The 115,343-nt window shown below is 72.9% G+C and carries 94 protein-coding genes, 2 rRNA genes and 2 pseudogenes (2 of these 98 running past the window's edge); 67 read left to right on the forward strand and 31 right to left on the reverse strand.

The window, feature by feature from the left end; all coding sequences use genetic code 11:
• The 4 genes from OG900_31475 to OG900_31490 all read left to right on the forward strand — a co-directional run.
• A 23S ribosomal RNA gene (locus OG900_31475) occupies nt 1-2,900 on the forward strand; it begins 225 nt to the left of the window's first position.
• A 141-nt stretch (nt 2,901-3,041) separates the two neighbouring features.
• Nucleotides 3,042-3,158: ribosomal RNA gene (rrf, locus tag OG900_31480) — 5S ribosomal RNA — on the forward strand.
• A gap of 198 nt (nt 3,159-3,356) precedes the next feature.
• A complete protein-coding gene (locus OG900_31485) occupies nt 3,357-4,736 on the forward strand; it encodes a hypothetical protein (protein ID WUH94209.1) in 1,380 nt (459 codons plus the stop codon).
• Nucleotides 4,721-5,641 (forward strand): hypothetical protein, encoded by a 921-nt coding sequence (locus OG900_31490; protein WUH94210.1) that lies wholly within the window; start codon nt 4,721-4,723, stop codon nt 5,639-5,641. The genes OG900_31485 and OG900_31490 overlap by 16 nt, the downstream gene beginning before the upstream one ends.
• Nucleotides 5,642-5,726: 85 nt before the next feature.
• Here the strand turns inward: OG900_31490 and OG900_31495 are convergent, their stop codons facing one another.
• A complete protein-coding gene (locus tag OG900_31495) occupies nt 5,727-7,025 on the reverse strand; it encodes a DUF1015 domain-containing protein (GenBank protein WUH94211.1) in 1,299 nt (432 codons plus the stop codon).
• Nucleotides 7,026-7,100: 75 nt separating this feature from the next.
• On the opposite strand from OG900_31495, the gene OG900_31500 reads away from it, so the two are divergent.
• The gene (locus OG900_31500; GenBank protein ID WUH94212.1) at nt 7,101-8,108 is read left to right on the forward strand and encodes an HAD-IIA family hydrolase; all 1,008 of its coding nucleotides are present in this window, start codon (nt 7,101-7,103) and stop codon (nt 8,106-8,108) included.
• A gap of 249 nt (nt 8,109-8,357) precedes the next feature.
• Here OG900_31500 and OG900_31505 read toward each other — a convergent pair whose 3' ends face one another.
• Together OG900_31505 and OG900_31510 are read right to left on the reverse strand one after the other, a co-directional pair.
• Nucleotides 8,358-9,158, reverse strand: a complete 801-nt coding sequence (locus tag OG900_31505) for a siderophore-interacting protein (GenBank protein WUH94213.1) — start codon at nt 9,156-9,158, stop codon at nt 8,358-8,360.
• 578 nt (nt 9,159-9,736) lie between these two features.
• Complete coding sequence (locus OG900_31510; protein ID WUH94214.1) at nt 9,737-10,084, reverse strand: sterol-binding protein; 348 nt, start codon at nt 10,082-10,084, stop codon at nt 9,737-9,739.
• Nucleotides 10,085-10,246: 162 nt separating this feature from the next.
• On the opposite strand from OG900_31510, the gene OG900_31515 reads away from it, so the two are divergent.
• The 7 genes from OG900_31515 to OG900_31545 all read left to right on the forward strand — a co-directional run bounded on the left by OG900_31515 (nt 10,247) and on the right by OG900_31545 (nt 17,564).
• On the forward strand, nt 10,247-11,275 hold the full coding sequence (locus OG900_31515; GenBank protein ID WUH94215.1) for a histone: 1,029 nt from the start codon (nt 10,247-10,249) through the stop codon (nt 11,273-11,275).
• Nucleotides 11,268-11,519: a hypothetical protein gene (locus tag OG900_31520; GenBank protein WUH94216.1), complete on the forward strand. Its 252-nt coding sequence runs from the start codon at nt 11,268-11,270 to the stop codon at nt 11,517-11,519. Before OG900_31515 ends, OG900_31520 begins: the two co-directional genes overlap by 8 nt.
• Nucleotides 11,520-11,532: 13 nt before the next feature.
• Nucleotides 11,533-12,342 (forward strand): TlyA family RNA methyltransferase, encoded by an 810-nt coding sequence (locus OG900_31525; GenBank protein ID WUH95998.1) that lies wholly within the window; start codon nt 11,533-11,535, stop codon nt 12,340-12,342.
• Nucleotides 12,339-13,253, forward strand: a complete 915-nt coding sequence (locus OG900_31530) for an NAD kinase (GenBank protein WUH94217.1) — start codon at nt 12,339-12,341, stop codon at nt 13,251-13,253. Before OG900_31525 ends, OG900_31530 begins: the two co-directional genes overlap by 4 nt.
• Nucleotides 13,254-13,317: 64 nt before the next feature.
• Nucleotides 13,318-15,075: a DNA repair protein RecN gene (gene recN / locus OG900_31535; GenBank protein WUH94218.1), complete on the forward strand. Its 1,758-nt coding sequence runs from the start codon at nt 13,318-13,320 to the stop codon at nt 15,073-15,075.
• Nucleotides 15,076-15,475: 400 nt separating this feature from the next.
• Nucleotides 15,476-16,300: a hypothetical protein gene (locus tag OG900_31540; protein ID WUH94219.1), complete on the forward strand. Its 825-nt coding sequence runs from the start codon at nt 15,476-15,478 to the stop codon at nt 16,298-16,300.
• A gap of 121 nt (nt 16,301-16,421) precedes the next feature.
• Nucleotides 16,422-17,564 carry a glycosyltransferase family 4 protein gene (locus tag OG900_31545; protein WUH94220.1) on the forward strand — a complete coding sequence of 381 codons (1,143 nt, stop codon included), beginning with the start codon at nt 16,422-16,424 and terminating at the stop codon, nt 17,562-17,564.
• A 231-nt stretch (nt 17,565-17,795) separates the two neighbouring features.
• Here OG900_31545 and OG900_31550 read toward each other — a convergent pair whose 3' ends face one another.
• The gene (locus tag OG900_31550) at nt 17,796-19,616 is read right to left on the reverse strand and encodes a glycoside hydrolase family 15 protein (GenBank protein ID WUH94221.1); all 1,821 of its coding nucleotides are present in this window, start codon (nt 19,614-19,616) and stop codon (nt 17,796-17,798) included.
• A gap of 420 nt (nt 19,617-20,036) precedes the next feature.
• Here OG900_31550 and OG900_31555 point away from each other — a divergent pair, with 420 nt between their 5' ends.
• The 9 genes from OG900_31555 (at nt 20,037) to OG900_31595 (ending at nt 31,412) form a co-directional block, all read left to right on the forward strand.
• Nucleotides 20,037-21,689, forward strand: coding sequence for a CTP synthase (locus OG900_31555; GenBank protein WUH94222.1), 1,653 nt, complete (start codon nt 20,037-20,039; stop codon nt 21,687-21,689).
• Between the two features lie 26 nt (nt 21,690-21,715).
• Nucleotides 21,716-22,339, forward strand: coding sequence for an NUDIX hydrolase (locus tag OG900_31560; GenBank protein WUH94223.1), 624 nt, complete (start codon nt 21,716-21,718; stop codon nt 22,337-22,339).
• A gap of 832 nt (nt 22,340-23,171) precedes the next feature.
• Nucleotides 23,172-25,103 (forward strand): tetratricopeptide repeat protein, encoded by a 1,932-nt coding sequence (locus tag OG900_31565; GenBank protein WUH95999.1) that lies wholly within the window; start codon nt 23,172-23,174, stop codon nt 25,101-25,103.
• Nucleotides 25,104-25,320: 217 nt separating this feature from the next.
• Nucleotides 25,321-26,436: an alanine dehydrogenase gene (ald, locus tag OG900_31570; GenBank protein ID WUH96000.1), complete on the forward strand. Its 1,116-nt coding sequence runs from the start codon at nt 25,321-25,323 to the stop codon at nt 26,434-26,436.
• A gap of 287 nt (nt 26,437-26,723) precedes the next feature.
• A complete protein-coding gene (locus tag OG900_31575) occupies nt 26,724-27,770 on the forward strand; it encodes a ParA family protein (protein WUH94224.1) in 1,047 nt (348 codons plus the stop codon).
• Nucleotides 27,755-28,456, forward strand: coding sequence for a hypothetical protein (locus OG900_31580; protein ID WUH94225.1), 702 nt, complete (start codon nt 27,755-27,757; stop codon nt 28,454-28,456). The genes OG900_31575 and OG900_31580 overlap by 16 nt, the downstream gene beginning before the upstream one ends.
• A 63-nt stretch (nt 28,457-28,519) precedes the next feature.
• Nucleotides 28,520-29,566: a segregation/condensation protein A gene (locus OG900_31585; GenBank protein ID WUH94226.1), complete on the forward strand. Its 1,047-nt coding sequence runs from the start codon at nt 28,520-28,522 to the stop codon at nt 29,564-29,566.
• Complete coding sequence (gene scpB / locus OG900_31590) at nt 29,563-30,255, forward strand: SMC-Scp complex subunit ScpB (protein ID WUH94227.1); 693 nt, start codon at nt 29,563-29,565, stop codon at nt 30,253-30,255. Before OG900_31585 ends, scpB begins: the two co-directional genes overlap by 4 nt.
• Nucleotides 30,255-31,412, forward strand: coding sequence for an rRNA pseudouridine synthase (locus OG900_31595; GenBank protein WUH94228.1), 1,158 nt, complete (start codon nt 30,255-30,257; stop codon nt 31,410-31,412). Before scpB ends, OG900_31595 begins: the two co-directional genes overlap by 1 nt.
• 1 nt (nt 31,413) lies before the next feature.
• Here OG900_31595 and OG900_31600 read toward each other — a convergent pair whose 3' ends face one another.
• Entirely contained in the window at nt 31,414-32,139 is a 726-nt protein-coding gene (locus OG900_31600) for a nucleotidyltransferase domain-containing protein (protein ID WUH94229.1), read from the reverse strand.
• Nucleotides 32,140-32,355: 216 nt separating this feature from the next.
• On the opposite strand from OG900_31600, the gene OG900_31605 reads away from it, so the two are divergent.
• From OG900_31605 to der, 4 genes are all read left to right on the forward strand, one after another.
• On the forward strand, nt 32,356-33,441 hold the full coding sequence (locus tag OG900_31605) for a prephenate dehydrogenase (GenBank protein ID WUH94230.1): 1,086 nt from the start codon (nt 32,356-32,358) through the stop codon (nt 33,439-33,441).
• A 182-nt stretch (nt 33,442-33,623) separates the two neighbouring features.
• The gene (gene cmk / locus OG900_31610; GenBank protein ID WUH94231.1) at nt 33,624-34,304 is read left to right on the forward strand and encodes a (d)CMP kinase; all 681 of its coding nucleotides are present in this window, start codon (nt 33,624-33,626) and stop codon (nt 34,302-34,304) included.
• A gap of 77 nt (nt 34,305-34,381) precedes the next feature.
• Nucleotides 34,382-34,966 (forward strand): 1-acyl-sn-glycerol-3-phosphate acyltransferase, encoded by a 585-nt coding sequence (locus OG900_31615; protein ID WUH96001.1) that lies wholly within the window; start codon nt 34,382-34,384, stop codon nt 34,964-34,966.
• 75 nt (nt 34,967-35,041) lie between these two features.
• A complete protein-coding gene (gene der / locus OG900_31620; protein ID WUH94232.1) occupies nt 35,042-36,499 on the forward strand; it encodes a ribosome biogenesis GTPase Der in 1,458 nt (485 codons plus the stop codon).
• Between the two features lie 12 nt (nt 36,500-36,511).
• Here der and OG900_31625 read toward each other — a convergent pair whose 3' ends face one another.
• Both OG900_31625 and OG900_31630 read right to left on the reverse strand, forming a co-directional pair.
• Nucleotides 36,512-36,760: a hypothetical protein gene (locus OG900_31625; protein ID WUH94233.1), complete on the reverse strand. Its 249-nt coding sequence runs from the start codon at nt 36,758-36,760 to the stop codon at nt 36,512-36,514.
• A gap of 612 nt (nt 36,761-37,372) precedes the next feature.
• Nucleotides 37,373-38,203, reverse strand: coding sequence for a hypothetical protein (locus tag OG900_31630; protein ID WUH94234.1), 831 nt, complete (start codon nt 38,201-38,203; stop codon nt 37,373-37,375).
• A gap of 204 nt (nt 38,204-38,407) precedes the next feature.
• Here OG900_31630 and OG900_31635 point away from each other — a divergent pair, with 204 nt between their 5' ends.
• The 3 genes from OG900_31635 to OG900_31645 all read left to right on the forward strand — a co-directional run bounded on the left by OG900_31635 (nt 38,408) and on the right by OG900_31645 (nt 40,900).
• Nucleotides 38,408-39,010, forward strand: a complete 603-nt coding sequence (locus tag OG900_31635; protein ID WUH94235.1) for a LysM peptidoglycan-binding domain-containing protein — start codon at nt 38,408-38,410, stop codon at nt 39,008-39,010.
• A gap of 134 nt (nt 39,011-39,144) precedes the next feature.
• On the forward strand, nt 39,145-40,428 hold the full coding sequence (locus OG900_31640) for a glycosyltransferase family 4 protein (GenBank protein WUH94236.1): 1,284 nt from the start codon (nt 39,145-39,147) through the stop codon (nt 40,426-40,428).
• 202 nt (nt 40,429-40,630) lie between these two features.
• A complete protein-coding gene (locus OG900_31645; GenBank protein ID WUH94237.1) occupies nt 40,631-40,900 on the forward strand; it encodes a proteinase inhibitor I78 in 270 nt (89 codons plus the stop codon).
• Nucleotides 40,901-40,974: 74 nt separating this feature from the next.
• On the opposite strand, the gene OG900_31650 is transcribed toward OG900_31645, so the two are convergent.
• Nucleotides 40,975-42,003: a phosphatase PAP2 family protein gene (locus tag OG900_31650; GenBank protein WUH94238.1), complete on the reverse strand. Its 1,029-nt coding sequence runs from the start codon at nt 42,001-42,003 to the stop codon at nt 40,975-40,977.
• Nucleotides 42,004-42,318: 315 nt separating this feature from the next.
• Between OG900_31650 and OG900_31655 the strand changes: the two genes are divergently transcribed.
• Both OG900_31655 and OG900_31660 read left to right on the forward strand, forming a co-directional pair.
• The gene (locus OG900_31655; protein ID WUH94239.1) at nt 42,319-43,902 is read left to right on the forward strand and encodes an MFS transporter; all 1,584 of its coding nucleotides are present in this window, start codon (nt 42,319-42,321) and stop codon (nt 43,900-43,902) included.
• Nucleotides 43,903-43,966: 64 nt separating this feature from the next.
• Complete coding sequence (locus OG900_31660) at nt 43,967-45,175, forward strand: acyl-CoA dehydrogenase family protein (protein WUH94240.1); 1,209 nt, start codon at nt 43,967-43,969, stop codon at nt 45,173-45,175.
• 55 nt (nt 45,176-45,230) lie between these two features.
• On the opposite strand, the gene OG900_31665 is transcribed toward OG900_31660, so the two are convergent.
• Together OG900_31665 and OG900_31670 are read right to left on the reverse strand one after the other, a co-directional pair.
• Nucleotides 45,231-47,420 (reverse strand): MMPL family transporter, encoded by a 2,190-nt coding sequence (locus OG900_31665; GenBank protein WUH94241.1) that lies wholly within the window; start codon nt 47,418-47,420, stop codon nt 45,231-45,233.
• Between the two features lie 178 nt (nt 47,421-47,598).
• Nucleotides 47,599-48,042, reverse strand: coding sequence for a cell division protein SepF (locus tag OG900_31670; GenBank protein WUH94242.1), 444 nt, complete (start codon nt 48,040-48,042; stop codon nt 47,599-47,601).
• Between the two features lie 374 nt (nt 48,043-48,416).
• Between OG900_31670 and OG900_31675 the strand changes: the two genes are divergently transcribed.
• From OG900_31675 to OG900_31700, 6 genes and pseudogenes are all read left to right on the forward strand, one after another.
• Entirely contained in the window at nt 48,417-49,655 is a 1,239-nt protein-coding gene (locus tag OG900_31675; GenBank protein ID WUH94243.1) for a DUF5685 family protein, read from the forward strand.
• Nucleotides 49,656-50,057: 402 nt separating this feature from the next.
• The gene (locus OG900_31680) at nt 50,058-51,053 is read left to right on the forward strand and encodes an LLM class flavin-dependent oxidoreductase (protein ID WUH94244.1); all 996 of its coding nucleotides are present in this window, start codon (nt 50,058-50,060) and stop codon (nt 51,051-51,053) included.
• Nucleotides 51,050-51,445 (forward strand): annotated as a pseudogene (locus OG900_31685) (LLM class flavin-dependent oxidoreductase). The gene OG900_31680 and the pseudogene OG900_31685 overlap by 4 nt, the downstream one beginning before the upstream one ends.
• A 228-nt stretch (nt 51,446-51,673) precedes the next feature.
• Nucleotides 51,674-51,853: pseudogene (locus OG900_31690) on the forward strand (F420-dependent methylene-tetrahydromethanopterin reductase).
• A gap of 249 nt (nt 51,854-52,102) precedes the next feature.
• Entirely contained in the window at nt 52,103-53,137 is a 1,035-nt protein-coding gene (locus tag OG900_31695) for a S1 family peptidase (protein ID WUH94245.1), read from the forward strand.
• Between the two features lie 125 nt (nt 53,138-53,262).
• A complete protein-coding gene (locus OG900_31700; GenBank protein WUH94246.1) occupies nt 53,263-54,258 on the forward strand; it encodes a YafY family transcriptional regulator in 996 nt (331 codons plus the stop codon).
• Here OG900_31700 and OG900_31705 read toward each other — a convergent pair.
• Both OG900_31705 and OG900_31710 read right to left on the reverse strand, forming a co-directional pair.
• Nucleotides 54,239-54,700 carry a PPOX class F420-dependent oxidoreductase gene (locus OG900_31705; protein ID WUH94247.1) on the reverse strand — a complete coding sequence of 154 codons (462 nt, stop codon included), beginning with the start codon at nt 54,698-54,700 and terminating at the stop codon, nt 54,239-54,241. The genes OG900_31700 and OG900_31705 overlap by 20 nt on opposite strands.
• Nucleotides 54,697-55,329 carry a winged helix-turn-helix domain-containing protein gene (locus tag OG900_31710; protein ID WUH94248.1) on the reverse strand — a complete coding sequence of 211 codons (633 nt, stop codon included), beginning with the start codon at nt 55,327-55,329 and terminating at the stop codon, nt 54,697-54,699. The genes OG900_31705 and OG900_31710 overlap by 4 nt, the downstream gene beginning before the upstream one ends.
• Before the next feature lie 74 nt (nt 55,330-55,403).
• Here OG900_31710 and OG900_31715 point away from each other — a divergent pair, with 74 nt between their 5' ends.
• From OG900_31715 to OG900_31740, 6 genes are all read left to right on the forward strand, one after another.
• Nucleotides 55,404-56,660, forward strand: coding sequence for an MFS transporter (locus OG900_31715; protein WUH94249.1), 1,257 nt, complete (start codon nt 55,404-55,406; stop codon nt 56,658-56,660).
• A gap of 295 nt (nt 56,661-56,955) precedes the next feature.
• Nucleotides 56,956-60,402: a DNA polymerase III subunit alpha gene (gene dnaE / locus OG900_31720; GenBank protein ID WUH94250.1), complete on the forward strand. Its 3,447-nt coding sequence runs from the start codon at nt 56,956-56,958 to the stop codon at nt 60,400-60,402.
• Nucleotides 60,399-61,415, forward strand: coding sequence for an ImpB/MucB/SamB family protein (locus tag OG900_31725; GenBank protein ID WUH94251.1), 1,017 nt, complete (start codon nt 60,399-60,401; stop codon nt 61,413-61,415). Before dnaE ends, OG900_31725 begins: the two co-directional genes overlap by 4 nt.
• Before the next feature lie 231 nt (nt 61,416-61,646).
• Nucleotides 61,647-62,501 (forward strand): alpha/beta fold hydrolase, encoded by an 855-nt coding sequence (locus tag OG900_31730; GenBank protein WUH94252.1) that lies wholly within the window; start codon nt 61,647-61,649, stop codon nt 62,499-62,501.
• A gap of 46 nt (nt 62,502-62,547) precedes the next feature.
• Complete coding sequence (locus tag OG900_31735) at nt 62,548-63,678, forward strand: methyltransferase domain-containing protein (protein ID WUH94253.1); 1,131 nt, start codon at nt 62,548-62,550, stop codon at nt 63,676-63,678.
• Complete coding sequence (locus OG900_31740) at nt 63,675-64,046, forward strand: GntR family transcriptional regulator (protein ID WUH94254.1); 372 nt, start codon at nt 63,675-63,677, stop codon at nt 64,044-64,046. The genes OG900_31735 and OG900_31740 overlap by 4 nt, the downstream gene beginning before the upstream one ends.
• 67 nt (nt 64,047-64,113) lie before the next feature.
• On the opposite strand, the gene OG900_31745 is transcribed toward OG900_31740, so the two are convergent.
• Nucleotides 64,114-65,274 carry a DUF5925 domain-containing protein gene (locus tag OG900_31745; protein WUH94255.1) on the reverse strand — a complete coding sequence of 387 codons (1,161 nt, stop codon included), beginning with the start codon at nt 65,272-65,274 and terminating at the stop codon, nt 64,114-64,116.
• A 273-nt stretch (nt 65,275-65,547) separates the two neighbouring features.
• Here OG900_31745 and OG900_31750 point away from each other — a divergent pair, with 273 nt between their 5' ends.
• Complete coding sequence (locus tag OG900_31750) at nt 65,548-65,811, forward strand: hypothetical protein (GenBank protein WUH94256.1); 264 nt, start codon at nt 65,548-65,550, stop codon at nt 65,809-65,811.
• Between the two features lie 130 nt (nt 65,812-65,941).
• Here OG900_31750 and OG900_31755 read toward each other — a convergent pair whose 3' ends face one another.
• The 5 genes from OG900_31755 to OG900_31775 all read right to left on the reverse strand — a co-directional run bounded on the left by OG900_31755 (nt 65,942) and on the right by OG900_31775 (nt 71,502).
• Nucleotides 65,942-67,189, reverse strand: coding sequence for a DNA methyltransferase (locus OG900_31755; GenBank protein ID WUH94257.1), 1,248 nt, complete (start codon nt 67,187-67,189; stop codon nt 65,942-65,944).
• 14 nt (nt 67,190-67,203) lie between these two features.
• On the reverse strand, nt 67,204-67,950 hold the full coding sequence (locus OG900_31760; GenBank protein ID WUH96002.1) for a GntR family transcriptional regulator: 747 nt from the start codon (nt 67,948-67,950) through the stop codon (nt 67,204-67,206).
• 5 nt (nt 67,951-67,955) lie between these two features.
• Entirely contained in the window at nt 67,956-69,263 is a 1,308-nt protein-coding gene (gene hmgA, locus OG900_31765; protein ID WUH94258.1) for a homogentisate 1,2-dioxygenase, read from the reverse strand.
• 69 nt (nt 69,264-69,332) lie between these two features.
• Complete coding sequence (locus OG900_31770; GenBank protein WUH94259.1) at nt 69,333-70,073, reverse strand: SGNH/GDSL hydrolase family protein; 741 nt, start codon at nt 70,071-70,073, stop codon at nt 69,333-69,335.
• 1 nt (nt 70,074) lies between these two features.
• Nucleotides 70,075-71,502, reverse strand: coding sequence for a DHA2 family efflux MFS transporter permease subunit (locus tag OG900_31775; protein ID WUH94260.1), 1,428 nt, complete (start codon nt 71,500-71,502; stop codon nt 70,075-70,077).
• A gap of 168 nt (nt 71,503-71,670) precedes the next feature.
• Here OG900_31775 and OG900_31780 point away from each other — a divergent pair, with 168 nt between their 5' ends.
• The 5 genes from OG900_31780 to OG900_31800 all read left to right on the forward strand — a co-directional run bounded on the left by OG900_31780 (nt 71,671) and on the right by OG900_31800 (nt 78,298).
• Nucleotides 71,671-72,312, forward strand: a complete 642-nt coding sequence (locus tag OG900_31780; protein WUH94261.1) for a TetR family transcriptional regulator — start codon at nt 71,671-71,673, stop codon at nt 72,310-72,312.
• A 6-nt stretch (nt 72,313-72,318) separates the two neighbouring features.
• Entirely contained in the window at nt 72,319-72,936 is a 618-nt protein-coding gene (locus OG900_31785; protein WUH94262.1) for a TetR/AcrR family transcriptional regulator, read from the forward strand.
• Between the two features lie 116 nt (nt 72,937-73,052).
• Nucleotides 73,053-75,290 (forward strand): molybdopterin-dependent oxidoreductase, encoded by a 2,238-nt coding sequence (locus OG900_31790; protein ID WUH94263.1) that lies wholly within the window; start codon nt 73,053-73,055, stop codon nt 75,288-75,290.
• 186 nt (nt 75,291-75,476) lie between these two features.
• Nucleotides 75,477-77,024, forward strand: coding sequence for an aldehyde dehydrogenase family protein (locus OG900_31795; protein WUH94264.1), 1,548 nt, complete (start codon nt 75,477-75,479; stop codon nt 77,022-77,024).
• A 191-nt stretch (nt 77,025-77,215) separates the two neighbouring features.
• Nucleotides 77,216-78,298, forward strand: a complete 1,083-nt coding sequence (locus OG900_31800) for a zinc-binding dehydrogenase (GenBank protein ID WUH94265.1) — start codon at nt 77,216-77,218, stop codon at nt 78,296-78,298.
• 53 nt (nt 78,299-78,351) lie between these two features.
• On the opposite strand, the gene OG900_31805 is transcribed toward OG900_31800, so the two are convergent.
• Complete coding sequence (locus OG900_31805) at nt 78,352-78,894, reverse strand: DUF402 domain-containing protein (GenBank protein ID WUH94266.1); 543 nt, start codon at nt 78,892-78,894, stop codon at nt 78,352-78,354.
• A 69-nt stretch (nt 78,895-78,963) separates the two neighbouring features.
• Entirely contained in the window at nt 78,964-79,611 is a 648-nt protein-coding gene (locus OG900_31810; protein WUH94267.1) for a TetR/AcrR family transcriptional regulator C-terminal domain-containing protein, read from the reverse strand.
• Nucleotides 79,612-79,786: 175 nt separating this feature from the next.
• Between OG900_31810 and OG900_31815 the strand changes: the two genes are divergently transcribed.
• On the forward strand, nt 79,787-80,941 hold the full coding sequence (locus OG900_31815; protein ID WUH96003.1) for an acyl-CoA dehydrogenase family protein: 1,155 nt from the start codon (nt 79,787-79,789) through the stop codon (nt 80,939-80,941).
• An 83-nt stretch (nt 80,942-81,024) separates the two neighbouring features.
• A complete protein-coding gene (locus OG900_31820; protein ID WUH94268.1) occupies nt 81,025-81,720 on the forward strand; it encodes a TetR/AcrR family transcriptional regulator in 696 nt (231 codons plus the stop codon).
• A gap of 50 nt (nt 81,721-81,770) precedes the next feature.
• Here the strand turns inward: OG900_31820 and OG900_31825 are convergent, their stop codons facing one another.
• Nucleotides 81,771-82,235: a MaoC family dehydratase gene (locus OG900_31825; protein WUH94269.1), complete on the reverse strand. Its 465-nt coding sequence runs from the start codon at nt 82,233-82,235 to the stop codon at nt 81,771-81,773.
• Between the two features lie 66 nt (nt 82,236-82,301).
• Nucleotides 82,302-83,378 carry an LLM class flavin-dependent oxidoreductase gene (locus tag OG900_31830; protein ID WUH94270.1) on the reverse strand — a complete coding sequence of 359 codons (1,077 nt, stop codon included), beginning with the start codon at nt 83,376-83,378 and terminating at the stop codon, nt 82,302-82,304.
• Nucleotides 83,379-83,463: 85 nt separating this feature from the next.
• Here OG900_31830 and OG900_31835 point away from each other — a divergent pair, with 85 nt between their 5' ends.
• The 3 genes from OG900_31835 to OG900_31845 are packed head-to-tail and all read left to right on the forward strand — an operon-like array spanning nt 83,464 to nt 87,756.
• Entirely contained in the window at nt 83,464-84,297 is an 834-nt protein-coding gene (locus OG900_31835; protein WUH94271.1) for a helix-turn-helix domain-containing protein, read from the forward strand.
• 40 nt (nt 84,298-84,337) lie between these two features.
• A complete protein-coding gene (locus tag OG900_31840; protein WUH94272.1) occupies nt 84,338-84,973 on the forward strand; it encodes a class I SAM-dependent methyltransferase in 636 nt (211 codons plus the stop codon).
• Between the two features lie 32 nt (nt 84,974-85,005).
• Entirely contained in the window at nt 85,006-87,756 is a 2,751-nt protein-coding gene (locus tag OG900_31845) for a penicillin acylase family protein (protein WUH94273.1), read from the forward strand.
• A 62-nt stretch (nt 87,757-87,818) separates the two neighbouring features.
• On the opposite strand, the gene OG900_31850 is transcribed toward OG900_31845, so the two are convergent.
• The gene (locus OG900_31850) at nt 87,819-89,075 is read right to left on the reverse strand and encodes a serine-threonine protein kinase (GenBank protein ID WUH94274.1); all 1,257 of its coding nucleotides are present in this window, start codon (nt 89,073-89,075) and stop codon (nt 87,819-87,821) included.
• 228 nt (nt 89,076-89,303) lie between these two features.
• Between OG900_31850 and OG900_31855 the strand changes: the two genes are divergently transcribed.
• Genes OG900_31855 through OG900_31870 form a run of 4 tightly spaced genes read left to right on the forward strand, consistent with a single transcriptional unit; the run spans nt 89,304 to nt 93,433 of the window.
• Entirely contained in the window at nt 89,304-90,086 is a 783-nt protein-coding gene (locus tag OG900_31855; protein ID WUH96004.1) for an SDR family oxidoreductase, read from the forward strand.
• Entirely contained in the window at nt 90,083-91,738 is a 1,656-nt protein-coding gene (locus OG900_31860) for an AMP-binding protein (GenBank protein WUH94275.1), read from the forward strand. The genes OG900_31855 and OG900_31860 overlap by 4 nt, the downstream gene beginning before the upstream one ends.
• Before the next feature lie 50 nt (nt 91,739-91,788).
• Nucleotides 91,789-92,430 carry a TetR/AcrR family transcriptional regulator gene (locus OG900_31865; GenBank protein ID WUH94276.1) on the forward strand — a complete coding sequence of 214 codons (642 nt, stop codon included), beginning with the start codon at nt 91,789-91,791 and terminating at the stop codon, nt 92,428-92,430.
• 19 nt (nt 92,431-92,449) lie between these two features.
• Nucleotides 92,450-93,433: an NADPH:quinone oxidoreductase family protein gene (locus OG900_31870; GenBank protein WUH94277.1), complete on the forward strand. Its 984-nt coding sequence runs from the start codon at nt 92,450-92,452 to the stop codon at nt 93,431-93,433.
• Between the two features lie 312 nt (nt 93,434-93,745).
• Here the strand turns inward: OG900_31870 and OG900_31875 are convergent, their stop codons facing one another.
• A complete protein-coding gene (locus tag OG900_31875) occupies nt 93,746-94,960 on the reverse strand; it encodes an acyl-CoA dehydrogenase family protein (protein ID WUH94278.1) in 1,215 nt (404 codons plus the stop codon).
• Nucleotides 94,961-94,965: 5 nt separating this feature from the next.
• Entirely contained in the window at nt 94,966-96,024 is a 1,059-nt protein-coding gene (locus OG900_31880) for a phosphotransferase family protein (protein WUH94279.1), read from the reverse strand.
• A gap of 138 nt (nt 96,025-96,162) precedes the next feature.
• On the opposite strand from OG900_31880, the gene OG900_31885 reads away from it, so the two are divergent.
• A complete protein-coding gene (locus OG900_31885; GenBank protein WUH94280.1) occupies nt 96,163-97,461 on the forward strand; it encodes a glucarate dehydratase family protein in 1,299 nt (432 codons plus the stop codon).
• A 128-nt stretch (nt 97,462-97,589) separates the two neighbouring features.
• Here the strand turns inward: OG900_31885 and OG900_31890 are convergent, their stop codons facing one another.
• Entirely contained in the window at nt 97,590-98,987 is a 1,398-nt protein-coding gene (locus OG900_31890; protein ID WUH94281.1) for a GntP family permease, read from the reverse strand.
• A 51-nt stretch (nt 98,988-99,038) separates the two neighbouring features.
• Entirely contained in the window at nt 99,039-99,551 is a 513-nt protein-coding gene (locus tag OG900_31895; GenBank protein ID WUH94282.1) for a gluconokinase, read from the reverse strand.
• A gap of 143 nt (nt 99,552-99,694) precedes the next feature.
• Between OG900_31895 and OG900_31900 the strand changes: the two genes are divergently transcribed.
• Nucleotides 99,695-100,423 carry an FCD domain-containing protein gene (locus OG900_31900; GenBank protein WUH94283.1) on the forward strand — a complete coding sequence of 243 codons (729 nt, stop codon included), beginning with the start codon at nt 99,695-99,697 and terminating at the stop codon, nt 100,421-100,423.
• A gap of 26 nt (nt 100,424-100,449) precedes the next feature.
• Here the strand turns inward: OG900_31900 and OG900_31905 are convergent, their stop codons facing one another.
• The 3 genes from OG900_31905 to OG900_31915 all read right to left on the reverse strand — a co-directional run bounded on the left by OG900_31905 (nt 100,450) and on the right by OG900_31915 (nt 101,821).
• The gene (locus tag OG900_31905; GenBank protein WUH94284.1) at nt 100,450-100,776 is read right to left on the reverse strand and encodes a DUF202 domain-containing protein; all 327 of its coding nucleotides are present in this window, start codon (nt 100,774-100,776) and stop codon (nt 100,450-100,452) included.
• Nucleotides 100,773-101,186, reverse strand: coding sequence for a DUF202 domain-containing protein (locus OG900_31910; GenBank protein ID WUH94285.1), 414 nt, complete (start codon nt 101,184-101,186; stop codon nt 100,773-100,775). The genes OG900_31905 and OG900_31910 overlap by 4 nt, the downstream gene beginning before the upstream one ends.
• 107 nt (nt 101,187-101,293) lie before the next feature.
• Nucleotides 101,294-101,821: an NUDIX domain-containing protein gene (locus OG900_31915; protein WUH94286.1), complete on the reverse strand. Its 528-nt coding sequence runs from the start codon at nt 101,819-101,821 to the stop codon at nt 101,294-101,296.
• Between the two features lie 117 nt (nt 101,822-101,938).
• Between OG900_31915 and OG900_31920 the strand changes: the two genes are divergently transcribed.
• The 3 genes from OG900_31920 (at nt 101,939) to OG900_31930 (ending at nt 106,595) form a co-directional block, all read left to right on the forward strand.
• Nucleotides 101,939-103,795, forward strand: a complete 1,857-nt coding sequence (locus OG900_31920) for an acyclic terpene utilization AtuA family protein (GenBank protein ID WUH94287.1) — start codon at nt 101,939-101,941, stop codon at nt 103,793-103,795.
• 54 nt (nt 103,796-103,849) lie between these two features.
• The gene (locus tag OG900_31925; GenBank protein WUH94288.1) at nt 103,850-104,818 is read left to right on the forward strand and encodes a pirin family protein; all 969 of its coding nucleotides are present in this window, start codon (nt 103,850-103,852) and stop codon (nt 104,816-104,818) included.
• A 614-nt stretch (nt 104,819-105,432) separates the two neighbouring features.
• Nucleotides 105,433-106,595, forward strand: a protein-coding gene (locus tag OG900_31930) for an IS3 family transposase (protein WUH94289.1) whose coding sequence is annotated in 2 segments (ribosomal slippage) — nt 105,433-105,717 and nt 105,720-106,595 — 1,161 coding nt in all. Because the reading frame shifts where the segments join, the coding sequence is not laid out codon by codon here.
• 1,074 nt (nt 106,596-107,669) lie between these two features.
• Here OG900_31930 and OG900_31935 read toward each other — a convergent pair.
• Nucleotides 107,670-107,852 (reverse strand): hypothetical protein, encoded by a 183-nt coding sequence (locus OG900_31935; protein WUH94290.1) that lies wholly within the window; start codon nt 107,850-107,852, stop codon nt 107,670-107,672.
• Between the two features lie 434 nt (nt 107,853-108,286).
• On the opposite strand from OG900_31935, the gene OG900_31940 reads away from it, so the two are divergent.
• The 5 genes from OG900_31940 to OG900_31960 all read left to right on the forward strand — a co-directional run.
• The gene (locus OG900_31940) at nt 108,287-108,430 is read left to right on the forward strand and encodes a hypothetical protein (GenBank protein ID WUH94291.1); all 144 of its coding nucleotides are present in this window, start codon (nt 108,287-108,289) and stop codon (nt 108,428-108,430) included.
• Nucleotides 108,427-110,694: a helix-turn-helix domain-containing protein gene (locus OG900_31945; GenBank protein WUH94292.1), complete on the forward strand. Its 2,268-nt coding sequence runs from the start codon at nt 108,427-108,429 to the stop codon at nt 110,692-110,694. The genes OG900_31940 and OG900_31945 overlap by 4 nt, the downstream gene beginning before the upstream one ends.
• A 166-nt stretch (nt 110,695-110,860) precedes the next feature.
• A complete protein-coding gene (locus OG900_31950) occupies nt 110,861-111,244 on the forward strand; it encodes a hypothetical protein (protein ID WUH94293.1) in 384 nt (127 codons plus the stop codon).
• On the forward strand, nt 111,241-115,056 hold the full coding sequence (locus OG900_31955; protein ID WUH94294.1) for a hypothetical protein: 3,816 nt from the start codon (nt 111,241-111,243) through the stop codon (nt 115,054-115,056). The genes OG900_31950 and OG900_31955 overlap by 4 nt, the downstream gene beginning before the upstream one ends.
• A 122-nt stretch (nt 115,057-115,178) precedes the next feature.
• Nucleotides 115,179-115,343, forward strand: the 5' portion of a protein-coding gene (locus tag OG900_31960) for a patatin-like phospholipase family protein (GenBank protein ID WUH96005.1). It continues 801 nt past the right edge of the window; the window shows 165 of its 966 coding nt (coding positions 1-165); its start codon is at nt 115,179-115,181; the stop codon falls past the right edge of the window.

The raw sequence follows: 115,343 nt of genomic DNA on the forward strand, positions 1-115,343 counted from the left end.
AACAACCGTGATTCCGGGAGTAGTGGCGAGCGAAACCGGATGAGGCTAAACCGTATGCGTGTGATACCCGGCAGGGGTTGCGTATACGGGGTCGTGGGAATTTCCTTGATCGGTCTGCCGGCCGGTCGGAGAGTTATAAACCGTTTGTGTAGGCGAAGGACATGCGAAAGGTCCGGCGTAGAGGGTAAGACCCCCGTAGCTGAAACATGAGCGGCTCTCTTGGAGATCACCCAAGTAGCACAGGGCCCGAGAAATCCTGTGTGAATCTGGCGGGACCACCCGTTAAGCCTAAATATTCCCTGGTGACCGATAGCGGATAGTACCGTGAGGGAATGGTGAAAAGTACCGCGGGAGCGGAGTGAAATAGTACCTGAAACCGTGTGCCTACAAGCCGTGGGAGCGTCGGATGTCGAGCCTGCTCGGCGTCTCGTGACTGCGTGCCTTTTGAAGAATGAGCCTGCGAGTTTGCGGTGTGTTGCGAGGTTAACCCGTGTGGGGTAGCCGTAGCGAAAGCGAGTCCGAATAGGGCGGTTGAGTAGCACGCTCAAGACCCGAAGCGGAGTGATCTAGCCATGGGCAGGTTGAAGCGGCTGTAAGAGGTCGTGGAGGACCGAACCCACCAGGGTTGAAAACCTGGGGGATGACCTGTGGTTAGGGGTGAAAGGCCAATCAAACTCCGTGATAGCTGGTTCTCCCCGAAATGCATTTAGGTGCAGCGTCGTGTGTTTCTTGCCGGAGGTAGAGCACTGGATAGGCGATGGGCCCTGCCGGGTTACTGACCTTAGCCAAACTCCGAATGCCGGTAAGTGAGAGCGCGGCAGTGAGACTGTGGGGGATAAGCTCCATGGTCGAGAGGGAAACAGCCCAGAGCATCGACTAAGGCCCCTAAGCGTACGCTAAGTGGGAAAGGATGTGGAGTCGCAGAGACAACCAGGAGGTTGGCTTAGAAGCAGCCACCCTTGAAAGAGTGCGTAATAGCTCACTGGTCAAGTGATTCCGCGCCGACAATGTAGCGGGGCTCAAGCGTACCGCCGAAGTCGTGTCATTGCAGCATGAGGGCCAACGCCCGCTGTGATGGGTAGGGGAGCGTCGTGTGCCGGGTGAAGCCGCGCCGTAAGGCAGTGGTGGACGGTTCACGAGTGAGAATGCAGGCATGAGTAGCGATACAAGAGTGGGAAACTCTTGCGCCGATTGACTAAGGGTTCCTGGGTCAAGCTGATCTGCCCAGGGTAAGTCGGGACCTAAGGCGAGGCCGACAGGCGTAGTCGATGGACAACCGGTTGATATTCCGGTACCCGCTGTAAAGCGCCCAATGCTGAATCCTTTGATGCTAAGGCCGTGAAGCCGCCCCTGATCTCTTCGGAGTGAGGGGGAGTGGTGGAGCCGCTGACCCTAGGGGGTAGTAGGTAAGTGATGGGGTGACGCAGGAAGGTAGTCCAGCCCGGGCGGTGGTTGTCCCGGGGTAAGGGTGTAGGACGTCATCCAGGTAAATCCGGATGGCACATAGTCTGAGACCTGATGCCGAGCCGATTGTGGTGAAGTGGATGATCCTATGCTGTCGAGAAAAGCCTCTAGCGAGTTTTACGGCGGCCCGTACCCTAAACCGACTCAGGTGGTCAGGTAGAGAATACCGAGGCGTTCGGGTGAACTATGGTTAAGGAACTCGGCAAAATGCCCCCGTAACTTCGGGAGAAGGGGGGCCATGTCTGGTGATCCGATTTACTCGGTGAGCTGGGTGTGGCCGCAGAGACCAGCGAGAAGCGACTGTTTACTAAAAACACAGGTCCGTGCGAAGCCGTAAGGCGATGTATACGGACTGACGCCTGCCCGGTGCTGGAACGTTAAGGGGACCGGTTAGTCACATTTCGGTGTGGCGAAGCTGAGAACTTAAGCGCCAGTAAACGGCGGTGGTAACTATAACCATCCTAAGGTAGCGAAATTCCTTGTCGGGTAAGTTCCGACCTGCACGAATGGCGTAACGACTTCTCGACTGTCTCAACCATAGGCCCGGTGAAATTGCACTACGAGTAAAGATGCTCGTTTCGCGCAGCAGGACGGAAAGACCCCGGGACCTTTACTATAGCTTGATATTGGTGTTCGGTTCGGCTTGTGTAGGATAGGTGGGAGACTGTGAAACATCGGCGCCAGCCGGTGGTGAGTCGTCGTTGAAATACCACTCTGGTCGTGCTGGATGTCTAACCTCGGTCCGTGATCCGGATCAGGGACAGTGTCTGGTGGGTAGTTTAACTGGGGCGGTTGCCTCCTAAAGGGTAACGGAGGCGCCCAAAGGTTCCCTCAGCCTGGTTGGCAATCAGGTGTTGAGTGTAAGTGCACAAGGGAGCTTGACTGTGAGACTGACGGGTCGAGCAGGTACGAAAGTAGGGACTAGTGATCCGGCGGTGGCTTGTGGAAGCGCCGTCGCTCAACGGATAAAAGGTACCCCGGGGATAACAGGCTGATCTTCCCCAAGAGTCCATATCGACGGGATGGTTTGGCACCTCGATGTCGGCTCGTCGCATCCTGGGGCTGGAGTCGGTCCCAAGGGTTGGGCTGTTCGCCCATTAAAGCGGTACGCGAGCTGGGTTTAGAACGTCGTGAGACAGTTCGGTCCCTATCCGCTGCGCGCGTAGGAGTCTTGAGAAGGGCTGTCCCTAGTACGAGAGGACCGGGACGGACGAACCTCTGGTGTGCCAGTTGTCCTGCCAAGGGCATGGCTGGTTGGCTACGTTCGGGAGGGATAACCGCTGAAAGCATCTAAGCGGGAAGCCTGCTTCGAGATGAGGGCTCCCACCCACTTGATGGGGTAAGGCTCCCAGTAGACGACTGGGTTGATAGGCCGGATGTGGAAGCCCTGTAAGGGGTGGAGCTGACCGGTACTAATAGGCCGAGGGCTTGTCCTCATTTGCTCGCGTCCACTGTTTGGTTCCCGGGTTGCGAACAGTCGCACCGGTGAATCAGCTCAACACTTAACTGAAAAGTGTGCTTGTTCGCTTGGACTCTGTCGAGGTCTCACCGGCGCGGTGAGGCCGACCCGATAGCGTTTCGGTGGTCATAGCGTTAGGGAAACGCCCGGTCACATTCCGAACCCGGAAGCTAAGCCTTTCAGCGCCGATGGTACTGCAGGGGGGACCCTGTGGGAGAGTAGGACACCGCCGAACAATCTTTCCAGACCCCTGGTCCTGGCCTCAGCGCCAAGACCAGGGGTCTTTTTTTGCACGCGCTCACAGAGCGCGACTTCCCCGTGGTTACGGGAGACTTGTACTACAGCAGCACGATTCGAGGAGTCACGTCGATGTCCAACTCGCCTGAAGACCGGCCCGAGCGTCCCGAACGCCGGGACTCGCGCCCTAACGGCGGTGGCGACCGCGGGGGTTACCGCAGTGGTGGCCCGCGACGGGACGGCGACCGTCCCAGTGGCGGCGGCTTCCGCCGCGATGACCGACGTGACGACCGTCCTCGTGACGACCGGCGTGACGACCGCCCGCGCGGCCCGCGTCGCGAAGGCGACCGCCCCGGTGGCAGTGGTGGCAGTGGCGGCGGCTTCCGCGGCAACGACCGCCCGCGCTACGACCGTCCGGCCGGCGGTGGTGGCGGCGGTTTCCGTCGTGACGACCGCCCCGGTGGCGACCGTCCCCGTTTCAACGGTCCCCGTGACGACCGTCCGGGCGGCGACCGCCCGCGTTTCAACGGCCCGCGCGATGACCGCCCCGGTGGTGACCGCCCGCGCTTCAACGGCCCCCGTGATGACCGTCCCCGTGGTCCGCGTCGCGAGGGCGACCGTCCCGGCGGTGGTGGCGGCGGTTTCCGTCGTGACGACCGTCCCGGTGGCGACCGTCCCCGTTTCAACGGTCCCCGTGACGACCGTCCGGGCGGCGACCGCCCGCGTTTCAACGGCCCGCGCGATGACCGCCCCCGCTACGACCGCCCCCGCGATGACCGTCCGGGCGGCGACCGTCCGCGCTACGACGACCGTCGTGATGACCGTCCGGGCGGCGACCGTCCGCGCTACGACGACCGTCGTGATGACCGTCCCCGTGGTCCGCGTCGCGAGGGCGATCGCCCTGGCGGTGGTGGCGGCGGTTTCCGTCGTGACGACCGTCCCGGTGGCGACCGTCCCCGTTTCAACGGTCCCCGTGACGACCGTCCAGGCGGCGACCGCCCGCGTTTCAACGGCCCGCGCGATGACCGCCCCCGCTACGACCGTCCCCGTGACGATCGTCCGCGTGACGACAGGCCCCGCTACGACCGTCCCCGTGAGGACCGCCCGAGCTACGACAGGCCGCGGGACGACCGCCCGCGCTTCGACGGCCCCCGCGATGACCGTCCGCGTTATGACCGGCCCCGCGATGACCGTCCGTCCCGTGACGACAGGCCTCGCTACGACCGTCCCCGTGACGACCGCCCTCGTGGGCCGCGTCGCGAGGACGACCGCGGCGGCTTCCGCCGTGACGACCGCCCGCGTGACGACAGGCCCCGCTACGACCGCCCGCGTGAGGACCGCCCGAGCTACGACCGGCCCCGGGACGACCGTCCGCGCGGCCCGCGTCGCGACGACGACCGGCCCCGCGACGACCGTGGTCAGGGCCGGCGGCCCGCCGTCGAAGGCCGCGGCCGGTTCGAGAACCGCGGTGGCGGCAGGGACGACCGGCGCGAGGAGCGGGAGCCGATCCGCCGGCTGCCCATTCCCGACGAGGTCACCGGGCACGAGATCGACCCGAGCGTGCGCCAGGAACTGATGAGCCTGCCCAAGACGCTCGCCGACGACGTGGCGCGCAACCTGGTCATGGTGGCCCGGCTGCTGGACGAGGAGCCGGAGCAGGCGTACGCGTACTCGCGCATCGCGCTGCGGCTGGCCTCGCGTGTCGCGGCCGTACGGGAGGCGGCGGGCTTCGCCTCGTACGCCAGCGAGCGCTATGCCGAGGCGCTGGCCGAATTCCGGGCGACCCGGCGGATGACCGGCACGGTCGACCTGTGGCCGGTCATGGCGGACTGCGAGCGCGGCCTCGGCCGTCCCGAGCGCGCGCTGGAGATGGCGGGTGCGCCCGAGGTGCACAAGCTCGACAAGGCGGGCCAGGTCGAGATGCGCCTGGTGGCCGCCGGTGCCCGACAGGACATGGGCCAGGCCGAGGCCGCGGTGGTGACGCTGCAGAGTTCGGAGCTGGCGTCCAACGCCGTGCACCCGTGGACCGCGCGGCTGCGGTACGCCTACGCCGACGCGCTGCTGGCCGTGGACCGGGAGTCCGAGGCGCGCGAGTGGTTCGCGAAGGCGCTGGAGGCCGACCAGAACGGCACCACCGACGCGTCGGACCGCCTCGCGCAGCTCGACGGCGTGGAATTCGTGGACGCGTTCGACGACGCGGACGACGCCGACGACGTGGACGTGGCGGACGAGGCCGACGTGAACACGGCCGCCGACGACGCCGCCGACACGGATGAGCCGGACGACGCCGACGAGGACCCGGTCGACGAGGTCGACGAGGCCGAGGAAGCCGAAGACGTCGAGGACGTCGAGGACGTCGAGGACGTCGAAGAAGCCGACAAGGCCGACGTCGACAAGGACGCCGACCTGACCGACGAGGCCGACCCGGCTTCCTTCCTGGACTCGCCCTTCCGCGAGCCCGCGCCGGGCGACAAGGACTAGTCCCGTAGGGCGTCCGGACGCGCACGAAAGGAGGGAGGCACCCGCACACCGCGGGTGCCTCCCTCCTTTTTGCGTGTCGGCCCTTTCAGCCCAGGTCCAGGCTCCGTATGACCAGACCGCCGGCCGGCTTCGGCCCGAAGGACGTCGACTTGCGCGGCATCATCACGCCCTGCCGGGCAAGTTCGAGCACGACGTGCTCGTGCACCGGGTGCATCAGCACCGCCGTGCCCGCGTGCCGTCGAGCCTGTTCGACGGCGGCGTCCGCGGTGTGGATGTAGCGGATCTCGTCGGGGAGGTCGGGGGAGTCCGGGATCTGCCAGACGTGGTCGAGCAGCAGGGTGTGCAGGACGGTGGCGTCCAGGCGGCGCCACTGCGGCGGGCGGTCGGCGGGGACCCAGCGGTCGAGCGGGCCGGGGTCGGGGCGGTCGAGGAGGTGGAAGCCGCCGTCGCCGGCGAGGACGAAGGCGTTGCCGGCCTCCGCCGCGTCGGCCAGCACGGCGAGGGCCTTGTCGAGGGTGTGGCCGGGCAGTTCGCTGACCCGGAAGTACGGGCGGGCGGTGTCGAGGGCTCGGTCCAGCGGCAGGTGTTGCAGGACGCGGTGGATGGCGCGGACCCGCAGCGGGTGGCGGGCCGTGTCGACCAGCAGGACGAGGCCGTGGTCCCACGGTGTGCCCGGCGGGTGTTCGGCCTGGAGCCTGCGGTAGGTGGCCCAGCGGTGGTGGCCGTCGGCGATGAGGGCCTGGCGGCCGGCCAGGTCGGCGCCGATCGCGGCGATCTCCGCCGGGTCGGTCAGCGACCACAGGCGGTGGTGCACGCCGTCCTCGGTCGTCGTGCCGAGCAGCGGCTCGCGGGTTTCCGCGGTGCGCTCGACCAGGGCGGCGGTCGCGTCGCCGTCGCGGTAGGCGAGCAGCAGCGGTTCGAGGTTGGCGCCGGTGGAGCGCATCAGGGCGGCGCGGTCGGCGACCGGGCCCGGCATCACGTCCTCGTGCGGCAGGACGACACCGTCCTCGGGCGGGGTGAGCCGCAGGGCGCCGATGACGCCGCGTTGCAGGTGGTCGCCGTCGCGCTGTTCGTAGACGTAGATCGCCGGGTCGGGGTCGGCGGCGAGCACGCCCTCGTCCCGCCATTCGGCGAGGGTGCGGGCGGCCTTGCCGTGCCGGGCGTCCGGCGTCTCGGCGTCGGGGAGGATGAGGCGGACGACGTTGTGGGGGTCGGCCGTCTCCAGATGGCGCTGTCCGTCGGGCCGTACGACCACGTCGTACGGCGGTGAGGTGACCGCGGCGAGGCTGCCGACACGTGCGGCGACGTAACGGAGGCCGCGGAATGGGGTGAGCCGCAGGCCGTGCTCGCCGTCGGGTCCGGGGTGTGGACCGGGGATGCTCATCAGCGCATGGTACGTCCGGCCGTGCGGATGGGGGATGATCGAGGAGACGACGACTCACGAGGAGCGAGCCCGCCCATGACCCACCGGACCAGTCCGAGCGGCAGCGAGAAGCCGCTGGACACCGCGTACGACACGGCGCTGCTGGACCTCGACGGTGTCGTGTACGCGGGCGGCGACGCCATCGCGCACGCGGTCGACTCGCTGGCCGAGGCGCGCTCCGCGGGGATGCGGCTCGCCTACGTCACCAACAACGCCGCCCGCACGCCGCAGGCCGTCGCGGAACACCTCAGCCGGCTCGGCGTGCCGGCCGACGCCGACGAGGTCATCACCTCGGCGCAGGCCGTCGCCCGGCTCATCGCCGACCACGTGCCCGTCGGGTCCAAGGTCCTCGCGGTCGGCGGCGAAGGCCTCTTCGCGGCGCTGCGCGAACGCGGCCTGCAGCCCGTCGAGTCCGCCGACGACGCGCCCGCGGCGGCCGTACAGGGCTACGGGCCCGACCTGCGCTGGTCGCAGCTCGCCGAGATGGCCCACGCGGTCAACGCCGGGGTGCCGTGGTTCGCCTCCAACACCGACCTGACCATCCCGACGGCCCGCGGTGTCGCGCCCGGGAACGGCGCGGCCGTCGAGGTGGTGCGGATCGCGACCGGCGGCACGCCGCGGGTGGCGGGCAAGCCGCTGCCGCCGATGCACCGCGAGACGGTGATCAGGACCGGGGCCGAGCGCCCGCTCGTCATCGGGGACCGGCTCGACACGGACATCGAGGGGGCCAACGCCTCCGGCGTGGACTCGCTGCTGGTCCTCACCGGGGTCACCACTCCGGCCGCCCTCGTCGCGGCCACGCCGGAGCATCGGCCGACGTATGTCGCCGCCGACCTCCGCGGGCTGCTCATCTCCCACCCGCCCGTCTCCTGGGACGGCTCCCAGGCGCGCTGCGGCGGCTGGACCGTCACCGCGTCCCTCGACCTCACCGGTTCCGGCGACCCGATCGACGGCCTCCGCGCCCTCTGCAGTGCCGCCTGGTCCGCCTCGTCCTCCGACCTCGACCCCGGCAAGTCCCTGGCCCGCCTGAGGGCTGTCCAGTAATCCCCGGCGGGCGCGCGACGACAGCTACGGCACCTCGCCGCGTTGTCGGGCTCGCCCGAACACGACCCGGTATGAGGGCGACCCTTCGCCTTGCGACGTACCGCATCTGACGCCGCGCGCTGGTCCACCGCGGATTAGCGGGACAGCCCTCAGGCTTCCGACCGACCTGCGGCCCGGCCGGCCACGACGGCGGGAGGAAGCGCGGCCACCGCGAGGGGCAGGCGCGTCCCGGGGCGGCCGGGGGAGGGGTCAGGTCGCCGGAAGGAGGGCGTCCTCCGGGGCGCCCCGGCGCCAGTAGCCGGCGAAGGCCACGGCGGACCGGGGGAAGGCGCGGGCGCCGACGAGGTGCCGGCGCAGGTCGCGGACGGTGGCGGCCTCGCCCGCGACCCAGGCGTAGGGCGTACCCGTCGGAAGGGCGGCCGCGGCGACAGCCGCGGGAAGGGACGAGGGCCGGGTCAGCCAGTTGACCTCGGCCTCGCATTTCGTGGGCAGCTCGATGCGGTCCGCCGGATCGCCGACGGAGATCCACGCCTTGACCACCGTGCCGGCCGGCAGCCACTCCAGGATCCCGGCGACGGCCGGCACCGCCGTCTCGTCGGCGCACAGCAGGACCCAGTCCGTGCCGGCCGGCGGCTGGAAGTCGACGCCGCCGTTGTCGGGCACGACGGGCGCGAGGACGGTGAGCCGGTCGCCGGGCGCGGCGCGGCCCGCCCACCGGGAGGCGGGCCCGAGATCGCCGTGCAGGGCGAAGTCGATGTCGACCTCGGCCGGGAAGCGCCGCACGTCGCGGACCGTGTACGTCCGCATGATGCCGCGTACGGCGGGGTCGAGCGCGCGCCAGCGCGGATACCAGTCGTTGTCGAGGACGTCGGGCAGGACCGCCTCGTACTGCCCGTCCTGCGGCAGGAAGAGCTTGAGCCGCTGGTCCCTGCCGCCGGTGGCGACCGCGTCGAGGCCGGGGCCGCCGAGCACGACCCGCAGCAGGCCGGGGGAGAGCCGGCAGGTGCGCAGCACATGGGCGCGGAAGAAGTCGTAGGCGGGCGCGGCCATGACGTCAGCTCACCTCCTTCGCGCCGGTGTCGGCCTCGTATTTGCCGGCGGCGAGCACGCCACGGCGGAACTTTCCGGGCGTGGTGCGGGAACGGGAGGAGTTCATGGAGGATGGCCGCTCTGCTCGGAGGGGGTTGGCAAGGTTAGGCTAACCTAACTTATCTGCTTCGCCACTCGTCGTACGGGCCGCCACGCGCGCGGAGATGTCGACTTGCCGCACACGCCGGGTCCGGCGGCGACGGTGACGGAGCGGCCGGGTATGTCGACACGCGGCTTCACGTGTTGCTCGGCCGGGCGTGTCCGAGGGTGACCGGATCGGCTCGCAGGCGCGGCCGTCCGGTCGACGTGTCGGCATTTCGGGTGGTCAGGCGGACGCTCACGGGAAGGCCGTTCGGTGGAGAAGTCGGCGAGTCGACCCACCGTCACCGACCGCACGGGAAGCCGTACGCGGTCGCCGGGCAGGGCCGCATCCGTCGGCGCCGACGGCGGCAGGCCGGAACCGGCCCGACCGCGCCGAGGGCCCGGAGGGCCCAACGCCCCCGGCCGTGCCCGCCGCACGCCACGCGCGGCGGCCCGCGTCAGAGCAGCGAGCGCAGCCGCAGCACGTCCCGCAGCGACGCGTGCACCCTGACACGCCCGCTGCCCCACGCCTTGGCGAAGGCCAACTCGCCACCGACCATCGCCACCAGGTCGTCGCCCGACATCGCCAGCCGGATCTGCGCCTTGTCGTCCGGGGCGCCGGGCACGGCGACCACATCGGTGATCGTGCCGCCGGCCAGCCGCCCCGCGAAGGTGACGTCCAGATCGGTGATGCGGCAGCTCAACGAGCGGTCCAGGGCGGTGGCGGCACGCGTGTCGCTGCCCGCCCCCGCCATATTCCGCGCGAGTTGGTCGAGTGCGGTGCGGCACTCCTCGATGGTGGCCATCGGCGAGTCGTCTCCCGGTCGGACGGTACGTCCGGACGACGGTACCGCAGCGCAGTGTCGACGGGCCGTGGCGGCGGAAGGCGGTAGCGTCATGACCACGGTGGTTCGCGCAAGGGCCGCCGGCTGAACGATGTGTCAACGGCGAGTCGAGGAGTGAGAGCGATGCGGGACGCGCTGCGTACCTGTCTGCAGATCGCGGGCGGCCTGACCGAGGCCACCCGCCGCCGTACGGTCGACACGGCCAGGGAAATGCTGGACCAGACCGGTATCGACGTCGAGTCCGTCCAGCGGAAGATCGGATCCGCCATCCCGGCGGAGGTGCAGACCCTCGCCGACGAGCTGATGGCCACCGGACGGGCCAACCGCGACCTGCTGCTCGGGCTGATCCGCGAGGAGGTCGACAAGGCGATGAGCCGGGTCGGCCGGCTCGCCGACGAGGTCACGAAGGTCGGCGTCGTCCTGGAGACGCTCGAACGCCGGATCCGCAACCTGGAGTCGACCGGCACCGAGGAGGGCGCGGACGCCCCGGCGCCCAAGGCGTCGTCCGAGCCCGCGCCGCCGGTCCAGCACGTGCGGGTCGACGACGAGCCGGCCCCGGCGCGCAAGGCCGCCGCCAAGAAGGCGCCGGCCGCCAGGAAGACGGCACCGCCGGCGAAGAAGTCCGCGCCTCCTGCCGCGAAGAAGGCCGCGCCCGCCGCCCGCAAGACCGCGGCGGCGAAGAAGGCCACCACCACCAAGTCGGCCGCCGCCCACAAGACGACCGCGACGAAGAAGACCACGGCCAAGAAGACCGCGGCCAAGACCGCCACCACGACCCGGAAGCCGACCGCCAACCCCACCAGGACCACCACGGCCGGCACGGCGAAGAAGGTCGCCGCCGACCCCGCCCCGGCGGCCGCGAGCGCCCCCGCGGGCGCGGCGAAGAAGGCGACCCCGGCGAGCGGCACGGCTGCCGCGAACGGCACCGCGGCGAACGGCGCGGCCAAGAAGACCGCCGCGGCGAACGGCACCGCGAAGAAGGCCGCCGCGCCGGCCGGCACCGCGAAGAAGGCGCCCGCGGCGAAGAAGACCACCGCCGCCAAGAAGACCGCCGCCACGAAGAAGACCACCGCCGCCAAGAAGTCGCCGGCGGCGAAGAAGACCACCGCCGCGAAGAAGACCGCGTCCCCGGACGTGACCGGAAATGAGTGAGACCTCCGCGGAAGCGGGCGCGTACGGTGGGATCTCCGCGCCCGCGCACCCCCTGGATGCGCCCGCGCGCCCGGAGCCGCTGGGGGTGACGGTCGCGCAGACGGGGAATGCTGACGTCGACGCGGCGATAGACCGCCTCGCCGACGCCGGCGACCTGCCGACGCAGTCCCATATCGAGGTGTACGAGGATGTGCACCGCGGGCTGCGCGACGCGCTCGCCGCGCTGGACGAGAACAGGAGCTGAACCGTACGTGGCAGTGGCACGACGCCGACTCGACGCCGAGCTGGTGCGCCGGAAGCTCGCGCGCTCCCGTGAGCACGCGAGCCAGTTGATCTCCGCGGGGCGGGTCACCGTGGGCGGCGCGACCGCCACCAAGCCCGCGACGCAGGTGGAGACCTCGGCCGCCGTGGTGGTGGCCGAGGGCGGGGACACCCCCGACTACGTCTCGCGCGGCGGCCACAAGCTGGCCGGCGCGCTGGCCGCCTTCCAGCCCCGCGGGCTGGTCGTGGACGGCCGCAGGGCGCTGGACGCGGGCGCCTCCACCGGCGGCTTCACCGATGTGCTGCTGCGGGCGGGCGCCGCCCAGGTGGTCGCCGTCGACGTCGGCTACGGCCAGCTCGCCTGGTCGCTGCAGAGCGACCCGCGGGTCGTGGTCAAGGACCGGACGAACGTACGGGAGCTGACGCTCGACCACATCGACGGCGAGCCCGTCGGCCTGGTCGTCGGCGACCTGTCGTTCATCCCGCTCGGCCTGGTGCTGCCCGCCCTGGTGCGCTGCGCCGCGCCGGACGCGGACCTGGTCCTGATGGTCAAACCGCAGTTCGAGGTGGGCAGGGAGCGGCTCGGCAGCGGAGGGGTGGTCCGCAGCGCGCAACTGCGGGCCGAATGCGTGACGAAGGTCGCCGGACAGGCGGCGGAGCTGGGCCTGGGGGTGCTCGGGGTGACCGCGAGCCCGCTGCCCGGCCCTTCGGGGAACGTGGAATATTTTCTGTGGCTGCGCGCCGGTGCGCCCGCACTGGACCCGGCCGATGTCGACCGTGCTGTGGCGGAGGGGCCGAACCGGTGACCATCAAGAGCGACGTGCTTGACCGTACCGTCTTCCTGCTGACCCACACCGGCAGGGCCGCCGCGGTCCGCAGTGCCGAGCGGGTCGTACAGGGCCTGCTGCGCTGCGGGATCGGAGTGCGGCTGCTCGCCGACGAGGCCGTCGACATCCCGCTGCCCCCGGAGGTGGAGCAGGTCGCGGAAGCCGGGCCCGGGGCCGTCGAGGGCTGCGAGCTGATCATCGTGCTCGGCGGCGACGGGACGCTGCTGCGCGGCGCCGAGTTCGCCCGCGCCTCCGGAGTGCCGCTGCTCGGCGTCAACCTCGGGCGGGTCGGCTTCCTCGCCGAAGCCGAGCGCGACGACCTCGACAAGGTCGTCGACCGGGTCGTCACCCGCGAATACGAGGTCGAGGAGCGGATGACGCTCGACGTGCTCGTACGCAACGACGGCCGGATCGTGCACACCGACTGGGCGCTCAACGAGGCCTCCGTCGAGAAGGCGTCCAGGGAGCGGGTGCTCGAAGTCGTCACCGAGGTCGACGGCCGCCCGGTCTCCCGCTTCGGCGGCGACGGCGTGGTCTGCGCGACCCCGACCGGCTCCACCGCCTACGCCTTCTCCGCCGGCGGACCCGTCGTCTGGCCCGAGGTCGAGGCGCTGCTGATGGTCCCGATCAGCGCGCACGCGCTGTTCGCCAAGCCGCTGGTGACCTCGCCCCGCTCGGTTCTGGCCGTCGAGGTGCAGCCCGAGACGCCCAACGGGGTGCTGTGGTGCGACGGCCGCCGCACCGTCGAACTGCCCGCGGGAGCCAGGGTCGAGGTGCGGCGCGGCGCCGTCCCCGTCCGGCTGGCCCGGCTGCACCACGCCTCCTTCACCGACCGCCTGGTGGCGAAGTTCGCCCTCCCGGTGGCCGGCTGGCGCGGCGCCCCCGCGTGACCCGCCGCTGAGGGAAAGGTCATTGCCGGGCGGCGGGCGTCGCGCGGGGGGCGGGAAACCTCGTATGGTCGTATCCGTGTTGGAGGAAATGCGGATCAGGTCGCTGGGAGTCATCGAGGACGCCGTGGTGGAGCTGTCACCCGGCTTCACGGCGGTGACCGGTGAGACCGGCGCGGGCAAGACCATGGTCGTGACCAGCCTCGGCCTGCTGCTCGGCGGCCGGGCCGACCCCGCCCTGGTGCGGATCGGCGCCGGCTCGGCGGTCGTCGAGGGCCGGATAGCGATGGCCGCGGACACCCGCGCCGCGATCCGCGCCCAGGAGGCGGGCGCCGAGCTGGAGGACGGCGTGCTGCTCATCAGCCGTACGGTGTCCGCGGAAGGGCGCTCCCGGGCGCACCTGGGCGGGCGTACGGTCCCGGTCGGGCTGCTCGGCGAACTCGCCGACGACCTGGTCGCCGTGCACGGCCAGACCGACCAGCAGGGCCTGCTGCGGCCCGCCAGGCAGCGCGAGGCACTGGACCGCTACGCCGGGCACAGCGTCGTCGCCGCACTGGAGAAATACGGCGCCGCCTACCGCAGGCTGCGCGAGATCGCCACCGAGCTGACCGAACTCACCACCCGGGCCAGGGAGCGCGCCCAGGAGGCCGACCTGCTGCGCTTCGGCGTCGAGGAGGTCTCCGCGGCCGAACCGCTGCCGGGGGAGGACACCGAACTGGCCGCCGAGGCGGAGCGGCTCGGGCACGCGGAAGCGCTCGCCTCCGCCGCGACCATCGCACATGCCGCGCTGGCCGGAAATCCCGAGGACCCCGAGGGCGTCGAGGCCGGCACCCTGGTCGCCGGCGCCCAGCGCGCCCTCGACTCGGTCGCCGCGCACGACCCCGACCTGGCCGCGCTCGCCGGCCGGCTCGGCGAGATCGGCATCCTGCTCGGCGACGTGGCCGGCGAACTCGCCGGCTATGCCGACAACCTGGACGCCGACCCGCTGCGGCTCGCCGCGGTCGAGGAGCGCAGGGCCGTACTCGCCCACCTCGTACGCAAGTACGGCACCGACATCGACGCGGTCCTCGCCTGGGCCGGGCAGGGCGCCGCCAGGATCGCCGAGCTGGAGGGCGACGACGACCGCGTCGCCGAACTCACCGCGGAGCGGGACGCGCTGCGGGCCGAACTCAGCGCCCTGGGCCAGCACCTCACCGACCTCCGCACCGAGGCCGCCGAGCGCTTCGCCACCGCCGTCACGGCCGAGCTGGCCGAACTGGCCATGCCGCACGCCCGGGTCACCGTCGCCATCCGGCAGACCGAGGTCCCCGAGGCGGACGCCGGGTCCGGCATCGAGATCGGCGGCCGGGCCGTCGCATACGGCCCGGCCGGCGCGGACGAGGTCGAGCTGCTGCTCGCCCCGCACCCGGGCAGCCCCGCCCGGCCCATCGCCAAGGGCGCCTCCGGCGGTGAGCTGTCCCGGGTGATGCTCGCCGTCGAGGTCGTCTTCGCCGGGTCCGACCCCGTCCCCACCTATCTCTTCGACGAGGTCGACGCGGGGGTCGGCGGCAAGGCCGCGGTCGAGGTCGGCCGCCGCCTCGCGCGCCTCGCACGCACCGCCCAGGTCGTGGTCGTCACCCACCTCCCCCAGGTCGCGGCCTTCGCCGACCGCCAACTCCTGGTCGAGAAGACGAACGACGGCTCCGTCACCCGCAGCGGCGTCACCGTCCTGGAGGGCGAGGCCCGCATCCGCGAGCTGTCCCGCATGCTCGCGGGCCAGGAAGATTCCGAGCTGGCGCGTGCCCACGCGGAAGAACTCCTGGCGACGGCCCGGACCAGCCAATAGCCCTGGGGCTTTTCCGCGTCCGCCCCGCGGGGCCCGCTGCGCCCGCGCACGGACCACCGGCGGGTGGGTGGCTGAGCGCGCCCACGCGGCGCCCGCAGCCCCGCGCCCCTGGGTGGTTGCCCTCTGCGGTGGGCGGCGCCCGTTCGGGGGCGCGGGGAACGGCGTGGCCGGCCCGCGATGGGCGGCGGGTCGTCACCGGCCGTGAGGGGCTGTTCGGTCCTCCCCCAGAGCTTTCCCTGGGGGTACCCCCATCTCGCTTCGGTCGGGACCACCGGCCGGTGGAGGGTTGAGCGCGCCCAGGCGGCGCCAGCCGCAGCCCCGCGCCCCTGAGGTGGCTACCCCCTGCGGCAGGGGGAGGGACGGGTGGTTGGAGGTGGGGAGGGGTGGGCAGGTGGGAAAAGTGGAGAGTGGGCGGGTGTCGGTGGGGGTGGCCGCGGCGGGGGCGACCCGGGTCGCGTACGGGGTGTTGCGGCGGCGGCCGCCGGTCGAGGCGCGGCTGTGGCGGCGGACGAACTACGCCGGGCGCGGGGTCGAGCTGTACGGCGGCCTCGCCGCGGCCGCGGGTGCGGCCACCGCGGTGGCCGCGGCTCGGGGCGTGGCGTGGCGTACGCGCGTCGCCGCGGTCGGCGCGGCACTGGCGGCCGGCGCCTGCGGGGCGTACGACGACCAGCACGGCTCCCCGGCGGAAAGAGGCTTCGGCGCGCACCTCAGGGCGCTGCGTGAGCGCCGTCTCACCTCCGGCGCGGTGAAACTGCTGGGCATCGGCGCCGCCGGGCTGACCGCGGGCGTACTGCTCAAGGCGCACCCGGCCGACCAGGTGCTGACCGGCGTGGTCATCGCCGGCACCGCCCACGCGGTGAACCTCCTGGACGTGCGGCCCGGCCGCGCGGCCAAGGCGGTGATCGCGGTCGGCGCCCCCGGACTGCTGCGCCGCGGCCCCGCCGCCCTGCTGGCCGCCGCGCCCGTCGGCGCCGCGGCCGCGGTGCTGCGCGACGACGTGAGCGAGCGCACGATGCTCGGCGACGCCGGCGCCCACGCGCTCGGCGCCGCGCTGGGCGCCGCCCTCGCCGTGGCCAACGGCAGGACCGGCCTGTTCCTGCACGCGGCGGCGCTGGTCGCCATGACGGCGGCGGGCGACCGTATCTCCACCGACGAGCGGTTGTGGAAGGCCCCCGGAGTACGGCACGTTGACTCCTGGGGCCGGGTGGCACACCCGTATGGGTGATCCGGGACACGGGTGAGCCGGTGGGACCGGGTCCGCGGCCGACCCGCCCCTTGTGCGGCCTGGCATCCTTGACAGGCCGCACCCGCCGCAGAACAGGCCCGAGTCAGGAGCAGTACCCCGCGTGAGCAGCACCTCCGACCCCTTCGCAGGGCAGCTGCACGCCGTGCACGTGCTGGGCACGACGGCGGGAGCGCATGTCAGCTCCCTGGTCGGCGGCCTCGTGGCGCGGGGCGTCGAGGTGACCGTCTGCGGCCCGGTCGCCGCCGAGGCGGACTACGCCTTCGGCACGACCGGCGCCCGCTACGTGACGGTCGACCTGGGCCGCCGCCGCGCCACGGCGGCCGACGCCCCGGTGGTCGGCGCGCTGCGTGCCGCCTTCACCGGCGCGAGCGTCGTGCACGCGCACGGCCTGTGGGCCGGCTTCCTGGCCGCCGTCGCGCTCGGCGGCCGCCGCCGCGTCCCGCTGGTCGTCACCTGGCACGGCGGTGCCCCCGTGGCGGGCGGCCGCGGCCTGCTGCTGCGCTGGCTGGAGCGGCGTGCGGTTCGCGGCGCCACCGTCGTGCTCGGGGTGTCGTCGGAGCTGGTCGACCGGGCGAGGGGCCTGGGCGGCAAGGACGTACGCCTCGCGCCTGCCGCCGTGCCGCGCCCGCCGGGCCGGCCGCCCAGGCCGCCCGAGGAGGGCGAGCGGTACCGGCAGAAGACCCGGGCCGATCACGGCGCCGTCGACCGCCCGCTGCTGCTCGCCGTCGGCAGGCTGGAACCGCGGCAGGGCTACGACCTGCTGCTCGACGCCGCCGAACTGTGGGCGGACCTGGACCCCGCACCCCTGGTGGCCGTCGCGGGCGAGGGCGGCCGGCGGGCCGCGCTGGAACGCCGTATCGAGGCCGGTCGGCTCCCCGTCCTGCTGCTCGGCAGCCGCGACGACGTACCCGAGCTGCTGGCCGCGGCCGACCTCGTGGTGCTGCCCAGCCGCTGGGAGGCCCGCGCGCTGATCGCCCAGGAGGCGCTGCACGCCGGTGTGCCGCTCGTCGCGACCGACGTCGGCGGCATGCGCGAACTCGTCGGCGACGCGGCGGTCCTGATCCCCTACGGCGACCCGGCCGCCCTGGCGACCGCGGTCACCACCCTCCTCGCCGACCCCGACCGCCGCGCCGCCCTGTCCATCGCCGGCCGCGCCCAGGCCGCCACCTGGCCCACCGAGGACGACACGGTGGCCCAGGTCCTCAGCGTCTACGACGAACTCACCCAGCCTGACCTTGCGTAAGTCGGCGCCTTACGGGGGCGCGGGGCTGCCTCCGATCCGCGGCCGGCGCCGGTGGGCGCGCCCAGCCCTCCACCGGCCGGTGGTCCGGCACAGACCGAACTGCCTGCCTCTCACGGCCGGTGACGCCCCGCCGCCGTCGTCGTGGCCGGCCGCGCAGTTCCCCGCGCCCCTATGGGGGCTCGGCCCCGCCGTAAAGGACGGCCCTGGAGGCGCACCCTCCAGAGCCGGGCCCTAGGCGCGGAAAGCCCCCGCGGCAGTGAGTCGCAGAGCCGTGTCGATCAGCGGCACGTGGCTGAAGGCCTGCGGGAAGTTGCCGACCTGGCGCTGGCGGCGGGGGTCCCATTCCTCGGCGAGCAGGCCGAGGTCGTTGCGCAGGGCGAGCAGCTTCTCGAAGAGGCGGCGGGCCTCCTCGACGCGGCCGATCATGGCCAGGTCGTCGGCGAGCCAGAAGGAGCAGGCCAGGAAGGCGCCCTCGTCGCCGGGGAGGCCGTCGAGGTTGTCGTCGCCGCTGGTGTCGCCGCTGGAGGTCGGGTAGCGCAGCACGAAGCCGTCCTCGGTGGACAGCTCCCGCTGGATCGCCTCGATCGTGCCGATGACGCGCTTGTCGTCCGGGGGCAGGAAGCCCATCTGCGGGATCAGCAGCAGCGAGGCGTCCAGCTCGCGGGACCCGTACGACTGCGTGAAGGTGTTGCGCTCGCGGTCGTAGCCCTTCTCGCACACGTCGTAGTGGATCTCGTCGCGCAGGTCCTTGAGCCGCTCCAGCGGCCCGTCGACCTCGCCGGACTCGATGAGCTTGACCGTGCGGTCGACGGCGACCCAGGCCATCACCTTGGAGTGCACGAAGTGCCGGCGGGGGCCGCGTACCTCCCAGATGCCCTCGTCCGGCTCGTTCCAGTGCTTCTCCAGGTAGCGGATCAGCTTGAGCTGGAGCAGGCTCGCGTAGTCGTTGCGGGCCAGGCCCGTCATGTGGCCCAGGTGCAGCGCCTCGGTGACCTCGCCGTAGACGTCCAGCTGGAGCTGGTGCGCGGCGCCGTTGCCGATGCGGACCGGGGTGGAGCCCTCGTAGCCGGGTAGCCAGTGCAGCTCGTTCTCGCCCAGCTCGCGCTCGCCGGCGATGCCGTACATGATCTGCAGGTTCTCCGGGTCGCCGGCGACCGCCCGCAGCAGCCACTCGCGCCAGGCCTGCGCCTCCTCGCGGTAGCCGGTGCGCAGCAGCGAGGACAGGGTGATCGCCGCGTCGCGCAGCCAGGTGAAGCGGTAGTCCCAGTTGCGGACCCCGCCGATGTCCTCGGGCAACGATGTCGTGGGCGCCGCCACGATGCCGCCGGTCGGGCCGTACGTCAGCGCCTTGAGGGTGATCAGCGAGCGCACCACGGCCTCGCGGTAGGGGCCGGTGTACGTGCACTGGGCGACCCACGCCCGCCAGAAGTCCTCGGTCGCGGTGAGCGAGCCCTCCGGGTCGGGCAGCGAGGGCTGCGGCTTGTGCGACGGCTCCCAGCTGATCGTGAAGGCCAGCCGGTCGCCGGGGGCGACGGTGAATTCGGAGTAGGTGGTCAGGTCCTTGCCGTACGTGTCGACCTCGGTGTCGAGCCATACCGAGTCGGGCCCGGCCACGGCCACCGTGCGGTCGCCGACCTTGTGCACCCACGGCACCACCTGGCCGTACGCGAACCGCATCCGCAGGGCGGATGCCATCGGCACCCGGCCGCTGACGCCCTCGACGATCCTGATGACCTGCGGGGCGCCGTCGCGCGGCGGCATGAAGTCGATGACCCGGACCGTGCCGCGCTGGGTGTCCCACTCGGACTCCAGCACGAGCGAGTCGCCGCGGTAGCGGCGGCGTGTCGCGGCGGGCGGCTGCTCGGTGCCGCGGTGGGCAGGGCCGAGCCGCCAGAAACCGTGCTGCTCGGTGCCCAGCAGCCCGGCGAAGACCGCCGGGGAATCGAACCGCGGCAGGCACAGCCAGTCGACCGTGCCGTCCCGGCAGACCAGTGCGGCGGTCTGCATATCACCGATGAGTGCGTAGTCCTCGATACGCCCGGCCACGTGCAACTCCAGTCGAATGACGGCGCCGCCCCAATGGCTGGGACGGTCTTGCGGTCTGGGGATATTCGACGAGCTCATGATCCGGGAGCGGGCGGGATGGTGCCGTGCCGGCCGGCTCGCATCAATGCGTCCGTGCAGGATACGTCGTCCGGGTGGGCAGATGTGCGAGTCTCGTCGATCCTCGGCCGGCCTTTCCGGGTGCGTTCCGGGCACATCGGGTGGAGATGCCGGGCCTGTCGCGGTGCCGGCGCCCCGCCGTGACGGCGCGGTCACGGCGCACCGGGCACGCGTCGGCTGCCGAAGCGGCCCGGCACCGCTGATACCCTGGTAGCCCGTGGGCCGGTGGGCTGAACCACTGAACCGCCGCGACGGCGCTCCCCGACGAGCCCGTCCCGACCCTCACCTCGCGACCACGGGAGCCCCCTCTTGGCAATTGCGCCGAAATCCACGACGACCAAGCACATCTTCGTCACCGGTGGGGTGGCCTCCTCGCTCGGCAAGGGCCTCACCGCGTCCAGTCTCGGCGCGCTGCTCAAGGCGCGCGGCCTGCGGGTCACCATGCAGAAGCTCGACCCGTATCTGAACGTGGACCCGGGCACCATGAACCCTTTCCAGCACGGTGAGGTCTTCGTCACCGAGGACGGCGCCGAGACCGACCTCGACATCGGCCACTACGAGCGCTTCCTCGACGTCAACCTGGCCGGCTCGGCGAACGTCACCACCGGGCAGGTGTACTCGACGGTCATCGCCAAGGAACGGCGCGGCGAGTACCTGGGCGACACCGTGCAGGTCATCCCGCACATCACCAACGAGATCAAGTCCCGTATCCGGCGGATGGCCGCCGACGACGTGGACGTCGTCATCACCGAGGTCGGCGGCACCGTCGGCGACATCGAGTCGCTGCCCTTCCTCGAATCCGTCCGCCAGGTCCGCCACGAGGTCGGCCGGGACAACGTCTTCGTCGTGCACATCTCGCTGCTGCCCTACATCGGCCCCTCCGGCGAGCTGAAGACCAAGCCCACCCAGCACTCGGTGGCCGCGCTGCGCAACATCGGCATCCAGCCGGACGCCATCGTGCTGCGCGCCGACCGCGAGGTGCCGATCGCGATCAAGCGCAAGATCTCGCTGATGTGCGACGTCGACGAGGACGCGGTCGTCGCCGCGATCGACGCGCAGTCCATCTACGACATCCCCAAGGTGCTGCACACCGAGGGCCTCGACGCCTACGTCGTACGCCGCCTCGACCTGCCCTTCCGCGACGTGGACTGGGCCCAGTGGGACGACCTGCTCAAGCGGGTGCACGAGCCCGCCCACGAGGTGAAGGTCGCCCTGGTCGGCAAGTACATCGACCTGCCCGACGCCTACCTGTCGGTCACCGAGGCGCTGCGGGCCGGCGGCTTCGCCAACAACGCGAAGGTCCACATCAAGTGGGTCACCTCCGACGCGTGCAAGACCCCGGCGGGCGCCGCGGAGCAGCTCGGCGACGTGGACGCGGTCTGCGTGCCCGGCGGCTTCGGCGACCGCGGCGTCGAGGGCAAGGTGTCCGCGATCACCTACGCCCGCGAGCAGCGCATCCCGCTGCTCGGGCTGTGTCTGGGCCTCCAGTGCATCGTCATCGAGGCGGCCCGCAACCTGGCCGGCATCGCCGACGCGAACTCCACCGAGTTCGACCCGGCGACCGCGCACCCGGTGATCTCCACCATGGCCGAGCAGCTCGACATCGTCGGCGGCAAGGGCGACCTCGGCGGCACCATGCGGCTCGGCACCTACCCGGCCAAGCTCGCCGAGGGCTCCATCGTCCGCGAGGTCTACGGCGACCAGCCCTACGTCGAGGAGCGGCACCGGCACCGCTACGAGGTCAACAACGCCTACCGCGCCGACCTGGAGAAGGCCGCCGGCATCGTCTTCTCCGGCACCTCGCCGGACAACAAGCTGGTCGAATACGTCGAATACCCGCGCGAGGTGCACCCCTACCTGGTGGCGACCCAGGCGCACCCCGAGCTGAAGTCCCGCCCGACCCGGCCGCACCCGCTGTTCGCCGGGCTGGTGAAGGCCGCGGTGGAGCGCCGCACCGTCTGAGACACCCCTTTCCTGGAAGGCGCAGCATGCTCAAGGACACCCCGGAGGAGTGGCGCGTCACCGCCACGTCCACGCCCTTCACCGGCAAGAAGACCAGCGTCCGCACGGACGAGGTCGTCATGCCCGACGGAAGCACGGCGACCCGGGACTACCAGGTCCACCCCGGTTCGGTCGCCGTCCTCGCGCTCGACGAGCAGGACCGGGTGCTGGTACTCCGCCAGTACCGGCACCCGGTGCGGCACAAGCTCTGGGAGATCCCGGCCGGGCTGCTCGACATCCCCGGCGAGAATCCGCTGCACGCGGCTCAGCGGGAGCTGTACGAGGAGGCGCACGTCAAGGCCGAGGACTGGCGCGTCCTCACCGACGTCTACACCACACCCGGCGGGTCTGACGAGGCCGTCCGGGTCTTCCTCGCCCGGGGGATCTCCGAGGCGGAGGGCGACCGCTACGAGGTCTCCGAGGAGGAGGCCGACATGGAGGTCGCCCGGGTGCCCCTCGCGGACCTCATCGCCGGCGCGCTCGCCGGGGACCTCCACAACAACTGCATGATCGTCGGGGCGCTTGCCCTGCGGGCGGCTCAGATGGGCGACGGCCTCGACGCCCTGCGCCCTCCCGACGCCCCCTGGCCCGCCCGCCCCTTCACCCCCTAGCCCCGGGGGCCCGGCTACGGACACCACACTCGCGGCCCGGTGGGTTGCGCGCGCAGTTCCCCGCGCCCCTGGAAAGCGCGTGCCCTCTGCGCAGAGCCCTTGGCGAGGGCGAACGCTGGGCGCAGGAGGACGCAGGCCAAAAGGGGCGCGGGGAACTGCGCGACAAGCCCCCACTGGGCCGCAGGCAAGCACCGCACCGCAAGTGGCGATCACCCAGGGGCGCGGGGAACTGCGCGACCAGCCACGGCGGACCGCAACTGTGGAGTCCACAGCAGCACCCCGCAGGGAGTGGCGGGGAACCGCGCGACAAGCCCCCACTGGGCCGCAGGCAAGCACCGCACCGCAAGGGGCAGCACCCCAGGGGCGCGGGGAACTGCGCGACCAGCCACAGCGGACCGCAACTGTGGAGTCCGTAGCAGCACCCCGCAGGGAGTGGCGGGGAACCGCGCGACAAGCCCCCACTGGGCCGCAGGCAAGCACCGCACCGCAAGGGGCAGCACCCCAGGGGCGCGGGGAACTGCGCGACCAGCCACAGCGGACCGCAACTGTGGAGTCCGTAGCAGCACCCCGCAGGGAGCGGCGGGGAACCGCGCGACAAGCCCCCGCCGGGGGAAGGCGACCGCTCACCGCAAGCGGCACCCCGGGCCGCAAACGCACTCGCAGAGCCCCGCTTCAACTACGCTCGTCGCCGTAGCGGCATACGCCGACGCGGTGACCAGGAACGACCCAGCCGGGAGCGTGGCCCGTGACAGAGCAGTCCCTCCGGTCGGACCCTGCTGCCCCGCGGCCCGGCGGGGACGTCGGCGACGGCGGAGTCGTCGCGCTTCCCGGGGTGCCGGCGGAATTCGTCGGGCGGGACAGGGAGCTGGCGGAGCTGCTCGCGGAGATCGATCGGCCGGGGCTGGGCAGCGGCAAGCCGACGGCCGCACGGGTGCTGCTGGTGGCCGGGCGGCCGGGGACCGGCCGCACCGCGCTGGCGCTGCGGCTCGCCGCGGAGGTGGCCGAGCGCTATCCCGACGGCCGCTTCTTCGTCCGGCTGACCAGCGCGGAGGGCGCACCCGTACCGGTCGAGCAGGTCGCGCGCGGGTTGCAGCGGGCCCTGGGCGGCCCGGGGGCCGCACGGCGGCGCCTGCTGCTGGTGCTCGACGACGTGGTGCAGGCAGGGCAGCTGGCCGCGCTGCTGCCCGACTCGCCCGACAGCCTGGTCGTGGCCACCTCGGGCGGCCCGCTGTCCGGCGTACCCGACGTACGCCCCTGCACGCTCGGCGGGCTGGACACGCCGGCCGCCGTACAGCTCCTGGCGGCGACCCTGGGCGCCACCCGTGTCAGCTGCGACCCGCGGGGCGCGGAGACGCTCGTCCACGAACTCGCCGGCCATCCCACGGCCCTCCACCTGACCGCCGGCTGGATGGCCGCCCGCCCGGGTCTGTCCTTCGCCGACACGACCGACCGCCTGCGCGCCGTCCCGCCGACGCCCCCGCAGGTGCCGGGGGTCGTGCCCCGCCCGGCCGGCCCGCCGCCGGCCGACCGCTACCAGCCCGCCGCGGGCGAGCTGGTGCGGGCCTTCCGGCTGGCCTACGACGCACTGCCCGGCGTGGCAGCGCGGATGCTGCGGCTCCTCGTGCTGGCGCCCGCCGGGGTCGTGGACGCCCAGGGGGCGTCGGCCCTGGCCGGGTGCGGGGTGGACGTGGCGGAGGGGGTGCTGGCCGATTTCGTGCGGGACGGGCTGGTGGCAGGCGGGGGGTCGCTGCACCGGGTGCCTGGGTGCCTGGAGCCGATGCTGGCCGGGCTGCTCGCGGAGGGGGAGCGGGCGGAGGAGGTGCGGCTGGCGCGGGCCAGGATGCTGGAGCGGACGGTGCGGCTGCTGCTGTCGTGCCGGGCGGCGCTGGCCCGGGAGCCGGTGGAGGACGGGACGCCGCGGGCTCTGCGGTTCGACACCGCCCAGGCGGCAGCCGGGTGGCTGGAGTCGCGGCTGCCCGCCCTGCTGGCCGCCGCACGCTCCGCGGTCGCGGACGGCGAGCTGGACACGCTCGCCCGCCGCCTGGTGGCCGCCCTGGTCCGCGCGCTGGCCGCCTTCCCCGGCGGCGACGCGATGGCCGCCGAGCGCTACGAGCTGCACTCCCTCGTGCTGGACGTCGCGGAGCGCCGCGGGCTGGTCAGGGAGCAGGCGGCCGCCTTGATAAACCTCGGCGACCTGGACGCCGCCGCGGGCCGCACCGACCGCGCGCTCGACCGCTACCGCGTCGCCCTGGACGCGGCCCGCGCGAGCGACGACCGGCAGGCCGAGGGCCGCGTCCTGGAGGCGCTGGGCGGTACGTACCTGGAGCGGCACGACCCGGGCCGCGCCTTCGACTGGTACGGCCGGGCGCTGGCCCTGCGCCAGGCCGGCGGCGAACTCGCCGACCAGGCCAGGCTGCACGGCAGGATCGGCACCCTGCTGGCTTACACCGGCCAGTACGGCCCCGCGCTGCGCGCCTGGCGCACGGCAGCCGGCATCAGCAAGCGGCTGGGCGACCTGCCCGCCCAGGCCCGCGCCCTGGCCGAGGCGGCCCGGGCGCAGGAGTCCGCGGGCCGCCCGGAGGACGCGGTACGCAGCTGCCGCGACGCGCTGTACTGGGCGCGGCAGGCGGGCGACCGCCGGCTGGAGGCGGCGCTGCTGCTGCGGCTCGCCGACCTGCTGGACCGGCTCGGCGACCCGGAGGGCGCCAGGTTGCAGCGCGAGGCGGCGAACGGCCTGTTCAACCCGGGTGCGCAGCCCGGCTGAGCTGCCGGCCCATCCTTGGCCGCAACCCCTCACCAGCCTACGAAACCGCCAATGCTCCGCTCAGAACCAGCCACTTTGTAAGGCTGGACAGCGGCAATTCCTTCACTAGACTGGGCCTGGCCGCACACAACGCGGTCAGGTCCGACGTGTCGTGCCAATCCGCACGATGTCAGGACGATCCAGCCGGTTATCCCTGAGTGCAAGGACCGTGATCGACGTGAAGGTGGGCATCCCCCGCGAGGTCAAGAACAACGAGTTCCGCGTGGCCATCACCCCGGCCGGCGTGCACGAGCTCGTACGAGGCGGACACCAGGTCGTCGTCGAGGAGGGCGCGGGCGGCGGCTCGTCCATCCCCGACGCCGAGTACACCGCGGCCGGCGCCGCCATACTCGGCACCGCCGACGAGGTCTGGGCGGCGGCCGACCTGCTGCTGAAGGTCAAGGAGCCGGTCGCCGAGGAATACCGCCGGCTGCGCAAGGGCCAGGTCCTCTTCACCTACCTGCACCTCGCGGCCTCCCGCGAGTGCACCGACGCGCTGCTGGAGTCAGGCACCACCGCGATCGCGTACGAGACGGTCGAGACCGCCGACCGCAGGCTGCCGCTGCTCGCCCCGATGTCCGAGGTCGCGGGCCGGCTCGCCCCGCAGGTCGGCGCCTACCACCTGATGCGCTCGGCCGGCGGCCGCGGGGTGCTGCCCGGCGGGGTGCCCGGAGTGCGGTCCGGGCGGGCCGTCGTCATCGGTGCCGGCGTCTCCGGCTGGCACGCCACCACCATCGCGCTCGGCCTCGGCTTCCACGTCACGCTGCTCGACAAGGACGTCAACAAGCTGCGCGAGGCGGACAAGGTCTTCGGCAACCGGGTGCAGACCATCGCTTCCAACGCCCTCGCCCTCGAACAGGCCGTGCTGGAGGCCGACCTGGTGGTCGGCGCGGTGCTGATCCCGGGCGCCAAGGCGCCCAAGCTGGTCACCAACGAGCTGGTCTCGCGCATGAAGCCGGGCGCGGTGCTGGTGGACATCGCGATCGACCAGGGCGGCTGCTTCGAGGACTCCCGGCCGACCACCCACGCGGAACCGACCTTCACCGTCCACGAGTCGGTCTTCTACTGCGTCGCCAACATGCCCGGCGCGGTGCCCAACACCTCGACGTACGCGCTGACCAACGCCACCCTGCCCTACGTCCTGGAGCTGGCCGACCGCGGCTGGCGCGAGGCGCTGCGCCGCGACCCGGCGCTCGCGCTCGGCCTCAACGCCCATGAGGGACAGGTCGTTTACGGTCCGGTGGCCGACGCGCACGGACTGGATTCGGTCGAACTGCGCACACTGCTTGGCTGATAGCGGCACGTGGTGTCACCGCGGTGTCAACACCGCACCTCCGGCCGGGTCTTGCCACGTCAGGACCCGGCCGTTCGTCTGCTTACGCCCTTGACAGCCGGGTGTTCGGTTGCCGACACATCGTGCCGTGTCCGGCGGATTGTGTTGCTGTGAACCACCGACACGCCATAGAGTCGCGAATCGTCGGCTGTAGTCACGCCGACCTGTCTAGAAGTTTCCTGGTCACCAAGGAGGTAAGACGACTTGTGAATGAGTCGACATTTGCTCCCGGGGGTGGTCAACCAGGAATGACCGTCGGTTCCGTCTCGGTCCGCACCTTCGAGTCCCGCAGGGCTGAGACGGCCGCAGAGACGCAACCTGCTTACGCCATGGCGCCTTTCAACGACGACAACGACTTGCAGGACGGTCAGTTCTACGACCCCGACGCGGAGTACGAGCCCGATCCGGAGTACGCCGCGACGCTCGCCCCCGACGCGGCCCGCCAGCGCCGTGAACGCGTCGGCCCCACAGGCCGGCCGCTGCCCTACTTCCCGATCCCCAATCCGCTCACCGACCACGGCCCGGCGAAGATCGTCGCGATGTGCAACCAGAAGGGCGGGGTCGGCAAGACCACCTCGACCATCAACCTGGGCGCCGCGCTCGCCGAGTACGGCCGCAGGGTGCTGCTGGTCGACTTCGACCCGCAGGGAGCGCTGTCCGTCGGACTCGGCGTCAACCCGATGGAACTGGACATCACCGTCTACAACCTGCTGATGGAGCGCGGGCTCGCGGCGGACGAGGTGCTGCTCAAGACCGCGGTGCCGGGCATGGACCTGCTGCCCAGCAACATCGACCTGTCGGCCGCCGAGGTGCAGCTGGTCAGCGAGGTGGCCAGGGAGTCGACCCTGCAGCGCGCCCTCAAGCCGCTGATGGCCGACTACGACTACATCGTGATCGACTGCCAGCCCTCGCTCGGCCTGCTCACCGTCAACGCGCTCACCGCCGCGCACTCGGTGATCGTGCCGCTGGAGTGCGAGTTCTTCGCGCTGCGCGGGGTCGCGCTGCTCACCGAGACCATCGAGAAGGTCCGCGAACGGCTCAATCCCGAGCTGGAGCTCGACGGCATCCTCGCCACCATGTACGACTCGCGGACCGTGCACAGCCGGGAGGTGCTGGCCCGCGTGGTCGAGGCCTTCGACGAGCACGTCTTCCACACCGTGATCGGCAGGACCGTGCGCTTCCCCGAGACCACCGTGGCCGGCGAGCCGATCACCACCTACGCCTCCAACTCCGTCGGCGCCGCCGCGTATCGACAACTCGCCAGGGAGGTGCTCGCCCGGTGCCACGCCGAGTGACCCTCCCGGGCGCCGACGAGCTGTTCCGGACCACCGGGGGTGCGGCGCTCCAGGCACCGCAGCCCCGGCAGCAGCCGCAGCAGCACACCGGCGGCGACCCGCAGGGCGACACGCGGCCGCGGTCCGGCCAGGAGCCCGGCCGCGACGGCGAGGCGGCGGAGGGCGACCCGGACACGGCCGGCGACGGCCGGGACCGCGGCGGCAAGGACCAGGGCGGCACCGCCGAGCACGGCGGCCGCGACATCCCGCAGGGCCGCAGGCCGCTCGGCGGCGCGGGCACCGCGACCGCCACCGTCAACGGCACCACCGCGGCGCCCCCGCAGCCGCACGTGCCCGTACAGCAGCCGTACACGCCCTCGGCGGCCGCGCAGCACTCCGTGGCCCCGCCGGTCACCGCACAGCCGCCACAGGGCCAGCCGGGGGCGCAGCAGGGCGCGGCCCGCCGCAAGGCACCCCGGCAGAACCGCCGCCCCAGCGGGCGCGAGCGGCACGACGAGAAGATCACGGTCTACGTGTCGGCCGAGGAGCTGATGGACCTGGAGCACGCCCGGCTGGTGCTGCGCGGCGAGCACGGCCTGGCCATCGACCGGGGCCGGATCGTCCGCGAGGCGGTGGCCGTGGTGCTCGCCGACCTGGAGTCGCGCGGCGACGCCAGCATTCTCGTACGCAGGCTGCGCGGGCGCTGAACCCCGCGGAAGCCGCCCGGGGGGAGATAGCCTGCCGTTTTCGCCCCCGCACCCTGGACCGCTATGCCGACCACCACGACCGACGACTCCGACCGCCCGCGCCGCCGCCTCGGCCGCGGCGCCCCGGCCTGGGCGGAGCCCGCGACGGCGGACGTGGAGACGCGCGTGCCCGAGGACGTGCCCGACGGCGCGGCGGCCGACGAGCCCGACGGCGTGGCGGCCGACGTGTCCGCGGACCCGCGGACAGCCGAGGCGCCCGCGCAGGAGGAGGCCGGTGACGGGCGGTTCACCGTGCGGCTGGCCAATTTCGAGGGGCCCTTCGACCTGCTGCTGCAGCTGATCTCCAAGCACAAGCTGGACGTCACCGAGGTCGCGCTGTCCAAGGTCACCAACGAGTTCATGGCGCACCTCCAGGCCATGGGGCCGGACTGGGACCTCGACCAGACCACCGAATTCCTGGTGGTCGCCGCCACGCTGCTCGACCTGAAGGCGGCCCGGCTGCTGCCCGCGGCCGAGGTCGAGGACGAGGCGGACCTCGCGCTGCTCGAGGCCCGCGACCTGCTCTTCGCCCGGCTGCTGCAATACCGCGCCTACAAGCGGATCGCGGCGATCTTCGCCGAGCGCCTGGAGCAGGAGGCGCTGCGCCACCCGCGTACCGTGGGCCTGGAACCGCAGCACGCGGACCTGCTGCCCGAGGTCGTGCTCAGCATCGGGCCCGAGCGCTTCGCGCAGCTCGCGGTCAAGGCGATGCAGCCCAGGCCCAGGCCGCAGGTGTACGTGGACCACATCCACGCGCCCCTGGTCAGCGTGCGCGAGCAGGCCGAGCATGTGATCGCGCTGCTGCGGGAGCGTGGCGCGGCCAGCTTCGGCGACCTCACCGCGGACGCACCCGACACGCTCACCGTGGTGGCGCGCTTCCTGGCGCTGCTCGAGCTCTACCGGGAGAAGGCGGTCGCGCTGGACCAGGAGGAGGCGCTGGGCGAGCTGCAGGTCCGCTGGACCGGCGGGGAGCAGCCGCCCGACGCCCCGCTGGTGACCGACGAATTCGACCAGGAGGCCGCGGCAGAGCCCGCCAAGGACCGGAAAGCAGCGAACGGAGAGCAACGATGACCGACGTGGCGGATCTCACCGCGGGGCTCGATCTGCCCGAGCAGCAGGCCCCGCCGACCGGGCTGCTGAGCGCGGCCACCGCCGGGCTCGAGCTGAAACCGGCGCTCGAAGCGGTGCTGATGGTGGTGGACGAACCCGCCACCGAGGAGGCGCTCGCGAAGGTGCTCGACCGCCCGCGCCGGGCCGTCCGCAAGGCGCTGCGCGAGCTGTCCGACGACTACACCCGCGAGGGCAGGGGCTTCGACCTGCGCCTTGTCGCCGGCGGCTGGCGTTTCTACACCAGGCCGGCCTTCGCGCCCGCGGTGGAGAAATTCGTCCTGGACGGCCAGCACGCCCGGCTGACCCAGGCCGCGCTGGAAACCCTCGCGGTGGTCGCCTACCGGCAGCCGGTCAGCCGCTCGCGCGTCTCCGCGGTGCGCGGGGTCAACTGCGACGGCGTCATGCGGACGCTGCTGCAGCGCGGTCTCGTGGCCGAAGGTGGGACGGAACCCGAGACAGGTGCGATCCTGTACAGGACGACGAACTACTTCCTGGAACGCATGGGCCTGCGCAGCCTTGACGAGCTGCCCGCGCTCGCCCCGTTCCTCCCGGAGGCGGAAGCGGTCGAGGCGGAGTCCCAGGAGGGGCTGCCGTCGTTCGACCCGGACGCCCCGGACGAGCCATCGACCCTTGTGAATACGGAAACTTGATGCGAAGCAGCGACAGGAACAGCGGCGGCGGCGACCGTAACCCCCGGGGCGGTGCCGACAGGCGCGGGAGCGGCGGCCAGGACCGCAGAGGGTCCGGCGCCGGCTCCGGCCGCGGTGCCGGCTCCGGCGGGCGCGGCGGCGACGCCCCCCGGCGCGGGGACGCCCCCGGGCGGGCCGACGGCCCGCCGCAGCGCCCCAGCAAGCCGCGCCCCGAGGAGCGCCGCTACGACGTCGGCGGCACCGGCCAGTCCGGTGCGAACAAGCCCGGCGGCATGCCCCGTACCAAGCCCGGCAGCAACAAGCCGACCGGCAACCGCGGCCGCGGGCCGGTCCCGGCCCGCCCGCGCGAGCTGGAGGCGCAGATCGAGGAGCGTAACCGGGAGCGGCACAGCAAGCCCAAGCTGAACCTGCCCAAGACCTTCCCGGGCGCCGAGCAGGAGGGCGAGCGGCTGCAGAAGGTGCTGGCCAGGGCGGGCATGGGCTCCCGGCGGGCCTGCGAGGAGCTGATCGAGCAGCACCGCGTCGAGGTCAACGGGCGGATCGTCACCGAGCAGGGCCTGCGGGTCGACACCGACCACGACGAGGTCAAGGTCGACGGGCTGACCGTGGCCACCCAGTCGTATCTCTTCTTCGCGCTGAACAAACCCGCAGGGGTCGTCTCCACCATGGAGGACCCCGACGGGCGGCAGTGCCTCGGCGACTACGTCACCAACCGGGAGACCCGGCTCTTCCACGTCGGGCGGCTCGACACCGAGACCGAGGGACTGATCCTGCTCACCAACCACGGCGAGCTGGCCCACCGGCTGACCCACCCCCGCTACGGCGTGCAGAAGACCTACCTCGCCGCGATCCAGGGCCCGCTGCCGCGCGACCTTGGCAAGCAGCTCAAGAGCGGTATCGAGCTGGAGGACGGCTGGGCCAGGGCCGACCACTTCAGGATCGTGCAGAACACCGGGAAGAATTACCTGGTCGAGGTCACCCTGCACGAGGGCCGCAAGCACATCGTGCGGCGGATGCTCGCCGAGGCCGGCTTCCCGGTCGACAAGCTGGTCCGCACCAGCTTCGGCCCGATCCCGCTGGGCGACCAGAAGTCCGGCTGGCTGCGCCGGCTGACCAACACCGAGGTCGGCATGCTGATGCACGAGGTCGAGCTGTAGGTCAGCCCGGTAAGCGGCCGGCGTCCACGGGCGCCGCCGCCTCCGCCGACGCCCGCCGGACCCGTACCAGGAAGTCCTCCACCCTGGCCCGGTCCGGCTCCTCGGGCAGCGCGGTCCTGTCCGCGGCCTCGTCCACCTCGCTGTGCAGCGTCCGCATCCAGCCGCGGGCCTCCTCCCAGCCCAGCTCGCCCCGCCGCACCGCGAGCAGGTCCTCCCGCCGGTCGCCGACGTCGATCGTCAGGGTGCCGGTGCGCAGCAGGTCGCGGCAGCTGAGCAGCAGCCGCAGCAGATGCATGGCGTGCTTCCAGCGCGGCTCGCCGTGGACGCGGATGTCCGCTTCGAGCCGGCCGAGCTGCTGGGCGGCGTAACCGCGGAAGCTCGCAGCGACCCTGCGGGACAGGAAGGCGTCCCGCAGGTCGAGCAGCTCCCGCCCGGTGGCGTCCAGGCGCTCGACCAGCGGTGAGTGCAGGCACTCAAGCACGTTGGGGTTGGCGCGCAGCGCGAGGGTGCAGAAGCGCTCGACCTCCCAGGAGAATTCCTCGTCCCGCGGCCCGCTGACATGGGTCGGCGGCTTGTCGAGCCGCCAGAACAGCGGCGCGGGGGCCACGAACACCCCGCGCCGGTCGGTGTCGCTGCTCTCGGTGGCAAGACCGAACGCCCGCGAGCCCATGACACACGCGTAGACCGTGTGCTCGCGCACGAGATCGTGCCCCAGGGATTCACGCATGGTGGCGATTATCGCCATCCCGCGCGCCCGCGCGCCGGGGATTTCCTGCTTCGGACGGTCACCAGGGGGTTTACGGTGAGTGCGGGACGCCTGGTGCCGGCCTCGCGGCGGCGCGTCTCGCGGTACGGTCCCGGGTCTCACCGTCGGCCCGCGCTGGCTACGCTGGACGACCGGACCCCGGCCGCACCCGCCCTCCTTCCGCAAGGACACCGCCACGTGAGAACCGCACTCGTCATCGGCGCAGGACTCGTCGGTACGTCGGCCGCGCTCGCGCTCACCGCCCGCGGTGTCGACGTCCGGCTCAGCGACCAGGACGACTCCGCCGCCAGGACCGCGGCGGCGCTCGGCGCGGGCAGCGCGGTGCCGCCCGAGGACACCGTCGACCTGGTGATCGTCGCGGTGCCGCCGGCGCATGTCGCGGCCACCCTGGCCGACGCGATGGCCCGCGGCCTGGGCCACGGCTACCTCGACGTGGCCAGCGTCAAGGGCGGCCCGCGCCGCGACCTGGAAGCCCTCGGCTGCGACCTGTCCGCCTACATCGGCACGCACCCGATGGCGGGCCGCGAGCGCTCGGGGCCGCTCGCCGCCACCGAGGACCTCTTCGACGGCCGCCCCTGGGTGCTCACCCCGACCCCGGCCACAGCCACCGATGTGCTCAACCTCGCGCTCGAACTGGTCGCGCTGTGCCGGGCCGTCCCCGTCGTGATGGACGCCGAGGCCCACGACCGGGCGGTCGCGCTCGTCTCGCACACCCCGCAGCTGGTCTCCAGCCTGGTCGCCGCCCGGCTCGAACACGCCGACGAGAGCGCGGTGCGGCTGTGCGGGCAGGGCATCCTCGACGTGACCCGGATCGCCGGGTCCGAGCCGGCGATGTGGATGGACATCCTCACCGCGAACCCCGGCCCGGTCGCCGACGTCCTCGCCGACCTCGCCGCCGACCTCGGCAGCACCGTGGAGGCGCTGCGGGCCTTGCAGAGCGCGGACGACGCGAAGCGCGGCGACGGCGCCGCCGCGGTGCGGGACGTGCTGCACCGAGGCCGGGCCGGCCGCGCCAAGGTGCCCGGCAAGCACGGGGCCGCCCCGAAGGCGTACGAGGTCGTCGCCGTCCTCATCGGCGACCAGCCGGGCGAGCTGGCCCGCCTCTTCGCCGACGCCGGCTCCGCCGGGGTGAACATCGAGGACGTGCGCATCGAGCACAGTACGGCCCAGCAGGCGGGGCTGGTCCAGCTCTTCGTCGAGCCGCGCTCGGCCCCCGTGCTCGCAGCCGCGCTGCGCGACCGCGCGTGGTCGCTGCGGCCGTGAGGCCCCTCGGGCTGCCGGGCCCGCACGTCCCGGGACCTTCCCGCCGTCGTGGCCGGTCGCGCAGTTCCCCGCGCCCCTTCGGGGCTCGGGTCCTCCGGGGGGATCGGGAGCACCCGATTGGCCGGTAATCTAGGTGGAATGGCCCGGCGCCCAGCCGGGTGGCACGAGGAAGGCCTTCCGCTGTGGACAACCCGGTGATCGTCGCGATCGACGGCCCCTCCGGCACAGGCAAGTCCAGCACCTCCAAGGCGGTCGCCGCCAAGCTCGGGCTCAGCTATCTGGACACCGGCGCGCAGTACCGGGCCATCACCTGGTGGATGCTGACCAACGGCATCGACGTCGACGACCCGGACGCCGTCGCGGACAGCGCGGGCAAGCCGTCGATCGTGTCGGGCACCGACCCCCTCGACCCGCAGATCAGCGTCGACGGCGTCGACGTGACCGGGCCGATCCGCTCGCAGGAGGTCACCGCGGCCGTCAGCGCGGTCAGCGCGGTGCCCGAGGTCCGCGCCCGCATGGTCGAATTCCAGCGCGCCGCCGCCGCGACCGCGGACACCGGCATAGTGGTCGAGGGCCGCGACATCGGCACCACCGTGCTGCCCGGCGCGACAGCGAAGATCTTCCTCACCGCCTCCGCCGAGGTCCGCGCCGCCCGCCGCAGCACCGAGCTGAAGGGCGCGGTGAGCGTGGCCGCCACCCAGGAGGCGCTGATCAGGCGGGACGCCGCCGACTCCGGCCGCAAGACCTCCCCGCTGGCCAAGGCCGCGGACGCGATCGAGGTCGACACCTCGGAGCTGACCCTCGACCAGGTCGTGGACCGTGTCGTCGCCCTGGTCGAGGAAAGGCGGGCGACCGTCAGGTGACCACCGAGCACCACCAGGCACCCGCGCTGCCCAGCCCGCGCGGCGCGGCCGTCGCCCGCGGTATCGGCATCGGCCTGATGAACGGCCTGTGGCGCCCCCGGGTGCTCGGCGCCTGGCGCATCCCCGCGAAGGGCCCGCTGATCCTGGCCGGCAACCACGCGCACAACATCGACGGCCCGATGCTGATCGGCACCTCGCCGCGGCCGCTGCACTTCCTGGTGAAGAAGGAGGCCTTCGTCGGGCCGCTCGACCCGTTCCTGCGGGCGATCGGCCAGATCGAGGTCGACAGGGCGGGCGCCGACCGCACCGCGATCGCCCACGCGCTCGGGGTGCTGGCGCACGGCGGTGTGCTCGGCATATTCCCCGAGGGCACCCGCGGCGGCGCCGAATTCGCCGAGCTGCGTGCGGGGCTGGCGTATTTCGCGCTGCGCTCCGGGGCGCGGATCGTGCCGGTCGCGGTGCTGGGCAGCGCCCACAAGGGCCGGCTGGTGTCCGCACTGCCGCCGCTGCGCAGCAGGATCGACGTCGTCTACGGCGAGGCCTTCGCCGCCGGCGACGGGTCGGGGCGGCGCACCCGCGGCGCCCTGGACGCCGCCACCCTGCGCATCCAGGACCGGCTGACCGCACACATGGCCGAGGCCCGGCGGGCCACCGGCCGCTGAACCACCGCCGCCGCACCGCACCGGCTGACGCCGGGCGGCGCCGCGCGCACCACTGTTGACCGACGGAGAGAACCAATGGACCAGCACGACCAGCACGGCGAGACCGGCGCGCTCGGCGACGCCGAATACGCCGAGTTCATGGAACTCGCCGCCGAAGAGGGCTTCGACCTCGAAGAGGTCGCCGACGACCTCGCGGAGGCGGGCCACGGCCCGCTGCCCGTGCTCGCCGTCGTCGGCCGGCCGAACGTCGGCAAGTCGACCCTCGTCAACCGGATCATCGGCCGCCGCGAGGCAGTGGTCGAGGACAAGCCGGGCGTCACCCGCGACCGCGTCACGTACGAGGCGAACTGGAACGGCCGCCGCTTCAAGATCGTCGACACCGGCGGCTGGGAGCAGGACGTCCTGGGCATCGACGCCTCGGTCGCCGCGCAGGCCGAGTTCGCCATCGAGGCCGCCGACGCGGTGGTCTTCGTGGTCGACGCCACCGTCGGCGCCACCGACACCGACGAGGCCGTCGTCAAGCTGCTGCGCAGGGCGGGCAAGCCGGTCGTGCTGGCCGCCAACAAGGTCGACGGACCTTCCGGCGAGGCGGACGCCGCCGCGCTGTGGAACCTCGGCCTCGGCGAGCCCTTCCCGGTCTCCTCGCTGCACGGCCGCGGCACCGGCGACCTGCTGGACGCGATCCTCGACGTGCTGCCCGAGGCGCCCGCCATGACCTTCGGCGACGCCGTCGGCGGCCCGCGCAGGATCGCGCTGATCGGCCGGCCGAACGTCGGCAAGTCCTCGATGCTGAACAAGATCGCCGGCGAGGACCGGGTGGTCGTCAACGAGATGGCGGGCACCACCCGCGACCCCGTCGACGAGCTGATCGAACTGGGCGGCATCACCTGGAAGTTCATCGACACCGCGGGCATCCGCCGCCGCGTCCACCTGACCGAGGGCGCCGACTACTACGCCAGCCTGCGCACCGCGGCCGCCCTGGAGAAGGCCGAGGTCGCGGTGATCCTGGTGGACGTCGCCGAGACGCTCGCCGAGCAGGACACCCGGATCATCTCGATGGCCGTCGAGGCCGGCCGCGCGGTCGTCATCGCCTACAACAAGTGGGACCTGCTCGACGAGGAGCGCCGCTACTACCTGGAGCGGGAGATCGAGCGCGACCTCGTCCAGGTGCAGTGGGCGCCCCGGGTCAACGTCTCGGCGCGCACCGGGCGCCACATGGAGAAGCTGGTCCCGGCCATCGAGGCCGCGCTGGCCGGCTGGGAGACCCGGGTGCCGACCGGCAGGCTCAACGCCTTCCTCGGCGAGATCGTCGCCTCCCACCCGCACCCGGTGCGCGGCGGCAAGCAGCCCCGCATCCTGTTCGGGACCCAGGCCGGCACCAAGCCGCCGCGCTTCGTGCTGTTCGCCTCCGGCTTCCTGGAGGCCGGCTACCGGCGCTTCATCGAGCGCCGGCTGCGTGAGGAGTTCGGCTTCACCGGCACCCCGATCCAGGTGTCGGTCCGGGTCCGCGAGAAGCGCGGCCGCAAGAAGTAGCCCTCCGGGCGGTCAGTGCTCGTTCATCCGGTTGTCGGGCCGGCCCGGCGGAAGCGCCGCCGGGCTGTTCCCCCGGTGCCGCCCCGGCGTCGTCGGCGGGAAGTCCGCCCGCCACGTGGAGAACCCGTTGAACTGCATCGACTCCTCGCCGGTTCGGTCCCCCGGCAGCGCACGGAAGAGCCGGCGGTACTCGCTGTACAGAGCGTCATAGATCGGCGTGGCCGAGCCACCACCCCCGGACGCGTCCGGCGCACTGCGCATCGACGGGATGTACCGCTGGAAGGGGGACCGGGAGGAGCCGTCAAAGGTCTGCACGTATCGCCAACGACCTGGCCTTCCGCCAGGATGCGGTCCACACGGTTGAACTTCCCCCCTTCCACAAGGGGGCACGCCTCCCCCGGGCGCGGGGTGGTGCGGCGCCCCTTCGCCAAGGGGTATGCCTTCCCCGGGCGCGGGGTGGTGCGGCGCCCCTTCGCCAAGGGGTATGCCTTCCCCGGGCGCGGGGCTGTGTGCGATCTGCGGCCGGCGCCGCGTGGTTGCGACCGGCCCTCCACCTGCCGTCGTGTGGCGACGGACCGCCACTACGTCAGGGGCGCGTGGGGGTACCCCCAGGCGAAGCTCTGGGGAGAACGGAGCGACCGGCCCCCATCGGGCGCGCGGGTCGTCACCGGCCGGAAGGGGCTGTTCGGTCCTCCCTCAGAGCTTTGCCCGGGGGTACCCCCATCTCGCTTCGCTCGGGACCACCGGCCGGTGGTGGGCTGGTCGCGCCCACGCGGCGCCGGCCGCAGATCGCACACAGCCCCGCGCCCCTGGGCGGTACCCACCGACGCGGGGGCACCGCGGAACCCCCGTGCCCGGGGGAGGGGGACCCGGTCAGGTCCCGGAGAGGGGCATGGTCGCGCCGACCAGCTGACCCCTGGCACAGGCCTTCGCGAGAGCGTCTCGCATGAGGTCCTCGCGGGGCTGGCGGCCGACCGAGCCGGCAGGCCCGGCGTAGACGTACACCGCGTTCGTGCGGCTGACCGCCGCGCGCCAGCCGTCGCTGACCTGGAGGGGCTGGTGGGCCTGCCACCACGCGGTGGCGGGCGCGCCGCCGACCGCCGGCTGGAGGACCGCGTGCAGCTTGCCCATCGCGAGCAGCACCGACCAGCCGGTCAGCGGCGACGGCGGCGCCTCCAGGTCGAGCTGCGGCATGAAGCCCTGCTCGATGAGCAGCGGCAGGAAGTCGTCACCGCCGCCGGTGGCGCCGACGCGGGCGACGGGCCCGGTCGGCTCGATGACCAGCGCGGGGCGCAGCGCCTCCTCGACGATGATCAGCCCGCAGGTGATGCCGAGCACCGCCTGCCGCGGCGCTGCCTCCGGAGAGGGCGCGGGCGGCAGGTAGGGCGCGGGCATCGGCGCGGTGAAGGCCGGCGCCGGCGGCTCCTCGTCGGCCGAGATGCTGCGTACCGCCCCCTGGAGCTGCTCCTCGGAGACCGGCACGACCTGCGAGGGGATGCAGGCGGCGTGCGCGAACGCCAGCACCGCGGTCTCTTCGCCGACGAAGAGCACGGTGCTCGTCCGCTCCTGCCCGGTGTCGCCCGGGGTGCGGCAGGACGTGCAGTCGTACATGCCCGGCGCGTTCTCGCCGGCGAGGAGCCGCTGTGTCTCCTCCTCGCCGATCTCGGCTCGTACCTCGTCGCTCACGTCGAGCAGGGGCGCCACGGGAGTCTCCTTGGTCCGTTTGGCCGGGCCTGCCCCGGCGCACTGTGACAACGGCCGGTCTGCGCCGGGAGTCACGGTTTGCCGGAGTGCGGGTTGGGGCACCGCAGGCCGACGGGGGAGCGGGTGGGCCGAACGGGTGTGGTGCGCGGCGGGGCGGGGCGTGCCGCACGGAAGCACGGGGGAGTACCTGCTTAGCGTGTGCCGATGAGCGAGAAATCGTCTTATCGTCATCGCCCGCGACGGCACCGCGCGACCGTCCTCGCCGGCCTCGGCACCGCAGCGCTGCTGCCGCTGATCGCCCAGCCCGCCGCGGCCGCGCAGACCGTACCCGAGCGCCCCGCGGGGGCCCACGTGGGGCAGCCCCGAGGGGACGCGGCGGGTGCGGTGGAGCGGGCCCGCTCCGTCTGGGACGACATCGCGATGTGCGAGAGCAGCGGCGACTGGCACATCAACACCGGCAACAGCTTCTTCGGCGGCCTGCAGTTCTGGCAGCCGACATGGAAGCTGTTCGGCGGCCTGAAGTACGCCGAGCGCGCCGACCTGGCCACCCCCGAGCAGCAGATCGCGGTCGCCGAGGCGGTGCTGCGGGTCCAGGGCTGGGGCGCCTGGCCGGCGTGTACCAAGCGGCTCGGCCTGAGCGACCACACGCTCCCGGTGCACACCGTGCGCGGCGGCGAGACGCTGTCGGACATCGCGGCCGACTTCGGTGTGTCCGGCGGCTGGCAGCGGCTCTACGAGCTGAACAAGGCGGTGGTCGGCGCCGATCCGGACAGGCTGGCCCCAGGGGTGGCCCTCACCCTCGACTGACGCGGAAGGCACCCGTCCGCCCCCTGAAGCCGGGGTGAAAAACCGGTGGTTGTTAGGGTCGGGGGTTGACAGTCCGTCAGCCCCCGGCCCAGGCCGCCGGGGCGGGACGTGGCCCGGGGGGACCTGACACACCGATGCGCATCGCCTTTCTGCTGCACAACGCCTATGGCGTCGGCGGCACCATCCGCACCACCTGCAACCTGGCGGGGGCACTCGCCGCCGGGCACGAGGTCGAGGTCGCCTCGGTCTTCCGCAGCCGGGAGAAGCCCGCCTTCGCCTACGACCCGCGGGTGCGGCTGCGCCCGCTCGCCGACCTGCGCACCGAGAACCCGGCCCGGCTGCGCGACGACCCGCGGGCCGGCCGCCCCGCCAGGGTCTTCCCGCGCGGCGACCGGAAGTACGGGGAATACAGCGCGCTGACCGACGACCTGATCGGCGAGTACCTGTCGGGGCTGGACGCCGACGTGGTGGTCGGCACCCGGCCGGGGCTCAACGTGCACATCGCCAGGCAGGCCCCGCGGCGCCTCGTGCGGGTGGGCCAGGAGCACCTGACGCTCGACACCCACTCCACCCGGCTCACCGCGGCCCTGCGCCGCCACTACCCGGCCCTGGACGCGGTCACCACCACCACGGAGGCCGACGCGGCCGTCTACCGCCGCAGGATGCCCGGCATCCGCGCCACCGGGGTGCCCAACGGTGTGCCGTCGGCGGGCGACGCGGTCTCCGACGGCACGGCGCCCGTCGTGGTGGCGGCGGGACGGCTCGCCGAGGCCAAGCGCTACGACGACCTGATACGCGCCTTCGCCACCGTGGCCGCCGCCCGCCCGGACTGGACGCTGCGGCTCTACGGCAAGGGCGCGCGGCGGGCGGCGCTGGACGCCCTGATAGCCGAACTGGGCCTCGGCGATCACGTGCGGCTGATGGGCACCGCCGCGCCCATAGAGCCGGAATTGGCCAAGGCGTCCGTCCTGGCCGTCACGTCCTCCGTGGAGTCCTTCGGGATGACGATCGTGGAGGGCATGCGCGCCGGGCTGCCGGCGGTCGCCACCGACTGCCCGCTGGGCCCGCGGGAGATCGTCAGGGACGGGGTGACCGGGCTGCTGGTGCCGCCGCGGGACGTCCCCGCGATCGCCGCGGCGCTGCTGAGCCTGATCGGGGACGACGAGCGCCGCGGGCGGATGGGCCGCGCCGCGCTGGCCGCGGCGGACGCGTACGACCCGGCGGTGGTCGCCGAGCGCCACCTGCGGATCTTCCGCGGACTGCTGGACGCCCGGCGCCGCCCGGCGGCGGGCCCGAGGGCGGCCCTGCGCGCCACGGGGACCCGTGCGGTGTGGTCGGTGCTGACGGGGGTAGACGCCATGGCGGCGGCCCGCAGGGCGGCGGCCAGAAAGGCCGGGCGCCGGGCGCTCGGCCGCTGACGCGTGCGCCGAATCGCAATCCGTTCCGCATACCGGTCACCTGGTGACGGCAGGCCGCGGAGAAGTTGTGCCGAAGTTGTGCACACAGGAAATTCATTGACCGGCTGGTATTCGCTCCCACGGCTGTACGGAAAAGCACGATCCGTGACACGTGACAGCCGACCGGCCGCGTACACCCGTCCGGAGGCCTACCGTGGCAGGCATGGCGCCCTCACCGCACCCCCACGACCCGGACCCCTCCGACCCGACCCCCGGCGACCGGCCGCAGCCCTTCCCGGCCCCCAACCCGCAGGACGACCTCGACTCCTACGCCGGCCTCCCGTACGAGCAGGCCGAGCGGCGGGCCTACGACCGCGGGTGGCGGACCGTGCGCGGCCTGCCGCCGGACGCGGTGGTCACGATGGAGTACGTGGCGGGGCGGCTGAATTTCACGGTCGCCGACGGCCGGGTGCGGCGCTGCTGGATGGGCTGAGCACCGCCTGCACACAAACGGGCCGGACGCCGTACGGGATACGGCGCCCGGCCCGTTGGGCCGTTCGGGGCGGGTCAGCCGACGACGCCCCGGCCCCGCGAGGCCTGCTGGTGGACCAGCGGCGGGGCCGGGCGCGGGCGCTCCTGAGGCCGGCGGCTGCCTGCCGGGGTGCCCGGGGTGCGCTCGTGGCGGCCGGTCGGCGGGCGGCCCGGCGCGTGCGGGCTGTTCGCCCCGGGTGCGGTGGCCGCCGCGGCGGGATTCGCCGCCGCGGCCGCGCTGCCCGCGGCCATCGAGTGCCGGGTCGCGGGCGTGGCGGCCTCGTCCTCCTGCCGGGCGAGCGCGCCGGCCGGCATCGCCTGCCGCGCGAGGCTGTGCGAGCGCCGTCGCCGGCGGGCCCAGGCGGTGCTCAGGAAGGACTCGGCCGAGGCCATCGCCGGCTCGAACCACGGCAGCGCCAGCAGGATCAGCAGCCCCGCGGCCCAGCCGAGCAGGACGTCGCTCACCCAGTGCGTGCCGAGGTAGACCGTCGTCGCGCCCACGCCGAGCGCCAGCAGCGCGCTGGCCACCGACCCCCAGCGCCTGGCCCGCGGTGTGGTGGCCAGGTACGCCAGAACGCCCCAGGTCACGACCGCGTTGGCGGTGTGACCCGAGGGAAATATGTCGCCGCCGGCGAACATCTCGGCCGATCCGACGGTCGTCGCGTAATGCGGTCCGAGCCGTCCGAGGCCGTATTTCACGGCCCCCACGGTGATGTTCAGAAGGAGGAGTGAGGTGCCGAGCACCAGCAGGGGGTGCAGGGTGCGGTGGCGCCACGCCCGCCAGCCCAGCCAGGCCAGCACCATCACGGCGGTGGGGCCGCGCTGGCCGAGAACCACGAAATAGTCCAGGAATGCGTGGATCTGGGGCCATTGTTTGTAAGGACGCCAGAGCATGACCTGCCAGTCGAGCGTCACCAGCTTGGAGGTGGTGAGGACGCCCACGACGATGGCCACGTAGACCGCCAGCGTCGCACCGAACAGCCATACGCGTGTTCGACTCATCCGCGCCAGGGCGCGGCTGGTCGGGCGCTCCGCGTCGCGGTGGAGCCTGTCATCGGTACGCACCCAATCGACGTTACAGCGTGTGACGGCATTGGTCGGCCGAACGGCCTGCTTTGTAATGACGATGTGATGTGGACTGCGTCTCACCACCCCTTTGGCTGACGGGGTTTCGACGGAATACGGGAAGCTCTGGAGTTTATGTTCGGGTGTTGATCCTCACAGTGCCGCGTTCTTATTTATCGCTTATTTCCCCGCCCTTTCTCCGGAGTTTCCCGTCCGATGGCCGGTACGCCGTGTCCGGACGGCCGCCTCCGCCGCTCGGGCGCCGCGCCGGACCTCGCGTACGCTGGCGACTCACCCGTACGTGGAGGTAGGCCTATGGCGCGGCCGGTCAGCCGGTGGACCGTCCTGGTCGTCCTGTGCGTCAGCCTGCTGATCGTCGCGCTGGACGCGACCGTGCTGCACGTGGCGGTGCCGGCGCTCACCGAGGACCTGCACCCCGGCGCCCAGGACCTGCTGTGGATCGTCGACGCCTACCCGCTGATCGCCGCCTCGCTGCTGATCCTCTTCGGGACGCTCGGCGACCGGATCGGCCGCCGCAAGGTGCTGCTCACCGGCTACGCCCTCTTCGCCGCCGCCTCCGCGCTCGCCGCCTTCGCGACGACCCCGCACGTGCTGATCGCCGCCCGCGCGCTGCTCGGCGCGGGCGGCGCCATGATCATGCCCGCCACGCTGTCGATACTGCGGCAGGTCTTCCCCGACCGTCGGGAGCGGGCGCTGGCCATCGGCATGTGGAGCGCGGTCGCCGCGGTGGGCGCCGCCGTGGGGCCGGTGCTCGGCGGCTTCATGGTCGAGCACTTCTGGTGGGGCTCGGTCTTCCTGGTCAACATCCCCCTGATGGCGGTGATGCTGGTGGCGGGCCGGCTGCTGCTGCCCGAGTCGCGCGGCGGCTGCGACGGCCCGTGGGACGTGCTCGGCGCGGTCACCGCCGCGCTCGGCGTGCTGGGTGCGGTCCTCGGCGTCCAGCGGCTCGGCGCGGGCGCGGCGCCGCTGGAGGCCTCGGTGTGGCTGCCGCTGCTGGCCGGCGCCGCCCTGCTGGTGGCGTTCGTACGCCGCCAGCGCCGCCGCAAGCACCCGCTGATCGACATGCGGATGTTCGCCCAGCCTGCCTTCACCACCTCGGTCGGCTGCATCGTGCTGGCGATGCTCGCCCTGGTCGGCCTGGAACTGATCGCCGTGCAGTACCTGCAACTGGTCCTCGGCCTGAGCCCCTTCGACACCGGCCTGCGGCTGCTGCCGCTGACCTTCGCCGCGATGGCCGCGGGCCTGGCCGGCGCCCGGCTGCTGCAGCGCTTCGGGCCGCGCCGGATGGTCGCGGGCGGCTTCCTGCTCACCGCGCTCGCCGTGCTGTCGCTGACCGTGATGGGCGAGCACGACCGGCCGCTGCTGCTGACCGCCGCCTTCGTGATGCTCGGCGCGGGCCTGGAGACCACGCTCTTCGGCGCCTACGAGTCGATGCTCAGCGAGGCCCCCGCCCACCAGGCGGGCGGCGCGGCGGCCATCGGCGAGACCTCCTACCAGCTCGGCGCCGGCATGGGCATCGCACTGCTCGGCAGTGTGATGAACGCCGCCTACGCCCCGCACGCCGCCGGCGTCGGCGCCGCAGACACCGCCGCGGCCGGCCAGTCGCTGGGCGAGGCCTACGACGTCGCCGACCGGCTCGGCGGCGGCAGCGGCGCCGCGCTGCGGCACGCCGCCCGGCATTCCTTCGTCTTCGGCATGCATCTGACGCTGCTGGTCAGCGCGGTGCTGCTGGTCGCGGGCGCCTGCGCGGCGCTGCGGCTGCCGCGCGCCATGGAGTGCGCCCCGCGCGACACCCGGCCCGCGCTCAGCCGCGACGCGCAGCTCCCGGCACGCCAGGCGGCGCCGACGGCCGTACGCTCTGGACGCGCGGCGGACTGAACCGTAACGTCGGCCCCGAGCCCGTCATTACCACTGCTAGTTTTTCCGGCCGGAGGTCCCTGCCATGCCGCCCGCAGCGAAAGCGTCCCCGTCCGGCCTGCCGCCGTTCGACCCCTACGACCCGCTGGGCCTGGACGACCTGCTGACCGACGAGGACCGCGCGGTCCGCGACACCGTCCGGGCCTGGGCCGCCGACCGGGTGCTGCCGCACGTGGCCGGCTGGTACGAGCGCGGCGAGCTGCCCGTCATCCGCGAACTGGCCCGCGAGCTGGGCGCGATCGGGGCGCTCGGCATGCCGCTGACCGGCTACGGCTGCGCGGGCGCCAGCGCCGTGCAGTACGGCCTGGCCTGCCTGGAGCTGGAGGCCGCCGACTCCGGCATCCGCTCCCTGGTCTCGGTGCAGGGCTCGCTCGCGATGTACGCGATCCACCGCTACGGCTCCGAGGAGCAGCGGCAGCGCTGGCTGCCGCCGATGGCCGCCGGCGAGGTCATCGGCTGCTTCGGGCTCACCGAGCCCGACCACGGCTCGGACCCGGCGGGGATGCGCACCCGCGCCCGCAGGGACGGTTCCGACTGGGTGCTCGACGGCCGCAAGATGTGGATCACCAACGGCTCGGTCGCCGGCGTCGCCGTGGTGTGGGCGCAGACCGACGACGGCATCCGCGGCTTCGCCGTCCCCACCGACGCCCCCGGCTTCAGCGCCCCCGAGATCCACCACAAGTGGAGCCTGCGCGCGTCGGTCACCAGCGAGCTGGTCCTCGACGGCGTACGCCTGCCCGCCGACGCGGTGCTGCCCGGCGTGACCGGGCTGCGCGGCCCGCTGAACTGCCTGAGCCACGCCCGCTACGGCATCGTGTGGGGCGCGATGGGCGCGGCCCGCGCCAGCTTCGAGGCGGCGCTCGACTACGCCCGCGGCCGCGAGCAGTTCGGCCGGGCGATCGGCGGCTTCCAGCTGACCCAGGCCAAACTGGCCGACATGGCCGTCGAACTGCACAAGGGCATCCTGCTGGCCCACCACCTCGGCCGCCGGATGGACGCGGGAAGGCTGCGCCCCGAGCAGGTCAGCTTCGGCAAGCTCAACAACGTCCGCGAGGCCATCGACATCTGCCGCACCGCCCGCACGGTGCTCGGCGCCAACGGCATCTCGCTCGAATACCCGGTCATGCGGCACGCCACCAACCTCGAATCGGTGCTCACCTACGAGGGCACCGTCGAGATGCACCAGCTGGTGCTGGGCAAGGCGCTCACCGGACTCGACGCCTTCCGCGGCTGACGGCCGGCCCCGCGCGGGCGCCACCGCGAGGTGCTTTGTCGACACGGAGCCGTGTCTACATGTGCACCCGCGGCAGGGCCCGGTCGAGCCACCGCGGGAACCACCAGTTGGAGCGGCCCATCAGGAACATCGTGGACGGCACGAGCAGCAGCCGTACGACCGTCGCGTCCAGCACCACGCTGACCGCCAGGCCCAGCGCCAGCATCTTGACCACCACCGTGGGCGACACGGTGAAGGACAGGAAGACCGCGGTCATGATGAAGGCCGCGCTGGAGATGACCCGGCCGGTCGCCGACAGGCCCGCGCCCACCGACCTGGTGTTGTCCGCGGTGCGGTGCCACGCCTCGGAGATCCGCGACAGCAGGAAGATCTCGTAGTCCATCGAGAGCCCGAAGACGATCGCGAACATCATCATCGGCACGTACGACTCGATGGGCACCGCCTCGGGCAGCCCCAGCGCTCCGGTCGCCCAGCCCCACTGGAAGACCGCGACCAGCACACCGTAGGAGGCGCCGGTGGTCAGCAGGTTGAGCACGACCGCCTTGAGCGGGATGACCAGGCTGCGGAAGACCGTCATGAGCAGCAGGAAGGCGGCGAGCAGCACGATGCCGATGATGATCGGCAGCCGGTCCTTGACCGTGTCGCGGAAGTCGAACTGCGCCGCGGCGGTGCCGGTGACGTAGCCGTGGGCGCCGGTGCCGCGCAGCGCGTCGGACAGCACATGGCCGGTCAGCGCGTTGAACAGCCCGCCGGTGGCGGCCGACTGGGGATCGCCGGCCGGGGTGACCGTGCCGACCAGCAGCTTGCCGTCGGAGGTCGGCTGCAGCGCGGTGGCCTCGGCGATGTCCGGGGTGTCCTGCAAGGCCTTGTTCACGTCGTCGGCGATCTGGCTGGCCGGGACCCCCGACTGCGAGACGTCCACGACGACGGTGAAGGGCGCGTTGGCGCCGGGGCCGAAGCCGGGGCCCCGGGCGCCGGCGATCAGGTCGAAGGCGATCCGGCTGGTGCTGCCCGACTTCGCGGCGCCGTCGTCGACATGGCCGAGCCGCATCGAGAACAGCGGCACGGCGAGCACCGCGAGCAGCGCGACCCCGCAGGCCAGGAAGACCGCCGCGTGCCGGGAGACCAGCTCCGCGTAGCGGTGCCAGCTGTCGCTGTCGCCCGCGGTCTCGGCGACCGGCCGCCGCCGCACCTTCCAGCGGTCGATGGCGCGGCCGGTCAGCGCCAGCGCGGCGGGCACCAGGGTCAGCGACGCGGTCGCGGTGATCACCACGGCGATCGTGGCGGCCAGCCCCAGCTTGCCGATGAAGCTCAACCCGCAGGCGTACAGGCTCATCAGCGCCACCGCGACCGTCGTGGCGGCCACCAGCACGGCGTGGCCGCTGGTGGAGGAGGTGCGCACGACCGCGTCGGCGGGGGAGCGGCCCTCGATCAGGTCCTGCCGGAAACGGGTCGTCAGGAAGAGGGCGTAGTCGATGCCGACGCCCAGCCCGATCATGGTGGCCAGCGTCGGCGCCGCCGTGGCGAAGGTCACCACGCCGGCCACGATGCCGACCACGCCGATCCCCACCAGCACGCCGACCAGCGCGGACAGCAGCGGCAGGACGGCGGCCAGCAGACTGCCGAAGACCAGCAGCAGGATCACCAGGGCCGCGCCGATACCGACCAGTTCGCTGGTCAGGTCGTCGGCCGGGGCGGTGGTGACCTGGTCCAGGCTGCCGCCGTAGGCGACCTGGACGCCGTCGGACCTGGCGGGCGCGGTCGCCTTGTCGAGCTGGTCGACATAGCCGTGGCCCAGTGCCTTCAGCTGCTCGTCGAAGGTGACCGTGCTGTACGCGGTCGCGCCGTCCTTGCCGGTGACCGGGGAGGAGGCGCCGGTGGCGTGCGGCATCGCCTTGAGGCCGGTGATCGCGGAGTCCACCGCCTGCTGGTGGTCCGCCACCGTGCCGCTGCCGGTGTGGAAGACGACCAGGCCGTTCGGGGCCGCGGCCGCCGGGTCGGACGCGGTGAGCAGGTCGGCGCCGGTGTCCGACTGGCTGCCGGGAAGGCTGAGCTGGTCGCTGAAGGTCGCCCCGACGATGTGCCGGCCGCCGAGCGCGGCCACCAGCAGCATCAGCCACAGCCCGATCACCCAGGGCGCGTGCCGGGCGCAGAAGCCGCCGAGCCGGGCGAGCCCGCCGGCGGGGGCGCCGGGCGGTGCCGCGGCATCGGACGCGGGAGCCGGCGCGGGCGGGACCGACGGCACGGGGCCTCCAGAAGACGGTCGGAAATGTCCCGAGTCTTGCGGAAACCGGAGGGAGGACGTGGCCGACAGGCCGTGCGGTCGAGGGGCGCGTGGCCGGGGGGCCGTGCGGTCGGGGGCGCGCGGACGCGCCGGGCAGGACTCCCACCGGCCGCGGTGGGCGGTCCGGTGAGAGCCCTGCTCAGTTCTGGTTGAAGAAGCCGTCGCCGCCGCGGCGGGAGTCGGCGTTGAGCACCGAGTAGTCGGCGGGGGTCAGCAGGAAGACCCGGGTCGCGACCCGCTCGATGGAGCCGCGCAGGCCGAAGGTGAGGCCGGCGGCGAAGTCGACCACGCGCTTGGCGTCCGCCGACTCCATGCCCGTGAGGTTGACGATCACCGGCACGCCGTCGCGGAAGAGCTCACCGATACCGCGTGCGTCCCGGAAGCCGTCCGGGGTGACGGTGGCGATCCGATGACCCTGCTCCTGCGCGGACTCGGTGGCGACCCGCACCCGCGGATCGGTCACCCAGGTCTCGGCACGCTCGGAGCCCTCGCCGTAGTCGGCGTACTCCTCGTCGTAATAACCCTCGCCACCGTTGTCGTCGACGAGGCCCAGCCAGGCACTCGCCCGTCGAACCGATCCCATGGACGCCTCCTCTCTCACACGCGGTCAGTACCGTCCGTCCGCAAGTCCTATCGTCGTGCATGATGTGGATGGCGCGCCAAGCGGATAGCCGCCACTCAGGCGAGTTGTGACGGTACTGGCACACACGATAGTGGCGTACCGTCAGCCCGCCGGAGGTGTAGGGAAGGTGACGATCCGATGGGAACGCATTTCACGTCCGGGTGACGACCAGGGCCGTACGGCCCTGCGCAGACCGTCTGCCCAGCCGTGCAGGTACCCATCATGCATTCCCTGACGATGATCCGACAGGCGATAACATGACCGGCTGTCGGTTGAACGAGTTTCGGCGTGACCCGCGGGAATTACGGGACGCGCGGGGTCCCCGGGGGGAATGAATGTTCGGCATCATCAGGCCGTGCCGCCACCGAATGTCGGAGGGAATGGCCGCATCCTGGCTCGCGCATCTGTGCGGGCTGTGCCTCGCGCTGCGGGACGGGCACGGCCAGGTCGCGAGAATCGCCACCAATTACGACGGCCTGATCATCTCGGTCCTGGTCGAGGCGCAGACCGCCGCGACCGCGGACCTGCGCAGGACCGCGGGGCCGTGCCCGCTGCGCGGCATGCGGACCGCGCCGGTCGCCACCGGCGAGGGCGCGCGGCTCGCCGCCGCGGTGTCGCTGGTGCTCGCGTCGGCGAAGATGCGCGACCACGTCGAGGACCGGGACGGCGCCTACGGGCGGCGCCCGGTCGCCGCCGCGGCCCGCGGGGTGGCCCGCCGCTGGGACCGGGCGGGTGCGCGGACCGGCGGGGACCTCGGCTTCGACACCGCGGTGCTGGTCGACGCGGTCGGCAGGCAGGGCGCGGTCGAGGCGGCGGCCGGCGCGGGCACCCCGCTGATCGCCGTCACCGAGCCCACCGAGACCGCCACCGCCGCGGCCTTCGCGCACACCGCCGTCCTCGCGGGCCGCCCCGCCAACAAGGCGCCTCTTGAGGAGGCGGGCCGCCTCTTCGGCCGGCTCGCCCACCTGCTGGACGCGGTCGAGGACCTGGCGCAGGACACCCGCTCCGGCGCCTGGAATCCGCTCACCGCGACCGGCACCGACCTCACCGAGGCCCGCCGGCTCTGCGACGACGCGCTGCACGGCATACGACTGGCCCTGCGCGACGCCGACTTCGCGGGCCCGGCGTCGGGCGGGCTGGCCCACGTACTGCTGGTCCACGAACTGGGCCGCTCGGTGGACCGCGTCTTCGGCGCCGGGGGCTGCACGCACGCGCCGCAGCCCGGCGCCGCGGTCCAGGGCGGCGGCAACCCCTTCGGCGGGAACCCGTTCGCGCCGGGTGCTCCCGGCCAGAGCCCCTACGCCCCCGGCGGCCCCGACCACGGCTTCCCCGGCGGCTTCCCGCCGCCCGAGCCGCCGCGCCCGCGCCGCGGGCTGCTCGCCGGCTGCGCGGTCTTCGCGGGCCTGTGCTGCACCTGCCGGCTGTGCTGCGCCGAGCACGAGAACCCGTGGAGCAGGGAGCGCAAGGACCCCTGGTGCGACGACTGCGACTGCGACGGCTGTGACGACTGCTGCAACTGCTGCAACTGCTGTGATGGGTGCGACGGTTGCGACTGCTGCGATTGCAGCTGCTGAACCGGCCGCGGAACCGCTCGGCGAGCAGGGTCCACGGGGATGTCACACCGTGCGGGGAGCCCGAGGGAGGGGCGGGGAAAGGCGAAGCATGCGTGTGTGAAGGCCGGACGATCCGTCGAGGCGGGTCAGCGACCGCAACACGAGGCCGACCACACCCGACCGAAGTCGATGTGGTCGCGGGTGACGAGCCGACAGCTGCGCATGCCCACAGTGCAGCAGCAGCCCCCGCGATCCGTCAACCGCGGTGAGACGCGCTGTCCACGGGCTGGACATGCTTGACAGCGGGTGTCGGCGGCGGCTTAGCCTTCGGTGAAGCCCCTGGTGGCCCAGTCGCGTTGAGGGACGCGGCGGCTGTGTGAAGGCACCACCCGTGCCACTTCCGCGTGTCGACGGAGCCTTCGCATGCCTGCCCACTCGTATCCCTCCGCACCCGTCTCCTTCCCCGCAGCCGCGCCGGGCCGCCCCCGCCGCACCCTGCACCTGGCCGCCGCGATCGGCGGCGGGCCCGCGGGCCACGGGGCCGCCTGCTACCGGGACCTCGCCCGGCTCGCCGAGGGCGGCGGCCTGGACTTCGTCACGCTGGAGCTGGGGCCCGCCGACGGCGCGGGGCCGCTGGACGCGCTCGCGCTGCTCGCCGGGGTGGCGCCCGCGACCGGCAGGATAGGCATCGTGCCCGCCGTGTCCGCGGGCGGCGCCGAGTCCTTCGACGTCGCCGTGGCCGTGGCCACCCTGGACTGGGTCAGCCGCGGCCGGGCCGGCTGGCGGCTCGCGGTGCCGGGGCCGCCCGCGGGGCCCAGAAGACGCGGGCGGCAGCCGGAGCGGCCGGCCGCGGTGTGGCGGGCGGCCGGCGACACCGCGGCCGCGGTCACCGGGACGTGGCGCGGGCTGTCGCCGACCGCCCCGGTCACCGTGCTCGACGCGACCGAGCCCGCCGCCCGCGGCCTGGCGGCCCGATACGCCGACGTCGCCGTCGTGCGCACGGCCCGGCCCGAGCGCGCCGGGCTGGTCAGGGCCGAACTCCACGGGCTCGCCGCCGAGGCGGGCCGCGACCCGGACCGGCTGCTGGTGCTCGCCGAGATGTCGGTGGACCTCGGCGGCGGCGAGGTCGGCGCGGAGCCCGGCGCCGAGATCGCGCTGCTGGCCGACCCCGCGGGCGGCGTGCTCTTCCGCGGCGGCCCGGTCGACCTCGCCGAGCTGATCGCGGACTGGCAGCGGCAGGGCGCGGTCGACGGCTTCCACGTCCGCCCGGTCCGGCCCGCGCGCGACCTGGAGCGCTTCGTCAACGGCACGGCCGCGCTGCTCCAGCACCGCGGCCTCTTCCGCTCCTTCCACCCCGGGGCGACCCTGCGCGAACACCTCGGCCTGCACCGCCCCGCGCGCCGCGGGGTGCCGTCGTGACCGCGGACCGGGCGCCCGCCGCGACACGGCAGCTGCACCTCGCCGTCCAGCTGCCCGGCGCCGGCGGGGAAGGGGGGCCGTGGCCCGACTTCGACACCTGCGCCGCGCTGGCCAGGGCCGCGGAGCGCGGCCTGTTCGACTTCCTGCTGCTCACCGGCGGCGCCCGGACCGGTGGCGCCCGGCCCGCCGCGTACGGCACCGGTACCGCGAACGACGGGTGGGCGGGGCCGGAGAGCAGCGGCCCGGAACCCGTCACCGTGCTGCACGCGCTGGCCGCCGTCACCAGCAGGATCGGCCTGGCCGTGGCGGTCCCGGTGGCGGCCGCCGGCCGTGAGCCGTACGACCTGGCCCGCAGGATCGCCGGGCTCGACCGGGCCAGCGGCGGGCGCGCGGGCGGCCCGCCGGGGCGGTTCGGCGAACCGGCGGGTCCGCAGGGGCGGCCGGTCGCACTGGCCTTCGGCGGTACGGCCGAGGTGGTGATCACCGGGCTCGGCGGCCTCGTGTCCGCCGCCCGGCGCGGCGCCCGGCGGGCGCGGGTGCTGTCCCGCCTCGACCTGGCCGCGGGCGCCGCCGCCACAGCGGCTGCGGCACGCGACCTCGCCGACCGCCTGCACGCGCAGGTGCAGAGCGCCGCCACGGACGGCTTCGTCCTGCGCCCCGACCCGTCGGCCGGGGGCCGCGGCCTGGACGCGTTCGTCGAGCGGGTGGTGCCGCTGCTCCAGCAGCGCGGGTCGCTGCGCACGGCGTACGCGGGGACCACGCTGCGGGACCACCTGGGGCTGCCCCGGCCGGTGGGTTAGCGGCCCCAGGGGGCGGCCCCGGGGCGCGTGCCCGAACCGGCGTCATATGCCGGTACGCCCGGCGCACTTGGGGCCGCCGGGGCGCGTGTGTTTCCAGGAGGTTGCCGGTGCTCTGGCCCTCTTGTGTGTTCCCTGTGAGGCCTGAATACTCCCATGAGTGCCCGTCAGGCTTGATGTGGCGTTCATTTATCGGTACCCGCCTGACTGTACATCGACAAAATTCCCCCTCCACCCCCACAGGAGGAACGAGTGAAGTCCACCCGACGCATACAACTCCTCGCCGTCACCACCGGCATGCTCGCCGCGACCGCGTTCGCCCTTCCGTCCGCCAACGCCACCCAGGCCGCAGGCAGCGCGAAGGCGACCCCGGAAGCGGCGGCGTCGCTCGCCGCCCACCTCGGTGCCGACCGCACCGCGGGCACGTACGTCGACAGCGCCACCGGCACCTCCGTCGTCAACGTCACCACCACGGCCGCGGCCGACGCCGTCCGCGCCGCGGGCGCCACCCCCCGGCTCGTCACCCACAGCGCCGCCCAGCTCACCAAGGCCGGCGACGCCACCAGGGCCGCCGACATCGCGGGCACCGCCTGGTCGGTCGACCCGCGCAGCAACACCCTGGAGATCAGCGCCGACAGCCGGGTGACCACCGCCCAGCTGGCCGCGCTCACCAAGTCCACCGCGTCCTACGGCGACGCCGTCCACATCACCCGGGTGTCCGGCACGTTCAGCAAGCTGCTGTCCGGCGGCGACCCCGTCCTCACCACGCAGTGGCGCTGCTCGGTCGGCTTCAACGTCCGCAGCGGCAGCACCTACTACTTCCTGACCGCGGGCCACTGCACCCAGGGCCTCCCGGCCTACTACACCAGCTCGGGGACGTACATCGGCCCGACGGTCGGCACCAGCTTCCCCGGCAACGACTACGGCATCGTCCGCTACGACAGCTCCGTCGCCCATGACGGCACCGTCGGCAGCCAGGACATCACCAGCGCCGCGAACGCCTTCGTCGGCGAGGCCGTCAAGCGCCGCGGTTCCACCACCGGCATCCACAGCGGCACCGTCCAGGCGCTCAACGCCACCGTCAACTACGGCGCCGACGGGATCGTGTCCGGCCTGATCAAGACCAACGTCTGCGCCGAGCCCGGCGACAGCGGCGGCTCCCTCTACGACGGCACCAAGGCCATCGGCCTGACCTCCGGCGGCAGCGGCAACTGCTCCTCCGGCGGCACGACCTACTTCCAGCCGGTCACCGAGGCACTCAGCGCGTACGGCGTCAGCGTCTTCTGACCCGGCCCCGCCTGCCCGCTGCCCACCCGCGCCCCCGCCGTACGGCCGTACGGCGGGGGCGTACGGCTGCTGCCCCGCCGCGCTTGCGGTCAGTACCTGTCCGCGACCGCTGGCACACTGGCGGCATGCTGGAAACCTCCGCACGGCTGCTGCGCCTGCTGTCGCTGCTCCAGTCCCGCCGCGACTGGAGCGGTCCCGAGCTGGCGGAGCGGCTCGACGTGACCGCCCGCACCGTCCGGCGTGACGTCGAACGGCTGCGGGCGCTCGGCTACCCGGTGCACGCGGCCCCCGGCACCGCCGGCGGCTACCGGCTGGGCGCCGGCGCCGCGCTGCCGCCGCTGCTGCTCGACGACGAGGAGGCGGTGGCCGTCGCCCTGTGCCTGCGCACCGGCGCGGGCGGCACCGTCGAGGGCATCGAGGAGACCTCGGTCCGCGCCCTGGCCAAGCTCGAACAGGTGCTGCCCTCCCGGCTGCGGCACCGCGTCCAGTCGATGCAGGCCGTCACCGTGCAGTCGCGCCGCCCGGGGCCGACGGTCAACCAGCGGGTGCTCACCGCGCTCGGCGCCGCCTGCCGGGACCGCGAACGGCTGCGCTTCGACTACCTCGACCACGGCGGCGCCGCCAGCCGCCGCACGGTCGAGCCGTACCGCCTGGTGCACCACGGCCGCCGCTGGTATCTGCTCGCCTACGACGTCGACCGCGACGACTGGCGCACCTTCCGGGTCGACCGCGTCGAGCCCAAGTCCCCCACGGGGCCGCGCTTCACCCCGCGGGAGCTGCCCGAGGACGCGGCCGCCTACGTCGCGAAGGGCGTCACGTCGCGCGCCTACCGCTACCAGGCGGTGATCGTGCTGCACACCTCCGCCGACGCGCTCGGGCAGTACAACTGGTCCGGCTTCGGCACCGTCACCGCGCTCGACGACCGCAGCTGCGAACTGCGCACCGGTTTCGAGTCGCTCGACGCCCTCGCGATGTACGCCGGCATGCTCGGCGTGCCCTTCGAGGTCAGGGAGCCGCCCGAACTGGCCGACCACCTGCGGGCGGTGGCCGCCCGGCTGTCCCGGGCGGCCGACAGCGCGGCGGAGGGCGCGGGAACGGCCGTCAGTCCAGCGGACCGCTGATCGACCCGAGCGCCCCCATCCCGTACGCCCGGTTCGCGCGCAGGCTGATCACCAGCCGCTTGTCGGAGACCATCGCGGCACGGTATTCGTCCCAGTCCGGGTGCTCGCCGGCGATCGCCCGGTAGACGTCGACCAGCTCCTCGACGGTCGCGTCGTGCGGGTCCGCGGCCACCGGGGTCACCTCGGCGTCGCCCTCGGCGACCAGGTACGTGCCCAGGTCGGGGGTGGCGACGTAGAAGCTGGCCCGCGGGTCCCGGCGCAGGTTGCGGGTCTTGGCGCGGTCGTCGGTCGCCGAGATCCGGATGGTCCGGGTGGCGTCGTCGAAGGTGAACGACACGTTGGACAGCTGCGGCCTGCCGTCCTTCTTGAGGGTGACGAGCACTCCGGTGTGCTGCTTGCGCAGCAGGTCGAGCAGCGAGTCGGTGGCGGGGTCCTGGCTCAAGGTCGCTCCTGGGGGTCGTTCGGTACGGGCTTGTCCGGTGCGGGTGCCCGCGGTCCGGGTCCGGCCCCGGTCTCCGCGCCGGGTCGGGCGTCGGGTTCCGTGGGTCCGGCGTCCGGTCCGGCATCGGGTTCCGCGAGGGGGAACGCCATCACCGTCGCGCCGATTCCGACCGTACCCGGGGCGTGCGGGGCACGGGCGGCGTCGTGCAACTCGCCGAAGAGCGCGGCCAGCCGGTGCCTGAAGTCCGTCCAGACCTCGGGCGCCACCCACAGCTCCGCGTCCGAGGTGACCCCCGCGGCGCCGGGGAGCAGGCGGCCCGCCCGGTCCCGCAGGTTGTGGGCCATCGCCTCGGCGATCAGCCGGGCCCCCTCGTGGCGCTGGTCCGACAGCGGGGAGCCGTGCACCGCCCGGTAGCGGCGCTCCCGCCCGCCCCGGTTGGCCCGCACCTCGGCCAGTTCCACCAGGCCGACCGCGTCGAGGCGGCGCAGGTGCTGGCTGGCGAGCGCGTGCGAGATGCCCAGCTCGCGGGACAGCTCGGCGGCGGACAGCGGGACGTTCCAGACCAGGGAGACGATACGCAGCCGCACCGGGTGGGCGAGGGCGCGCAACAGGGGATCGGTGGCGGTCATGAGCCCATTACACCGCTCCGGGCGGACGGATGCGGGGATTGTCCGGCAGACCCCCAAGCAATAGGTTGGGAGTCATGACGGTGCGGAAGGTGCTGCGGGACCGCGGCGCGGCCACGTATCTGGGCGGGATCCTGGTCTCCGGTTTCGGGGACTCGGCGATGACGCTGGCCGCCGGTGTCTGGGTGAAGACGCTGACCGGGTCGAGCGGCCTGGCCGCCGCGGTCACCGCCTGCGTGTGGGCGCCCACCCTGGTGGGGCCGCTGCTGGGCACCGTCGCCGACCGGGTGCGCCGCAGACGGCTGCTGATCGGGGTCAGTGCCGCGCTCGCCCTGCTGCTGCCGGCCCTGCTCGCGGTCCGCTCCGGGCGGGACGTCTGGCTGCTCCTGCTCGTGCTCACCGCGGTCGGCGTCGGCTCGGTGCTCATGGACGCCGCCGAGGCGGGGCTGGTCGTCACCGCCGTGCCCCCGGCGCTGCGCGGCGACTTCAACGGGCTGCGGACGACCGTCAACGAGGCCGTGAAGCTGCTCGCCCCGCTGGCCGGCGCGGGCCTCTTCCTGCACTGGGGCGGCGGCGCGGTCGCCCTGCTCGACGCGGCCACCTTCGTCCTGGCCGCGCTCGCCTTCACCGCGCTGCGGATCCACGAGGAGCCGCCCGCCCCGCCGGCCGGCGGCTGGCGCGCGCAGACCGCGGAGGGCGTGCGGGCGCTGCGCGGCAATCCGCTGCTGGTACGGCTGGTGGGCGCGGGGGCCGTCGCCATGCTGCTGTCCGGGATCAGCGGCGCCGCGATCTACGAGCTGGCCGACGCCGGCCTGCACCGCCCGCCCGCCTTCGTCGGCGTGCTCTACGCGGTCCAGGGCGCGGGCTCGATCGTGGCGGGGACCGTGGCGGGCGCCGTCATGCGCCGGCTGCCGGAGCGCGCCTTCGCCGCCGCCGGCCTGCTGCTCTTCACCACGGGCGCCGCCCTGCGCGCGATCCCCTCGCTGCCGGTCGTGCTCGCCGGCACCCTGGCGATCGGCGTCGGCCTGCCCTGGGTGATCGTCGCCGTCTTCACCGCCGTGCAGCAGCACACCGGGCCCGCGCTGGTCGGCCGGGTGGCGGCCGTCGCGGGCACGGTGGTCTTCGGCCCCACCGCGGCTTCCGCGGCGCTGGGCGCTGTCCTGGTCGCCCTGGCCGACTTCCGGCTGCAGCTCGTCGCGGTCGGAGCGGCCGGCCCGCCGGCGGCCTGGCTCCTGCTCCTGCGCCGCCTGCCCGCCACCCCGACGCCGGAGGCGCCGCCCGCGGCCCCGGCGCGTACGGCCGGCGTCGACCCGAGCCGTACCGGCACCGGCTGACGGCCCGGGGCGTACGACCGGCCGGCCCCGGGCCGTTCCGGCGGACACGGCCGCCTCGGCTCGTGACGAACGTCATGGCGGCCGGGGCGCCGCGGCCGCCGGCGCCAAGTCCGTTGCCGGGCCGGGCAGATGGCCGGAAACCTCTTGATCCGGCCGCCGCTTCTCGCGGCCGGATCGTTCGACACGCGCTCTTTCGGCTCGCTGACCTGGAGCGACCGCGATAAGCTAATCGAACGAACGTGCGAGGAACGTTTCGGGTGGATGGCTGAAAAGGGGTGGAGTGTGGAGGTGCGGCATGGCGGGCTTCGCCCATCTGCATGTCGCGTCCGGTTACTCCGAGCGGTACGGCGCCGCGCACCCCGAGCAGCTCGCCGAGCGGGCGGCCCGGCGCGGGATGACGGCGCTGGCGCTGACCGACAGGGACACCGTCACCGGGGCGGTGCGGTTCGCCGAGGCGTGCGCGGGGGCGGGGGTGCGGCCGGTCTTCGGGATCGACCTCGCCGTGGCCGCGCTCGTGCCGCCGCCCCCGGCCCAGCGGCAGCGGACCCCCGCAAGGGGCGGCGCCCACGTGGCGGAGCCGCCGCTGCGGTTCGTGCTGCTGGCCAGGGACAAGGAGGGCTGGGCGCGGCTGTGCCGGATCACCAGCGCCGCCCATGTGGGCACCGCGAGCCGGGCCGCCCCCGTACAGGTGTCGTGGGACGCGCTGCGCGAGCACGCCGGCCAGGGGCTGATCGCGCTGCTCGGGCCGCTCTCGGAGCCGGTGCGGGCGCTGGCGGCCGGACGGGAGGACGTCGCGGTGAAGCTGCTGCGGCCGTGGCAGGAGCTGTTCGGCGAGGACCTGCGCCTTGAGGCGGTCGTCCACGGCCGCCCCGGCACCGGCCCCGGCTCCCTGCGGCTGGCCGCCAGGACCCTCGCGCTCGCCGACCGGGCCCGTACGACCGCGGTCCTGGCCAACGCCGTCCGCTATGCCGACCCCGAGCAGCACCGGCTCGCCGACGTCCTCGACGCCGCCCGGCTGCTGCGGCCCATCGACGGGCGCCGGCTGGACGGCGGGCAGCGCTGGCTCAAGGGCGGGGAGGAGATGGCACGCGTCGCGCAGGAGATCGCCGAATGCGCGGGGAAGGGGCCGCGCCGGGCCGGGCGGCTGCTCGCCGACACCGCCGCCACCGCGGCCGCCTGCCGGCTGTCCCCCCGGGACATCGGCCTGGGCACCCGGCACTTCCCCGAGGCGGAGACCGTCGGAGCCGGCCGGGGCGGCGTGGCCGAAGCGCTGCGGGAGAAGTCGGCGGCAGGCCTGGTCCGGCGCGGACTGCACCACGACCGTGCCGCACGCGAGCGGATGGCGGAGGAGCTGGACATCATCACCCGGATGGGTTTCGACGCGTACTTCCTCGCCGTCGGCCAGGTGGTCGCCGACATCAGGGAGCTGGGCATCCGCGTCGCGGCCCGCGGCTCGGGCGCGGGGTCGATGGTCTGCCACGCGCTGGGCATCGCCACGGCCAACCCGCTCGACCACCGCCTGCTGTTCGAGCGCTTCATGAGCCTGCGGCGCGACTCGCTGCCCGACATCGACATCGACGTGGAGTCCGCGCGCAGGCTGGAGTGCTACGACGTGATCTTCCACCGGTTCGGCCACGAGCGGGTCGCGGTCACCGCGATGCCCGAGACCTACCGGGCCCGCAGGGCGCTGCGCGACACCGGCCTCGCGCTCGGCATCCCCCCGGCGGAGGTGGACCGCATCGCCAAGAGCTTCCCGCACGTGCGGGCGTCCGACATCACCAGCGCGCTGGCCGAACTGCCCGAATTGCGCGGGCTCGCCGCCGAGGCGCCCCGGTACGGGCCGCTGTGGGAGCTGGCCGAAGGGCTCGACTCGCTGGTGCACGGCATGGCCATGCACCCCTGCGGGGTCATCATCAGCGACGCGACGCTGCTCGACCGCCTCCCGGTGCAGCCGACCCCGCAGGGCGACTACCCGATGGTGATGGCGGCGAAGGAGGAGGTCGAGGCGCTGGGCAACATCAAGCTGGACGTGCTCGCGGTGCGGATGCAGTCCGCGATGGCCCACGCCGTCGCCGAGATCGAACGGGCCACCGGCGACCGTATCGACCTGGACGACCCGGGGCAGGTCCCGCTGGACGACGTCTTCGCCTTCAAGCTCATCCAGCAGAGCCAGACGATCGGCATGTTCCAGCTGGAGTCGCCGGGACAGCAGGACCTGCTGTCCCGGCTGCAGCCGCGGGACGTGCAGGACGTCATCGCCGACATCAGCCTCTTCCGCCCCGGCCCGGTCCAGGGCGGCATGCCCGAGCGGTACATCGCCGCCCGGCACGGCGGCGACCCGCACTACGCCCACGAGGACCTGGAGCCGGTGCTCGCCGACACCTACGGCGTGACGATCTGGCACGAGCAGGTCATCGAGACGATCAGCGTCCTGACCGGCTGCGACCTGGCGATGGCCGAGATCGCCCGGCGGGCGCTGGGGGACGGCGAGCGGCTGCCGAGGATCAGGGACTGGTTCCACCGCGAGGCGGCCGCCCGCGGCTACACCCCCGAGGTCCGCGACCGGGTCTGGACGAGCGTCGAGGCCTTCGGCGCCTACGGCTTCTGCCGGGCGCACGCCGTCGCCTTCGCCGTGCCCGCCCTCCAGTCGGCCTGGCTGAAAGCGCACTTCCCGGCCTTCCTGCTGGCGGGGCTGCTGGAGCACGATCCGGGGATGTGGCCCAAGCGGGTCATCGTCTCCGACGCCCGGCGCCGCGGGGTCCAGGTCCTGCCGGTCGACGTCAACCACTCGACGGCGGAGCACACCGTGGAGCGGGCCGACGGGGACCGGTGGGGAGTACGGCTCGCGCTGTCCGGGGTGCACGGGATCGGCGCGGACGAGTGCGCGCGGATCGCCGCGGGCCGGCCCTACGGATCGCTGTCGGACTTCTGGCAGCGGGCACACCCCAGCCGGCCGGTCGCCGAACGCCTCGCCGGGATCGGCGCCCTGCGCGGGCTGCACGACGGCCGGCTGACCCGGCGGGACCTGCTGCTCCAGATCGCCGAACTCCACCGGCAGTCCCGGGTCCGCACCGCGGGCAAGGGCCAACTGCCCATCGAGGCGGGCGCGGTCGGCGGGGCGGACCCGAGCGGCCTGCCGGAGATGACCGGGCGGGAAGCCCTCGACGCGGAGCTGGGCACCCTGGGCATCGACGTCTCCAGGCACCTGATGGAGCACCACCACCGCCTGCTGCGGGAGATCGGCGCGACCGACGCCGCCCACCTGGCCGACCTGCGGGCCGGACAGCAGGTGCTGGTCGCCGGGGTGCGCGCCTCGACCCAGACCCCGCCGATCGCCAGCGGCAAGCGCGTCATCTTCGTCACGCTGGAGGACGGTTCCGGGATGGTGGACCTGGCGTTCTTCGAGGACTCCCACGAGGCCTGCGCGCACACGGTCTTCCACTCCGGGCTGCTGCTGGTCCGCGGCACGGTCCAGGTCCGCGGCACCCGGCGCACCGTCGTCGGCACCATGGCCTGGGACCTGGAGCGGATCGCCGCCGCCCGGCGCGACAACGGCCCCGAGGCGGCCCTCGCGCTGCTCGGCGCGGACAGCCCGCAGCCCACCCCCGCGCAGCCGCGGCGCACCCTCGCCGACGGCACGGCGGGCGCCCGGCTGCACCCCTACGCCGACCTGCAGCCCGCCGGCAGCCGCTCGGCCGACCTGCGCAAGCTCGGCCACCGCAGCCCGGGGAGCGCGGGATGAGGACGCGCCACATCGCCCATCTGCACCTGCACGGCGACCTCGGCGAAGAGCGGTACGCGGACGTGCTCGACCTGCTGGCCGGCATCACCCCGCACGTCCAGGCCTTCCCGCCCGACGCCGTCCAGCTCGACCTGACCTCGGCGCTGCGGTACTTCGACCGCGACGCCTACGGCCTGGTCCAGATGGCGAAGCTCAGGCTCATGGGCCTGTACGGCATCGAGAGCAGCGTGGGCCTGGCCGGCAACCGCATGCTCGCCGCCATGGCGGCAGCGGTGTCGGAGCCCGGACACACCACGCGGATCCCCCACGGCCAGGCCGCCACGGACGCCTGGCTGCGGCACCGGCCGGTGACCGCGCTGCCCGGCGTCGGCCGGGTGACCGCCGCCACCCTCGGCAAATACGGCCTGCACACCATCGGCCACGTCGCCGACCTCCCCGCCGCGACCCTCCAACGCCTGCTCGGCGCCGGCCCGGCCCGCCTCCTGGCCGACCGGGCCCGGGGCCGCGACCCCCGCCCGGTCACCCCGCAGGCTCCCGCGGCCCGCATGACCGCGGACCTCGTCCTCGACCGCGACTGCCTCGACCCCGTGCGGCACCACCGCGCCGTACTCGGGCTCGCCGAGGAAGTCGGCCGCAGGCTGCGGACCGAGGCCCAGACCACCGGCCGGCTCACGCTCACCCTCCGCTACGCCGACCAGAGCGCCACGGCCCGGACCCGCGCACTGCCCGAACTCACGGCACACTCGCCCCTGCTGGCCGCCACCGCCCTGGGCCTCCTGGCCTCCCTCGGCCTGCAACGCGCCCGGGTCCGCGGCTACGCGCTGACCGCCGACCGCCTGCGGCCCGCCGCCGACGCCACCCGCCAGCTCAGCCTCGACCCCGCCGACACCCGCGCCCACGCCGCCGAAGCCGCCGCCGACCGCGCCCGCCGCCGCTTCGGCCCGTACGCGGTGAGCCCGGCGACCCTGGCCGCCGGCGGACAGCGGGCCGAGGACCGGGAAAGCACGAGGTGACCGCCGGGGAGACGGTGCGCCCGGGGCGAGCGGCCCCCACCGACCCGGCAGGCTTCCGCCGGGTCGCCGGGAACCTCCCCGGGGGCGGTGGCGCGAGCCGCCGATTTTTTACCCGCGCGTAGCTATCCCTCACTTCCTACTCGTGCGTAACTTGCCATGGGCCCGGCAAGTCTGTGATCCGGATCACAAGGCGAAATGTACCCTCATGTCTCTGACCTGCGAGGAGTTCCTATGAAGCTGCCCTGGTGCCGGTTCCTGGCCGCGCTTTCCCTCACGGCGGCGGCGGTACTGGTCCCCACTGCCGCCGCGTCCGCCGGCCCGGCGCCGTCCAGCGGCTGGAACGACTTCTCCTGCCGCCCCTCGGCGCAACACCCCCGCCCCGTCGTCCTGGTGCACGGCACCTTCGCCAACGGCACCGACAACTGGCTGGTCCTCGCCCCCTACCTGGTCGATCGCGGCTACTGCGTCTACTCCTTCGACTACGGCATGCTGCCCGGCGAGAACCTGATCGGCGGCCTCGGGCCGATCGCCGACTCCGCCCGGCAGCTCTCCGCCTTCACCGACCGGGTGCTCGCCGCGACACACGCCCCCGAGGCCGACCTCGTCGGCCACTCCCAGGGCGGCATGATGCCGAACTACTACCTGAAATTCCTCGGCGGCGCCGCCAAGGTGAACTCCCTGGTCGCACTGGCCCCGGACAACCACGGCACCACCCTCGACGGCCTGACGAAGCTCCTCCCGTACTTCCCCGGCGCCGCGGAACTCCTCCGGACCGCCACCCCCGGCCTGGCCGACCAGGTGGCCGGATCCCCCTTCATCCGCGCGCTCAACGCCAACGGCGACACGGTGCCAGGAGTGCACTACACCGTGATCTCGACCATCTACGACGAGGTCGTCACGCCGTACACGTCCCAGGCGCTGTCCGGGCCGGACGTCCACAACGTGCTGCTGCAGAACCTGTGCGCGGTCGACGTCTCCGAGCACGCCGCGATCGGCCTGACCGACCGCATCGCCTTCCACGAGGTGGCCAACGCGCTCGACCCCGCGCACGCGACGACGACGAACTGCCTGTCGGCCTTCAGCTAGGGTCTGGCCGACGAGCGCTGTCAGTGCCCGGTGGCAGGCTGCTCCCATGACCACCGACACCGCGGGACGCGAGTTCTGGGACGCCGCAGCCGACCGATTCGACGACGAGCCCGACCACGGCCTGCGCGACCCGCGGGTCAGGGACGCCTGGGCGATAAGGCTGCGGTCCTGGCTGCCCGGCCGGCCGTCGGACGTGCTCGACCTCGGCTGCGGCACCGGGAGCCTCGCGCTGCTCGCCGCGACGGACGGCCACCGGGTGACCGCGGTCGACCTGTCGGAGAAGATGGTCGCGCAAGCGCGCGTGAAGCTCGCGGGCACCGGCGCCCGTGCCGTGGTCGGCGACGCGGCGCGGCCGCCGGTCGGCATCCGCCGCTTCGACGTGGTGCTGGTCCGCCACGTGCTGTGGATGCTGCCGGACCCGGCCGCCGTGCTCCGGCACTGGACGCGGCTGCTGCGGCCCGGCGGCAGGCTCGTGCTGATCGAGGGCCGCTGGGGCGCCGTCAGCCCGGTCGGCATCACCGCGGACGCCCTGGCCCGCCTGACCGCGGGCCTCGGCGGGTCCACCGCGATCCACCAGCTCGGCTCCGACCCCGCGCTGTGGGGCCGCGAGGTCGCCGACGAGCGGTACGCGGCGGTGGTCAGGCCCGCCCCGCCGCGACGGCACACCGAGATCGTCGACGTCCATCTGATCCTGCTGCGCGGGCGGGACGTCCTGCTCGCCCGCCGGGCCGGCACCGGATATGCCGACGGGCTGCTGCACGCGCCCTCGGGGCACCTGGAGGACGGCGAGGACGTCAGGGCCGGGATGATCAGGGAGGCCGCCGAGGAGATCGGCCTCGACCTGGCACCGCACGAGCTGGAGGCTGCGGTGGTGATGCAGCACCGCAGCCCCGGCGGCAGCCCCAGGATCGGCTGGTTCTTCACCGCCCGGCTCGCCGCGGGCGCCGAGCCGGTCAACCGCGAGCCGGACAAGTGCTCGGGCCTGGGCTGGTATCCACTGGACGACCTGCCGCACGACATGGTCGCCTACTGCCGCGCGGGCCTGGACGCCTACCGGGCGGGAGTGCCCTTCCTGACGCATCTGCACGAGAGCGGCGACCGGATCGACTTCGACGCGGACGGACCGGACCGGGCCGTCCCCCTGGCGTCTCCGGTTGTGCCAGGATCCCCGATATGACGCTGGAGATCACCATCGACGCGGCCTCGGCCGTCGCACCGTACGAGCAGGTGCGCGGCCAGATCGCGGAGGAGGCGCGCGAGGGGCGGCTCCCGGTCGGCTACAAGCTGCCCACCGTCCGGGGCCTCGCCGAGCAGTCGGGGCTCGCGGCCAACACCGTCGCCAAGGCCTACCGGGCACTTGAGGCGGACGGTGTGATCGAGACCCGCGGCCGGCACGGCACCTTCGTGGCCGCCGCCGACGCCCGTGCCCGCGAGGTGGCCGCGGCCGCCACGGCGTATGTCGAGCGGAGCCGCCGCCTCGGCCTGGACCCCGCGGCGGCCCGCGCCGCCGTGGAGGAGGCGCTGCGCGCCGCGTACGGAGACTAGTGTCCCGTCCCCCAGCACCGAATCCGCGTCCGTGCGGCGCCGAGCGGGCGTCGCGTCACGGGTCGTGTCACAGATACAGACCGTCAGCGGCCTGCGCGGGGACCGGGAGCGCGGAGGTCGTACCGCGGCGCAGGGCGTACAGCTCGGCGAGCGTGGCGCCGTCGCGGCCGACGCCCTCCGGTGTGCCCAGCCAGTTCACGGCCTCGTCGCGGTTGAGCGGGCCGACCTCGATCCTGGCCAGGCAGCGGCCCGGGCGGACCACCGCGGGGTGCAGGCGCTCCAGGTCCTCGTTGGTGGTGATGCCCACCAGCACATTGCGGCCCTGGCCGAGCAGGCCGTCGGTGAGATTCAGCAGCCGGGACAGCGCCTGGCCGGTCTGGTGCTTGGCCTGACCGCGAATCAGCTCGTCGCAGTCCTCCAGCAGCAGCAGCCGCCAGCGGCCGCCCGCGCTGCCGTCGTCCTCGCCGATCGCGATGTCCATCAGATAGCCGACGTCGTTGAACAGCCGCTCGGGGTCGAGGACGCAGTCGACCTGGCACCAGTCCCGCCAGGAGCGCGCCAGCGTGCGCAGCGCCGACGTCTTGCCGGTGCCGGGCGGGCCGTGCAGGAGCAGCAGCCTGCCGGTGATGTCGTCCACGGTGAGCTTCATCAGGCCGTCCATCGCCTCGGCGACCGGCGCGGTGTAATTGCCGCGCAGCTCCTCCCAGGTGGCGGCGGAGATCTGCCGGGTGGTGCGGTGCGGCCCGCGGCGCGGCGAGACGTACCAGAAACCCATCGTGACGCTCTCCGGCTCCGGCTCCGGCTCGTCCTCCGCGCCGTCCACCGACGACTTGAGCACCTGCTCGGCGAGGTCGTCGGTGACGGCCGCCACCGTGACGTCGGCGCCGCGATTCCAGCGGGAGACCAGGATCGTCCAGCCGTCGCCCTCGGCCAGGGTGGCACTGCGGTCCTTGTCGCGGGCCTGCCGCATGACGGTGGCGCCCGGCGGCAGCAGAGTGAGCCCGGACTTGACGGTGTCCAGCGACGCGCCCCGGGCGAAGGGGTGCTCGCCCGAGGTGAAGCGGCCGAGGAAGAGCGCGTCCACCACGTCGGACGGCGAGTCGCTGTCGTCCAGCCGCAGATGGATGGGAAGGGCGCGGTGCGGTGCGGTCGGCTCGGCTGCCCTGCCCGTTCCTGATCCGGTGGTGGGCGGCACTTGCCTCCTCGGTTCACGGGGTGTCGCGGACATGTGTCCATGATCGGGCACCCGCGCCCTTTTGGCCCAGTCTTTTTCCGTTCGGGTACGGCGCACTCGGACGCCCGCCCGCCCGTGGTCAGCGGCGCCGGAAGAACAGGTGTACGGTTCCTGCCACTGTTCGACTGCGGAACCCGGAGCGCGTCAACACCCTTGAGATGACGGTGAATCGGGCATCCGGGTCGGACGGGGGATGCGCACGTGACGTGGCGGGGCGATAGGGTTAGCCTGCCCGTGCCGGGTGCCCTCGTCAGGGTGGGGAGAGTCATGGAACAGATAGCGATGCACGGCAGGCCCAGAGTGCCTGCCATCAGTGCGGGAACGGGTGCGTCCAGTGCGCGTCTCGACCGGCATCTGGCGATACTGGCCGGGCCGGCCCTGCCGCAGCGCGAGACCGAGGAAGCGACCGTGCTGATGCGGGAGCTGACCTCGCGCAACACCGTCCACACCACGGCGAATCGTGGTGCCCGGGTCTCGCTCTTCGCCCCGCTGCGCCGGCTGCGCAGATCGCTCTTCGGCAACCGCCGCTGAGCGGTCCTCGCTGATCGCGCTGCTCTCCCGCGGTGCCTCGGTGCGCCCTCGTCCCCACCGCCGCCTCGGCCGTGCCCGCCTCTCCCCGCCGGCCGGCCCCGCGGCTCCGGACTCCGGTGTCCCGCTGCCCTCACACCAGCGCGAACTGACCGTCAGGTCCCTCCTCACGGTGGTCGAGTACGGACGCCGGCCTGCGCCTGGCCGCCGGCACCGGCAGCACTCCGGCGTCCCGCAGTGCCGTCGCGGTGACGGTGCGCCCCGGCCGCTCCGACAGCCGGCCGGCCAGGGCGTGCCGTGCCGCGTCCAGGTCGGCGAGCAGGGTCAGGACGCTGACCACCTCCAGCAGATCCGAGGTGCAGGACCGGGTCCAGCGCGGCGGCCGCAGCGCCTCCAGCGAACCCGGTGCGCCCACCGCCGTACGCCGCTCCCACCACGCGTCGAGCACCCGCACTCCGCCGGCCGTACGGTCCCAGGCGGCGGGGGACACCGGGGAGATCCGGCCTTCCCCGATCCGCAGTTCGCGCTGGTCGCGGTCGTACTCCAGCTCTTCCGCGCCCGGCGCCGCGGGCAGCGGCGCCCGGACGTAGGGCCGGCTGCCGCCGGGCAGCCGCGGCGCACCCGGGTCGCGCCCGGTGGCCGGGTCGGCGAACCGGGCGCCGCGGGTGTGCAGCCACAGCAGCCGGCCGCCCAGCGCGAGGCCGGTCCGCCAGTCGCCGGGGTCGGCGGGGAAGGGCACCTCGCTGCCGCCGGGTGCGGGCCGCGCCGCGGCGGCGACCCAGGCCAGCACGTCCCGCGCGGTGACGCCGGTGCCCAGCCGCTCCGACAGCAGTTCGACCAGACCGGGCGCCAGGTTGGGGTCCCGGCCGCCCGGCTGCCGGAAGAGCGGGCGTATCCGGCCGGGGCGGCCCGCGGGGGACCGGCCGTCGGGCAGCAGCGCGCAGAAGGCCACGGCCGGCTCGCGCACCTCGGGCAGATACGCCTGCTCCACCGCGAAGACCTGCTCGTCGTCGAGCACCCGCCACAACTCGGGCCGTGCGGCGTCGATCAGCCGGTGGTCGGGTATCAGCCACTGCCGGTCGTGGGCGCCGTGCTGGACCAGGACCGGCTCGGGGCAGCGGCCGTCCTCCCGGGCCAGCGCGGTGGTCGGGGTGCGGTGGCCGGGCAGTTGCGCGACCCGGCTGTGCAGTCCGCGTGCCCGGGTGGGGTGCAGCAGCGCGGCCCGCTCCGCCTCGCCCCGCTCGGCGGTGAGCAGCGCCCAGCGCTCCCGCAGCGTGGCGGCGTCCGGCGCCATGGGCCAGCCGCGGCCGATCCGCAGCGGGCGCACGGACCACGGCATCACATCGTGCAGCAAAGGCGCGTCGTCGCTCACCGCATTCATGCTACTGACGCCGCTCAGCGCGCCTCCATGGTCACGGTGAAGGAGAACCGGTCGCCCCGGTAGTGGATGCGCACCACGTCCACCGCCCGGCCCGACTCGTCGTAGGTGACCCCGGTGTAGTGCAGGATCGGGCTCAGCAGCGGCACCTGGAGCAGCCGGGCGGTCTCCGGGACCGCCAGCCGCGCCTCCACGGTGTCGGTGATCCGGCTGATCCTGACCCCCAGCACATCACGCAGCACCTTCGTCATCGGCCAGCGCTCCAGGTCCGCCAGATCGATCCTGGCGGCCAGCTCCGGCCGGACGAAATTCTCCGCCCAGTTGGTGGGCTCGCCCGACTCGTCGCAGCGCAGCCGCCGGTAGGCGACCGCCTCCGTCAGATCGGGGAAGTGCTCGCCCATCTCCGGCGGCAGCGGCGCGGGCCCGTGCTGGAGGACCGCGGTGCGCCCGCCGGACTGCTGGGCCACGATCGCGTCGACCGAGCCGAGCAGCTTGACCGGGGCGCCGCGCAGCGCGGCCGGCTCGATGAAGGTGCCGCGCCTGCGGTGCCGCGATATCAGGCCCTCCTCCTCCAGCTCCTTCAGCGCCTGGCGCATGGTGAGCACGCTGACGCCGTAGTGCCCGGCGAGGTCGTCCTCGGTCGGCAGCCGCAGCGGGTCCTCCGGCCGGCGGCCCAGTATCGAGGCGCGCAGCGACTGGGAGACCTGATACCACAGCGGCAGCTTGCGGTTCAGGACCAGGGAGTCGGGGGCGAAGGAGGTCATGGCCGTCACAGCGGGAAGTTTCTCGCAAGCCCCTCCCACACCGTGTCGTAGCCCTGCTGGCGATGGCCCGCCGACAGGGCGAAGTCGGTGGGCACGACCGGCCAGCGGGTCTCGAACATGAAAGCCAGCCCGTCGTCGACCCGCTGGGGGACCAGCTCCGCGGTGCTGGCCCGGTCGAAGGTGGTCCGGTCCGGGCCGTGCGCCGACATCATGTTGTGCAGCGAGGCGCCGCCGGGCACGAAGCCCTCGGCCTTGGCGTCGTAGGCGCCCTCGACCAGGCCCATGAACTCCGACATCACATTGCGGTGGAAATACGGCGGCCGGAAGGTGTCCTCGCCGACCAGCCAGCGCGGCGCGAAGACCACGAAGTCCGCGCCGGCGAGCCCCGGGGTGTCGGACGGCGAGGTCAGCACGGTGAAGATCGACGGGTCGGGGTGGTCGTAGCTGATGGACCCCAGCACGTTGAACCGGCGCAGGTCGTAGAGATACGGCACATGGCTGCCGTGCCAGGCGACCACGTCGAGCGGCGAGTGGCTGTAGCGCGCCGACCACAGATTGCCGCCGAATTTGTTGATGACGTCGGTCTCCTCGTCGCCGTCCTCATAGGCGGCGACCGGGGCGAGGAAATCCCTGGCGTTCGCCAGCCCGTTGGCGCCGATGGGGCCCAGCTCGGGCAGTTGGAAGGGCCGCCCGTAGTTCTCGCACACATAGCCGCGGGCGGTGCCGTCCGGCAGGTCGACCCGGAAGCGGATCCCGCGCGGGACCAGCGCGACCTGGCCCGGCTCGGCGCGCAGCAGCCCCAGCTCGGTCCGCAGCAGCAGCGCGCCCTCCTGCGGCACGATCAGGAACTCCCCGTCGGAGGAGGAGAACACCCGGCCCCGCATCGAGTGGTTGGCCGCATACCAGTGGATGCCGATGCCCTCGCGGCGCAGCACGTCGCCATTCCCGCCGACGGTGGCCAGGCCCTGCACGAAGTCGGTCGGCTCGGCGGGCAGCGGCAGCGGGCCCCAGCGCAGCCGGTTCGGATCGGGCTCCACGTCCTGGAATGGGCCGCTGCGCAGCGACCCGTTCGGCACCCGGTGGAAAGGGGGGTGCGCGGCGGACGGCCGGATCCGGTAGAGCCAGCTGCGCCGGTTGTGCGCGCGCGGCTCGGTGAAGGCGGTGCCGCTCAACTGCTCGGCATACAGCCCGAAGGGGGCGCGCTGCGGCGCATTGCGCCCGACCGGCAGCGCGCCGGGCACGGCCTCGCTGCTGTGCTCGTTCCCGAAGCCCGCCGAATAGTCGAGGCCCCTGCCGTCCTGGCCGATGTCCATGATCCGCTCCCCGCGTCGTCGTCCTGATTCCTATGCTGAACCATAGGAATCAGGACGGCAACCCCCGCCTCAGGCCTGTGGACAACCCGCGGACCCGGCCGCGATATCCCTGCTCAGCGCCCGTATCGTCGCCGCGGCGATCACCGCGTGGCCGCGCGCGGAGGCGTGCACGAGGTCGGCGCTGTAGAGGTCGCGGTCGCCGACCGCGGGGTGGTCGTACATCTCGACCAGCACCGCCCCCCGCCGCCGTGCGGCCTCGCGGACGATGCCGTTGAGCAGCGCGACGCCCTCCTCCAGCGGCCCGCCGCGCAGTTCGGGCACCGCCGCGGCCACATTCGCCAGCGCGAAGGCGACCAGCGTGGTGCCGGGGGTGGCGAGCCGGCGGAAGAGCAGGTCCATCTCGCGGGCGACCGCGGCGGGGGAGAAGCCGGGCAGCAGCAGGTCGTTGCCACCGCAGACCACCGCGACCAGGTCGGGCGCCAAGGCGGCGGCCCGGTCCGCCTGCTCGGCGCGCACCTGGGCGGTGGTCAGGCCGCGCAGGCCGAGGTTGGCGTAGACCGCGTCGGGCGCGACGCGGCGCAACGCCTCCGCGGTCCGGTCCGCCCAGGACGCCGTGCGGTAGCCGCGCAGCGGGTCTCCCAGGCCCTCGGCGAGGCTGTCGCCCACCACGGCGAAGCGCCGCCAGGGCGCGCCGCGCAGCAGTTCCGCGCCCTCGCCGTCGCCCAGGCAGTGCGGGTCGGCGGCCTCCGCGGGGTAGGCGGCGGCCCAGCCGGCGGCGGGCCGCGGGGCGGCGCCCCATGCGCTGATCACGTCAGGACTCCTTCGCCAGGGTGCGGGCCATGGCCAGGCCCACCAGGGCAGCGACCACGGCCAGCGCGCCGCAGACGGCGAAGACGTCGCGATACGCCTGCGGTCCTGCGATCCCGTGCGCGGCGATCACCGACGCGGTGGCCGCGATGCCCAGGGAACCGCCCAGCTGCCGCGCCGTGGTGGTCATGCCGACCCCGGAGGCGAACTGCCGCGGTGGCAGCGACCTGGCGGCCGCGGTGGACAGCGCGGTCAGGGCGGCGCCGAAGGCCGCGCCGCCGACCAGGCCCATCGGCAGCCACAGCGTCAGGAAGCGGGTGTCCGTACCCAGGTCGAGATACGCCCACACATCCATGGCGGCGAAGGCGGCCATGGAAACCGCGACCACGGCCGGGAGTTGGTGCGGCCTGGCCCGCTTGCCCACCGCGACGGCGGCGATCGCCGAGGTCAGTGCGCCCGGGGTGACGGCGAAGCCGGCTTTGAGCACCGAGTAGTGCCACACGGTGGTCAGGAACAGCGGGCTGCTCAGGAGCCAGCCGAAGAGGGCCGCGCCGGTGAAGGCCGCGGCGGCCGAGGCGACCGCGAAGGTGCGGTTGCGGAAGAGGGCGGTCTCGACGGCGGGTGCGGCATGCCGCGTGGAGCGGACCAGGGCGACGGCGATCAGGGCGGCGCCGCCCGCCACGGTCGCCACCGTGGCCGCGCCGGTCCAGCCCCAGTCGCTGCCCTTGGTGAGCCCGAGCACCAGCAGGGCGATGCCCGCCGTGACCGTGAGGGTGCCCAGCGGGTCGGGGAGCCGCCGCTGCGCCCCGGTGAACTCGGGCAGGTCGCGTATCCCGGCGAGGACGAGGGCCGCGCCCACCGGCACGTTGATCAGGAAGACGGCCCGCCAGCCGAAGGCGTCGACCAGGACGCCGCCGAGCGCGGGCCCGGCCGCGGTGGCCATCGAGCCCGCCGCTCCCCAGGCGCCTATCGCCGCGGGGAGGCGCTGCGGCGGGGTCGTGGCGAGCAGCAGGCCGAGCGCGGCCGGGATCATGCCCGCGGCGGTCGCGCCCTGAAGTGCGCGGGCGGTGATCAGCCACGGCAGATCCGGCGCGCAGGCGCACAGCGCGGACGCCACCGTGAAGCCGGCCAGCGAGGACAGGAAGAGCTTCTTGCGGCCGAAGGCGTCGGCGATCCGGCCGGCGGGCGTCAGCAGCGCGGCGAAGAGCACCGCGTAGCTGCTGACCACCCACGACAGGTCGGAGACCCGGTCGCCGGGGAAGCCCGCGGCGAGGTCGGGGAAGGCGACGTTGACAACGGTGGTGTCGAGGAAGGCGATGAAGGTCGCCCCCGCGCTGAGCAGCAGCACGACGCCGGGTCGCGCGCCGGTGCCGCCCGCGGACGGCGGGTCCGCCGCGGGCGGTGCGGAAGAGGTGGAAGCGGGTGAGGACATGGCAGTCCTTGCCTCGTCGAGTAACATACTGACGGTATGAAACATACATACCGAAGGTATGTGACTGTCAACCACCGGCTTTGGCTAGGGTGGACAGCGGATCGACGAGAACGGGGGCAGCGCGGCGCGGACACCGGCGCCGCAGGCCGGCAGGACAGGAGGGTGGCCGTGGCGACAGCGCGTACGGCGACAGACAGCGGCGAGCGGCGGCCGCGCGTACGCCCGACCCAGCGCGAACGCTCCGACGCGACCGTCGAGGACCTGCTGAAGGCCGCGCGGACGCTCTTCGCGACCGCCGGCTACGCGGCCACCTCGCTGGACGCCGTCTGCGAGCGCGCCGGTGTGACCAAGGGCGCGCTCTACCACCACTTCGCCGGCAAGAAGCAGCTCTTCAGTGCCGTCTACACCCGCGAGCAGGAACGCCTCTCCGCCCGTATCACCGCCGCCTACACGGCGCTCGCCGCCGACCCGTGGGAAGCGGTCTTCGCGGGCTCCCGCGCCTACCTGGAGGCCGCGCTCGACCCCGAGGTGCAGCGCATCACGCTCTTCGACGCGCCCGGCGCCCTGGGCTGGGAGGCCATGCGGGACCTGGGCGTCAACTGCCGCGAGCTGACCCACAAGGGCATCGCACGGGCCATCAGGAAGGGCGCCATCCCCGAACGCCCCGCCGACCCGCTGACCTCGATGCTCTACGGCGGCCTCAGCGAGAGCGCCATGGCGATCGTCAGGACCGCCGACCCGCAGGCGGCGCTGCGCGACGCGCTCGCCGACCTGCGCAAGCTCTTCGACGCGCTCGCCGCCGGGAACTGACCGCGGATGGCGGGCACTACGGGCGCACCCGGAGCCGACGGCGGCCTGCTGCGCCGCGCGCCCGTGCAGCGGCGCAGCACCGAGCGGCTGGAGCGGATCCTGGACGCCTGCGCCCAACTCCTCGACGAGGCCGGCTACGAGCGGCTCAGCACCAGGGCGGTCGCCGCCCGAGCCGGGGTGCCGATCGGCTCGGTCTACCGCTTCTTCGCCGACAAGCGCGCGATGGCCGACGCGCTCGCCCACCGCAATCTGGACGACTTCCTCGACCGGACCGCGGCGCGGCTGGCCGAGCCGGGCTCCGGCGACGGCTGGCGTGCCGCCGTCGAGGTGCTGGTCGACGAATACACCGCGATGAAGCGCACCGCCCCCGGCTTCGCCCTGCTGGACTTCGGTGTGCCCGGCGAGAGCAACCACGACCTCGCCGAGCGGCTGCCCGCCCTGCTCGGCGACCGGCTCACCACCGACCCTTCCGACCCGCGGCTGCGGCTCGCGCTGGTGGTCGCCGTCGAGGCCGCGGACGCCGCGCTCCGGCTGGCCTTCCGCACCGACCCGGCGGGCGACCCCCGGGTCGTCGCCGAGACCCAGCGGCTGGTCCTGGCCTATCTGGCGACGGTTCTCGACTGACCGCGGCCGCCCCGGGACGGCTGTCAGTACCGCCGAGTAGTGTCGTTGTCAGTACCGATCGGTAATGTCGAAGACGAACGCGCGCCACTGCCGCCGCCGTCCAGGGGGAGTCACCGATGACCCGTACCGCTCTGCGTATCTGCCCGCTGTGCGAGGCCACCTGCGGCCTCGTCCTGACGATCGACCAGGAGCGGGTCACGCACGCCCGCGGCGACCGCGACGACGTCTTCAGCGCCGGCTTCGTCTGCCCGAAGGGCGCCTCCTTCGGCGCGCTCGACGCCGACCCCGACCGGCTCACCCGGCCGCTGGTGCGCAGGGAGGGCCGGCTGGCCGAGGCGAGCTGGGCCGAGGCCTTCGAGGCCGTCGCGGCGGGCATCGGCGCGGTCAGCGGCGCGCACGGCGGCGAGGCCGTCGGCCTGGTCCTGGGCAATCCCAACGTCCATACGATGGCCGGCGCGCTCTACCCCGCGCAGTTGGTCGGGGCGCTGCGCACCCGCAGCGTCTTCACCGCCAGCACCCTGGACCAGATGCCCAAGCACGTCAGCTCCGGCTACCTGTTCGGCGACCCCAACGCGATCCCCGTGCCCGACCTCGACCGCACCGACCACCTGGTGCTCATCGGCGCCAACCCGCTGGTCTCCAACGGCAGCCTGGCCACCGCGGCCGACTTCCCCGGCAAGCTCAAGGCGCTGCGGCGGCGCGGCGGACGGCTGGTCGTCATCGACCCCAACCGCACCAGGACCGCCGCGGCGGCCGACCGCCATGTGGCACCCAGGCCGGGCACGGACGCGGCACTGCTCTTCGCCATGGTGCAGGTGCTGTTCGCCGAAGGGCTCACCGACCCGGGCCCCCTGGCACCACACCTCAGCGGCGTGGCGGAGGTCCGCGACCTCGCCGCGGACTTCACCCCCGAGGCGGTCGCCGCATATTGCGACGTTCCCGCCGAGGACATCCGCACCCTGGCAAGGGAGCTTGCCGCCGCCGAGCGGGCCGCGGTCTACGGGCGGCTGGGCAGCACCGCCGTCGAATTCGGCACCCTGGCGAGCTGGCTGGTCGACGTGCTCAATGTGCTGACAGGGAATCTGGACCGGCCCGGCGGCGCGATGTTCCCGCTCTCGGCCACCGCAAGAGCGCCCCGGCCGCCCCGCCCCGGCAAGGGCTTCACCACCGGGCGGTGGCGCAGCCGCGTGTCGGGCCACCCCGAGGTCAAGGGCGAACTGCCCACCGCGGCCCTCGCCGAGGAGATCGACACGCCGGGGGAGGGCCGCCTGCGCGCGCTGATCGTGGTGGCGTCCAACCCGGTGCTCTCCGCGCCCGACGGCCTGCGCACGGACCGCGCCCTGGCCGGGCTGGACTTCATGGTCAGCGTCGACCCGTATCTCAACGAGACGTCACGGCACGCCCATGTCGTCCTGCCGCCGCCCCCGCCGGCACGCAGCGCGCACTACGACTTCGCCTTCAGCACGCTCGCGGTGCGCAACACCGTCCGCTACAGCCGGCCCGCCGTGCCGCTCGCCGCCGGCGCACCGGACGAGCCGGAGATCCTGGCCCGGCTGATCCTCGCGGTCCTCGGCCAGGGCGGCCCCGACGCCGACCCGGCGCTGGTCGACGGCCAGGCGATCGCGCGCAGGCTCGGCTCCGAGACCGCCGATCCGCACTCCCCGGTCCACGGCAGGGACGCCGCGGAAGTGGCCGCGCTGCTCGGCGGGCGCACCGGCTACGAGCGGCGGCTCGACCTGATGCTGCGGCTCGGCCCCTACGGCGACGGCTTCGGCGCCGACCCGGAAGGCCTCACCCTGGCCCGGCTCCTCGACCACCCGCACGGCATCGACCTGGGACCGCTGGGCCCGCGGCTGCCCCATGTGCTGCGCACCGCTTCCGGCACCGTCGAGCTGGCCGCGCCGCCGATCGCCGCCGATGTGCCGCGCCTTCGCGCCGCGGTGGCCGACGGCGCCGACGGGCGGTCGCTGGTCCTGATCGGGCGCCGCCACCTGCGGTCGAACAACAGCTGGATGCACAATGTGCCGGTCCTGACCGGCGGCAGCAACCGCTGCACCGCTCAGCTGCACCCCGAGGACGCCGCGAGGCTCGGCCTGGGGGAGGGCGCGCTCGCCCGCATCAAGGGCGACGGCGGCGAGATCACCGCGCCGGTCGAGATCACCGACACGCTGCGCCGCGGCGTGGTGTGCCTGCCGCACGGCTGGGGCCACGACCGCACCGGCACCCGGCTGACCGCCGCCTCCCGCGAACCCGGGGTCAATGTCAACCAGCTGCTTGACGGCAGCCGCCTCGACCCGCTGTCCGGCACGGCGGTGCTCAACGGCTTCCCGATACAGGTGGAGGCGGCCGGCTGACCGGCACACCCTCATCACGGTGGACGGGACCGCAGAGCTGTCACAGCGGGCCTGCGGCCGGCCTGCGCACCCGTGCCCGGCCCACGGGTGACCGAGGGCATACGACGGGCCCTGGCAAGGTAAAACTATCGGCGCTAGTTTGGGCGTCGGACGCAGTGGCGACTCGGAAGGCGGCAGGTGGACGGCATGGCTGACGACGGTGGCACGGACACGGCGGATACTTCGGACCCGGCGGGCGCTGTAGGCGGCGCGGGTCGGGCGGGGGACGCAGGCCAGGTGGGCGGCGCGGCGCGTGCGGGCGGCGCGGGCCAGGTGGGCGGCGGGGCCGGGATCCACCGCGGGCGGGAGGCGCTCTTCATCGGCGGCGCATGGCGGCCCGCCGCCGCCGACGGCACGATCGACGTCGTGAATCCGGCCACCGAGCAGGTCATCGGGCGCGTGCCGGCCGGCACCGCGCAGGACGTGGACGCCGCAGTGAGCGCCGCCCGCGCGGCGCTGCCCGGCTGGGCGGCCACCCCGCCGGAGGCGCGCGCCGCCGTCCTCGGCGCCGCCCGCGACCTGCTCGCAGCGCGCCGGGAGGAGGTCGCCGCCACCGTGTCGGCGGAGCTGGGCGCGCCGATGGCCTTCGCCACCGCCGTGCACGCCGACCTCCCCACCGCGGTGATGGCCTCCTACGCCGAGCTGGCCGCGGCCCACCCCTTCGAGGAGCGGGTCGGCAATTCCCGGGTGCTCCAGGAGCCGGTCGGCGTGGTGGGCGCGATCACGCCGTGGAATTACCCGCTGCACCAGATCGTCGCCAAGGTCGCCCCCGCGCTCGCCGCCGGCTGCACGGTGGTGCTCAAGCCCGCCGAGGACACCCCGCTGGTGGCGCAGCTCTTCACCGACATCCTGGCCGCGGCGGGACTGCCCGCCGGAGTCTTCAACCTGGTCACCGGACTCGGCCCGGTCGCGGGCCAGGCGCTCGCCGAGCACCCGGGCGTGGACCTGGTGTCCTTCACCGGCTCCACCGCGGTCGGGCGGCAGATCGGCGCCACGGCGGGCGCCGCCGTCAAGCGCGTCGCCCTGGAGTTGGGCGGCAAGTCGGCGAACGTGATCCTGCCGGGCGCCGACCTGGCCCGCGCCGTCAACGTCGGGCTGGCCAACGTCTTCGCGAACTCCGGCCAGACGTGCAGCGCCTGGACACGGATACTGGTCGACGCCGCGCGCTACGACGAAGCCGTCGCCATAGCCACGGCCGCCGCGGCCAAGTACGTGCCGGGCGACCGGCTCGGCCCGGTCGTCAATGCCAAGCAGCGCGACCGGGTGCGCGGGTACATCCTGCGCGGCCTCGACGAGGGTGCCAGGATCGTGGCGGGCGGCCCCGAGGCCCCCGAGGGCCTGGAGACCGGCTACTACGTCCGGCCCACCGTCTTCGCCGACGTCGAGCCCGGTATGGCGATCGCCCAGGAGGAGATTTTCGGCCCGGTCGTCGTCATGATCCGCTACGACGACGAGGAGGACGCGCTGCGGATCGCCAACGGCACGGTCTACGGGCTGGCGGGCGCGGTCTGGGGCGCCGACGAGGAGTCCGCCGTCGCCTTCGCCCGCCGGATGGACACCGGCCAGGTGGACATCAACGGCGGCCGGTTCAACCCGCGGGCGCCCTTCGGCGGCTACAAGCAGTCCGGGGTCGGCCGCGAGCTGGGCGCGCACGGCCTGGCCGAATACCTCCAGACGAAGTCGCTGCAGTTCTGACGTCCGGGGCGGCCCTGGGGCGGCCCGTAACACCGGCCCGTAACACCGGCCGGGGACCCGCACAGGACCCGCGCCCGGCACCCGTACGACTGACGTACCGACGTCAACCGACGTACCGACGTCAACCGACGTACCGACGTCAACCGACGTACCGACAAAACGACACATCGCCGAACCGGTCAGGAGACCCCGTGGTCCGCGCAGCCGTCCTGCCAGCCGTCAACGCGCCGCTGGTCGTCACCGAGATCGACCTGCCGGAGCCGGGCCCCGGCCAGGTGCGGGTACGGCTCGCCGCCGCGGGGGTCTGCCACTCCGACCTCTCGCTGTCCGACGGCACCCTCCGCCAGCCCGTCCCGGCCGTGCTCGGCCACGAGGGCGCCGGCACGGTCGTCGCCGTCGGCGAGGGCGTCGGCCGGGTGGCACCCGGCGACAAGGTGGTGCTCAACTGGGCGCCCGCCTGCGGCAGCTGCCATTTCTGCGGGCTCGGCGAAGTGTGGCTGTGCGCCAACTCCGGCAATGCCGCGGCGGTCCCCTACGCCACCCTCGCCGCCGACGGCAGCGCGCTGCACCCGGGCCTGGGCACCGCCGTCTTCGCCGAGGAGACCGTGGTCGCCGCCGGGGCCGTCCTCCCGCTGCCCGACGGTGTGCCGCTGACCGACGCGGCCCTGCTCGGCTGCGCGGTGCTCACCGGCTACGGAGCGGTGCACCATTCCGCGGCCGTACGTCCCGGCGAGTCGGTGGCCGTCTACGGCGTGGGCGGGGTCGGTCTCGCGGTGCTGCAGTCCGCCAGGATCGCGGGCGCGGAGCGGATCATCGCCGTCGATGTCGCGCCCGGCAAGGAGGAGTTGGCGATCGCCGCAGGTGCCACCGACTTCGTCGTCGCGGGCGAGGACACGGCCAAGCGGGTCCGCGGCCTCACCGGCGGCCATGGCGCCGACGTCGCCGTCGAGTGCGTGGGCCGGGCCGACACCATCCGCACCGCCTGGTCGTCCACGCGGCGCGGCGGGCGTACGACCGTGGTCGGGATCGGCGGCCAGGACCAGAAAGTCACCTTCTCCGCGCTGGAGCTGTTCTACTTCGGCCGGACGTTGTCGGGGTGTGTGTACGGCAACTGCGACCCGGCGCGGGATCTCCCCGTCCTCGCCGGGCACGTACGCGAGGGCCGCCTCGACCTGTCCGGCATGGTCACCGAGCACATAGGCCTCGACGGCATCCCCGCCGCGTTCGAGGCGATGACCGCGGGCCGCGGCGGCAGGGCGCTGGTCGTCTTCTGACCGCCCGCCCGGTGGCCCCAGGGAACCGACCCCGTGGGCCGATCCGCGAGGCCCTACGCCCCGCCCACCCTCGCCAGCCACGCCTTGTGCGCCCCGCCGAAGGGCCCCCGGGCCTCCGCGACCGCGTCCATCAGCCAGTCGGCCGAATCCTGGGCCGCGGCGATCACATCGGCCGGGTAGCCGTAGCGCACCTGGTGCTCGGCGAATTCGTCCTCGTCGACCAGGATCGGCTGCGACGTGGCGCGCTTGAGCAGCACATCGAGGTCGAGGTCGACCATGGTGACCTCGTCCGGCGACGGCCAGCGCGGCGGGGTGGTGATGTCGCAGTAGATCTCGGTTCTTCGCGGTGCCCCGTTGAAGGTCGCCGTCCACCACGCCTCGCGCGGGAAGAGCAGCACATGGGCCTCGGAGATCGACACCTCGGGGCTGTGGCCCTTGCGCATCACGCTGTCCGCGGGCAGGCCCAGCCAGATCCCGTGCTCGTCCTCGCCGAGGTGGCGCATCCGCAGATTCCAGTGCAATGTGCCGTCGTATTTGCGGTAGTTGACTTGGACGAGCCGCTGCGCGCCCGCCGGAGCTGAATCCGTTGTCGACATGGCGCCATCCTGCCAGGCGCCACCGGCCCCGCGTCAGCCGCCGGCGGCTCCTCAGCCGCTGGCCGCTTGTCAGCTGTCGGCGTCCGCGACCGCGTCCGCATATTGCAGCGCCAGGCCGTCGAGCAGCGCCCGCAGGCCGGTCTCGAAGGCGCCCTCGTCGACCCGTTCCCGGTTCCTGGCCAGGAGGTGGGCCTGCCCCAGGTGCGGGTAGTCGGCGGGGTCGTAGGCGTCCGCGTCTCCCACGAAGCCGCCCGCGAAGGAGCCGAGCGCGGAGCCCGTGACGAAATACCGCATCAGGGCGCCGATCCGGGTGGCCTGGGCAGGCGGCCAGCCCGCCTCGACCATGCCGCCGAAGACGGCGTCGGCCATCCGCAGGCCCGCCGGACGCAGGCCGGGGCCGGTGGCGAGGAAGGGGACGATGTTCGGGTGCTCGGTCAGGGCCGCGCGATAGGAGCGGCCCCAGTCGAGCAGTGCCTGCCGCCAGTTCCGGCCGCCGCTGAACATCGACAGGTCGACCTGGTCGACCACCGCGTCCGCGACCGCGTCGAGTATCGCCTCCTTGGTGGCGAAGTGGTTGTAGAGCGACGGCCCGCTGACCCCGAGTTCCGCCGCCAGCCGCCGGGTGGACAGCGCCGCCAGGCCCTCGCCGTCGATGAGCGCGAGCGCCGCCGTCACGATGCGGTCGCGGCTGAGCAGGGGCTTGCGGGGGCGGGCCATGCGGCACATAGTAGGGGCTGCCCGCTGAAAACTAGCGGTGGTAGTTTCGAGCGGGCGCGAGCGCGTCCAGTACCCCGGACGAGCCCCGTCCGGAACCCGGTGCGAACGCCGTCCAGATATCGGTGCGGCATGAGGGCAACCCGATGGCGGGTGCGGTGAGGGAGCGGAAATGGCAGTGGATTTCGGGCTGTCGGCGGAGCAGTCCGCCGTCAAGGCCCTGGCCAGGGACTTCGCCGACCGCGAGGTCGCCCCCCATGCCGCGGAGTGGGACCGCGCGGAGGCCGTGGACCGCGCGATCGTCAAGAAGCTCGGCGCGGTCGGCTTCCTCGGCCTGACCATTGCCGAGGAATACGGCGGCTCCGGCGGCGACCACCTGGCGTATTGCCTGGTCACCGAGGAGCTGGGCCGCGCGGACTCGTCCGTGCGCGGCATCATGTCGGTCTCCCTCGGCCTGGTCGCCAAGTCGATCGCGCACTGGGGCACCGAGCGGCAGAAGCGGGCCTGGCTGCCGCGGCTGGCCTCGGGCGAGGCGATCGGCTGCTTCGGCCTCACCGAGCCGGGCACCGGTTCCGACGCGGCGAACCTGACCACCCGCGCGGTGCGCGACGGGGACGCGTACGTCATCACCGGCGGCAAGACCTTCATCACCAACGGGACCTGGGCCGACGTCGTGCTGCTCTTCGCCCGCACCGGCGGCGCCGGGGACGGGCACCGCGGCGTCAGCGCCTTCCTGGTGCCCACCGACACGCCGGGCCTCACCCGCCGCGCCATCCACGGCAAGCTCGGCCTTCGCGGCCAGCCGACGGCCGAGATCGTGCTGGACGGTGCGCGGGTGCCCGCGGACACCCTGCTCGGGCCCGAGGGCAAGGGCTTCTCGGTGGCGATGTCGGCGCTGGCCAAGGGTCGGATGTCGGTCGCGGCAGGCTGTGTCGGCATCGCACAGGCGTGCCTGGACGCGGCGGTCGGGTACGCCGGGCAGCGCGAGCAGTTCGGGGTGCCGATCGCGGGGCACCAGCTGGTGCAGGAGATGCTCGCCGACATCGCGGTCGACGTGGCCACCTCGCGGCTGCTGACCTGGCAGGTCGCCGACCTGATCGACCGCGGGCAGCCGTTCGCGACCGAGTCGTCGCTGGCCAAGCTGCACGCCGGCGAGGCCGCGGTGCGCTGTGCGAACAACGCGCTCCAGGTCTTCGGCGGCTACGGCTACATCGACGACTACCCGGTCGGCAAGCTGCTGCGGGACGCCCGCGTGATGACCCTTTACGAGGGCACGAGCCAGATACACAAGCTGCTGATCGGCCGGTCGCTCACCGGTGTGTCGGCCTTCTGAGCGGACGGCACGGAGGCTAAGCGCTTGCTCACCCGGCAGGTAGGGTGTGACCCTGTCAACCGACCGGGTCAGAGGAGCGTGCGATGAGTGCGGAGGCGGCAACCGGCGAGGCGTGGGAGGACATCACCCCCGACGCCGCCAGGCGGCTGGTGATCGCCGCGGTCCAGGCGTTCGCCGAACGCGGCTACCACGCCACCACCACCCGGGACATCGCGGGCCGGGCCGGGATGAGCCCGGCGGCGCTCTACATCCACTACAAGACCAAGGAAGAGCTGCTCTACCAGATCAGCCGGGTCGGCCATCAGCGCTCGCTCGGCATGCTCTGCGAGGCGCGGGACGGCGACGGCGGCGCGGCCGACCGGCTCGCCGCGGCCGTACGCGCCTTCGTCCGCTGGCACGCCGAGCACCACACCACCGGGCGGGTGGTGCAGTACGAACTCGGCGCGCTCGCCCCCGACCACTACGCCGAGATCGTCGCGCTGCGGCGGCGGAGCGAGGAGGCGATCCGCACGATCGTCGCCGAGGGGGTGGCCGCGGGGGACTTCGACGTGCCCGAGGTGCCCGGAACCACGCTGGCCGTCCTGTCGCTGTGCATCGACGTGGCCCGCTGGTTCAACCCGGCCGGCCGGCGTACGCCCGACGAGGTCGGCGCGCTCTACGCCGACCTGGTGCTGCGGATGGTCCGCGCGGGGGGCGGGCCCGTGGACGACCAGGACGGGGCCGACCCGGGCGGGCACGGCCTGCAGGCCCTTCCCGACCTCCCGGCCGAGCAGGGGTAGGCCCCGGGCCCCAGTCAGAGGCGCCGGAGGTGCCGGAGGCGCCGGAGGTGTCAGAGGTAGAAGCGGGCCACCGTCTCGGCCACGCACACCGGCTTGTCGCCGCCCTCGCGTTCGATCGTCACCCGGGTCACCAGTTGCAGGCCGCCCCCGACCTCGGTCAGCTCCGCCACCACCGCGGTCGCCCGCAGCCGGGAGCCGACCGGGACGGGGGAGGGGAAGCGCACCTTGTTGACGCCGTAGTTGACGCCCATCCGCACGCCGTCGACCCGGAAGAGCCGCGGGGTCAGCGACGGGATGAGCGACAACGTCAGGAAGCCGTGCGCGATCGTCGTACCGAACGGGCCCTCGGCCGCGCGCTCCGGGTCGACATGGATCCACTGGTGGTCACCGGTCGCCTCGGCGAAGGCGTCGATGCGCTTCTGGTCGATCTCCAGCCAGTCCGTCCAGCCGAGCTGCTCGCCGACGGCGGCCCGCAGCTCGTCGGGCGAAGCGAAGACGCGGGGCTGCTGGGACATGGTCGAGGCCTCCGGGGTCATAGGTTTCCAAGCGCTTGCTCAGCATGATTCCGGTGACCCCCGCTGTCAACGCCGCCGCACTCCCGCCGTGTCCGGTCGTACGCCCGCCGCGTCCGGCACGCCGCGCACGTCCGCGAGCAGCGCGTTCAGCGCGGGCCGCAGTGCCGCCAGCCGGTCCATCTGGGCCGTCTGGGCCGGGATGTCGAGGACCGCTATGCGCAGGATCAGATGCCGCGCCCCCTCGGCCACATAGCGCCCCAGCTTCTCCACCACCGCCTCCGGCGTGCCCGCCGCCACCGCCTGGATCGTCTCCATCTCCTCGACCGGCAGCCCGTAGTTGGCCCGCGCGTACGAGTCCAGGGCCGCGCGCCCGCCGTCCGCCGCGTCCGTGATCAAGGTGTTCACGAACAGCGCCGGAGTGATCGGGGCGTCACCGCGGCCCGCCTCGCCCGCGGCGGTGCGGATCGCGGCCAGCCCCGTACCGAAGTCGGCCGGGTCCGGGGGATAGGGCATCCAGCCGTCGTAGAGGCGCCCGGTGCGGGCCAGCGCGGCCGGGGTGGCGCCGCCGAGCCACACCGGCGGGCCGCCCGGGCGGAAGGCGCGGGTGCCGGGCGCGATGTCGTCGAAGTGCAGCACCTCGCCGTGGTAAGACACCGGTCCCTCGCCGCTCCACAGCCGGCGCCACAGCTCCACGGTCTCGTCCAGCCGCCGGAAGCGCCGCGGCCACGGGGTGCCGGCCATCGCGTAGACCGGCTGCCCGAAGCGGCCGGGGAAGCCGGCGCCGACGCCCAGCACCAGCCGCCCGCCGGACAGCAGGTCGACCGAGGCGATGGTCTGCGCGGCCTGGACGGGCGTGCGCAGCGCGGGCAGCAGGGCCCCGGTGCCCAGCGTCACGCGCCCGGTCACGGCGGCGAGCGCGGCCAGCACGGTGAGCGCTTCGAGGCGGGGGGTGAGCAGCGAGTCGGTGGCCCACAGCGAGTCGAAGCCGGTGCGTTCGGCGCGCACCCCGAAGGAGACGACCTCCCGGGGGTCGGTGTGCCCGCTCCACTGGGCCTTCGTGCTGGGCACGAAGACGCCCATCCGTACGGCCTCGACGGCCGAGCCGCTGGTGCTTTCGGTGTTCTCGGTGAACGTGCTTGTCATACGGCCGAGGGTGCGCGGCCGCGGGCATCGCCTCAATTCCCGGCAGGGAATGGCCGCCGCCCGCCCACCGGGTTAGAAAGGAGCCGTGGACGCCCCTCGGACCCTCGCCCCGGCCGCCGCGCAGCCCTTCCCGCAGGCGCTGCGTGCCAGCCGCAGCCGCCGCCGGCTGAGCCAGCTGGAGCTGGCGCTGCGCGCGGGCACCACCCAGCGGCACATCAGCTTCATCGAGAACGGCAGGTCGGCGCCGGGGCGCGCGCTGGTCGCCAGGATCGCCGACTCGCTCGCGCTGCCGCTACGGGAGCGCAACGGCCTGCTGCTGGCCGCCGGATACGCGCCGGTGCACCCGCAGCGCGACCTCGACGATCCGGCGCTGGCCCCGGCGCTCGAAGCGCTCGACCACATCCTGACCGGGCACCTGCCCTATCCGGCGATCATCGTGGACCGCTACGGGGAGCTGGTCGGCGCCAACTCCGCCTTCGGGGTGATGACCGAGGGCGCCGACCCCGCGCTGCTCGGGCCGCGGGCGAACATCCTGCGGCTGGCGCTGCATCCGGCGGGCATGGCGCCGCGGATCCGCAACTTCCCGCAGTGGGCCCGCCATGTCATCGAGGCGCTGCGCGAGGAGCAGCGGCGCAATCCGGACGACCGGCTGGCGGCTCTGCACGACGAACTCGCCGGCTATGTACCGCCGCTGACGCCGGCGCCGGGTGCCGCGACAGGGCAGGGCGCGGGCGCCGACGCGGTGCTGGGCTTCACCGTGCCCATGCAGCTGGATTCGGCCGGCCGCGGGCTGCTGCGGCTGATGACCACCGTCGCGGTCTTCGCCACCGCGGCCGACGTCACCATTGCCGAGCTGAAGCTGGAGGCCTTCCTGCCGGCCGACCGCGCCACGGCGGACGCCCTGCGAAAGGATGCCTGAAGGACCGGCGGGAGAGCCGGGCACATGACCGAGGAGCCGTATGAGCCTGCGCCACCACGAGATCGCCGAATCCCGCCACCGCATCCTCAATCCCATCACCGAGGAGAAGCTGATGCTGCTCGGTGACATCTGCCGGCTGGAGCTCGGGCAGCGGCAGCTCGACCTGGCGTGCGGCAAGGGCGAGATGCTCACCCGGTGGGCGCAGAAGTACGGCACCGGCGGGGTCGGCGTCGACCTCAGTGAGGTCTTCCTGACCGCGGCCAGGGAGCGGGCGGCCGAACTCGGCGTCTCCGAAAGGGTGAGTTTCGAGCGCGGCGACGCAGGAGCCTACAAGGCGGAGCCCGGCGCCTACGACGTGGCGTCCTGCATCGGCGCCACCTGGATCGGCGGCGGCCTGGCCGGGACGATCGACCTGCTGCGCCCCGCCCTGCGGCCCGGCGGCCTGATGCTGATCGGCGAGCCGTACTGGACGGAGCCGCCCCCCGGACGCGGCCGACATGCGCGCCTTCCTCGACCACGCCCGCCGCGCGCATCTGGAGTGGAACCGCCGCTATGTGGGCTGGGGCGTGTTCGTGCTGCGCGCGGCCGGCTGAGCGCGCGCACGTACCGGCCGAGTTGTGAGGAAACCGAAAACCTGACGCATGTTCATCTTCCGGGGGCGGTGTACCGGCGGTAACCTCCGCGCACCGGCTTCCGGAAGGAGCAGACATGCCGCTACGGACCCCACGACGGATCGGCAGGATCGGCACGCTGAGAACGGCCACCGCAGGCGCACTCCTGGCGCTCGCGGCGACCCTGGTGGCCCCGGTGCCACCGGCAGCGCACGCCGCAGACCCGGGCGACTACTGCGCAGGGCAGTGCGCCGACATCCTGCCGCCAGGCGAGAACGGCAACGCCACCCTTGCCGACATCCTGGCGAACAAGGCACTCGGCACCAGGCCCGCGCACACCTCGGACCAGCTCGGCCCCTACGCCGACCTCGCGAACGGCTACCAGAACCTCACCGACGCCACCATCACCTCCTTCTTCAACGACTCGTCCTTCGGTGTGCCGCCGAGCCAGATCGCCTCCGTCTCCAGCCCGCGCTCGGACGTGACGATCACCCGGGACAAGAAGACCGGGGTGCCGCACATCAAGGGCGCCACCCGGCAGGGCACCGAATTCGGCGCGGGATACGCGGCCGCGCAGGACCGGCTCTGGCTCATGGACCTCTTCCGGCACGTGGGCCGCGGCCAGCTGTCGTCGTTCGCCGGCGGCGCCGCCGCCAACCGCGGCCTGGAGCAGGAGTTCTGGCGGCAGGCCCCCTACACCGAGGCCGACCTCCAGTCGCAGGTCGACCAGCTCGCCAACTCCGGCGGCGCCCGCGGGCAGCAGGCCCTCGCCGACGCCCAGGCCTACGTCGACGGAATCAACGCGTATATCACCGCGTCGAAGAACGGGCGGTATTTCCCCGGCGAATACGTGCTCACCGGGCACGTCGACGCCATCACCAACGCCGGCACCATCGACCCCTTCAAACTCACCGACCTGATCGCGCTCGCCTCGGTCGTCGGCGCGCTCTTCGGCACCGGAGGCGGCGGCGAGGTGCAGTCGGCGCTGTCCCTGCTGGCCGCCCAGCAGCAGTACGGCGTCACCGAGGGCACCAAGGTCTGGGAGTCCTTCCGCGAACGCGACGACCCCGAGGCCACCGCCACCGTCCACGACGGCACCAGCTTCCCCTACGCGGGCAAGCCGGCCGCCGCCCAGGGCGAAGCACTGCCCGACCCCGGCTCGGTCGTCGCCGAGCCGCTCGTCTACGACGCCACCGGTGGCGCCACCCAGGCCACCACCGCCGACCCGGGAGTGCTGCCCGGCAACCTCTTCTCCACCAAGAAGGGCATGTCCAACGCCCTGGTCGTCAGCGGCGCCCACACCGCGAGCGGCCACCCCGTCGCCGTCTTCGGCCCGCAGACCGGCTACTTCGCGCCACAGCTGCTGATGCTCCAGGAGCTGCAGGGCCCCGGCATCAGCGCCCGCGGCGCGTCCTTCGCCGGCCTGGGAATGTACATCGAGCTGGGCCGCGGCCAGGACTACGCCTGGAGCGCGACCTCCGCCTCCCAGGACGTCACCGACACCTACGCCGTGGAGCTGTGCCAGGACGCCACGCACTACATATTCCACGGCAATTGCGTCGCCATGGAGAAGCTGGAGCGCACCAACTCCTGGAAGCCGACGCTCGCCGACTCCACCGCCGCGGGCTCCTACCGCATGCAGATCTGGCGGACCGCCTACGGACCGGTCGAATACCGCGCCACGGTCGGCGGCAAAGCCGTCGCCTATACGCAGCTGCGCAGCTCCTACCGCCACGAGGCCGACTCGATCCTGGGCTTCCAGGAACTCAACGACCCCGGCTTCGTCCACGACGCGGCGTCCTTCCAGCGGGCCACGCAGGACATCAACTACACCTTCAACTGGTTCTACGCCGACTCCCGGCAGACCGCCTACTACAACAGCGGCACCAACCCGGTACGGGCCGACGGCGTCGACGCGTCCTTCCCGGTCTGGGCACAGGCCGCGTACGACTGGCGCGGCTGGGACCCGGTGACCAACACGGCGTCCTACACGCCGCCGGCGCAGCACCCGCAGTCCGTCGACCAGGACTACTACGTCTCGTGGAACAACAAGCAGGCCGCCGGCTACACCTCGGCCGGCTTCGGGAACGGCGCGGTGCACCGCGCCGACCTCCTCGACGACCGCGTCAAGGCCCTGGTCCACACCGGCGGCGTCACCAGGTCGGCACTGGTCAAGGCGATGGACGACGCCGCGCTGACCGACCTGCGCGGTGAGGACGTGCTGCCCGAGCTGCTCCAGGTCATCAACAGCGCGCCCGTCACCGACCCGCAGGAGGCCGCCGCCGTCCAGCAGCTGACCGCGTGGAGCGCGGCCGGCGCCAAACGCCACGAGACGTCGCCGGGCTCCCACGCCTACGCGAACGCGGACGCCGTCCGCGTCATGGACGCGTGGTGGCCGCTCCTCGTCCAGGGCGAATTCCAACCGGGCCTGGGCGGCGGCCTCTACACCGCGCTCACCGCCGACCTCACCGTCGACGAGTCCCCGTCCGCCGGCCACGGGCCGACCGGCTCGCACGCCGGAAGCGCCTTCCAGTACGGGTGGTGGAGCTATGTCGACAAGGACATCCGGAAGGTGCTGGGCGAGACTGTGGCGGGGCCACTGGCTCGCACGTACTGCGGCGGTGGGCAGGCCGGTGCCTGCCGTGACGTGCTGCTGAGCACCCTCAAGCAGGCGGCGGCCGCGCCGGCGGCTTCCGTCTACCCGGGTGACGACGGGTGCGGGGCCGGCGATCAGTGGTGCGCCGACTCCGTCGTCCAGCGTCCGCTCGGCGGTGTCACCGATGATCGCATCAGCTGGCAGAACCGGCCGACGTATCAGCAAGTCGTGGAATTCCCGTCCCACCGCTAGCCGCGGGGACTTCGGAGGGGTGGGCGCGGTGGGGCCGCGCCCACCCCGGGGGACCCCCGGGGTCAGAGGAGGGACGCGGCGCGGAGGGTGAGGTGGGCCAGCTCGGGGTGGCAGATGTCGCTGTGGGCGCCTGACGGGGGGCCGCCCGAGCGAACCGTGGGGGAGGCGTCAACCGTGACGCAACCCTGGCGCGGGAAGGGGACGGTGAGGGCCGCGGACAGCGGAAAGGCGGGAGCATCGGGCAGGTGGTGGAAGCCGTCATGCCCGAGCGCGCCCCAGCGATCGTCATCGCCCAGGAGGGACCTGTCGTCGCCGGAGAGGCGCGACGCGAGGGGGTAGAAGACGCCGAGCGCCTGGTCGTGCGAAGAATGGCAGGCCACGACAGGACCGCGGACACGGGCTTGCATGCCGTCGAGGGCGCCTCCCGGCGAGTACGCGGAGTGCGAGAAGGCGCCTTGCAGGAGGGTGACCGACGTGACATTGCGGGCGGCGGGCGGCAGCCCGGCGAGGGCGAAGGAGACGAGCCGGGCCCCGAAGCTGTGGCCGACCAGGTGCACCCGGGTGGCGGGTGCGCGGGTGGCCAGCAGGCCGAGCAGCGGGCCGAGGCCCGCTTTGCCGACCCTGCCGGCGCGGCCCTTCATCGTGTAATACGAGGCCTGCCGCAGCAGTTCGCGCGCCCCGGACCAGACTTTCCCGGTGAGCCCGCCCAGCAGGGGCTCGCCGCCCCGCATGCCGCAGATCGCGTCGCTGAGGGCGGCGCAGACGGCGGCCGGGTCGCCGGTGAGCAGCGCGGGCGGTGCGGGCGGCGCGTCCGCGCCGTCGAGGTCCAGGGCGAGCGCCGCGGCCCGCGGTGAGGTGCAGCCGGTCAGCGTACGGACCAGTGCGGCGAATTCCGCCAGCGCGGCCGGCTCGGGGGGCTGCTGGGCGAGCAGCTCCTCGATCCGGTCGGCTGCGGCGTCGTGCCCGGCCAGCACCTGCTTGAGCGTGGCGATGTCCGGGTCCCGCCCGGTCGCCAGGGCGTGTGTGGGGCGCGGGAATCCGGGGATGGGCTCGTCGGAGAACCGCATGGAGGGCCAGTGGACGCCGGCATAGCCGAGGCGTACGCCGGGTGCGCCGGCCAGCAGCGCGGGGAAGGGCGCGTAGAAGCGGTCGAAGAGGGCCGACGCCGTCGACAGGTCGTTGTTCCAGCCGTGGGCGAAGACCACGAGGTCGGTGCGGTCGGCCGCGTGCGCGAGCAGGGCGTCGCGCTGTGCGGGGTCGGGGTCGCCGTCCGCGTCGAAGGTCACGTCCCAGTAGGGCTGCACACTGGTCACGGCCATGGTTCCCCCTCGCCCCGACGGCCAGCCGGTGGCAGCGGAAAGGCCCGCGATTGTCCGGTCCGTGTGCATCATCCCGGTGGGCGGTGGCGGCGTCCATCCCTCCGGAGGGTGATTACCCGTCGGCTTCGCCGCAGGGCGGGTCCGGCCCTTCCGGATTGGGTGACCGACTGCTTAGTATGCCAGGGTGGGGCAGTCCGGAGTCGAGTCGAGGGAGACACGGTTGTGGTGGTGGAAGCACTGCGCGACGCCCGAGTGGTCGTCACCGGGGCGGGCGGCGGTATCGGCGCCGCCCTGGCCCGCGCCTTCGCGGCCGAGGGCGCCCGGGTGGTGGTCAACGACCTCGACGCCGACGCCGCGCACAAGGTCGCGGACGGCATCGGCGCGGCGGTCGTCGCGGGTGACGCCTCCGCGGTCGTGCCCGCCGCCCGCACCGCGCTCGGCGGACGTATCGACGTCTTCTGCGCCAATGCCGGCGTCGGCACCGGCGGCGGGGCCGACGCCGACGACGCCGACTGGGAGCTGGCCTGGGACGTCAACGTCATGAGCCATGTGCGGGCCGCCCGCGCCCTGCTGCCCGAATGGCTGGAGCGCGGCAGGGGCCGCTTCGTGTCCACCGTGTCCGCCGCCGGGCTGCTGACGATGATCGGCGCGGCTCCGTATTCCGTGACCAAGCACGGCGCCCTGGCCTTCGCCGAGTGGCTCTCGCTGACCTACCGCCACCGCGGGATCGCCGTGCACGCGGTCTGCCCCCAGGGTGTGCGCACCGCCATGCTGGACGCGGCCGGCGCCGCGGGCGGCCTGGTGCTCGCGCCCACCGCCATCGAGCCCGAGGACGTGGCGCGCGCCGTCCTCGCCGGCATCGCCGAGGAGCGCTTCCTGATCCTGCCGCACCCCGAGGTCGCCGGCTACTACGCGGCCCGCGCCGCGGAACCCGAACGCTGGCTCGGCGGGATGAACAAGCTCCAGCGCACCTACGAGGACCTGCGGGTGAAGGCGGGCGACGACGCGTGAGCGGATACGCCGACCAGCCGTGGCTGCGCTTCTTCACCGAGGAGCAGCGCGCGGACACCGACTGCCCGCCCTCCGTGCTGCACGGATTCCTGGCCGCCGCCGGGAGCCGCCCCGACCACCGGGCGCTGGCGTATTTCGACGGCGGGCTGACCTACCGCGAACTCGACGCCCTCTCCGACGGCCTGGCCCGCCACCTCGCCGACCGCGGCTTCGCGCCCGGCGAGCGGCTCGCCGTCATGCTGCAGAACGTGCCGCAGTTCGCGGTCGCGCTGCTCGCGGCCTGGAAAGCGGGCGGCGCCGTCATCCCGGTCAACCCGATGTACAAGCAGCACGAGCTGGCGCACATCCTCACCGACGCGGGCGCCGCGGCCCTGGTCTGCTCCGAGCGCGCCTGGCAGGAATACGTACGGGACACGGCCGCGGCCTCGCCGGTCCGTATCGCGCTCACCGCCTGCGAGCTGGACCTCCAGACCCGCGACGACCCCCGGGTGCTGACGGCGGGCCGGCTGCCGGCAGGCGACGCCGAAGACCTGCTCACCGCCGCCCGCGCCGCGCGAGGGCCGCGCCCCGACGTCCCGCTGCCCGCCGCCGGCGACACCGCCCTGGTCAGCTACACCTCGGGCACCAGCGGGCACCCCAAGGGCGCGCTGAACACCCACGGCAACATCTCCTTCAACGCCCACCGCCAGATACGGATCCAGGAACTGCCCGCCGACGCCGTGCTCTTCGCGCTGGCCCCGCTCTTCCACATCACCGGCATGGTCTGCCAGCTCTCCGCGGCGCTGGCCGGCGGCCACACCGTGGCGCTCGCCTACCGCTTCGAGCCCGGTGTCGTGCTCGACGCCTTCCGCGAGCACCGCCCCGCCTACACCGTCGGGCCCGCCACCGCCTTCATGGCGCTGCTTGCCAGGCCCGACGCCACCGCCGAGGACTTCGCGTCCTTCCGGCTGATCTCGTCCGGCGGCGCCCCGCTGCCGCCCGCCGTCGTGGAGTCCTTCCGGGCCCGCTCCGGCGGGCTCTACCTCGCCAACGGCTACGGCCTCACCGAATGCACCGCCCCCTGCGCCAGCGTCCCGCCCGGCTACGAGGCGCCGGTCGACCCGGTCTCCGGCACCCTCGCGGTCGGCGTCCCGGGGCCCGGCACGATGGTGCGCATCATCGACGACAGCGGCGCGGAGGTGCCCTTCGGCGAGCCCGGAGAGATCGCGGTCAGCGGCCCGATGGTCGTCCCCGGCTACTGGAACCGGCCCGCCGAGTCGCGGGCCGCCATCCCCGGCGGCGAGCTGCGCACCGGCGACATCGGCTTCATGGACACCGACGGCTGGCTCTACGTCGTCGACCGCAAGAAGGACATGATCAGCGCGTCCGGCTTCAAGGTCTGGCCGCGCGAGGTCGAGGACGTGCTCTACACCCACCCCGCCGTCCGCGAGGCCGCCGTCGTCGGCGTCCCCGACGCCTACCGCGGCGAGAGCGTCAAGGCGTACGTCAGCCTGCGCCCGGGCGCCGCGGCCGACCCCGCCGACCTGGTCGCCTACTGCAAGGAGCGGCTGGCCGCGTACAAATACCCGCGCCAGGTGGAGGTCCTGCCCGAACTGCCCAAGACCGCGACCGGCAAGATCCTCCGCCGCGAGCTCAAAGCGGCGGCCGGATAGGGTCCGTACCGGCCGGAACGCCGGTGGGCGGTACGAGAGAGGGGCAGGTCATGGCGCGCAGCACGACGAGCGACGACGGCGGTACGGGGACGGCCGCGGGCACCGGCTCCGGCGGCCCGGCGGCGGTGCCCGAGCGGCTGCTCGCCGAGGCCACCCGCCTGTTCGCGGAACGCGGCTACGACCGCACCTCCGTCCAGGAGATCGTCGAGGCCGCGGGAGTGACCAAGGGCGCGCTCTACCACTACTTCGGCTCCAAGGACGATCTGCTGCACGAGATCTACGCCCGGGTGCTGCGGCTCCAGACCGAACGCCTGGACACCATCGCGGCCCGCCAGGACGTCGCCGTGCCGGAACGGCTCGCGGAGGCCGCGTCCGACGTCGTGGTCACCAGCATCCAGAACCTGGACGACACGAAGATCTTCTTCCGCTCCATGCACCAGCTCAGCCCGGAGAAGCAGAAGGCGGTACGGGCCGAGCGCCGCCGCTACCACGAGCGCTTCCGCTCGCTGGTCGAGGAGGGCCAGCGCGACGGCCACTTCCGCCCCGGCCTGCGGCCCGACCTGGTGGTCGACTTCTTCTTCGGCTCCGTGCACCACCTCGGCACCTGGTACCACGCGGACGGCCCGCTGTCCGCCGAGCAGGTCGCCACCGAATTCTCCGACCTGCTGCTGCACTCGGTGCGGCAGCCCTGACCCCACCGGGAGTCCCAGCGTGAAGGCATGGCGGGTGCACCACAACGGCGAGCCGAGCGAGGCGATGCGCCTCGACGAGGTCCCCACCCCGGAGCCGGGCCCCGGCGAGGTGCTGCTCCGCGTACGGGCGGCGGGCGTCAACTTCCCCGACGCGATGCTGTGCCGCGGCGAATACCAGATCCGGCCGCCGCTGCCCTTCACACCGGGCGTGGAGATGTGCGGCGAGGTCGCCGCGCTCGGGCCCGGGGTGACCGGTCCCGCGCTCGGGTCCCGCGTCATCAGCCCCGCCGCGCTGCCCGGCGGCGCCTTCGCCGAATACGCCGTCGTGCCCGCCGCGGGCGTGCTGCCCGCGCCCGAGGCGCTCGACGACGCGGAAGCGGCGGTGCTGCACATCGGCTACCAGACCGGCTGGTTCGGCCTGCACCGCAGGGCCGGGCTGCGGCCCGGCGAGACCCTGCTCGTGCACGCCGCCGCAGGCGGGGTGGGCAGCGCGGCCGTCCAGCTCGGCAAGGCCGCGGGCGCCACCGTCATCGGCGTCGTCGGCGGCCCCGGCAAGGCGAAAGCCGCGCGCGAACTGGGCGCCGACGTCGTGGTCGACCGGCACGCGGAGGACTTCGTGGCGGTCGTGAAGGAGGCGACGGGCGGTCGCGGCGCCGACGTCGTCTACGACCCGGTCGGCGGGGACGCCTACACCCGGTCCACGAAGTGCATCGCCTTCGAGGGGCGGATCGTGGTCGTCGGCTTCGCCGGCGGCACGGTGCCCGCACCCGCGCTGAACCATGCGCTGGTCAAGAACTACGCGATTCTCGGGCTGCACTGGGGGCTCTACGCGGCCCGCGAGCCGGGCGCCGTGCGGCGGGCTCACGACGAGCTGACCCGGCTCGCCGAGTCCGGGGCCGTGCGGCCCCTCGTCTCGGCCCGCCTCCCCCTCTCGGCCGCCGCCGACGCCGTCACCCGCGTCTCCGCCGGCCTCACCACGGGCCGCCTGGCCATCGTCCCCTGAACACTCCCTGCGGGGTGCTGCTACGTCCCCACCTGCGCCCTGGTGGGTGGCTTGGCTCGCAGTTCCCCGAGCCCCTGGGTGGGTGCCTCTTGCGGTGGCGTTGCTTGCCTGCGGCTGCATCGTGGCTGGTCGCGCAGTTCCCCGCGCCCCTTTGGGCTCGCGTCCTCCTGCGTTCGGCGTTCGCGCCTGGTTTTTCAGGGGCGCGGGGAACTGCGCGCCCCGCCGAAGAGGCGGGAAAGATGCGAACGCCACCGCAAGTGGCACTCACCCAGGGGCGCAGGTGGGGACGTAACAGCACCCCGCAGGGGGTGGCTAGGCGTAGCGGGCAAGTTCGCGGCGGGCGAGGGAGCGGCGGTGCACCTCGTCGGGCCCGTCAGCGAGCCGCAGGCTACGTGCCCCGGCCCAGAGGCGGGCGAGCGGGAAGTCCTGGGAGACGCCGCCCGCGCCATGGGCCTGGATCGCCCGGTCGATGATGCGCTGCACCCCCGCCGGCGTGGCGATCTTGATCGCCTGGATCTCCGTGTGGGCACCCTGATTGCCCACCGTGTCCATCAGCCACGCCGTCTTCAGCACCAGCAGCCGCAACTGCTCGATCTCGACCCGCGACTCGGCGATCCACTCCTGCACCACGCCCTGCGCGGCAAGCGGCTTGCCGAAGGCGATGCGGGCGGCGGCGCGGCGGCACATCAGCTCCAGTGCGCGCTCGGCCATGCCGATGAGCCGCATGCAGTGGTGGATGCGGCCGGGGCCGAGGCGGGCCTGGGCGATGGCGAAGCCGCCGCCCTCCTCGCCGATCAGGTTCCCGGCCGGCACCCGGACGTCGTGGAAGACGACTTCCGCGTGGCCGCCGTGGTCGGCGTCGTCGTAGCCGAAGACCCGCATGCCGCGGCGTACTTCCACGCCGGGGGTGTCCCGCGGGACGAGGACCTGGCTCTGCTGGCGGTGCCGGTCGGCGGCCGGGTCGGTCTTGCCCATGACGATGAAGACGGCGCAGTCGGGGTTCATCGCCCCGGAGATGTACCACTTGCGGCCGTTGACGACGTACGAGTCGCCGTCCCGGGTGATCCGGGTCTCGATGTTGGTGGCGTCGGAGGAGGCGACGTCGGGCTCGGTCATGGCGAAGGCGGAGCGGATCTCGCCGGCGAGCAGCGGCTCCAGCCACTCCTTGCGCTGGGCGGGGGTGCCGAATTCGGCGAGCACTTCCATGTTCCCGGTGTCGGGGGCGGCGCAGTTGAGGGCGGTGGGGGCCAGGAAGGGGCTGCGGCCGGTCAGTTCGGCCAGCGGGGCGTACTGCAGGTTGGTGAGTCCGGCGCCGTGCTCGCCGGGCAGGAAGAGATTCCACAGGCCCTGCCGCCTGGCCTCGGCCTTGAGCCCGGCGACGACCGGCGGTACGGACCAGTGGGCGTCGGGGCCGGCCTGCTCGTGCTGCTCGGCGAAGACGGCCTCGGCCGGGTGGACGTGCTCGTCGAGGAAGGCGGCCAGCCGGGCCCGCAGCTCCTGCGTGCGGGTGTCGAAGGCGAAGTCCATGGTGCTCAGTCCTCCTGGTGCGATGCTGCCCGGTCCCGGGCGTGGTCCTGGACTTTGCGGAGCCCGCGCTCGATGAAGAGCGGGACGACGGTGCCGATCCGGTCGAATCCGGCGCCGAGGGTCTGGCCGAGGGTCCAGCGGTAGTGGATGCCTTCGAGGATCACGGCGATCTTGAAGTACGCGAAGGCCGTGTACCAGTCGATCGCGGACAGGTCGCGGCCCGAGCGCCGCGCGTACCGCTCGACGACCTCGTCGGCGCCGGGGTGGCCGGGGGCGCCGCCCGCGGTGGGGACGGGGAAGCCGGGGATGTCGTGCTGTTCGCCGTACATGACGAGCAGTCCGACGTCGGTGAGCGGGTCGCCGAGGGTGGACATCTCCCAGTCGAGGACGGCGGTGAGCCGGTCGGCGCCGTCGAAGAGCACATTGTCGAGCCGGTAGTCGCCGTGCACGACGGTGGGCGCGGGGGAGTCCGGCAGCGACCGGCCCAGTGCGGTGTGCAGTGCGTCGATGCCGGGCAGGTCGCGGCTGCGCGAGGCGTCGAGCTGCTTGCCCCAGCGCCGCAGCTGCCGGTCGAGGAAGCCCTCCGGCCGCCCGAAGTCGGCGAGGCCCACCGCCCCGGGGTCCACCGCGTGCAGGTCGACCAGGGCGTCGACCAGGGTGAGCGCGACGGCCCTGGTCCTCTCCTGCCCGAGCGCGGTGAGCTGGTCCTCGCCGCGGTAGGGGGTGCCCTCGACGAAGTCCATCACGTAGAAGGGGGCGCCGATGACCTCGGGGTCGTCGCAGAGCAGCAGGGTGCCGGGGACCGGGACCGGGGTCGGGGCGAGCGCGCTGATCACCCGGTGCTCGCGGCCCATGTCGTGGGCGGTGGCCAGCACATGGCCGAGCGGCGGGCGGCGCACCACCCAGGTGGACTCGCCGTCGGTGACCCGGTAGGTGAGGTTGGAGCGCCCGCCCTGGATCAGCGCGGCCCGCAGCTCGCCGGCCACGAGGCCGGGGCGCTGCTGGTCCAGGTGGCGGCGCAGCCGGTCGAGGTCCAGGCCCCGGGGGCTGTCGGATTCACTCATGCGCGAATCATACCGACTGGTCGGTATGTCGTCCAGTTCCCGCGCCGAGCCTGCCGTCCGCGTTGACGGGCGCGGCGTCCGCGCCTAGGCTCCGGACTTATGGGTGAACGTGATTCATATATGCAGACAGCGGTCCCTGTGGGTCCATCCGACGCGTTCACGGTCGCCGAGGTGCGGCTGACCCCCATCCTCATCGCCGACCCGCCGCTGCTCAACACCCAGGGCGTCCACCAGCCCTACACCCCCAGGCTCATCATCGAGGTCGTCACCGCCGACGGTACGTCCGGGGTGGGTGAGACGTACGGCGACACCCGTTACCTGGACCTCGCCGCACCGCTGGCCGAGGCGCTGCCCGGCCACCGGGTCACCGATCTGAACGGGTTGTCCACGCTGGCCGAACAGGTCTGCGGCGACCCCGCCGAGGTGTCGGACTCCGTCGACGTCGGCGGCCTCCGCGGCGTGCAGACCGCGGACAAGCTGCGGCTCTCGGTCGTCTCCGGCTTCGAGGTCGCCTGCCTGGACGCGCTCGGCAAGAAGCTGGGCCTGCCCGTGCACGCGCTGCTCGGCGGCAAGGTCCGCGACGCCGTCGACTACAGCGCCTACCTCTTCTACCGGCTCGCGGAGCACCCCCTGGGCCTGGGCGAGCCCGACGACTGGGGCGCGGCCCTCGACCCGGCGGGCGTGGTCGCCCAGGCCCGGCGCTTCGCCGACGACTACGGCTTCGGCTCCTTCAAGCTCAAGGGCGGCGTCTTCCCGCCCGAGCAGGAGATCGCCGCCGTCCGGGCGCTGGCCGAGGCCTTCCCCGGCAAGCCGCTGCGGCTCGACCCGAACGGCGCCTGGTCGGTGGAGACCTCGCTGCGGGTGGCCGCGGAGCTGGGCGAGGTCCTGGAGTACCTGGAGGACCCGGCGAGCGGCACCGACCGGATGGCCGCGGTCGCGGACGGCACGGGTGTCCCGCTGGCCACCAACATGTGCGTGACGACCTTCCAGGAGATCAAGGAGGCCTTCGCGCGCGACGCCGTCCAGGTGGTGCTGTCCGACCACCACTACTGGGGCGGCCTGCGCAACACCCAGCAGCTCGCCGCGATCTGCCGGACCTTCGGCGTGGGCCTGTCCATGCACTCCAACACCCACCTGGGCATCAGCCTGGCCGCGATGACCCACGTCGCGGCCACCGTGCCCAACCTGGACTACGCCTGCGACTCGCACTACCCGTGGCAGACCGAGGACGTCATCACCGAGCGCCATGTCTTCACCCGCGGCGCCCTGACCGTCTCCGACCTGCCCGGACTCGGGGTGGAGCTGGACCGGGACGCCCTCAAGGCGCTGCACCGGCGCTGGCTGGACGACGACGGCGCGATGCGCGACCGCGACGACGCCGCCGCGATGCGCAAGGCCGACCCCGCCTGGCGGACGCCGGCCGTACCGCGCTGGTGACGGCGCGGGGGTGACCTCACGGCGTACAGTCGACCGTACGGCGGGCGGCGTACGGCCTCCGGACGGCGTACGGACGAGGGGCGGCGGGCCGCAACGGCCCGCCGCCCCTCACCCGTCGTGCCGGTGCGTCACAGCACCAGCGACAGCAGCATCACGAAGCCGAGCGCCACCACCGAGATGACGGTCTCCATGACCGACCACGTCTTGAGCGTCTGCGGGACGTCCATCCCGAAGTATTCCTTCACCAGCCAGAAGCCGGCGTCGTTGACGTGCGAGAAGAACAGCGAACCGGCGCCCACCGACAGCACCAGCAGCGCGGTGTGGGTGGAGGACATGCCCTCGGCGAGTGGCGCCGCCAGGCCCGCGGCCGAGATGATCGCCACCGTCGCGGAGCCGGTCGCGACCCTGATCAGCACCGCGATCAGCCAGCCGAGCAGCAGCGCGGAGATGTGCCAGTCCTTGGACCAGTCGAGGATCATCTGCCCGACACCGCAGTCGATCAGCGTCTGCTTGAAGCCGCCGCCCGCGCCGACGATCAGCAGGATGCCCGCGATCGGCCCGAGCGAGGCGTCCACCGTCGAGGAGATCCGGTCCTTGGTGAAGCCCGCGGCCCGGCCGAGGGTGAACATCGCCACCATCACCGCGGCCAGCAGCGCGATCAGCGGGGTGCCGATGACGTCGAAGATCCGGTAGGCCAGGCTGCTCTGGTCGTCGATGACCACATCGGCGAGCGCCTTGGCCAGCATCAGCACCACCGGCAGCAGCATCGTGCCCACCGTGGCGGCGAAGCTCGGGCGCCGCTTCAGGTCGTCCGACGCGCGGGCCGGCGTCATGCGCTCCGGCGGCCGCACGTCCACCCAGCCGGCCGCGACCCGGCCGAAGAGCGGCCCCGCGATGGCCAGGGTGGGCAGCGCCACCAGCACGCCGAGCGCGAGGGTGATGCCCATGTCGGCGTGGATCGCGCCGATCGCGGCCAGCGGCCCGGGGTGCGGCGGCACCAGGCCGTGCATCACCGACAGGCCTGCCAGTGCCGGGATGCCGAGCCGGATCAGCGACTGGCCGCTGCGCCTGGCGACCAGCAGCACCACCGGGATCAGGATGACGATGCCGATCTCGAAGAACAGCGGCAGCCCGACCAGGCCGGCGATCAGGGCCATCGCCCACGGCAGCCGCTTCTCGCTGGTCCTGGCCAGGATCGTGTCGACGATCTGGTCGGCGCCGCCGGAGTCGGCGAGCAGTTTTCCGAGGATCGCGCCGAGCGCGATCAGAGTTCCCACGCCGGCCACCGTGGTGCCGAGGCCGGTGGAGTAGCTGGCCACCGTCTTGGCCAGCGGGGCGCCCGCCACGGTGCCGAGCACCCCGGAGCCGATGGTCAGGGCGAGGAAGGCGTGCACCTTCCAGCGGGTGATGAGCAGGACGATGACGGCTATGCCGGCGAGTGCGGCAAGCGCGAGCCGGGTGTTGCCGGCATCGGCTATCGGCGGCGGCGTGGCGGCGGCCAGCAGCTCGACGCTGAGTGCGGACACGGGTGCTCCAAAAATGGGGGGACTGGGGTACTGGCCGGGCGGCGCGCGGGCTCAGCGGGGGATCGCGGCCAGCGCGCGCTCGGTGATCTGCTGCGGGCCGCCGTCGATCGCGATGACGGCGCCGGCCTCGTCGGGGTCCAGCGGTTCGAGTGCTTCGAGCTGGGATTCGAGGAGCCCGGGCGGCATGAAGTGCTGCATCCGGGCGGCGAGCCGGGCGGCGATCAGCTCGACGGGGCCGTCCAGGTGGAGGAAGAAGACCGTGGGCGCGTCGGACCGCAGCAGGTCGCGGTAGCGGCGGCGCAGCGCGGAGCAGCTGACGACGCCGCCCCGGTCGCCGCGCCCGGCGATCCAGGCTCCTATGGCGGCCAGCCAGGGGGCCCGGTCCGCGTCGTCCAGCGGGTGGCCTGCCGCCATCTTGGCGATGTTGGCCGGCGGGTGGAAGTCGTCGGCCTCCGCATAGGGCACGCCGAGCCGTTCGGCCAGCAGCCCGCCGACGGTCGTCTTGCCTGAGCCCGACACTCCCATGACCACGATCACCGGTCGCGGTGCCGGTTCAGCCGTCATCGTGTGTGCCTCCACATCGGGGGTATGTGCCGCGTGCCGCCTCCTGCGGTGCGTGTGGCGACCACTGAACACCTTAGGTACTACTTATTCAAGTAGGTGTGACCCAAACGTCATACGACTGTCTTGCCGCTTAGGCTGTGGTCATGCCACATGAGGAAGCCCGGCGGGACGGGCAGGGCGCAGGCGGCGGCCTGCACTCCCGGGTCCTGGCCGAACTCGGCCCGGCCATCGCCTCGGGCGGATATCCGCCCGGCACGGTGCTGCGCATCGACGAGCTGGAGTCCCGCTACGGCGTGTCCCGCACGGTCGTCCGCGAAGCGGTCAGGGTGCTCGAAGCGATGCAGCTGGTCGAGAGCCGGCGCCGGGTCGGCATCACCGTGCGCCGCACCGAGGAGTGGAACGTCTTCGACCCGGCCGTCATCCGCTGGCGGCTCGCCGGCGCCGACCGCTCACGCCAGCTGCGGTCGCTGACCACGCTGCGCACCGCCGTGGAACCCGTCGCCGCGGGCCTGGCCGCGGCCGCGGCCACACCCCAGCAGTGCCGCGAACTGACGGTGCTGGCCGCCGAGATGGTCGCCGCGGCCCGTGCCGCCGACCTGGACGCCTACCTCGTCCACGACATCGCCTTCCACCGGGTGGTGCTGGCGGCGTCCGGCAACGAGATGTTCGCCCGGCTCGGCGACGTCGTCGCCGAGGTGCTGACCGGCCGCACCGAGCACCATGTGATGTTCACCGCCCCCGACCCGGCGGCCGTCACCCTGCACGTCAGGGTCGCCGAGGTGGTACGCGCCAGGGACGCGCGGGCTGCCGAGGACCTGATGCGGGAGATCTGCGTGGGCGCCCTGCGCGAGCTGGACGTCCTGGCGCCCTGACGCCCGCTACCGCCGGCCGGGCGCCGTCACCACACCACCGCGGCGCCGAAGACCGCGAGCGCCACCATGCACGCGGCCACCGCGAGCGCGGAGGAGGCCGGCAGCAGCGCCGGGCGCTGTGCACCCAGTTGCAGCATCCTGCGGTGCGCGAGCCACAGGAAGACCAGCAGGACCAGCGCGGCCAGGCTCACCGCGAGCGTCGCCGACGCGCCCCCGTCGTGCAGCACCTGCCGCGCGGCGAGCACCGCGGTCACCGCGCAGGACAGGGTCGTACGCCGCCACGCCAGCCGGGTGCGCTCCGGTTGCAGCCCCGGGTCCCGGTCGGTCTCGACCGGCAGACGCCGGGCGGTCACCCGGCCCAGCCGAAGAGCACCAGCGCGACCATCGCCAGCGCGATCACCGCCACCAGGGCCGCGAGCACCGCGGGGAAGCGGGACGCCGGCAGGTTCGCGCCGCGCCGCATCGCCCGCTCGCACCGCACCCAGTGGTTGACCGCCCGCAAGGTGCAGGCGACACCGCCGGCCAGCAGCGCGAGCGAGAGCAGCACCCGCGCCCAGTGCGTCAGATGGTCGGTGAGGAACTGGTCCACGGCGAAACCGCCGCCGATCAGGGCGAGCGCGGTGCGGATCCAGGCCAGGAAGGTGCGCTCGTTGGCGAGCGAGAACCGGTAGTCCGGCGTCTCGCCCTCCTCCTGGACCCGGGCCGGCGCGAACCACAGCCGTACCGCGTCCCGCCCCGCGCCCAGCTGGTCGAATAGGCTCACCCGCCCACACTAAGCGGTGCCCCCACCCGCCCACTTGCGGGGCCCCGTGCGGGCTCACCTGCGGCGCTGGGACGCCGGGGTTCCGAGCCGCCGGGTCCGCAGGGCCGTCAGGCCGTCGCGCGCAGCCGCCGGTAGGCCTCAAGGCCGTCCGGCACCCACTGCCACTGCTCCAGGCGCTCCGCCAGCTCCACCTCGGTGAGGAAGCCGTGCCAGGCGACCTCAGAAGGCTGCGGGGACACCGGCAGGTCGCAGCGCACCTGGTAGACGGCCGACCACCAGGTGTGCGCGCCCTCCTCGTAGAGGAAGCGGAACAGCGGTTCGGGCCGCGGCAGCCCGCTGACCCCCAGCTCCTCCTCCGCCTCGCGCAGCGCGGCCTCGTCGTAGGACTCGCCGGCGCCGAGCACACCGCCGACGAAGACGTCGTAGAGGGAGGGGAAGACCAGCTTGTGTGCGGTGCGCCGGTGCACGAAGATCCGGCCCTCGCCGTCCCGCACCAGGACGAAGGCCGCCCGGTGCCGCAGCCCGCGCGCGTACGCCTCCGCCCGCCGCACCTGCCCGACGACGCGGTCCTGCTCGTCGACGACGTCGATGATCTCGTCCGCGGACAGCCCGGCCGCCGTATCGCCCTCGCTCATAGCCCGATTCAACCACCCCCGCGCCGGCCGCGGCCCCCGCGGTCTTGCGTACCGCGAACCGGGGCAAGGATGATCGTCCGAGTCGGTGGCGCGGTACCGGAGTGACGGGAGAGACGGTTGACCGTACGGCGGGAACCCCTGCGGATCGCGAACTGCTCCGGCTACTACGGCGATCGGCTCTCGGCCGCCCTGGAAATGGTCGAGGGCGGCCCGATCGACGTCCTCACCGGCGACTACCTCGCCGAACTGACCATGCTGCTGCTGTGGAAGGCCAGGCAGCGCGACCCCGCGACCGGCTACGCGCTGTCCTTCCTGGCCCAGATGCGCGACGTGCTCGGCACCTGCCTGGAGCGCGGCATCAAGGTCGTGGTCAATGCCGGCGGCCTCAACCCCGCGGGCCTGGCCGGCAAGCTCCGCGAACTGGCCGCGCTCGGCGGCCTGCACCCGAACGTCGCCCATGTCGAGGGCGACGACCTGCTCGACCGGCTGCCCGAACTCCAGGCCCGCGGCCACGACTTCGCCCACCTGGCCACCGGCAGCCCGCTGGCCGGCTCCGGGGTGCAGGCGCTCACCGCCAACGCCTACCTCGGCGGCTGGGGCATCACCGAGGCCCTGCGCTCCGGCGCCGACGTCGTCATCTGCGGCCGGGTCACCGACGCCTCCCTGGTGGTCGGGCCCGCCGCCTGGGCCCACGGCTGGGCCCTCGACGACTGGGACGAGCTGGCCGGCGCGGTCACCGCCGGGCACATCATCGAATGCGGCACCCAGGCCACCGGCGGCAACTACTCCTTCTTCACCGAGATCCCCGACCCCGTCCACCCCGGCTTCCCCATCGCCGAGGTCGCCGCCGACGGCTCCAGCGTCATCACCAAGCACCCCGGCACCGGCGGGGCCGTCACCGTCGGCACCGTCACCGCCCAGCTGCTCTACGAGATCGGCCGGCCGCGCTACCTCAACGCCGACGTCGTCGCCCGCTTCGACACCGTACGGCTCGACCAGCAGGGACCCGACCGGGTCGCGGTCGGCCGGGTCATCGGCGAACCCGCGCCCGCCACCCTCAAGGTGTGCCTCAACCACCGCGGCGGCTACCGCAACGCGGCCACCTTCGTACTGACCGGCCTCGACCTCGACGCCAAGGCCGACTTCGCCGAGGCCACCCTGCGCGACGCCACCGGCGGCCCCGCCGCCTTCGCCGACTACGACCTGCGGCGCGAGCACGGCGGGGCCTGCGACCGGCTGACCGTCACCGTCAAGGACCCCGACCCCGAGGTCGCGGGACGCGGCTTCTTCACCGCCGTCGCCGGCTCCGCGCTCGCCGGCTACCCCGGCCTGCTCCTGGAGCACGCCACCGCGCGGGCCACCGAATACGGCGTCTACTGGCCCGCGCTGGTCCCCGCCGACGAGGTCACCGCGGTCACCGTCCTCGCCGACGGCACCCGGCTGCCGGTGCCGCGGCCGCCCACCGCCGACCCCGCGTCACCCTCCGCGCTGCACGCCCCGCCCGGCGACGACGCCGTCCCGCCGCAGCCGCAGCTCACCGCCGTCCTCGACAGCCCGCCCCCGCACCCCGGCCGCCCCGACCCGTACGACCCGATGCTCGCCCGCACGGTACGGCTGCCGCTCGGCACCCTGCTCGGCGCCCGCTCCGGCGACAAGGGCGGCGACGCCAACGTCGGCCTGTGGGCCTGCGACGACCGGACCTACCTGTGGCTGCGCGACTACCTCGACATACCGCGGCTGCGCGCACTGCTGCCGGAGAGCGCCCGGCTGCCCGTCAGCCGCTACGAGCTGCCCAACCTGCGGGCCGTCAACTTCGTGGTCCACGGGCTGCTCGGCGACGGCGTCGCCGCGTCCACCAGCGCCGATCCGCAGGCCAAGGCGCTCGGCGAGCGGCTGCGCGGCTGCCTCGCCGACATCCCGGAACACCTGGTCGACCTGCCGCGCATTCCGTATGTCCCACTGCCCGACGAGTGACGCCCCGGGGCCCCGCTGCCGCACCGCGGCCCCGCGGCGGGGCATGATCGGGGCATGAGCAATCTCGATGTGAAGCCGGCGGCCACCGTATGCGGCGGCCGCCAGGACGTGTCCGCCGCCCCGGTCCGTGAACTGCTCACCGCACGCGACGTCCAGCTCGGCGAGAGCACCCGGGTGCGGCGGCTGCTCCCCAACCTCGGCCGCCGGATGGTCGGCGCCTGGTGCTTCGTCGACCACTACGGCCCCGACGACATCGCCGACGAGCCCGGCATGCAGGTCCCGCCGCACCCGCACACCGGCCTGCAGACGGTCAGCTGGCTGCACGAGGGCGAGGTGCTGCACCGCGACAGCCTCGGCAGCAAGCAGACCGTACGCCCCCGCGAACTGGGCCTGATGACGTCCGGCCAGGGCATCTCCCACTCCGAGGAGTCGCCCCGCGACCACGCCCGCCACCTGCACGGCGCCCAGCTGTGGGTCGCCCTCCCCGACTCCCACCGCCACGTCCCGCCCGCCTTCGAGCACCACGCGGAACTGCCCACCGTCACCGGCGGCGGCGGACTCCACGCCCGGGTGATCCTCGGCGAACTCGACGGCGTCCTCTCCCCGGGCACCGCCTACACCCCCATCACCGGCGCCGACCTGACCCTCGCCGAGGGCACGAACACCCGCCTCCCGCTGCAGCCCGACTTCGAATACGCCATCATGTCCATGTCCGGCGAAGCCGAGGCCGACGGCGTCCGCCTCTCCCCGGGCTCCATGCTCTACCTCGGCGCCGGCCGCACCGGCCTCCCACTGCGCGCCACCGTCGACAGCTCCCTGATGCTCCTGGGCGGCGAGCCCTTCGCCGAGCGCATCGTCATGTGGTGGAACTTCGTCGGGCGGTCAGGTGAGGACATCGTAGAAGCCCGCGACGCCTGGGGCAACGGCACCCGCTTCGGCGAAGTCCACGGCTACGCCGCCCCCCGCCTCCCGGCCCCCGACCTCCCCCCGACCCCGCTCAAGCCCCGGGGACGTGTGCGCTGACCTGGTAAGTCCCGCCGGGCAGGCGACTGCCGAGACGTACCCTGACGGACGACCTCACCCTCCAACGGACATCGTGCCGTGGGTGCGCGGACGAACCCTGCCGGCCTGATTCGTGTGCACCGACACTTCGCGTGTGAGACCGGCTGTGGCTACCTGTGCCAGAACCAATGCTGACTTAATGCTGACTTTTCTGATGGATCGTCAGGTCTCAACGTGGTGTGAGCCTCGGCCCTCCGGGGCGTTGGGTTGTTCGCGTACTCGGCCCTCACCTGGCCGGGGATGCTCCGACTGAAGGCGTGTGACGAGATGATGAGGCCGGGGTCTCATCTGCGGCCAAGGGTCACCAGCCCATCGAGACGCTGTTGGGGGTTCCGACAAGGCGCAGGGGCGAGGTGCTAGTGGCGATCCGTTACACGGCAACTGGGGAATCGACGGGGAGGTGATGCCCGTGGAGGCAGACCCGCTTCGCTGTACCCAGCGTGAGCATGTAGCGATCATCGGGCCGATGGGTTCGGGCAAGACGCCGTTAGGAGAGGCTGGCGGAGGGGTCTGGTGCACGATCGGGTGACGTCTGAACTGGCTTGCCCTGTGGGGCGGGTGGGAAGGATGTCGCTGTGCCCAAGCCTTATCCGGAAGAGTTCCGTCAGGACGTCGTGCGGGTCGCGAGGAACCGCGGCCCGGGCGTGACGGTCGAGCAGGTGGCCGCCGACTTCGGCGTGCACGCGATGACGCTGTTCAAGTGGATGCGCCACGCGGACATCGACGAGGGGACAAAGCCCGGAACTACCCGCCAGGAGAGTGCGGAGCTGCGGGAAGCACGGCGGCGGATCAAGCTGCTGGAACAGGAGAACGAGGTCCTTCGCCGGGCCGCGGCCTATCTGTCGCAGGCGAACCTGCCGGGAAAAGGATCTACCCGCTCGTGAAAGAGCTGGCCGCAGGCGGTACTCCCGTCACGGTCGCGTGCCGGGTCCTGAAGCTCTCCCGCCAGCCCTACTACCGCTGGCTGGACAAGCCAGTGGCCGATGCCGCGCTCGAGGAGGCGTATCGAGCGAACGCGTTGTTCGACGCCCACCGGGAGGATCCGGAGTTCGGCTATCGCTTCCTTGCCGACGAGGCCCGCGCCGGGGGAGCCGGTATGGCGGACCGGACCGCGTGGCGGATCTGCCGGGACAACCGCTGGTGGAGCGTGTTCGGCAAGAAGCGCGGCAGCGTCAAGAAGGCCGGACCGCCGGTCCACGACGACCTCGTCCGCCGCGACTTCACCGCGAGTGCGCCGAATCGGCTGTGGCTCACCGACATCACCGAACACGCCACGGGGGAAGGAAAGCTGTATCTCTGCGCAGTCAAGGACGTCTTCAGCAAGAGGATCGTGGGCTACTCCATCGACTCGCGGATGAAGTCGCGCCTGGCCGTCGCAGCCCTGGCCAATGCCGTTGCCCGACGCGAGAGCGTTGCCGGGTGCGTTCTGCACAGCGATCGCGGATCGCAATTTCGCTCCCGGAAATTCGTCCGGGCGCTGGACCGCCACCAGATCGTCGGCTCGATAGGGAGGGTCGGGGCGGCAGGCGACAACGCGGCCATGGAGTCCTTCTTCAGCCTGCTGCAGAAGAACGTCCTCGACCGCCGGCAGTGGGCCACCCGCCAGGAACTGCGGATCGCCATCGTGACCTGGATCGAAAGGACCTACCACCGGCGCCGCAGGCAAGCCTCCCTCGGCCGGCTCACACCCGTCGAGTACGAGACCGTCATGACCACACCGGCCCTCCAGGCCGCGTGAACGAACCTGTCACCCAACCCTGCACCAGACCCATCCGACCCCGATGCCAGGGCCCTGTAGCATACTCCGACGCCAGGAATCGAATGCCGAGCATTGCCTCCAGGCCGGCCTCGACCCGCCGCTGCAACTTCATCTCCAGCGCCACCGTCGACCCCCGCAACTCCACGTCCCTGCCCGCGGTGTCCAGCCGGAACAGCTTCAGGTCCGTCACCTGTGCCCCCTCCCGTGATCAGCACATGAGGACCAATCCAAAACGGCGGATCGCTATTCCAGAACGCCAGGATCGGGATCCGCAGCCATGACGGTGAGTAGTTACTTACGGTGACCGCAGCGGTAGTGAGCCTCCAGACAGGCGTGACGGGCAGCCACTCGTACCGCGAAGAGAAGCTGTGGGCAAGCGCCCTGTAGCACCCCGGTCAGTCTGCGTGGGCACTCGGTAGGAGAGGCCGTTGCGGCTATCAAGACAAGCGCGTGGTCCGATGTCGGCCATCGGCGGAGCAGGACGATGATTGCCCGGCCGAGGAAACGATCTCCAACCGATCCGGGCACCAGCTAGTCTGAAGAGGATTCAGATGGCTCCAGATCGTGGGAGCCGACAGGCGTCCGACGGACGCCTGTCGGCAACCCACAACCCTGATGAGCCGCCTTACGGCGGCCACCGATGGCCGGACGCCTTTGGACGGCGCAACACGGGGCAGCACAGGCCAACGAGCCGCATGTGCTCTGATCAGGCAGAACAGCACCAACCAGTATGGCCGAGCACCACGTAACACGAACGCTCACGGTCTCGTAATGCGTAGGTCTCGGGTTCGAATCCCGAAGGCGGCTCCGAAGTGAACCCCAGGTCGGGCCTCTGACCTGGGGTTTTTGCTCGGATCCGACCCGTATTCTGACAGGCCGTCAGGATGATGCTGGGTCAGGTGTTCTGCGGTGGCCGACCGGTGGCCGAAGCAGTCATGATTCAGATGGGCATTCGGGGATGGTGCCGCTCGGAAGCCGGCCGATGCCCTTCGCGCCGGCTCAGGCCGTGGGGAGAGCGGCAGTGCGCCGGATGCATCGACGAGCCCCCGCGCGTCATGCCCTGCGCGTGACGAGAATGGTCAGCCACATGCCAGTCGCGACACCCAGCGGGATCAGTCTCCACTGCTGGTGGTGCGCGTCGTCGCCGTCGTAGGCGGCCGCGCGAGGATTGCTCCGGCCGCTCGCCGCGTCCAAGGAGGCAAGCACCAGGGTGCCGGTGGCGGGCCGTCGGCCCACAGATCGTCGTCCCCTGCGCCGACGACGGTGGTGCTTGTGCCATCCGTCGTGGCAGCCGCGTCTGCTCGTCCCTTCTGGTGATCCGGTGGCGAAATCCGGCGGATGACCGCGGAAGGCGACGGACGGCGGCCGGCGGTGCCGAGCACGGCGACCGGTAACCGGGACGCGCATCGTGGCAGAATCGTACGCCATCGACTTGACGGAAACCCTGGCTGGCAGACGGTATCCGTCGGTTGCGGGTCTGACGGGAGTCCGACAGGGAGGAAGGGCTGGGAGGAGCGTTCGGGCCCCCTGGGCAGTGGAAGCGACACGAGCCGGTGGTGGCTGCATCCTGGGGAGAAGAAAGGAGCCGAGAAGCATGGACGAACGGTTGGGGGACCGGCCAAGATTGCGTTGATGGAGAGAGTGGAGTCGTCCGCCGGCAGACTGCGCAGGTGCAGGGACAGTCCAGTGATGCCGGTTTCGTGAGCGAGCAGGGCGCCACATTTGTGACGTTCCGGCCGCGCGGCGAGGACGTGACGACCGGCGCACCGCAGTGCGTCACCTTTCTCTGGATTGTGCGGGAGGGCCGGGCGTGACCGAGGAATTCGGCCAGGAGGTCCGCCGACTGCGCCAGGCTGCAGGACTTTCGCTGGCTGAGCTGGCTGAGCTGGCCTACTACAGCAAGGGGCAGTTGAGTAAGATCGAGAACTCGTTGGCCGTTCCTCCGCTGGATCAGGCACAGCGGATCGACGATGTTCTAAACGCCGACGGGACCCTGGTGGCGCTGCTCCCTCCAGGGCGCGGCAGCCGCCGTTCCCCCTCCAGAGCCCCCCAGAGGTTACCGGTGACCGGGCTCCCGCCCGACACCGCATACCTAGTCGGACGCGAAAAGGCGCTCGCCGATTGCGCCAAGGCACTGAGGCAGCCGATCTCGCCCCCCGGAGGCAACGCCGTGGTGTGCGCCGTGGGCGGTATGGCCGGAGTCGGCAAGACAGCCGTGGCTGTCAGGATCGCGACCTGTAGCGCAGACCGGTTCGTTGACGGCTGCCTCTTCCTCGACTTGCACGGTTACGGCACTGTGCCTCCGCTCTCCAGCACCGAGGCACTCGATCGATTGCTCCGCCGTCTGGGTTTCGACGGCGAACGGATTCCGGCTGAGCTCGAAGAACGCTCCGCACTTTTCCGTCAGTCCGTCGCCGAAAGACATTTGCTTCTAGTGCTCGACAACGCGTCCGACACCGAGCAAATCCGTCCATTGCTGCCGAACGGCGGGAACGTTCGGGTGCTGGTGACAAGTCGAAGCCGGCTGCGAGCTCTGGACGAAGCCTGCCACCTCACCTTGGATGTGCTGTCCCACTCCGAGGCGGAAGCCCTGTTCGCCTCGGTGGCCGGGATCGGTGGGCCGCAGGCGGCGGAGCAGGCGGCGATCGTCGACCTCTGCGGCCGTCTCCCACTGGCCGTGCGCATCATTGCCGCCCGTTTCCGTGGGGGTGGCACACCGGTCGCCACGGCCGAACTCGTCACCCGGCTTGCTGACCAACAGCAGGTACTGGACGAAATAGAGGACGGTGAGCGGAGCATCGCCGCAGCCTTCTCTCTCAGCGTCGAGGCGCTCCCTGGCGATGCACGTCGTATGTTCGGTCTGCTGGGGCTGCATCCAGGAGCACAGATGACCGCCCACATTGCGGCGGTCTTGGCGGACTTGGAGCTGATGGAAGCCGAACGATTACTGCGTCGGCTGTTCGACGCCCATCTGCTCCTGGAACACTCGACCGGCCGCTACCGGTTCCATGACCTTATGGCCGCGTACGCCCGCCGTGAAGCCCGGCGGACGTCTACAGCGTCCGAGCGCGCAGCGGCGCGGCGGCGTTTGCTGGAGTGGGCCCTAGATGCGGTGCATCGAAGCAGGTCGGTATTGGTGCCGCATCGGAACCTGCCCACCCCGCCGGTCACGGTGCGACCGTCCCTCGTCATCTCCGCAGGCGACTACCGGAAGGCCCTGCACTGGTCATCGACCGAGCAGGACAATCTCATTGCATTCTGTCGACTGGCGGCGGAGACCGGTTTCGATGACCTGACCTGGCAGCTCGCCCTTGCGCTGCGAGACTACTTCTTCCTCGTCAAGCAGTGGGACTTCTGGATCCTCACCCATCAACTTGCCCTGGAAGCAGCAGCGCGCCTGGCTGACTCCCTTGCCGAGGCGATGATTCGCAACGGCCTCGGCGTCGCACTGCTGGAGCTCGGTGAACTGGTGCAGAGCGAGGCACACTTCCGGCGTGCGCAGGCCCTGTTCGAGCAGATCGGCGATGAGCAGGGGGCAAGCAGCGCAGTCGCCAACTACGCCTGGGTACTGCACTACCGCCAGGACTACCCGGCAGCCTTGGCAGCTAGCGAGCGGGCGTACGAGTCCTACCGCAGGCGCGGCGAGGCACGGAACGCCGCCATCACCCTGCGGGCCATCGCGCTGAGTAAGGCCGGGCTCCGCCGTTTCGGGGAGGCTGCGGCAGACCTGCGCAGTGCTCTGGAGGTCTTCGTCGAGCTGAGCCTGCCGCTCGACGCCGCAATGGCGATGAACTGCCTGGGCGAGATGTACCAGCAGGCGGGAAACCTGGACGCGGCAGAGCGCTGGTTGCACAATGCACTCGAGTTGAGCCGGGAGTGCGGCAGCCTCTACGAACAGGCGCGGGCGCACCGGGCTCTTGGCCAGCTCGCGGCGGACTGCGGCAACCGAGAACAGGCGACCAGTTGCTGGGAGCTGGCTCTGAAGGGCTACAGCCAGCTGCGGGCTCCCGAGGCAGAGCACCTGCGCGGCATGCTCGAATGGTGTCACCCTCGGGGCACCGCGGAGATCCAGGACTGACGGGTCCTCTCCTCCCGGTTTCCGGTTCAGCGGGGAAACAGGAAACCCATCGACGGTCCCACCGCCGTGACGAAGGCTTGTCCCAGGGGCCCGGGCGGGTCGGCCGGCTCTCCGAGCCGATCCGCCCGCCGCCTCCGGTCGACTCGTCACCGTCACGGGGGGAACCGTGCGCATTCACATCACCGCAGAGCCTGGCACCGCGACCGGACCGGAGGCGCTGTCCTCACTCGCGGCTTACCTGAACCAGGAGTGCCACGAAAGCGACGTCTCCTTGACCGTCCACCACGAGGAGGTTGGGCGTCACCTCAGTGACCCGGTGACTCTCGTCACCGCCCTACTGTCCACTAGCAGTGCCGCGTTCCAATTGGCCCAGGCCCTGTACAGCTGGCAGATGCAGCGTATGGGCTCCCAGCGGGACAGCCAGGCGATCCGCGCCGAGATCGGCGGACGGACGCTCACACTCGCGGAGCTGGCCGACGAGCTCGAACGGGCACGGCACGCCGGCGACGACCAGGGAGACATTCGGGGCGGAACGGCATCTGACCGGTGACCGGGGCGATCAGCCCGCTCCCGGCCTTGGCGAACGGCTCGCAAAGATTTCCCGATCCGCAGCATTCTCGCGCGATTCTGATCGGCTCGGGCTCCTACACCCGCAGGCCCTTCCGCGAGGTGCCCACTGTCGAGCCGAGTCTGCGCTACTTCGAGGAGCTGCTGACCTCGGAGGACAGCTGGAATCTGGCGCGGGAGCACTGCAGGGTGCTCACCGGTGGTCCTGACGGGCTGTTGGACCGCAAGCTGGTGCTGGAGAGCATCGAAGAGGTCGCAGGCGAGGTCAGTGACACCCTGTTCGTGATGTACGCGGGACACGCGACGCCGACGGGTACGGACCTGGTTTGGGTGCTTCCGGGCGAGAGGTCCGAGGCGGCACCCGTCGAGTGGGGGGTCCGCGTCTCGGACGTCGCGAGCAGCCTCGACCGAGGCATGGCGGACAGAACCGGGATACGCCGGGTGATCGTGCTCGACTGCTGCTTCAGCGGGACCGCCCTTGGGATGCTCTCCGACGATGCGGCGCCCACATCAACATTGACAACGGCCGCCAGGAGGTTCGACCAGGTCAAGGAGCACTACTTCCTGGGTGCCGCGGACAGAGGCGAACAGGCCGATGCGGGGATGCGCGAGGAGTACACCGGGTTCACGACCTCCGTCGCGGCGACAGTCCGCGCCTACCGTGCCAACAAGGACGAAATCCCCTTGTCGCTTGACGAGTTCAGCAGGCGGGTGTCCATTGATCTGCGCGGACGCAGGCTGCCGGTGCCGGTGCCCGACGCCCTTGGCGGCGCGGGTAGCCTGCCGCTGCTGCACCACGGTGTCCCCCGAACGGGACACGATCAACTGGCCGTCGGTTTCCGCATCACCGTCACCCGCCTCCTGAACTGCCGACGTGGCAATGCGCCGACGGACGCGCTTGAACACCCAGAGGCGTTTCTGCGCATCGAACGGGAGTTCCTGGCTTCGACGCTCCCTCCCCGGGACAAGGACTGGTCCGACCTGAACGGACGTCAGAACGACGGGGGCGGCCGGTCCCTTTCTTCCGTCCTAGCCGTACTCGGGATCCTGCCCCGGGACACCGACATCCCGCTATGCCTGCTCGTCGTCTGGTGGCGTCTGAGCGGCCATGCCGCCGAGAAGATCCGGACCATGCTGTACGACCTGGCCCTGGTCTGTCGGGCCGTGGGCCGATCCGGCGCTGGCAACGCGACGGCGGACACCCTCGTCCTCTCGATGGACCCGGCAAAACTCGCAGCCGTGAGCCTCGACTCCCCGACAGCGGTGGCGGCGCACGCCTTTCTGGTCCAAGCGGCCACGACGCTGCTCCCCGAAGGACACCGCGCGTCAGGCCCCGACTGGTGTGCGCTTCCCACAGATATGGCCTCCTGCGGCGGGGAGTACCTGTGGCGTCATCTGGTCAGGCACCTGATCGGCTCCGGAGAGACGGCAGCGGCGGCGGAGCTCGCGGCGGACCCCTCCTGGATCCGCGCCAAGATCATGCACTTCGGGCATTCCGGCCCGACGCTCGATGATCTGCGGCGCACGCACCCGCCCGGCTCGGCGATCCAGACCCGTCTTTCGCAGGTCGCCCATCTACTTCGGGCCGAAGACGGCCCTGGGGCGGTAGACGAGGTGCTGGTCGTGCGAGCCGGGCTCAGTCTGCCCGCCCGTGCGCCCGCCCCGCTGTCCCTGCTGCAATGCGCGGATGAGGAGCCGGCCGAAGTGGTCCGAGTGCTGGACGGCCGCCATGGCACAGTCGACGCGATGTCGGTGCTGGCGGACGGCTCCAAGGTACTGACCGTCGGCGCCGACCGGGCGATGCGGTGCTTCGATCCGACGACCGGAGAGGTTCTCGCGGAGCGGACGGAGGCGCTCTTCCCCTTCACGGATTGCGCGCTGCTGCCGGGGGGAAGCCACGCGGTCACGATCCGGGCGGACGGTCTCGCCCAGTTGTGGGATGTGCGTGACCTCGCCACCCCGTTGGGGGAGGCCGAAGACCCTCCGGCAGGAGGGTTCCGCCATTGCGTCGGCGTGGACGACCGACTGGTGGCCTGTACCGGCAAGACCGACCGCAGCGTTCACCTCCTGCGTATCAACGGGCTCGGCCGGGACCCCGCCCGTCTGAGGTTGGAACCGACCGACAGGAGCGGACTGGTGTCCGTGCGGCGGCTGCGGCATCGACGACAGGTGGTCGGTTGCGTGGCCGCGCCTGACGGACAGGCCCTGCTCGTCGCCACTTCCGACGGCCTGCTGCACCATTGGCCCCTCAAGGGTCCCTTAGGTGCTGGCGGCACCGGCACGCCAGGGAAGCCCGCCGGCGGCGAGGCGAACGGCCCTTTGCACCGGCTGAACACCCTTAACGAGGCAGGCACCGACAGTACCGAGACAGCGGGCTGCACCGCCGCCGGGCTGCCCGACGGCGACATGCTGGTCATGGTCTTCGGCCGCTATCCTGACATGGCGACCCCATTGCGGTGGCGACCTGACCTCGGCCCCGGCCCCGAACCCGCGCCCGAGAGTCTGGGGGCGTTCCGGCCGCCGATCCCTCTCCCCGAAGCGGTGTTCCGCTCCATGACGAGCGCGGCCCTGGCCCCGCAACAGCACCTGATGGCCGTCACCGACAGACGGATGCGTACTTCCCTGCTGCCTCTCAGCGTGGACGACGGAGCTTGCTTCCCGGCCGACCCGACACTCTCGACACTACCCACGGCAGTCGGGACACGCGGAAGCGCCTTCATTCCGGGCGACGACCGACGGCCCTGGTTGCTGACCGCCGGAGCCGACGGTCGAACGCGAATCTGGGACGCCGCCGCATGCCTGACCCAGAACGGCGGTGCGCCCTTCGCCGAATCCATTGGCTGCGGAAGCGCCGACGACGGGCGCGCCGTCTTCCGAGCCGACGGGTCTGTCGGCCTGTTCGCCGCGGACAGCCCGGAAGAGTCGCGGTTCCTGGAGCTGTCACCCTCGGCAGGCCCCAGAACCCGGATTCTTACGGGGGCGTTCGGTGGCTGGTCTGCTGGCACCGGCTGGGTCCTGCTTGGCGGCGAGGACGGTAGCCTGCGGATTCTGCGTCCCGACCGGTCCGCCCTGGTTCGCCATGGAGCCGGTCGCCGCGCGGTGGCAGCGGCCGTCGCCTCTCCCGACGGCCGGTTGGCCGTGACCGTTTCCCGGGAGGGGGAGATGACGTTCCTCCTGGCCGGAGACGGATTCGAGCCCACGCCGGGGCCGATTCTGGAGGGGCGGCCGGTGGGCGCTTGCATCCAGGGCTCCACCGGCAATCTCTTCGTCGCGACTGCCCGGTCCATCCACTGGCTGAAGCTTCCGCCGAGTGGCGATGAGAGGACCGTAGCGGTCGTCGCCGCTGCGGAAGACCCCGCGATCCTGTTCCGTGCCGACATGGGACGGCATTCGAGGAATGTGACCGCGGTGTGCGGAGGGACCAGCCTCGACCCGAGTGTGTTCGCGGCCGCAGGACCGGACATCTACAAGATCGTCGTTGAGGAGACTGTAAGGCACCTCCGCAGCGAACGCGTCGTCGAAGACGCCGATATCACTGCGCTCGCTGTCGATCCGACCGGTCGCCACCTTGCCGCGGTAGACACGGGCGGTCTGGTGCGGATCCTGGACACCCGCACACTGCGCGTACGCGCGCGACACCGTCTCAACGGTCGTCTCAACGGCTGCGCCTGGGGTGTCGGCGGACTGCTTCTGGTGAGCAGCGCGCTGGGATTGGCCCACCTGCGGATGGCCGGTGCCCACGACAGTCGGCAGACATCCCCCACCCTTTCTGGAGACAGGACGGTGCACTCGTGAAGAGCCGACACTTCGACTGGACTGCGCAGAGACATTGGGACGACTGCCATCCGGTGCTGGAGCTCATCCGAGAACGGAGAGCGACCGGGAGTCTGCCCGGCCGGCGAACCGACTCGGCCCGTCTGGGACTCGCAGTCGAGGGCGGAGGTCTGCGTGGCGTGGTCTCGGCCGCCATGCTCACCGAGTTGGAGAACCTGGGCCTGCGTTCGGTCTTCGACGAGGTGTACGGCTGCTCTTCGGGAGCGATCAACGCCGCCTACTTCCTGGCCGGCGACACCTGGTACCCG

Source organism: Streptomyces sp. NBC_00433, assembly GCA_036015235.1.
Classification (GTDB): domain Bacteria; phylum Actinomycetota; class Actinomycetes; order Streptomycetales; family Streptomycetaceae; genus Actinacidiphila.

Excerpts from the sequence above, each read along its gene's own strand:
- OG900_31510 (WUH94214.1), bottom strand. The coding sequence starts at position 10,084 with ATGGCCACCATCGAGGAGTGCCGCACCGCACTCGACCAACTCGCGCGG.
- OG900_31635 (WUH94235.1), top strand. The coding sequence starts at position 38,408 with ATGAGCGAGAAATCGTCTTATCGTCATCGCCCGCGACGGCACCGCGCG.
- OG900_31500 (WUH94212.1), top strand. The coding sequence starts at position 7,101 with ATGACCCACCGGACCAGTCCGAGCGGCAGCGAGAAGCCGCTGGACACC.
- OG900_31875 (WUH94278.1), bottom strand. The coding sequence starts at position 94,960 with ATGGACTTCGCCTTCGACACCCGCACGCAGGAGCTGCGGGCCCGGCTG.
- OG900_31840 (WUH94272.1), top strand. The coding sequence starts at position 84,338 with ATGAGCCTGCGCCACCACGAGATCGCCGAATCCCGCCACCGCATCCTC.
- OG900_31715 (WUH94249.1), top strand. The coding sequence starts at position 55,404 with ATGACGGTGCGGAAGGTGCTGCGGGACCGCGGCGCGGCCACGTATCTG.
- OG900_31735 (WUH94253.1), top strand. The coding sequence starts at position 62,548 with ATGACCACCGACACCGCGGGACGCGAGTTCTGGGACGCCGCAGCCGAC.
- OG900_31520 (WUH94216.1), top strand. The coding sequence starts at position 11,268 with ATGAGTGAGACCTCCGCGGAAGCGGGCGCGTACGGTGGGATCTCCGCG.
- OG900_31790 (WUH94263.1), top strand. The coding sequence starts at position 73,053 with ATGACCCGTACCGCTCTGCGTATCTGCCCGCTGTGCGAGGCCACCTGC.
- OG900_31700 (WUH94246.1), top strand. The coding sequence starts at position 53,263 with ATGCTGGAAACCTCCGCACGGCTGCTGCGCCTGCTGTCGCTGCTCCAG.
- OG900_31625 (WUH94233.1), bottom strand. The coding sequence starts at position 36,760 with ATGCGCAGTGCGCCGGACGCGTCCGGGGGTGGTGGCTCGGCCACGCCG.
- OG900_31925 (WUH94288.1), top strand. The coding sequence starts at position 103,850 with ATGAGCAATCTCGATGTGAAGCCGGCGGCCACCGTATGCGGCGGCCGC.
- OG900_31810 (WUH94267.1), bottom strand. The coding sequence starts at position 79,611 with ATGGCCCGCCCCCGCAAGCCCCTGCTCAGCCGCGACCGCATCGTGACG.
- OG900_31615 (WUH96001.1), top strand. The coding sequence starts at position 34,382 with ATGAACGGCCTGTGGCGCCCCCGGGTGCTCGGCGCCTGGCGCATCCCC.
- OG900_31585 (WUH94226.1), top strand. The coding sequence starts at position 28,520 with ATGCCGACCACCACGACCGACGACTCCGACCGCCCGCGCCGCCGCCTC.
- OG900_31880 (WUH94279.1), bottom strand. The coding sequence starts at position 96,024 with ATGAGTGAATCCGACAGCCCCCGGGGCCTGGACCTCGACCGGCTGCGC.
- recN (WUH94218.1), top strand. The coding sequence starts at position 13,318 with ATGGTCGTATCCGTGTTGGAGGAAATGCGGATCAGGTCGCTGGGAGTC.
- scpB (WUH94227.1), top strand. The coding sequence starts at position 29,563 with ATGACCGACGTGGCGGATCTCACCGCGGGGCTCGATCTGCCCGAGCAG.
- OG900_31750 (WUH94256.1), top strand. The coding sequence starts at position 65,548 with ATGGAACAGATAGCGATGCACGGCAGGCCCAGAGTGCCTGCCATCAGT.
- OG900_31760 (WUH96002.1), bottom strand. The coding sequence starts at position 67,950 with ATGACCTCCTTCGCCCCCGACTCCCTGGTCCTGAACCGCAAGCTGCCG.
- OG900_31915 (WUH94286.1), bottom strand. The coding sequence starts at position 101,821 with ATGAGCGAGGGCGATACGGCGGCCGGGCTGTCCGCGGACGAGATCATC.
- OG900_31740 (WUH94254.1), top strand. The coding sequence starts at position 63,675 with ATGACGCTGGAGATCACCATCGACGCGGCCTCGGCCGTCGCACCGTAC.
- OG900_31900 (WUH94283.1), top strand. The coding sequence starts at position 99,695 with ATGCCACATGAGGAAGCCCGGCGGGACGGGCAGGGCGCAGGCGGCGGC.
- OG900_31655 (WUH94239.1), top strand. The coding sequence starts at position 42,319 with ATGGCGCGGCCGGTCAGCCGGTGGACCGTCCTGGTCGTCCTGTGCGTC.
- OG900_31675 (WUH94243.1), top strand. The coding sequence starts at position 48,417 with ATGTTCGGCATCATCAGGCCGTGCCGCCACCGAATGTCGGAGGGAATG.
- dnaE (WUH94250.1), top strand. The coding sequence starts at position 56,956 with ATGGCGGGCTTCGCCCATCTGCATGTCGCGTCCGGTTACTCCGAGCGG.
- OG900_31560 (WUH94223.1), top strand. The coding sequence starts at position 21,716 with ATGCTCAAGGACACCCCGGAGGAGTGGCGCGTCACCGCCACGTCCACG.
- OG900_31575 (WUH94224.1), top strand. The coding sequence starts at position 26,724 with ATGACCGTCGGTTCCGTCTCGGTCCGCACCTTCGAGTCCCGCAGGGCT.
- OG900_31725 (WUH94251.1), top strand. The coding sequence starts at position 60,399 with ATGAGGACGCGCCACATCGCCCATCTGCACCTGCACGGCGACCTCGGC.
- OG900_31600 (WUH94229.1), bottom strand. The coding sequence starts at position 32,139 with ATGCGTGAATCCCTGGGGCACGATCTCGTGCGCGAGCACACGGTCTAC.
- hmgA (WUH94258.1), bottom strand. The coding sequence starts at position 69,263 with ATGGACATCGGCCAGGACGGCAGGGGCCTCGACTATTCGGCGGGCTTC.
- OG900_31505 (WUH94213.1), bottom strand. The coding sequence starts at position 9,158 with ATGGCCGCGCCCGCCTACGACTTCTTCCGCGCCCATGTGCTGCGCACC.
- OG900_31845 (WUH94273.1), top strand. The coding sequence starts at position 85,006 with ATGCCGCTACGGACCCCACGACGGATCGGCAGGATCGGCACGCTGAGA.
- OG900_31795 (WUH94264.1), top strand. The coding sequence starts at position 75,477 with ATGGCTGACGACGGTGGCACGGACACGGCGGATACTTCGGACCCGGCG.
- OG900_31515 (WUH94215.1), top strand. The coding sequence starts at position 10,247 with ATGCGGGACGCGCTGCGTACCTGTCTGCAGATCGCGGGCGGCCTGACC.
- OG900_31645 (WUH94237.1), top strand. The coding sequence starts at position 40,631 with ATGGCGCCCTCACCGCACCCCCACGACCCGGACCCCTCCGACCCGACC.
- OG900_31775 (WUH94260.1), bottom strand. The coding sequence starts at position 71,502 with ATGTCCTCACCCGCTTCCACCTCTTCCGCACCGCCCGCGGCGGACCCG.
- OG900_31865 (WUH94276.1), top strand. The coding sequence starts at position 91,789 with ATGGCGCGCAGCACGACGAGCGACGACGGCGGTACGGGGACGGCCGCG.
- OG900_31850 (WUH94274.1), bottom strand. The coding sequence starts at position 89,075 with ATGGCCGTGACCAGTGTGCAGCCCTACTGGGACGTGACCTTCGACGCG.
- OG900_31820 (WUH94268.1), top strand. The coding sequence starts at position 81,025 with ATGAGTGCGGAGGCGGCAACCGGCGAGGCGTGGGAGGACATCACCCCC.
- OG900_31785 (WUH94262.1), top strand. The coding sequence starts at position 72,319 with ATGGCGGGCACTACGGGCGCACCCGGAGCCGACGGCGGCCTGCTGCGC.
- OG900_31595 (WUH94228.1), top strand. The coding sequence starts at position 30,255 with ATGCGAAGCAGCGACAGGAACAGCGGCGGCGGCGACCGTAACCCCCGG.
- OG900_31640 (WUH94236.1), top strand. The coding sequence starts at position 39,145 with ATGCGCATCGCCTTTCTGCTGCACAACGCCTATGGCGTCGGCGGCACC.
- der (WUH94232.1), top strand. The coding sequence starts at position 35,042 with ATGGACCAGCACGACCAGCACGGCGAGACCGGCGCGCTCGGCGACGCC.
- OG900_31660 (WUH94240.1), top strand. The coding sequence starts at position 43,967 with ATGCCGCCCGCAGCGAAAGCGTCCCCGTCCGGCCTGCCGCCGTTCGAC.
- OG900_31495 (WUH94211.1), bottom strand. The coding sequence starts at position 7,025 with ATGAGCATCCCCGGTCCACACCCCGGACCCGACGGCGAGCACGGCCTG.
- OG900_31730 (WUH94252.1), top strand. The coding sequence starts at position 61,647 with ATGAAGCTGCCCTGGTGCCGGTTCCTGGCCGCGCTTTCCCTCACGGCG.
- OG900_31825 (WUH94269.1), bottom strand. The coding sequence starts at position 82,235 with ATGTCCCAGCAGCCCCGCGTCTTCGCTTCGCCCGACGAGCTGCGGGCC.
- OG900_31830 (WUH94270.1), bottom strand. The coding sequence starts at position 83,378 with ATGACAAGCACGTTCACCGAGAACACCGAAAGCACCAGCGGCTCGGCC.
- OG900_31805 (WUH94266.1), bottom strand. The coding sequence starts at position 78,894 with ATGTCGACAACGGATTCAGCTCCGGCGGGCGCGCAGCGGCTCGTCCAA.
- OG900_31895 (WUH94282.1), bottom strand. The coding sequence starts at position 99,551 with ATGACGGCTGAACCGGCACCGCGACCGGTGATCGTGGTCATGGGAGTG.
- OG900_31710 (WUH94248.1), bottom strand. The coding sequence starts at position 55,329 with ATGACCGCCACCGATCCCCTGTTGCGCGCCCTCGCCCACCCGGTGCGG.
- OG900_31755 (WUH94257.1), bottom strand. The coding sequence starts at position 67,189 with ATGAATGCGGTGAGCGACGACGCGCCTTTGCTGCACGATGTGATGCCG.
- OG900_31670 (WUH94242.1), bottom strand. The coding sequence starts at position 48,042 with ATGGGATCGGTTCGACGGGCGAGTGCCTGGCTGGGCCTCGTCGACGAC.
- OG900_31680 (WUH94244.1), top strand. The coding sequence starts at position 50,058 with ATGCCTGCCCACTCGTATCCCTCCGCACCCGTCTCCTTCCCCGCAGCC.
- OG900_31745 (WUH94255.1), bottom strand. The coding sequence starts at position 65,274 with ATGTCCGCGACACCCCGTGAACCGAGGAGGCAAGTGCCGCCCACCACC.